The organism is Chryseobacterium sp. C39-AII1, from assembly GCF_039672645.1.
In the GTDB taxonomy this organism is placed as follows: Bacteria; Bacteroidota; Bacteroidia; order Flavobacteriales; family Weeksellaceae; genus Chryseobacterium.
The window spans coordinates 171,710-257,090 of the sequence record NZ_JBDFPQ010000006.1 but is presented as its reverse complement, the minus strand read 5'-3'; the positions used below and the strand labels follow the sequence as shown (position 1 = coordinate 257,090).

Here is an 85,381-nt window from a genome sequence, read left to right as displayed (position 1 = left end):
CGGTTCGGGCTGGCAAAGCCAGCCCGAACCGAATCCCTAAAAAAATGAGCTCAGACAAATGCTGCGATCGGGGCTATGGTTGCGGTTCCGTTTTTTCAACTGTTGAAAAATAACTACAAGTTTGTCATTCTGTAAGAATTTGACCAATTTTTTTCCAGAATAATACTAATTTTTGTTATCAATTCGAAATCAAATTGTTTCATAGCCATTACCTTTGCATCACATAAAACTGAAATATGACTCCAGAAAAGAAACAACTGATTACTGATAGCTTCAACCGCTCTGAAACACTGAAATTCTACAAAGCAGAATTGCTGGAATTAGATACTGATTTTATTTCTATGAAAATCCCGAAGATGGATTTAATGACCCGAAAAGCAGGAATGTTCAACGGAGCCATGATTGCCTCTTTGGTAGATGTTTCTTCGGGATACGCTGCGGTGAGCCATTATCCGGAAGATTGCTATGTCGTAACAGTGGAACTAAAGGTTAATTATCTGAGACCTGCGATTGGTGATGCGTTGGTTTCAAAATCGTATGTCATAAAAGGTGGAGCAAAAATAAGCGTTATCCGAACAGAAATTTATACCGTAGATGAAAACGGAGTTTCTGAAAGTCATGTCGCAACCTCACTGGTTACCATGATGAAAATTAAATAAATATCCGTTTTGTTTGGTAACAGGATATATAATACGAAACGTAACTGGTTTTCAAAACCCGTTACGTTTTATAAGTAAGAATATAAATATACCAGTGGAAGTAAGGAATATTCTAGTTTAGATTCGTACAGAATGCCAAATTTTGTAGATGATTTTTTTAATTTAATTCAGTTATAAAGAGTTTTAACAAAAAATTCTCGATACAAAATTCTTTTCAGAAGTTCACTCGAATTGACGACGCAGTAAAAACACTCCAACACTCTCACGCTCCAACTCTAAAACCCTCTCACCCAAAAAAAACCTCTCACACTCCAACTCAGAAAGAAAATGCCTGTACCGAAAACTGTAAATAGGCATTGTTACCCACAGGATTCCACATTCCCCAGATACCGATCGGGAGTTTATAGCCTGCGATGGTAAAGCTTTTGGAAACAATTAAGCTTACTTCCGTTATACCATCTTTTTTAGCGAAGAAATTACTTGCTTCTCCAGCATGATTAAAGGCAAAACCATATCCAGCTCTGGCACGAACTTCCAGATTTTCCTCTTCATTTTTATACACAGGATATTCCGCAGAAGCGAAAGAGGAGTATTTATTCTCTGTGTTTTCTTTATTTCGGTCGCGTCCGAAAACAATGGTATTGAAACTTAATGTTAAAGGCAGTTTGCCACTAATCGTATAATATGATCTCAAATCCCAGAAACGACCCGTTTCGCTGGCATTATAATTAAAGAATTCTTTGTTGTTATAAGTGGCTGCAGGCGAAAAGTTATAAATGTCCCAAAGTTCAACCGTAAGATGCTTATTTTTATAACCGATGTAATTGTTAAATTCTTTATAAGAACCATCAACATTTCCACCTGTCCAGAATCCGCCATAGAAATTTTTTCCATCTAAATGAAGGTCTCCGGTATAAATTAATCCTGATGAAACTTCGAGTCCGCGCCATAAATGACTGTTTCTGAGTTGTAAAGCGGAATGTAACTGTTGGGCAAAGGAAAGAGAAGTCCCAATGATAATTGATGAAATTATCAAAATTTTTGTCTTAATCATAACATTTGTGTGTTTAGTTGAGTTGTAGCATCCTACATCCGATAAAAATACCAGAATGTAGAATGCACAAACACAATGATGAACGGTTTATTAGTTGTTTATTAAATCTTTTTCTCTGATCTTTGAACCGAATAATGCGTAAGAAAGCATTAATAATTCACAGATTACAGTAAGAATCCACGTCCATCTCCAAGATCCGAAAGCATCTGCCAATCCTCCCTGAACTAAGGTAAAAACGGCACCTCCGAATACTGCAGAAATGAAAACTCCTGAAGCTTTTGAAGTATATTTATTCAATCCTTTAATGGAAAGTGAATAAATGCAGCTCCACATGGATGAATGTAAAAGTCCAATGGCTACCAGAAACCATAAATTTTGAGTGATCATAGCAACAATAGCTAAAATGGTTGATAAAATAGTAGTTGTTGCCAACTGAGTTCTCGCAGAAATATGACTCAGGAAACTTGAAACAGATCTGCCTACCAAAAAGCCACCCCAATATAATGTTGAAAGTAAAGCGTGAATTCCAAGATCCATTCCGCCGATCATGATATCTGTTTTTCCAAAGAAGGTAATTGGGTGACCTGATTCCGTTAATTCAAATGCATGAAGATTGATATTGGCTCCAATGGCAACTTCGGTTCCTACATAAAAGAAAATAGCGACAACACCCAATGCAAAATGTCTGAATGACCAAATACTTCTTTCCAGTTTTTCCCCGGCAACCGCTCTTGTGTTTTCGATATCCGGTAAATGAAGTCTTTTCGTAATTAAAATAACGGTCAGAATACAAACTATCAAGACAGAAAGAGGAAGTAAAAGCTGTTTAATCTCAATACTTTCAATGGAAATTCCGCTAAACATCACTACTGTTACGAAGAACGGAGCAGAAGTGGTACCGATGGAATTAATGGCTGTTAAAATATTCAGACGCTGAACGGGCTGTGTTCCTTTTAGCTGATAAGAAGCCGCATAAGGGTTTACCACCACCTGAATAATAGCCGCAGAGGTTCCCATTAAATAAGACCCTGCCACGAAAATGACAAATCCGAAAGGTATAATGGCATCGCCTATAGTAAACTGTAAATCTGTATAATGTGTCCCGAACCATGAAGATAGAAGATACATGAAAAGTCCTGAAATCATGAAGAATAGACCTCTCAGAATGGTATTTTTATATCCAAAAGCATTTACCCATTTGCTTCCCAAAGTTCCGTTTAAGAGATATCCTAAAAAGAAAAAGAAAGAAATAAGGGTGGTAAATGTGTTTTTCAAACTTCCTGCGTGAGAAAGAAATGTGAATTTCAACGGAGCCTGTAGCTGCTCATTAACAGTGGTTAAAAATCCGACAATGAAATAAATAAAGGTAATAATAGCAAACGGAAATACGCTGCCGGTTTCCTTTGTATTCAAGGATTTTACGTCTGAATTTACGATCATATGTGTTTGTTTTTTATAGTATTGATTCTAATGTTTCTCCTGCACCATTATTTTTTATTTCTTCTGTGAATTTCTGATATAATGCTACAAATTTATTCGAAGATGTAAGATCTATGCTTTTAAAAGGTGATAAATCTAAGAAATCCAATGCATTATCACTTGAAATTAATTTTTCATCTTTTTCTCCCAACCAAGGTTCTGCAATTTCAAAAGAATGCCCTTTATCATCTACTTTATATTTCAAATAATGTCTGTAAGAAGCAAAAAGGAAAGCTACTCGGGTAAGATTCTTGTCATCATTTACCATTTTGATAAGATTCGGAATGATGTAAACAGGAAGCTTTGAAATTCCATCAAAACACAATCTGCTTACCTGATCGCTCACGCTGTGATTGGCAAATCTTTCAATAAGTGTCTGCTTATAAAGTTTAAGATCTGTATTTTTAGGTGCCGGAACATACGGTGTAATATCAATATCCATATAATCACGGATAAATTTCACAATACTTTTATCTTGCATAGCTTCATCAACTTTTCTATATCCTTTTAAAAATGACGGGTAAGAAAGCATCATGTGAGAAGCGTTAAGAAGACTAAGTTTCATGTTTTCAAAAGCGGTCACATCATCTGTAAATTCTACGCCTGCATTTTCCCAGTTGGGTCTTCCGGCAATAAAATTATCTTCAATTACCCATTGCACGAAGTCTTCACAGTAAACAGGAGCTTTATCATCAATTCCGCTTTTTTTGTTTAATCTTTCCACGTCTTCGGGAGTCGTCGCAGGAGTAATTCTGTCTACCATACTGTTCGGGAAAGTGACGTTAGATTTCATCCATTCCGCCAGCTCTTTGTCCTGAGCCTCGATGAAGGTCGTAAAAGCTTTTTTCGTTGTATTTCCGTTGTGCTGAAGGTTATCGCAGGATAGAATAGTGATACTTCCGTTTCCTTTATTTTTTCTTTGGCGAAGCCCTTCTGCTATAAATCCGAAAACAGTGGATGGCTTTGTTGCATTTTCCAAATCATGTTTAATTTTTTCATCATTTAAATTAAACTCATTGGTTTCTTTATCCAGATTATAGCCACCTTCTGTAATCGTTAAAGTAATGATTTTAATAGTTGGATCTGCAATTTTATCAACAACAGCTTGAGGATCTTCAATTCCCCAAATTAATTCACGAAGCGAACCTATTTTATAAACCTCATCTTTTCCGTTTCTTCCGCAAACTGTCAACGTATAATCAAGATTTTGAGAACGAAGATGATGAACGATTTTTTCATCAGACGGTAAAAGGCAAACTCCGCAAATTCCCCAATTTTGCTGATCTTTTTCCTCTAATATCAAATTGGTATAATATTGCTCATGAGCTCTGTGGAAATTTCCAACCCCAATGTGTACGATTCCTGTCGTTATATTTTTAGGGTCAAATGTATAAGGTTTGATAGTCATATGAATATAGTTTTAATTATCCGTTAATCTTTTGCTAAACTTATATTAATAATCATATTCGTTGAGAGTTTTTATTAACAAATTATCAACGGGAACGTTCCCAAAGATTAGGGAACGTTCCCAATTGCACTTTTTTTTAGTATTTTTGATAAAAAAACACATCAGATGAAGCGTGTTACCATAAAAGATCTATCAAAATTTCTGTCATTATCTACGTCTACCATATCGCGGGCGCTGTTAAATGACAAAAACATTAATCCCGAAACCCAAAAAAGAGTATTAGAAGCTGCTGAAAAATTAGGCTATAAACCAAATCCTGCTGCCATCAGTTTAAAGTACGGTCAATCCAAGAATATTGGGCTTGTAGTTCCGGAAATGATTACCCCGTTTTCCTCAAAAGTTTTACAGGGAATTCAGGAAGTTTTATATCCTTTGGGCTATCGCGTGATTATCACTCAATCGGATGAAAATCCTTTGATTGAAAGAAAAAATCTGCAATTGTTGGAAGAATTTAATGTGGAAGGAATTATCATTAATTTAAGTCATGAAACCTACAACGAAGATATTTATAAGAATATCATCGAACGTGGAACGCCTATTGTTTTCTTCGACAGGATTCCCAGTAAATCGTTGGATGTTTCTAAAGTGATTGTAGACGATCATATTAAAGCTTCTTTGGTGGTTGAACATTTAATCAACACAGGGAAAAGAAAAATTGCTCACATCATGGGACCTTCTACGATCCGGAATGTGATTGAGAGAGCAAATGGTTATAAAAGAATTCTTGAAAAGCATCAGATTTTTAATCAGGATTTAATTATTCAGACGGAAGGAATGATGTTTGAAGATGGCAAGAATGCCATTAAAAAGCTGTTCGACAAGAATGTTGAATTCGACAGTATTTTTGCATTTTCAGATACTTTGGCGATCGGAGCGATGAATTACCTTCACGAAAAAGGTATCAAAATCCCGGAAGAAGTTTCGGTGGCAAGTTTTTCGGGAACCGAACTGGCAACCATTGTTCATCCCCAACTCACCAGTGTGGAGCAACCTTTGGTAAAAATGGGCGAGGCGGCAGCAAAATTAATTTTAGATAAAATAAAAGATATTTCCACTCCCAGCACGACAATTGTGATGGATACCGACTTGGTTTACAGAGCGTCAACTTTTTCTAAAAATCAATAAATGGTTAAAATAATGATTTGATAATTATTGATATGCTTATTTTATATTGTTAATAATCAAATTAATAGAAATATATTTTTTATTTGCCAATCACAATGTTTTTCTTAGATTTACTTCGTACAGCAAAGGGAAAATTAACATCCTATTAATCTTAGAAAAATTAATTATAGATACTTTTGCCAAGCTGTTTTATAAAACACAGTGATGGATCAATTCAAGAAAATATATTCTGAGTACAAGCATAGGGTGTATTTCTTTGTTAAGAAATACATTCAGAGAGATGAAGACGTGGAAGATGTAGTTCAGGATATCTTTGTGCACGTTTGGAAACATCTTGAAAAAGCTGAAAAAGTATCTGTTGAAGCCATTATTTTCAAAACATCCCAACAGGAAGTTGCTAATTTTTACCGTAAAAATAAGCTTCAATTCGTATCTTCAGAGCAAATCATCATTAAAGACAGCGAAGATGAAATTTTGGATGAATCTGTAAAAGATGAACAAATTTCACAGATTGAAAGCCTTTTGGATAAACTTCCGCAAAAAACTAAAAAATTATTTGTTCAGCATACCATAGAAAACGCCAGCTATTCTCAATTGGCAAAGGAAAATAATGTTTCCAAAACTGCTATTGGTAAGCAAATCAACAAGGCGATTTCTTTTCTTAAAATCAATCTTCAGTAATTTTTATTGCTGAATTACATTTTTTATTTGAAACTTTTTGACTTCATGAAATTGTTGTTTTATATTTTTTAGAAGCTTTTCCAGCTTTCCGCACTCGCTATTTCGATAGATTTCGGCGCGGCAGCGAAGCTGCCGCGCCGAAATCTATCGAAATGAGCTCAAACAAATGCTTCAATCTGGGCTAGGGATGCGGTCATTCATTTAATATTTGGAAAATAATCATAACGTTTGTCTTTCCATAAAATATGAATAGAGTTCAATCGTCATTGCAAACTGAAGGTGAAGCAATCTCAATAATAAATTGAGTCACAAAGTTATCATTCTGTAAGAACCTCAACACAAATCTTTCTAATACTACGCTTAGACCCTCGCAGAAGAAAAACTTTTACAGATTTAAACTCAAAATAAAACTTACATAATCTAATATTTCCCTCCTTTAATTTAAACCAAATGTTAAATTTTAAAATTTTAGGTTGACGATTTTACATTTCTGCGTATTTACTATAAATGACTTATCTGAAAGTTATTTTGGGATAATATAAAAGGATGAATTCAAAAGAAGAATTTGAAAATGCGTGGAACTCCATTCCCGATGATCAGAGAATGGATGATATTACAGACCGAAAAATCTGGAATGGGATTGAGAATACCATTAAAAAACAAAAAAATAAAAAAAAAATATATTGGGTTGCTGCTGTTTTAGTACCATTTATCGCTTTTTTAATGATTTTTAAAACCTTTAAACATTCAAAAACGGAATCGAGAAAAGAATATGTTTACGAATCGAAGGAAAGTTTAAAATCATTTCAGTTACCGGATGGAAGCATCATTGAGCTGCAACCGCACAGTAAATTAATAGTAAGCGAAAATTTTGGAAAGAAAGACAGAAATGTAAATTTTATAGGAAAAGGAATATTTAGCATTACAAAAGATAAAACAAAACCTTTCCGAATTGCAGCAGGAGATTTTAAAGTTCAGGTATTGGGAACTAAATTTTTCCTTGATCAGAAATCTGAAGAGAAAAAAGTAGAATTATTCGAAGGTAAAGTGAAAATCGAACATCAGAATAAAATAACCTATCTGCTTCCAAAAGAAATCTGGATTAACGGAAAAGGAAATGAAAATGTTCATTTTTATAATCCTGAAAAGCAGAAAGATTTTACCTTTAATAATACTGAATATGCAGAAGCCATTCAACAACTTGAAAAAACATATAATATAAAGATTTCTTATCCGGAAAAATTCAGTCATAAAAAAGTAAGCGGAGCATTCACCGGAAATCTTAACGAAGTACTTTCCGTGATTAGTTTCCCTTTTAATTTAAAACCAGAAAGAAAAAATAGTACAGAAATAATTTTAAAATAAAAGAGCACCGATATTGGCGTATCGATGCTTAATAGATCAATTTAGAAACCGGTAAAGTTTAATAAATTAACATTGGCAAATTTATGAAAAAAACAGCAATTAGTATTGCTATGCTTGGCATTTTGTGTACAGTACAAATGTCTTATGCGAAAGAAATACACACGTACTTCCAGAATCCTGCCACTGCGGGATTACCCGTAACGAAGGTGCTTGATAAACTGAGTAAAACAACAAAAGCACAGGTTTTTTATTCCGTTTCAGACCTTCAGGACATTGTAGTGGATGATAAAAAGATAGATTACAAATCTTTGAATAAATCTTTGGATTATCTGCAGAAAAATTATCCGATTGAATTTAACGTTCAGAACAATATTATCACAGCCAGAAGAACCGCAATGAAAATGGCTCCGAAGAAAATTGCAATGAATCTGAACGCTGCGGTAAAAAACGATACCGTAAAAGAAAGAGAAAAGAAAATTGATGAAGTAGTTTTAATCGGATACGGAAAGCAGAACAAAAAAGATATTTCCGGTTCTATTGCTTCCATGTCTGAAAAAGATTTGAAAAGTGTAGCCTCAGGAAACTTCGGAGATATGATTGCCGGTAAAGCAACGGGAATTCAGGTAACGCAGGCAAATGCAACGCCGGGTTCTTCGCCCACGATTCGTGTACGTGGTGTGGGAACATTAACAGCAGGTGCTAATCCGCTGATTGTTGTTGATGGTTTTCCTTTAACAGAAGGCACTAACTTAAATTCCATCGATCCTAATTCAATTGCTTCAATTGATGTGTTGAAAGATGCGGCTTCAACAGCAATTTATGGTTCCAGAGGGGCGAATGGTGTGGTTTTGATTCAGACCAAAGAAGGAAAAAAAGGCAAGCTTGAGTATACTTTGGATTCTTATTACGGAATTCAGACCAGAAGTGACAACGAAAAGTTTGTGAATGCATATGATATGGCGACTTATATGAAAGAAGCCAGAGATAACAATTATCTTTCAAAAGGGGCAGGAAGAAGCGCTTCTGATGATAATGCGTCGAGAGTAGCAAAAGGAGCCACTTTGAGAGAATTGATTCCGAATTATCTGATCCCTTATCTTAATAAACAACCGGGACTTACCGATACAGATTGGTATTCCACAGTTTTGAAACCCGCGCCGATGAGTAATACAGCATTCAACGTATTGGGGGGAAATGAAAAAACAAAATATTCATTTACCGGAAGTTATTTGAATCAAAAAGGGTTATTGATCGGAACAGGATATGAAAAATATTCGGGAAATATCAATTTAAGCACAAATATTACAGATAAATTAAAGTTTGGAGTTTCCATGACGCCCTCTTTCGCGAAAGGTGAACTTTTTGACATGGTAAATGGAGGAAGAACATATAATTTGCTGCAAATGGCGAGTACCATGTATCCTTTCTTTTCTCCAAGAGATGCGAACGGAAATCTTTTGATTTCTCAAGAGATTAGAGAGAATGGTCCTTATGACGGTGCTTTAGTAGAAAATCCTGTGGCTATTGCAGAAATGACGAAAAGGAAATATACTTTATTTAAGACATTCGGAAATATTTTTGCAGAATGGAACTTTTTAAAGGATTTCAGATATAAAGTTTCTGCGGGAGGTGATTATTCAAGCTATGAATATAACTTTTTTAAACCTTCTACAGTGGGAAGTTATAGAACGGCGGCCAATGTTGATGTTGCCTCAGCAAGCAGAACGGAATATATTACTAAAAACTATTTGATTGAAAATTTATTAACTTTTGATAAAAAACTAGATAACCATTCATTTAACGTTATTGCTGGACAGTCTTTTCAGAAAGAGCAGTCTAACCAAGTCGTAACATTGGCGGCTGGTTTTCCGGATAACAGCCTTGAAAATATTTCAGGAGGAAGCTCTTTTAAAATCGATGCTACCGATTATACCTGGGCATTATTGTCTTACTTTTCGAGATTTAATTATAGCTACGACAGCAGATATAGCTTTATGGCATCTTACAGAAGAGACGGTTCTTCGCGATTCGGAGCAAATACAAAATGGGGAGATTTCTACGCGCTATCTTTAGGATGGACGCTGAGTAATGAAAGCTTCTTCCCGAAAAATAAATTCATTGATCCGGTTAAATTCAGATTCAGTTTAGGAACCAATGGAAACAACCAGATTCCAAACTTCGGTGCAATGTCATTAATGACACCTGAGAACTATGTTTTTGGTGGAATATTAGCTCCGGGATACCGTTCGAATACGCCGGCAAACGTGAATTTGTCTTGGGAAAAATCTGAATCTACCAACTTCGGGATCGATTTCTCTTTATTCAATAAATATTTAAATGTTTCTGCCGATTATTATATTTTAAACAGAAACGGATTGCTTCTTGATGTTCCGGTTCCTCAGCAATCGGGTTATACAACGGCTCTTCAGAATATCGGGAAGATCAGGAATACAGGTTTGGAACTTCAGTTATCATTAAGACCAGTTTATATCGGGAATGATTTTGAATATTCTAATAATTTAAGCTTTTCTGCAAACAAAAATAAAGTATTGGCTTTAGCAGATAATCAGACTCAGATTGTGACAGGTGCAAACAATTTCTCTGTGACAAAAGTAGGAGGTTCTATCGCGGAAATGTACGGATATAATATTCTTGGGGTGTATAAAACACAGGCAGAAATTAATAATTCGCCTCACATCGAAGGTACAATGGTTGGAGATTATATCATGGAGGATATCAATAAAGATGGAAAGATTGATGCTAATGATAAGAAAAGCTTTGGATCTGGAATTCCAAAATATGTGATGGGCTTTACCAATTCATTTAAGTATAAAAATTTTGAATTAAATTTTACATTATATAGCGAATTAGGACGAAAAATTTACAACGGAGATCAGGTGAGTATTACAGAATCCGGAGAAGGTTTTGGGGTGGCAAATCAGGAATATTTTGACAACCGATACAATCCTGTTACCAATCCGAACGGAACATATGCAATGCCGAACATGAACTTTTCAAACAACAGAAAAGAAGCGAGAACATCAAGTATTTTCTTTAAAAATGGTGATTATGTAAGACTGAGATCTTTAAGATTGGCTTATAATCTTCCGGAAAGTTTAACATCAGCTTTAAAGGTAAGATCTATTCAATTGTACTTTATGGGGAATAATTTGTTGACTTTCACTTCTTATAAAGGTCAAAACTTAGATGCTAACTCAGACAGCGTTTTAACACAAGGATATGACAACGGATATTATCCGGTAGCCAGAACGTATTCTTTCGGAATGAATATGAAATTTTAATCTGAATGTTTTTAATTAAATTTTAAATAAATGAAAAAATTATATATACCATTATTAGCCATCGTTTTATTACAGTCATGTTCTTCTGATGTGCTGAATACGGCTCCTGAAAGTATTAAACAAACGGCTCTTTTTTATCAGAATCAGGCACAGTTGGAGCAAGGGGTAAATTCTGTTTATGCTTCGTTACAATACAATGGGCAATATCAGTTGGCAATGTTGGCAATTGGCGAAATCCCTTCTGATAATACATTTGATGAGGTTCCGGCAAATGACAGTTTTACCTACGGTGAGTTTGATTTTTTTACCATCCAACCTAATAATTCGTTGATTTCAAGTACTTGGAAAGACAATTATATAGGAATTCAGCAGGCAAATATTGTATTGAATAGAATTGGCGCTGTATCGATGGATCAAACGCTGAAAAATTATAGAACAGGTGAAGTAAAGTTTTTACGAGCTTTAATGTACTTTAATTTGGTTAGGATTTTTGGAGATGTGCCTTTAGCGACAAAGGAAACGGTAGACGTGAATGAATATTTCGGACAGGGAAGAACGTCTTCCGAAACCGTTTATAATTTCATTGAAACTGAGCTGAAAGATGCGATTAATTTATTGCCTGTAAAAGCAGATCAGAACGGTAGAGTAACAAAAGGTGCTGCTTTGGGAATTTTAGGGAAAGTATTGGTTACCAGAAATAAATTTAGCGAAGCTTTACCTTATTTTAAACAAGTAGAAAGTTTAGGATATCAATTATTGGAGCCTACTGATATAAGTAAAATTTTTGATCCAGCTAATAAAAATAATGCTGAAATTATTTTTGATGTTCAGTTTGCTTCAGGGCTAAACGGTAATACAGAAGGAAGCCAGGCCTATCAAATGTTTAGCCCTTCAGGATTTGTACCGGGAGCTAAGGGGCATAACCTTCCTACAAAAGAAATTTATTCTCTTTTTGGAAGTGATGATAAAAAGAGAAGAGATGCTTATTTAGGTATTACCACCAATAATGTTCCTTATACCAGAAAATTGGTGAAAACATCTGCTGCTGTTGCAGATGGAGGAAGCAATGTGGTGGTGCTTCGTTTGGCAGATGTTTATCTTTTGATGGCAGAATGTTATGCACAGGCAAATGATTTTTTGAATGCTAATTTATATTTAAATAAAATAAAAACCAGAGCGGGAATTTCTAATGTAAACCTTACCACTCAAACAGCTTTGCTTGATGAAATTGCCTTGGAAAGAAGAAAAGAGTTAGTAGGTGAAGGCCACAGATGGTTTGATTTGGTGAGAACAGGAAAAGCGATTTCTGTAATGACCAATTATTTCCAGAATACACCGGGATATTCTACAGCAACGATAAAATCTCATAATTTGATAATGCCTGTGCCTCAGGATCAGATTAATACAGATCCGGCAATCAAGCAAAATCCGGGATATTAATATAAAATTGAATTATGGCGAAAAATAATTTTAAAACGACTCAGATTGCTTCTTTTCTTTTGCTTCTATGCGTTTCTGTTACTGCCTATGCACAGATTTCATTAAGCAAATTCCCAAAAGATAAAGTGATGGTAGTTGCCCACAGAGCAGATTGGCGTGAAGCTCCTGAAAACTCGATCATGGCGATTAAAAAGGCAATGGAGAAAGGAATTGATATGGTGGAAATAGATTTGGCATTAACAAAAGATAATGTTCTGATCTTAATGCACGATAATACCATCGACAGAACCACCACCGGAAAAGGTAAACCTTCGGATTATACATTGGCAGAAATTAAAGAAATGTATTTGAGGGATGGAGTAGGTTCTCCCACGCAGATGAAAGTTCCGACTTTGGATGAGGTTTTAGATCTTACAGACGGTAAAATTTTCATCAATCTCGATAAAGCGTTTGATTATTTTGATTTGGTGTATCCGATTTTAAAGAAAAGGAATATGTTTGATCAGATTCTTTTCAAAGGAGTGGCAAATTATGATGAATTTAATTTAAAATATGGAAAAATAAAGAATGAAATTCACTTTATGCCAATTGTAAGATTAAGCGAAAATGAAGGGTGGGATAAAATAAATAATTACCTGAAAAACTATAAAGTGTATGGTTTTGAATTCACATTGGGTAAAGACGAAAGCCACTTGATTGATTTTAAAAAAGTACAGGATAAAGGAGCCCGAGTTTGGATCAATTCTCTCTGGCCGCAGCTGAGTGCCGGTCATTACGATGATTTGGTGCTGGAAAAACCGGATGCCTATGAATGGTACCTTAAAAATAATATCAACATTATTCAAACCGACAGACCAAAAGAGCTCATCCATTATTTAAAAGAAAAGAATAAATATTCCGCAGTAAAATAAAGCTAGAATTCTTTATATGTTGAAAGAGTCATTCACTGTACGGATGGCTCTTTCGTTTTTAATAAATTGATTTTTTTAATTAAATTTTAAATGTAAACTAATTATTTTCATGGGTTAAAGACTTTGTTGTGATTTTTAGGGTTATTTGGAATGCCTTTTGCTCGGTAAGTACTATAAACATTAAAAAAATCAAACATTATGAACTTGATTCTTCGACTTTTGATTACGGCCATTGTGGCTTTTCTTTTAACGAAAATTTTACCGGGAGTGCATTTCGACGGATTTTCAACGGCTGTTATATTCGCAATAGTTTTAGGTATTTTAAACTTAATTGTAAAGCCGGTTTTAAGCTTGTTCGGTTTGCCACTTACCATCATAACACTAGGATTTTTCGCTTTGGTTATCAACGCAATTATCATCCTTATCGCCGATTATTTCATTGATTCGATGAAAGTAGATGGTTTCTGGTGGGCATTTATCTTCAGTATTTTGCTTTCCATCATTACTTCTCTTGCCAATTCGATGTTCTCGGACGGAGATTAATCAAACAGAAAACTTCATATCAAATTATAGAAAATCCATCAGTTAATAATTGGTGGATTTTTGTTTGATAAGATAATTGTGAAATCACTATCGGGTTTTTATTTTAAATAATTAACTTTGGCAATCTTTGAATTAAATTGGAATTGATGAGATCAGCCTGATTTCGTCGTCTGTTAAAAATGAATTTTATATGAAACTTAAGTACAGTCTGCTGGCTTTGGCAGCTCCGCTTTTAATGAATGCACAACAGTTAATGACGCCTGAGATCCTATGGACTTTGAAGAAAGTGGGAGTACAGGCAGTTTCGCCGGATCAGTCTTCTCTTATTTATAAAGTAGGACAAACGGATCTGAAAACAGAAAAAACAAAAAGTGAGAACTATTTTCTAAACGTTCTTAATCATCAGTCTACCAAAATAGATTTCGGTAAAAAAGCCCTTATTCAGTGGGATAAAAACGGAATTTATGCTCAGGAAGGCGATAAAATTTTCTTGTCAAAAGACATCGGAAAAACCTGGTCTGAGTTTTATACCATTGGTGATGCCGATAATATTGTAATTTCTCCGGACGGGAAAAAGATTGCTTTCAGCAAGCAGGTTTTGGTGGAAAAAGTAATGGGGAAAGACAAATTCTCTGATACTCCGAAAACGACAGCTCAGGTATATACCGATTTGAATCATAGACACTGGGATTATTTTAACGAAGGGAAATACAACCATGTTTTTGTAGTGAATACTTCATCTGCTGTAGATTCAGCAAAAGATTTGTTGGAAGGAAAAATGTGGGATTCTCCGCAAAGACCTTTCGGTGGCGCTGAAGATTTCATCTGGAGCCCGGATTCTTCACAACTTTTATATGTTACAAAACCTAAAAGTGGTGCAGCATATTCTACAAGCACAAACACAGATATTTTTGCTTACGATTTAGCTTCAGGATCAACAAAAAATTTAACGGAAACCAATAAAGGGTACGATGTAAATCCAAAATTCAGTCCGGATGGAAAGTCTTTAATTTGGCAAAGTATGGCCAGAGACGGTTATGAGGCTGATAAAAATGATGTCAAAATCCTGGATTGGAAGTCTGGAAAAACAACGAATCTAACCCAAGGTTGGGATGAAAGTGTTTCCGGCGATGTTTTCTGGGCTGGAGATTCCAAAACAATTTATTTTACAGCGGCTTTCAGAGGAACAAAACAATTATTTTCTTTAGATGCTAAAAATGCTAAAGTTCAGCAAATAACCAAAGGTGATTTTGATGTAAATGAAATTTTTGCTGATCAGAAAAACACCCTTTTAGTAGGAAGAACTGATGTAAACCATGCAACAGATCTTTTCTCTGTCAACTTGAAAAACGGAGAAATGAAGCAGGTTACGGAAGCAAATAAAGAGATGTATGCAAATTTAGCTCAGGGAAAATCTGAGTTGAAAATGGTAAAAACTTCGGATGGAAAAGAAATGGGCGTATGGTTCCACTATCCGCCAAACTTTGATCCGAATAAAAAGTATCCGACTCTTGTATATTGCCAGGGAGGCCCTCAATCTGCATTGACTCAATTTTTCAGCGTACGATGGAATTTTGCTTTAATGGCTGCAAACGGATATATCGTGGTTGCTCCAAACCGTCGCGGAATGCCGGGTTGGGGAACAAAATGGAACGAGGAAATTTCAAGAGATTGGGGTGGACAGCCGATGAGAGATTACTTGGCAGCAACAGATTATGCGAAAACTTTACCTTATGTTGATGGAGAAAGAGTAGCTGCTGTTGGTGCAAGTTATGGAGGATACAGCGTATTTATGTTAGCTGGAATTCACGAAAATAGATTCAAAACTTTCATTGCTCATGATGGATTGTTTGATATGAAATCTTGGTATTTAACAACGGAAGAACTTTGGTTTGCCAATTGGGATTTAGGTTCTCCTTGGGAAAAGCCGCTTCCAAAAGCATATACAGAATTTAATCCAAGTAATTTTGTAGATAAATGGAACAAGCCAATTATGATCGTTCAGGGCGGTATTGACTTCAGAGTTCCTTATGAACAAGGTCAGGAAGCTTTCCAGGCTGCAAAATTAAGAGGTTTGAAATCAAAATTAGTATACTTCCCGAACGAAAATCACTGGGTTTTACATCCACAAAACGGTTTAGTTTGGCAAAGAGAGTTCTTTGATTGGTTAAAAGAAACTTTGTAATCATAAAAAATTCCCTTCCTTTGGAGGGATGGTGAAAATTCGAAAGAATTTTTGACGAGGTGGTTTAAAAGTTTATCATAATGTAAAAACGACTAAAAATATCAATAGGAGCGGGCTTTAGCCCGCTTTTTGTTTATAATATTTCAATGGCTTTAGCCAAAATATATTTGATCCATGCAAGACAGAATATTTTCTTTTCCACCCATCATCGACAAAGATTCTAAAATTATAATTCTAGGTTCAATTCCCGGTGTAAAATCCTTAGAAAAACAGCAATATTACGCTCATCCGCAAAATAAATTCTGGAAAATTATTTTTGAATTATTTAATGAAAATTTTACTGAAGATTATACTGAAAGAATTAATGTTTTGAAAAAACATCATATTGCACTTTGGGATGTTATTGATTCCTGTGAAAGAAAAGGAAGTTTAGATTCCGAGATTAAAAATGAAGAAGCCAATCAAATTGCAGAACTTTTAGAGGAATTTCCTAACATACAAACCATTTTTTGCAATGGTGGGAAATCATTTAAAAATTTACAGAAAGTTTTAGGTAAAGATTTTAGAATTCCTTTTTATGTTCTGCCGTCAACCAGCCCGCTTCACACCATTTCTTTTGAAAAAAAGCTAGAGGAATGGAAGGCTATTTTAAAGTTTTTATAAAGGGTAAGTCTCTCGCGAATTCAGCAGATGATTAAGGATAATTAAAATTAAAAAATCTGCGTAATCTACTAAATCTGCGAGAGACATCTCAAAAATCAGTTAGTATTAGGCATGTTATGCTGAGCAAAGTCGAAGCATTTATAAAGTTCTATTCAAATATTCCCTCAATCCTTTCAAAAGAATTAATTGATTTTTCGTTCTATCTAAATTATGTTTAGGATAATTTGTTGAATAATAAATATTTCCATTCAAATAATCCGTTAAAAATCGCACTGCCTGAATGTAAATAACGACTTGTGCTGCATAATCCAAATTTTCAATCTCAATATTTGTCAGATTTTCTTTTAAATTCAATAAAAATCCAGCTTTCACGGCTTCATATATTTCAGGATCAAAATTATTTTCAGAATTACCGTCGTCTTCGTCTGTAGTGTTCGTGTAGGATCGAATCATGTCTCCAAAATCATATAAAATTGTCGAAATCATGATTGTATCGAGGTCTATAACGGCTAAAGGATCATTATTGTGATCAAAAAGAATATTGCTTATTTTCGGATCTGCATGAATAATTCTCTTGGGAAGAAGTTGAGTTTTTTCCATATCAATCCATTTTTCCGGTAGATCCAGCAATTGATCTACCAATTCAATTTCTTTTTCAGAATTTTTCAGGAAAGTTTCAGAAGCAGTTTTTAACGAAACATTATAATCAACCATTCTTTTCTCAAAATTAATGAAATCAGGAAGCGATTCTTTGATGTTTACAATTGATTCTGAATTAATGATATTCAAAAAATAACCAAAAGTTTTTGCTGCTTCGTAAGCCGTTTTTTTATCCGAAACTTTTAAAAAGGTTGTACTGTTTTCAATAAAACTGAGCATTCTCCATGCTTCTCCATTTTCAGTTTTAATTAAATATTGATTTGAAATTGAATGAATGGGATTCACCATTTTCAGATGGTAATCACTCTTTTGAAGAAGATTATTTATTTCTAAATGATTATGAATAATGGTTTTCGGGTTTTTGAAAATTGAAGTATTGATCTTCTGAAGAATATATTTTTCCCTTTTATCATGGTCTTCAAAAAGATATGTGGAATTAATCAGCCCGTTAGTTATCGGAGAAATTTTATAATTTTCGGTACAAATGAATTCTTGAACAATATTTTTTAATTCCATAAATCTACAGGATATATTTTGTTCTGAATTTCGTTTTCTAAAAAATCCTTCAAAATAATTTTATCTTCAGGGTATGTCATCCCTTTCCAAATAGAAGGCGACCTTTTCACCAATACTTTTATTTTATCAGAATCAATCATTTTCTGAACGGCAAGCGGAATATAAAACTCTTCTGTAATTGCCGGTTTGGAATTCAAAAATTCATTAAAATAAGTTTCGAGATAAGTGAATATTTTATGATGAAATATCAGAAAATTCATGGAAACCAAAGTATCTGAATCTATTTTAATATCTTCTCCGTTTTCAGTGTAAATTATTGAATTATTTTCTTTTCTGATAGAAGTTTGTTCATCAACATTTATCAAGAAATTCTCAGAATCTATCGTGCAAATTCCTCTTGCTACGGTTCCGTTATCACTTAATGTTGTTTCGATGGGGTAGGCAATCATTTCAAATTGCTGTTCTGAAATATTTCTCCAGTCGATTTCCTGTGCCGCTAAGCTGTATATTTTTTTGCCGTAAAAATCATCAGCATTAATCATTATAAAAGGCTCATTAATCACCTCTTTTGCACATAAAATAGCATGACCAGTTCCCCAAGGTTTTTGTCGATCTTCAAAATCAATATTTTCCGGAACATATTTTTCCATATCTTGATAAACCCAATGAAGTTCAAAGTTTTTTAACTTAGAAATATTTTCAAGCCTTTCAATATAGCTTTCGGGGATAAAACGGTTAATAATGATAACGATTTTATTGAAACCCACTTCCAGCGCATCATAAATAGAATACTCCAAAATGGGCGAGTTGTTATCTAAAATTCCGTCGACTTGCTTTAATCCTTTGTATCGGCTTCCGAGTCCGCCGGCTAATATGAGTAGTGTTTTCTTAGAATTCATCGGTCATTCCAAATACAGGTTTACGGTTTTTCCATTGTCCTTTGGTGAAATCAGGAATATCAATTGCCTCTCCACCTTTTTGTATTGATTTTTCGCTCAGTGGCGTGATAGAATACCATGTCGCCAAATCATACACATCCATCGGGAATTCTATATTTCTTTTGATACATTCAATGAAAGTATTCATAACGAAAAAGTCCATTCCTCCATGTCCCGCGCCTGTGGCTTTGCTTTCAAACTTTTTCCACATCGGATGGTCGTTGTCTTTTAACCATTGTTCAGAATTGTCCCATTTGTGGGTGTGATTCATGGTTTTTTCAAAATAAATATGCCCCTGATTAAAATCGCCCCAACCGAAATCCTGCCAGATTCCTTCCGTTCCTTGAACTCGGAAACCTAAATCGTAAGGCCTTTGAAGGCTCGTGTCATGCGTTAAAAGTATGGTTTCACCATTTTCACAGGCAATTTGTGTGGTAACAATATCACCTTGATTGAATTTCACTTTTGCATTCGGATGATTTTCGCCACCTTTCGGATGTTCCACAATATATTTATGCAAACCGACCGCTTTTGATGAGAATGAAGAAAGTCTGGTTAATCTGTTTCCTCTGTTAATATTCATCGTCATGGCAATAGGCCCAAGCCCGTGGGTAGGGTAGAGTTCGCCATTTCTTTTTACATAATGTTCAGTACGCCATTTTGCCTCGCTGAAACCTTTTGCACCAAATTCTACCCCTGATTTGTAAGGTGTAATTCCATCATTGAATAAAACGTCGCGTAAATCGTGTTGATAACCGCCCCTTCCATGAACCAATTCTCCGAACATTCCTTTACGAACCATGTTTAAAACTGCCATAATATCTCGTCGGTAACAAACATTTTCCATCATAAAAATCGGAACTTTTGTTTCTTCATAAGCCTTTACAAATTCCCAGCAATCTTCCAGTTTTATCGCTCCGGAAACTTCCATTCCTACAATTTTTTTAGCTTTCATCGCTTCGACACCTTGCGTAAGATGCCATTCCCAAGGGGTTGCAATCACTACGGCATCAATATTAAGCTTTAAAAGGTTCCGGTAATCATATTCTCCGTTTGAAAACTCTTTCGCCGCTGCCTTATTATTGTCTTTCAGGATTTTTTGAGAGGCAGCCAGCATTATTTTACTGGGATCAGCAAATGCCACGACTTCCACATCATCTCTTTTTGCTAAAAGTTTTACGTGCTCCTGACCTCGCAAGCCTACACCAATGAAGCCTACACGAACTTTTTTATCTGCTGCGAAACCTTTAGAATATGAAAATAATGAACTGGGTAAAACAAGAGCACCAAAACTTGCCAATGCTGTTGTTTTAATGAAATCTCTACGTGTCGTCATCTTTATGTTTTGTTTTTAGTAAAGATATTGAAATATTATTATCAAAATGAAAAAGTGAATAAAGTTGAATAAATTAATTTTTATGAATAAAATATTTACATTTTAAAATAAAAAAAAGACCATTTCAAGAGTGAAATAGTCTTTATATGATAAAAAATAAATTACTTTTCTAGGCGATAAACCTCTTCATACGGCTGAATAAGCACCCAACCATTCCCTGAAAACTTCATTTGAAACTCTTCACCACTTCCTCTTCCTATTAAACTTTTAAGAGAAACATTGGTTTTCAGTTCAGGACTTAAATTTCCAGACCAAGCAACGGTGGCATTGGGATCTGTAAAAACTGGGCTGTCAGGAGTTACCATCAAGGTCAATGGTTCACCGTGAGTGGTGATCGCAATGTGTCCTGTTCCGGAAAGTTTAACCTGAAAAAGTCCGCCAGACATTACTCCGGCAATGCTTTTTAACATGGTGATATCACTTTTTATGCTTTGCTCATGTGCTAAAACATCGTTTCCGTTTACACAAACAGATTCGTTATTTAAATAAAGAATTCTTACTTTTTTACCTTCGTCGGCAACATACAATTTCCCCGTTCCTTCGGCTTTCATTAGCTTTGCACCTTCACCGCTGATGGCTTTTTTCAACAAATTTCCCAATCCGCCAGCAAGCATTCCCTGTCTTTCGAATTTGATGTCTCCGATGTAGCTTACCATACTTCCGGTTTTCGTCCAAACATATTGGTTGTTGAGATTAATTTCCAGCAAGGCAGGCTTTTCCAGTTCAAAATAATCTCTTTTTTGTGGATTTTCTTTTGTTTCGTTTACGAATGATTCGATTGAATATTTGCTCATAAGTGTAATATTTTCTGTCTCAAAAATAGCTTTTTTTACCGTTGAAAAGTACCGTAATATCACGGTTTTTTATTTATGTTAAATAATACTTGACAAAGGGGTATCGAATGTCGTATATTTGCACCTCGAAAATTACACCTTGTAATTTGATAATTTTTAAACCGTAATTTAAAAAATGAAGACATCCGATTTTAATTTCGACCTTCCTGCAGAATTACTAGCAGAACACCCTTCTGAGCACAGAGACGAAGCAAGATTAATGGTTCTTGATCGTAAAACTCAAACAATTGAGCACAAATTATTCAAAGATGTGGTTGATTATTTCGACGAGAAAGATCTATTCATCTTTAATAATACTAAGGTTTTCCCTGCTCGTTTGTATGGAAACAAAGAAAAAACAGGAGCTAAAATTGAAGTTTTCTTGTTGAGAGAGCTTGATAAAGAAACTCGTGTTTGGGACGTTTTGGTAGATCCTGCAAGAAAAATCAGAATTGGTAACAAATTATTCTTTACTGAAGATGAATCTTTGGTAGCTGAAGTTATCGATAATACAACATCAAGAGGTAGAACTTTGAGATTCTTATTTGATGGTTCTTATGAAGAATTCAGATCAAAATTAAAAGAATTGGGAGAAACTCCGCTTCCTAAATATATCAAAAGAGATGTAGAGCCGGAAGATGCTGAGAGATACCAAACGATCTATGCAAAAGTAGAAGGAGCTGTAGCGGCACCAACTGCTGGTTTACACTTTTCTAAGCATTTGATGAAGAGATTGGAGATCAAAGGAATCGATTTTGCTGAAGTAACCCTTCACGTTGGTTTAGGAACTTTCAACCCAATTGAGGTGGAAGATCTTTCTAAGCATAAAATGGAATCTGAAGAGATCATCATCGACGAGAAAAATGCTGAGATCATCAACAAAGCGGTTCAGGAAAACAGAAGAGTTTGCGCTGTTGGTACTACTACCATGAGAGCGATTGAAACTTCAGTTTCTTCAAACAGAAAAATTTCTGCATTCCAAGGATGGACGAATAAATTCATTTATCCGCCTCACGATTTCGGAGTTGCCAACACAATGATCACAAACTTCCACACGCCAAAATCTACATTAATTATGATGATTGCAGCGTTTGCAGGAAGAGATTTCGTAATGCACGCTTACGAAGAAGCCGTAAAAGAGAAGTATAAATTCTACTCTTATGGAGATGCAATGTTAATTTTGTAACAAAATAAGTAAAAAGAGCCAAGTTAAAAGTAAAAAGGCAAAACAAGTTAAAAGTAACACTTATCAAGATGAAACAAAATGATTTACTTACAAGAACTTTTACGTTTGGAGTAGACTGTCTTAAGTTTTTAAGAACGCTTCCAAATGATCCTGAAAGTAAATTGGTGAGATTTCAACTTGGTAAATCTGCTACCTCAATTGGGGCTAATTATGAAGAATCACAAGCCGGATCTTCTAAAGCTGATTTTAGAAATAAAGTAAAAATTGCTTTAAGAGAAGCTCGAGAAAGTAATTTTTGGCTTCGAATTTTAGAAAATTTAGATGATTATAATTCAGAGGAATTTAAACATTTATTAAATGAAAGTTCCGAATTGAAGAATATTCTGGTTGCAATCGTTAATAATACCAAACTTTAACCCTTTTTAATTTTTACTTTTAACTTGGCTCTTTAAAATATTATGAAAGATATCCGTACTTTATCACTAGATCAGCTTAAAGACTATTTTGTGTCTTTGGGAGAAAAACCGTTTCGTGCGAAGCAGGTTTATGATTGGCTGTGGAGTAAAAACCTCCATTCGATTGATGAAATGACGAATCTTTCGAAACCTCTTCGCGAAAGAATTGCAGAAGAGTATACCATTAACCCTGTTTCTGTAGATTTGCTTCAGAAAAGTTCAGACGGAACTATTAAAAACGGAGTGAAACTTCACGACGGATTATTGGTAGAATCTGTTTTAATTCCTACAGAAACGAGAACTACGGCTTGTGTTTCGTCACAGGTTGGATGTTCATTAAACTGCGAATTCTGTGCAACGGCGAGACTCAAAAGAATGAGAAATCTCGAAGTGGCGGAAATCGTAGATCAGGTTGCTTTAATTGACAGCCAGAGTAAAATGTATTTCAACAGACCCCTTTCCAATATCGTTTTTATGGGAATGGGTGAGCCTATGATGAATTACAAAAATGTGGTGGAAGCAATCCGAAAAATTACTCAGCCGGAAGGTTTGGGAATGTCTCCGAGAAGAATTACCGTTTCTACTTCGGGAATTCCAAAGATGATCAAAATGCTTGCAGATGACGAATTACGTGTGAAATTAGCCTTGTCACTTCACTCTGCCATTGAGGTTAAACGTAATGAGATCATGCCGTTTTCGGATAAATTTCCTTTAACGGATATTATGGAAGCTCTTCAGTATTGGTATCAAAAAACCGGTTCTGTAATTACTTTTGAATATTGTGTCTGGAAAGGAATTAACGATGGCGATGAAGATATTAAAGCGTTAATTAAATACTGTAAACAGGTTCCTTCTAAAGTGAATTTAATTCAGTATAATCCTATTGGTGACGGAAAATATGACCAGTGTAACAAACAAGCTGAAGAAAATTATATTCGTCAACTTGAAAATGCCGGAATTGTTTGCGTCGTAAGAAAGAGCCGTGGCGGTGATATTGATGCGGCTTGCGGACAGCTGGCCAACAAAACAGCGGATTAAAATTTCCTTAAAAACTCACTTTTATTTTCTTAAAAATTTCTTAATATCATACCTTTGCATATTAAAACTAAAAGGTGATGATGGATTATTTTTTAGGTGAAGATGGGCTGGAAAATGTATATGCTTGGTCCATACCTTTGCATGCTACGGTTATCCTGGCAGAAATGATTTACAGCCACGTTTCAGAGGCTAAATTATATAACGGTAAAGACGTTGCTACGAGCGTCTATCTTGCATTGATGAACTTCGGATTAGACCTTATTATGAAGGCTTTTGCGATGGGTGTGATGTTTTTCTTTTACAGTCACAGGTTATTCTCTTGGGATTTTACGATTTGGTATTGGCTGATCTGTTTTGTGATCACAGATTTTGCGTACTATGTTCTGCATTATGTCGATCACCATTCGAGGGCATTTTGGGCGGTTCATATTACCCATCACAATTCAGAATTTTTCAATCTTACAACAGGTTTCAGAAGTCCGGTTTTACAGCCGCTTTACAGATATTTATACTTTTCTCCATTGGCGTTTTTGGGGTTCAATCCTTGGCATATTATGGTGGTTTACGCCATCGGTCAGGTTTACGGAACCTGGGTGCATACACAAACCGTAAAAAGTATGGGGATTTTAGAATATATCTTGGTAACACCCTCTCATCATCGTGTTCATCACGCTTGTAATATCAAATATCTGGATAGAAATATGGGAATGTGCCTGATTATCTGGGATAAAATTTTTGGAACTTTTGAAAAAGAAGACCCTAACGTTCCTGTAAAATACGGAATCTACCCTAAAATGCCGGACAATAGACCAGATACTGTTCTTTTCTATGAATGGCGAAAAATCTGGAAGGATATTAAACAACCTGGTTTAAAATTTTCAGATCGAATCAATTATATTTTCAATTCTCCGGGATGGCGACACGACGGAACTGGTAAAACGGTAAGGCAATTTCAAAAGGAATATCTTGCTAAGAAAGCTAGAAAAAAAGCCGACGCTCAGCAAAAGACAGCGTAAACCAAACGTTAATTTTTCAATAAAATCTATATAATCACTAGGCGGACTTCGGTCCGTTTTTTTATTTTTACCCCGGAATTTTATGATATGAAAAAGATTATTGTTGTTTTAGCAATTACTATTTCTCAGCTTTCATTTGCTCAACAGGCCGATTTGTTTAAGATCAAAAAGTACAGAGTCAATTATTTGGATGAAAAAATTCAGGAAACTTCGGGGCTTAATTTTTTTGATGGAAAACTATATACGTTCAACGATAGCGGAAATGCGCCAGAAATTTTTGAGATCAATAAAAATACAGGTGAAATTATAAACACGTTAAGAGTAAATGCTAAAAATAAAGATTGGGAAGCGCTTACCAATGACGGAAGCAACTTCTATATCGGTGATTTTGGAAACAATGCCGGAACCAGAAAAGATTTAGAAATTTACAAAGTTCCTTTCCAAAACGGGAGTCTAATTAATGATTCTGTGAAGACGATTTCTTTTAATTATCCTGAGCAAACAGATTTTACATCGAGAAATATAAATACAGATTTCGATGCAGAAGCCATGATTTATTTAAACGGAAAAATTCATGTTTTTACAAAAGAATGGGCTTCAAAAGCAACTACACATTATACGGTAGATCCTGAAATTTCAGAAAATCAGCAAGCTCAAAAAGTGGAGAGTTTTAAAACAAATTATGTAGTTAGCGATGCTTATTATTTTGATAAAAAGCTTTATTTGGTAGGCTATACAAAGAAAACAGAAGTGTTTTTAAATATCTTCAAAGAAACAGAACCGGGAATCTTTTTTAAAGAAAATCCAAAGCATTATTATTTAGGAAGCGCGCTTTCCGTCGGGCAAATTGAAGGCATTTCTGTGGATGAATCCGGAGTGTATATTTCGGGTGAAAAATTCCATTCGCCGTTAGGAACTGCAAAACCGAGTTTTTATTTTATTCCTAAAGATAAACTCAAAGATTAATTTATCTTAAAATTGGCTGAAAAAAATTATCTTTGTAAGAATTAGTAATTTATCCATCATTCGAAGATTGTGGCGAACATTGTAGAAGAAATCAAGCAACCCATCAATGAGGAAATGAAACTTTTCGAACAAAAGTTTTATGAATCAATGCAGAGCAAAGTCCCTTTATTAGATAAAGTAACTCGTTTTATCGTTACTACAAAAGGAAAACAAATGCGCCCGATGTTCGTATTTCTATGCGCAAAGCTTATCGGAAATGTCAATGAGAAAACCTATCGTGGAGCTTCCATGATCGAGTTGATTCATACCGCTACTTTGGTGCATGATGATGTGGTAGATGAAAGTTTCAAGCGTCGTAATTTCTTTTCAATCAATGCGTTGTGGAAGAATAAAATTGCAGTTTTGGTAGGAGATTATCTTTTGTCGAAATCGGTTTTATTATCAACGGATCACAAAGATTACGATTTGTTGGGCGTTATTTCAAGAACTATTCGCGAAATGTCTGAAGGTGAGCTTCTTCAATTAGAAAAAGCTAGAAAATTAGACATTACAGAAGATGTTTACTACGAAATTATCCGCCAGAAAACAGCTACTTTAATTGCCGCTTGTTGTGAAATCGGAGTTTTGTCTAATAATGCGGATGAAACATTGGCTAAAAAAATGATGGACTTCGGAACTTATACAGGAATGGCTTTCCAGATCAAAGACGACCTTTTTGATTACTTAAGTTCAAATGTGATCGGGAAACCTGTAGGAATTGATATTAAAGAGCAAAAAATGACTTTGCCTTTAATTCATACGTTAAAAATTGCCAACGAGAAAGATAAAAAATACTATTTCAATACGATTAAGCGTTATAATAATGACCAAAAACGTGTGAAAGAGTTGATTAATTTCGTTAAAAATTCAGGTGGTTTAGAGTATGCGATTACAGTAATGAAAGATTTTCAGCAAAAAGCAAAAGATATTCTGAATGAATTTCCTGAATCTGAAGCGAGAAAATCGTTACATCTTATGCTGGATTACGTTATTGAGCGTAAGTTTTAAATTATATAACCTTCATTGTTACGATAATAACAGCTAGAACAATACAAAATAAAGCGATTAAAAATAAATAATCCGCAATAGTTTCAAACCTGTTTCCACGCTTTTGCTTGGTAGCTCTTATGGCTAAAAAAGAGAAGAAACAACTGAAGGCAAAAAAGAGACACGCCACTCCCGAGAATTCGTCTAAATACGTGCTGTGACTGATCTTGGTAATCTTTAATGAAGTGATAATCACCAGCGAAAATCCTAAAAGATTGCTCGATGCATTAAGGATGTGAGTCGACTTTTTTTCCATCTTTTACAAATTTATTCTAAGATAAACACAATTTTTTTTATTATCAAATTTTTAAAAAAGATTATTAAAAATTAAAATTAATTTAAAAAGTGTATATTAGCAAAATACTTCAAAATAAAAAATATTTAATATTTGGCTATGCAAACAACCTATATTGAAACACAGCAAATTTCCTTTCAAGATTTTAAAAATCAAATACTTGGAGATTATAAATTAGGAAGAATTTCTCGTGAAATGTCTTATTTGGGCAGAAGAGAAGTTTTAACAGGAAAAGCTAAGTTTGGTATTTTTGGGGATGGTAAAGAGCTTCCTCAGTTGGCTATGGCGAAGGTTTTCAAAAATGGAGACTTCCGTTCAGGATATTACAGAGATCAGACTTTTTCATTGGCTGTAGATGCATTGTCGGTAGAAAGTTTCTTTGCGCAGTTGTATGCAGATACAAGCGTTGAAAGAGAGCCAGCATCAGCTGGAAGACAGATGAATGGGCACTTTGCCACAAGAAGTTTGAACGAAGACGGAAGCTGGAAAGATCTGATGTCTCAGAAAAATATATCTTCAGATATTTCTCCCACAGCAGGGCAAATGCCGAGATTATTAGGATTGGCTCAGGCTTCTAAAGTGTATAAATCTGTACAGTTTGAAGGTTCTGAAAAGTTCTCCAACAACGGTAACGAGATCGCTTTTGGAACCATTGGAGATGCTTCTACGGCAGAAGGTCATTTCTGGGAAACTCTGAATGCAGCTTGTGCGCTTCAGGTTCCTATGGTTGTTTCTATTTGGGATGACGGGTACGGAATTTCTGTTCCTACAAAAAATCAGAGAGCAAAAGCAGATATCGCTGAAATGTTGAGCGGTTTCCAAAGAAAAGAAGGTGAAAACCAAGGTTGTGAAATTATTCAGGTGAAAGCTTGGGATTATGCGGCTTTATTGGATGCTTACGCAAAAGCAGAGCGGTTTGCAAGAGTTGAAAGTGTGCCGGTTGTAGTTCATGTAACTGAAGTTACACAGCCTCAAGGTCACTCGACTTCGGGCTCTCACGAAAGATATAAAAACGAAGAGCGTTTGGCTTGGGAAGCTCAATTTGACGGATTGGTAAAATTCAGAGAATGGATTTTAAATTATTCAATCGAAATTGAAGGAAAAGAAGAGGTAATTGCTACTGTTGAAGAGTTGGATTCTATAGATGATGAAGCGAAGAAAACAGTAAAAGCTGGACAGAAAAATGCTTGGGATCATTATCAAAAAACGATTACAGATTTAATCAATTCGGTGTTGCCTTTAGTTGAAAATTTGAAAGGACAAAATGCTGAAATTGAGAATTATATTAATCATTTCAATAAATTAGTTTCAAAAGCTAAGAAAGATGTTTTCCATTTAACAAGAAAAGCAATATTAGCGACAAGAGGAACAAATTCTGCGGAAAGAAACCAATTGATGCAGAAATACAACGAGATTTTTGAAGTTGAAAAAGACAATTATTCTTCTCACTTATATTCTCAGTCTCAATGGAAAGCTGAAAATGTAAAAGAAGTAAAGCCCGTTTTCTCTGAAAATTCAGAAGAGGTTGACGGAAGAGTAGTGGTAAGAAACAATTTCGATAAAATTTTCGAAACATATCCTGAAACTTTAGTGTTTGGTGAAGATGCCGGAAATATCGGTGACGTAAATCAAGGGCTTGAAGGAATGCAGGAAAAATACGGAGAAGTTCGTGTTGCAGATACAGGAATCCGTGAAGCGACAATCCTTGGACAAGGTATTGGGATGGCAATGAGAGGTTTAAGACCAATCGCCGAGATCCAGTATTTAGACTATATTTTGTATTGTCTACAAGGAATGAGCGACGATTTGGCAACGGTTCATTACAGAACAAAAGGTGGTCAGAAAGCTCCGGTAATTATCAGAACGAGAGGTCACAGATTGGAAGGAATCTGGCATTCAGGTTCTCCGATGGCGGGAATTCTGAACCTTTCAAAAGGTATTTTAGTTTTGGTTCCGAGAAACTTGACGATTGCTGCAGGATTCTATAATACAATGCTTCAAGCAGACGAACCGGCTGTAATTGTTGAATGTTTAAATGGTTACAGATTAAAGGAAAAGCAGCCTGATAACTTAGGTGAATTCACGATTCCTGTTGGAAAAATCGATGTGACAAAAGAAGGAAAAGATGTTACTTTGGTAACTTATGGTTCGACCTGGAGAATCGTTATGGAAGCTGCTAATGAATTGGAAAAATTGGGAATTTCTGCCGAAGTTATTGATGTTCAGTCATTAATTCCTTTCGATTTAACGCACGAAATTGCTGAATCTGTGAAGAAAACAAACAGATTAGTTGTAATCGACGAAGATGTGGAAGGCGGAACTTCAGCGTTTATCCTTCAACAGATTTTAGAGAAACAAAAAGCCTTCAGATTCTTAGATTCTGATCCGTTAACGATTGCTGCAAACGACCATAGACCAGCGTATGCAAGTGACGGAGATTACTTTTCTAAGCCATCTTCAGATGATATGGTAGAAAGAATTTATGCTTTATTCAATGAAACAAATCCTCAAAAATATCCTGCGATATTTTAATTGAGATTTTAGATAAATTTTGAAACCGCTTTCTTTTGGAGGCGGTTTTTTTGTTGAAAATTTGTACATTCACTTTTAAAACATAATCGTGAAAATTACTAAACTTGTCATTCTTTTCAATTATCAGAAAATCCTTTTAGGAATAGTTGTTTTAGCTGTATTATTGATCGCTTCTTTTTGGATTAATATAGATTGGATTCAGTTATTATTTAGAATTCTAAGTGCTCTAATTGTTTTAAATATCATCGCTTCACTCGCAGCGTCTTATACTTTATACGACAAGTCTGATATGTATGAACTGAAAAATTTAAATGGAATAATAGATTGGGAAAAAATTGAAAATACTATTCTTGTTCACGCAAGTTTTGATCCTTTGTCTAAAAGTTTAGAGGAAAAATATCCAAATTTAAACTTGACGGTTTGTGATATCTTTGGAAACCGTCATGAACAGGAAAAAGGAATTGAAACGTCAAAAAAAATATTTCCTCCACATCCTAAAGAAATAAAGATTTCGCCCAATCGATTACCTTTCGAGGATAAATCTCAAGATGTAATTTTGGCAATAACTTCTTTGCATGAAATTTTGGATCATGAACAAAGAGTTTTATTTTTCAAAGAGGCAAAGAGGATTTTAAAAGATGACGGTATAATCGTTGTCTCAGAGCAATTCAGAGATTTTACGAACTTCGTTTTCTTTAATATTGGAGCATTTCATTTTTTGAGTGAAAAGGATTGGAAGAAAGCAATTTCTAGTGCAAATTTAAAGATTGTAAGAAATCAAAAATTAACACCTTTTTCGAATATGCTGATTATTAAGAAGTAAAATAATGTTAAACCGAAATTTTCACGATATGAGACTAAAAAACTTTGAAATAAAATTTACCTATATATTCCTTCTAATGGTAATTATCAATTGTAAAAATGAAAAGAAAGAGATTCTTTCAGCCGATAGAGAAGCTCCTTTAGGATGGATATATTTAAAAATGTATGATGATAAAAGTTTTGAATTTATTTCTAGAGGAATGATGCGGGATGAAGAAATTTATTCTGGAAGTTATGAGTTAAAAAATGATACTCTTCATTTTAAATATAAAGATATAATTCCGAAAGCTGGTTCAAAAGCTATAATTCAAAACGGTTTTGTAAATTATATTAATGGAAATTATCCTGAAAGTGTGGAGATAAAACTTAATAAATTATAAATCCAAAATTAATAACTTTTGAAAGCGTATTGATTATGAGTTAGTTAATTGAGATTTGAATTAATTTTTTTCAAGCAAAATATCCGAAGGTAAATAGTTTATGCCTTTAGATTTTGTAATAGTCCAATACAGCTTTTTACCTTTAAAATAGAGTTTTGCTTTGTCGGTTTCATTATTAAAACTGCTTTTAAAATCAAGAAATAAAGTATCATGATTCACTTTTCCTTTTAGATTAAGATCTTTTTCATCAAAGCAATCTACTCTGTTTCCATTTCGTGATACAGAACAATAATATCCGTTCACCGAATCTTTCTTTTGATTGAATTGTAAAGAAATGTTTTATTCGTAAGCGGATTTTTATCATCAAAACTTTCATAATTCCATTCCCCTGAGAAGTCAACGTTCTTAACTTCTTTACAATGAATGGAAAATATCAAAAGTGGAAAAAGTATCAACTGCATCTTGTAATTGTTAGGATTCCACAGTTCTAGTCAATTTTTTACTCTCCAAAAGCATCTTACAATCTTTCGCTTTTTCAGGATCGTAAACATGATATTTCGTTTCCCATTCCTCCAACTGATATAAAATAGGCAGCAAAGCCAATCCTTTCTCAGTCAAAGAATATTCAACTCGTGGAGGAAGCTCTTTAAATTCTTCACGAATCACCAATCCATCGGTTTCCATTTCGCGCAATTGGTCTGTCAAGACCTTTCTGGAAATCACATTAATTCTCACGGCAAGTTCACCAAAACGTAATTTTCGATCTTTGATAACCAATACAATAATAGGTTTCCATTTGCTTCCTAAAGCCGACATCGCTTTCCCTAAAGGGCAACTGTAAGCCATTAACTCATTCTTTTTCATAGTAAAAATTTCAAGCGTTACTTTTACGTTACTAATGTAAGTTACTCGAAAGTTACCACTTTTTTTAATTTGTAAGATACAAAAATGAACTATTATTAGTTACTTTGTGTAACAATTATAAAATATACTTTTACCAATGGGTACAGAATCATTATTCAAACCTTTTAAATATAAAAATTTAGAACTTAAAAATAGAATCGTAATGGCTCCAATGACGAGAGCGCAGTCTGATAATGGAGTTCCTACTCAGCAAATTACGGAATATTATGCAAGAAGAGCAGCTGCGGAAGTGGGATTAATTCTTTCTGAAGGAACAGTAATTAACAGACCAGCTTCTAAAAACCTTCAGAATATCCCTGATTTTTATGGAACAGAAGCTTTAAAAGGCTGGAAAAACGTAATTGATGCCGTGCATGAAAATGGAGGAAAAATGGGACCTCAAATCTGGCATGTTGGAGACACTAGAAGTTCTGAAGATTATCCGCTGGAAGAAATGGAAAAGGCTTCTACCATGACGTTGGAAGATATTCAGGATACAATTGCTCAGTTTGCAGCTTCTGCCACATCGGCTAAAGATCTTGGTTTTGATGTGTTGGAAATTCACGGAGCGCACGGATATCTGATCGATCAGTTTTTCTGGGAAGTGACGAATACCAGAACAGATGAGTATGGTGGAAAAACGTTGAAGGAAAGAAGCAAATTTGCGGTCGATGTTGTAAAAGCGATCAGAGCTGCTGTTGGAGAAGATTTTACGATTATCATCCGTCTTTCTCAGTGGAAACAACAGGATTATAAATCAAAATTGGCTCACACTCCTGAAGAAATGGAAGAATGGTTATTACCATTAAAAGAGGCTGGGGTGGATATTTTCCACTGCTCTCAAAGACGTTTCTGGGAAGCTGAGTTTGAAGGTTCTGATCTGAATTTTGCGGGTTGGGCTAAGAAAATTACCGGTCAACCGACAATTACTGTGGGTTCGGTAGGTCTGGAAGGGGATTTTATGGGTGCATTTGCCGGTCAGGGAACCGAAAAAGCAGATTTAACCGAGCTTACCGAAAGATTAGAAAGAGGAGATTTTGACCTTGTTGCCGTTGGACGTGCACTTTTACAGGATCCGAACTGGGTGATGAAAGTTAAAGAAGGAAACATGGAAGAACTTCTTGATTTTTCTGCTGAAAGTTTAGCTACTTTATACTAAAATTCAATTGTGAATGGTGAATTGCTTTGCTGTTAATTTTAACCTTCATTATTAACAACTATTCACTGGCAAAGTGATATCAGCTGTTCACAATTTATATATTTTGATTACCTATTTAAATTTTTAAACGAAACCAGCTTTCAGGATTTCTGAAAGCTGGTTTTTTTATTTAGAAATAGGGCTTGTTTAAAAATTGAAAAAGTGGTGATTTACTATTTAATCAAATTAGGTAAAATTTTCGTAAAATTTTTATTGTAGCAAGGTTTTATAACGTGGTTTAAAGAATTTAATGAAATTCAGTTTAATACATTTATAATGGTGTAAATAACTGAATATTTATGATTTATATCGATGTTAGAATTGATAGATATCGTTTCTGTAATTTCTATTAAACTGCTTTGGAAAAGAGAATTTTTGGTTTTGATATTATTCGTTCCCTTGCCATTTTATTGGTGATGACAGGGCATGTTTTGGGGTATATTTATGAGGGTGAATATTCGTTTTTTATTAGTTTTTTCAGTGGTTTATTTGGGGTTGAATTATTTTTTGTCTTAAGCGGTGTATTGATTGGAAAATTATTAATAGAAGTATTTGAGACTAATAATATAAGACAAAACGTAAAGAATTTTATTATCAGAAGATGGTTGCGTACGTTACCTCTTTATTTTATAATGCTTTTTGTTTATTGGTTTGGTAATAAATATTTTGATTCCGTTAAAAATGCAGATGTTGCCTTATGGAAATATTTTCTTTTCATTCAGAATTTTTTTCATGTACAACCTACTTTCTTTGGTGTTTCATGGAGTTTAAGTATTGAAGAATGGTTTTATATTTTATTCCCTTTTACTCTGTTCTTGATTAAAAAAATAAAACAGAATTTATCTACCAAAAGAATATTTGCTGTGGGTGTTTTTATATTTCTGCCCGGATTTCTTCTAATGCGGATGATTGCTTTCAGTCATTATAATTTCAACTTTTATGAAGGAGTAAGAAAAGTGGCTTTTTTACGATTAGATGCGATAGCTGTGGGTATTTTAATGTCGATAGCTTTTTATTTTTATGAAAAGAAAGTTCTTTTAAGCAGATATATTCTGTTGGGGCTTGGAATCGTTTTTAATAATGAGCAATCAGTATATTATTATCAGAAATCATTATTCTAATCTTTATTATATTAATACTTTTTATTATTCCGTTTTAGGGTTGGGATTGGCTTTTGTTTTTCCTGTTTTTAAAGAAATTAAATGTTCAAACAGATTATTTTTAAATATTTTCACGTTTATAAGCAAAATATCATATTCTCTGTATTTACAACATTGGTTGGTATTTAAATTGTTGGAGTTAAATTATTTCAGTTTTATTCCCGGAACAGTAAAATTTATACTTTTCTTCCTCCTTTCTTTTATCATAGTTACAATTTCTTATGTTTGTATTGAAAAACCTATTATGAATTACAGAAATAGAGTTTATGGAAAACATAAATAAAAAACAAAACCGTCCTCAAAAATGAAAACGGTTTTTAACAGATTAATTATCTAAATTGCCAATAAAAGGCAAAAAGTGATCTTACAATCCAATATTTTTAGTTGGTTTCAATTGTTTAAGAATATTCTTTGGAATTGCATTTTTGTGAACAAGAATAGCCGTTGATTTGTATTCAACATAAGGTCTTGTTACATACAAATATCCTTCAAAATCATTGGTTACACCCCAAGAATTTTTAACCATATAATATTCTTTTCCGGTTTGGTCTTTTGCCAATCCTACGATATGCATTCCGTGATCATCCGTTGTAGAAAGATTATTCAAGGCTTTCTGACGCATATCTTCAGTAATCGTTTTGTCTTTTTTAGGCTCCGTAAATAAAGTCGCTTTATTATCCGCAGTAATCTGATCTAAATCCATATCCGGAACATACGCCACCCCATTTTTATAAGAGAAATAAGGCTCAGAAACGTCGGTTGCCCAACCTACGGAATATCCTTTGTTTACAGCGTTGTCTACAATTGCAGTTAAATCCTTCATCGGAACATTCCAGTCAGAATCATGGCTCCAGTTATCAGGAATCGGAACTACAAATTTTTGATAATAAGGATAATCTTTATAAGAAGAAATTTCTACATAATCTTCAGGATTAATGCCCACAACTTCCTTTGCAAATGTTTTCGGAGTGTAGTTTTTTCCTTCATATGTAAAATTAGTAGGAACTTTTCCTAAATATTCATCTAAGATCGCATCAACAGAAGACATCCAGTTATCCGAAAGTTTTCCTTTAGACGATGCCTGAACCAAACTATCCAAAACAGGCTTTAATTTCCCTTGCATTTCTTTGAAATTATTCAAAGTTTGTCCAGCTTTCAGTCCTGTATAAACATCCTGAGGAACGGCACCATATTTTTTGTACATATTTACAACATCGTGCAATTCTCCTCCGTCTCCCCAGCTGATAGCTCCATTATTTAAAACATATAATTTTGCTTTGTCGTGATAAGAATTTCTTGCAGTAAAGATTTCTGCCAGATCCACAGGCTTTTTCCCCATTCTCTGCATTTCGGATTCAAGGAAAGAATTCCCTGAATAGCTCCAGCAAGTTCCTGAAGAACCCTGATTTTTCACTGAAGTGGCTCCCACATCTTTTACCGTAGTAAATTGAAAGTTAGCATTTTGAGATTGGTTGTTTTTTAACTTATTGATTAAGTCATCCTGTGCAAACATCATACTTCCTGCAGACAAAACAAAAAGTAACGACGCAATTTTTCTATTTTTCATTACTATAAAAAGATTATTTATATGAATAGTCGTTCATATTAAAGATTAGTTACAAAGGTAAAAGTTAAATTTAATATTGAGTTTTTTTATGAAAAGTTAAATTTGTTTATGTTAGAAAGTTTTTTTATTTGAAGCTTTTTCCCGCTTTCCGCACTCGCTATTTTCAGTGATTTCGGCGCGGCAGCTTCGCTGCCGCGCCGAAATCACTGAAAATGAGCTCAAACAAACGCTGCAATCGGGGCTAGGGTAGAAGTTGCTAACTTTACTTCCAGCCTCCTACTTCCCACTTCCAACCTCTTTCTTTTATTTGTGCTACTCATCATTTTCAACTATTTTTAAAAAAAGTTTACCATGTTTCCAACCTTTCTGAAATTTCATGCATCTCTATAAGTATAAAGCCTGACTATGGAAAAAGAATTACTGATAGAATGTCAGCGTAACGACCGCAATGCACAGCGGAAAGTCTACGAAAAGATGGCGGGCAAGCTGTATACAGTTTGTAAGCGTTATCTGAAAAACGATGAAGATATCGAAGAAGCATTGGCAGATACCTTCTATAAAATTTTCACGAAAATGAATCAGCTTCAGAATCCTGATATTTTTGAAGCATGGGCAAAGAAAATTGCGGTAAATGAATGTCTGCAGAAACTTCGCTCTCAAAAAGCGTTGCATATTTCTTTAGATGAAAACTATGCAGAATCTCACGAGTCGGGAACTGAAAATCTTTCATTTGAAAAAGATATTTTGAGTCTTTTAAACTTCCTTCCAGAAGGTTGTCGGGCTATTTTTAATCTTTTTGCGATTGAAGGTTATCCGCACAAAGAAATTGCTACGATGCTTTCCATAAGTGAAGGAACTTCAAAATCTCAACTCAATTTTGCCAGAAAAAGACTTCAGGAACTTTTAGGTAATCAAAACATTTAAACGGTAAACACAATGAAAAATAATAATATAGACAAAACTTTCAACGAAGCTTCCAAAGCTTTAGAAGAACCTGCGACTTTTCCGGGGTTTGATAAAGTTTGGAATCAAATTGAAGAAAAATTAGATAAAAAAGAAGAAAAAAAGAAGAAAATGCCTTCTTGGATTCCTTACGGAATTGCAGCTAGTTTGATGATTGGCTTCGGAACATTCTATTTCGTAAACAAAAGTAAGATTACAGCTGAAAATACATCCTATACAGTTGCAGAAAATGCAACAGGGCCTAAAAATACACACATTGAAAAAATTGACAGCACGGTAAAGTCAAACATCCAAAGTCAGATAAAAACTCCGAGGCTGCCGAAAAAACAGGGAATTTTAGCCTATCATCAAGAGAAATCTTTTGAAAAACCGGTTATTATTTCTTCTAACGAAATTGAAAACCCTCTAGGAAGCCAAGTTTACAAAGAAATATCAACGCCCGCTTTACCAAAAGTGATGGACAGTGCAAAGATAAAAAATATTGAAGAAGTGGTTGTGATGGGATTGAAAAAAGATAAGATTGCCTCTAATGCTTCTACCTCTTTAGTTTCTTCAAGTGATATGGTTAGATCTAAAATGAAGCTTGAAACCGATACTGCAGAAGCTTTAGCATACTCAAACAGCCAGTTTGAGATTAAAAATGAACTGAAAGAACCACTGGTATTAGGTTATAACTCTACTTATTTGCGAAATAAAAAGAAGGCGGCATCTAATACTATATTGGCAGAAAAAGTGGGCGATCAGTCTATGGCAAATATGTTACAGGGAAGAGTCGCTGGCTTAAGCATGAGTCCTTCTGGAAACCCCGGTTCCGGAAAAGTGGATGTGATCATTCGCGGGGCTGCCTCAGCCAAAGAAAATCCTTTATATATTATTGATGGTAAGCCAACAAATTTAGATGAATTCAGAACATTAGATCCTAACCGAATTGTAGCCATTACGGTTTTAAAAGATGAGAAAGCTACTGAGTTTTTCGGAAATAAAGCATCGGGCGGAGCCATTGTCGTGGAAACAAAAGATATTTCGAGAGCTGAAAGAAAAAAAATAAATGAGATATTGATAAAAGCCGGAGTTAAAAAGAAATAAGATAGGCATCAATTCCCTTCAAAGTCGAAAATTAATTAAAATAATTTCTGTTTCATAGTAAATCATTAACCATGAAAAAAATATATATTCTGTGTCTTCTGACAACAGCTGTGGTAGCGTTTGCCCAGGATTCTAATCTCTACTATTCAGGAATTTTTTTTAATCATAAAGGAAAACCACAAAACTTTTTAAAGGTATTTAATAAAAATAGTGGTATTTATGAAATGACCGATGAGAAGGGATTTGCCATTCTTGCTGCAAAACCTTACGATACGTTAGTTTGGAATAACGGAAAGAACACAGAAGTGGTGATGTCTTACCGTTTAAAAGAATTAAAATCTATTCTGGAAGGCCAGGATGAGAAAAAAAGTGTTGCTCATATTTACAGCAAAACGTACGACAGTCTAATTTCAGAAAGCTCACCAGATCGATTCAGTATTGAAAACTCTAATTTGGGTTTAAGTAAAAATTCAGATAAATATTTTTCATCAGTTCGGAAATTAAAACGAAAAAATGACAGTTTGTACAAGCTGAAATCCATTCAGGAGCGATATTTAATTTTCAACGGAAGTTTTACGACTTCTTTCGATATCAAAACCAGAAATTCTATTCCCAAAACGCAAAGCAGATACGTTCAGGGAAGATCTGAAAATGGAAATTTGGTATGGAGAGGTCCTGAGACAAATGAACTTTTCAGTTTCGGTCCGGATATTTCGTCTTTAGCATTTGATGGTCAGCCCTATGACTACGATCAAAACGGGAAATTGGTTGGTCTTAATAAAGGAGTTTCACCCGCTAAAGTTTACAATAATGATATTTTTAAAACAACAGTTGGATATAATAATCAGTTAAAGGTCAATGCTTTTATTAAAGAAGGGTATCAGGAAAGGGTGAGGTTGTCATTGGAATTAGGTCAGCAGAAAGATCAGATGTATTTTACCGATCAGTTTAATATTTCGAATACGTTGAAATCTAAACTGAACGCTACTTTTAAAGGTTACACGGTAAATGCTGTTTTTAATTATGAAGAAAATAAAGCAACCAGTGCGAACAGAATAGGACTTTTCAATAGAATTTACCAAAATGCTTTACTGACTCCAATCTCATTTTCAAATGGTCAGGATATTTTTCTTCCGAATGGTTTGCAAAGAAGCTACAGCCCGTCAGCGGATAATCCTTTTTTCCTTTTTGAACAAGAAAATAAATATAATTATCGGGATCGCAGAAGGCAATTCAGTTTAGATATAGCAAAAAAATGGGGCGATTTTAAATTAAATATAAGTCAGTCCTACGAAAATGACTATTTCTGGAATTTCGATCAGTATAAACCTTCCACGTATGGATTTCTCAATGGAATTATAAATGAAAGAACGCAGAATAATAGTTTGTATCATTCTAATATTTCAGGAAATTATACATTGGGTAATTATGAATTTAAAAATATTTTCACTGCAAATTTTATTTTAAATGACAGAAGATCGGATGTTTATAACAGTTTAACTGGTAGAAAATACAATTATCAAAGAACTTCTCAGGATTATGGTTTTAATTATAACATGGAAATCAGCGATAATTATTTTGAAATGGGAGTTAATCTTGGAAATTCATTCTATATTTCTAACACGTCAGATAAAAACGCATATTGGCTTCCGAAGGCGAATGCTTTTCTCAAGTTTAATGATATTTTCAATATAAGGAGGGTCAATTTCAAATTGGTGGGAGCTTACACAAAATTAAGCGCTGAACCTGAAATAACAAGGTCATATGCTTCTTATGCAACGACATTGCTCAATGCAGAAAGCTCGTATCAATATTTTCCGGTTTATGAGATAGAAAGCTTTAAGAATCTTTCAAATACAGATGTCAATGAATGGAAAATTGGCGGAAAACTGGATCTGGGATATGGAATAAGTCTCGAAGGGGAATATTTTAATCGAAAAATCAAAAATGATGTATTTCCTTTCTTCGAAAATAATCATTTGAAGCTGAAAAATATGGCAGATCATACCTACAGCGGTTTTGAATTCAATTTTAATTATGAACGTTTTCGCTTAGGTCAGGATTTTTATGTCGCCAATAAAATTTCGTTTTTTAAGTATAAAGATATTGTTGATCGGGTGGCTGCGGAATATGATAATTGGGCGATTTCAGGTTTTAATGATATTTATAAAACCCTTTCAAAAGGTAAGGTTTTGGGAGCAGTTATGGGAAGTTATTTTAAACGAAATGCAGATAATCAATTGATTATTGATGAATTTGGTTTTCCTGAAAAAGCCGATGGAATGAAAATTATTGCCGATCCGACGCCTGATTTTGTGATGAAATTCAATCATACATTTAATTACAAACGGTTTTCTTTAGACATCAACTGGGAATGGAAAAAAGGCGGACAAATCTGGAACGGAACACAAGCAGTTTTCGATTATTACGGACGTTCTTACCAGTCCGGTGAGGAAAGGAATATCAAAAATTATATTTTTCAGGGTGTTCATTCAAACGGAAAAATAAATCAAATTCCGGTTGATTTTTATAACCAAAATCAGGATGTTACGGAAAACCGATGGTCGAGATATGGTTATTTGGGAGTTGCAGAAGAGTATGTACAAAAAGCGGATTATGTTCGAATTAATAATATTTCGTTATCTGCTAATTTTCCTATAAATAATTCTTTCCGAACTCTTACCCTGACTTTTTATGTGAATAATATTCTGCTTTGGCAGGCAAATAAAGGAACAGATCCTAATCAGAGTTTTTACGATACAGATAATGGAAAAGGATTGGACTTTTTCAATTTACCTTCTTTTAAATCGTTCGGATGTATGGTTTCATTTAAATTTTAAAGCTATGAATTTCAAATTTCTAACCTATATTTTTTCGCTTAACTTTCTTTTTCTAAGTGTTTTTTTTAATGCTCAAAAACCGTTTCAGGATTTTAAAAAAGAGAAAGTATATGTGCAGACCAATCATGTGTTTTTTAAACCGGGAGAAGAAATGTACTTTAAAATTTACATTGTTAAAGGTGAGAATAATCTTCCGACTCAGGATAGTAAAGTGGTTAATTTTGAATTGATTGAACCTAGCGGAACAGTTTCCAAAAAGTTGAAATGTGAAATAAAAAGCGGTTATGCTGAAGGCTTTATTTATTTTGATCACGAAATGAAAGGCGGAATCTATAAAATTCGTGCTTACACCAACTGGATGCTGAATGAACAGGGAAAAAATGCTTTCGAAAAGGAAATTACCTTACAGAAGATTGTCTCACCAAGAATTTTAATGAAACTGGATTTTCCGAAGAAAGGCTATGGTGCGGGAGATGAAGTGTTAGCGGATTTTTCAATGAAAAGTCTGAGTAATTTACCTATCCCTTTTTACGAGGCAGATTACACCGTAATGCATGATGGAGAAAAGGTTTGCGAAGGAAAACTAATAACCGATAAAGAAGGAAAATATCAGTTGAAATTTAGTCTGCCAAAGATCCTGAAATCGTCTGATGCTTTATTAAATATCAAAGTTAATTTTGATAGATTTACAGAATCTATTTCGCGAAATATTCCAATTGTTCTTAATAATTTAGACGTAAAGTTTATGCCTGAAGGAGGAAGTTTGATTAACGGAATTGAACAAAATATTGCTTTTAAAGTCTTGGATGAGTTTGAAAAACCTGTGGATGTAACACTGGAAATTTTTAACCAAAATCATCAAAAAATAAAAAAAATTTCTGCTTATCATTTCGGAATGGGATCTTTTCTATTTATCGCTAAAAAAGATGAAACGTATTATGCAAAAGTTGTTAAACCGGAAAATATAAAAATAATCTACCCTTTTTCTGTTGCAAAAAGTGAAGGAGTTGTTTTAAATGTTACTAAAGAAAATAAGAGGTTTAACTTTAAATTATTTTCTACTGAGGAGAAGACGGTTGTGGTCAAAGGAAACTTTAGAGATAAAGAGATTTATAGTCAATCAATCATCTTAAAAAAAGGATTAAATGCATTTCAAATTCCTGAACATCAACTTCCTGTCGGAATCTGCAGATTTACCGTTTTTGAAAAAGATATTCCGTTGGCGGAGCGTGTTATTTTTGCGAATGAAAATAAGCAGCTGAGCATCAAAATTAAACCTTCAAAACAAAATTATCTTCCGCGCGAAAAAGTTGTTTTGGATATTGAAACCTTAGATGAAAATCAAAAAGCTGTTCCGGCAAATCTTGGATTGAGCGTCGTTGATGATAAGCTTTGGACGTATGCCGATGACAAGCAAAACCATATTATTTCATGGTTGCTGATGGATTCTGAACTCAAAGGAAAGATTGAAAAACCGCAGTTTTATTTTGATAAAAAAGAAGAAAAGGCATCTAAAAGTCTAGATTTGGTGATGCTTACCAACGGCTACCGATATTTTGAACTGATCCCCGAAGTGCTTCAATCCAATAAATACAAATACCTTCCGGAAAAGAAAAATTCGATTTACGGGATGGTAGAAGATGAAAATAAAAATCCTGTAGAATCGGAAGTTTTTTTGTTGGAAGAAAGTTATAAGGAAAGTAAAATTGTAAAGCAAAATACAACGAAAGACGGATTATTTTACTTTTCAGATCTTCAACGTGATAAGTCGTATAAGATTATTGCAAAATCGCTGTTGCCTAAACATGAAGTGAAAGTGAGAATTTTATCCTATAAACTGGATATTAATCCTTTAGATAAGAAAAAAATAAGTCATGTTGATGTTGAAGAAATCATTAAAGAAGCTGAAATAAAAGAAAAACCGAAAGAATTGGTAAAAGAAACACCAAAGAAGCAGTTTCAGAAACCTTTAGGTAAAATATCAGATACAATTAAAAGCCAACATATTGAAGAGGTTGTTGTTACTGCATTAGGAATCATGAGAAAAGAGTCTATGACAGGAGCCTTAGCCTCTCTTAAGACAACTGAACTTCAAAATCCAAATGTTTTATCTGCTTTAAATGGTAAAGTAGCTGGCATTGAAGTTAACAGCACAGGTCAGCCTGGTGGATATGTCAATATAAGAGTAAGAGGGGTGGCTTCTATTTCGAATAAGCAGCCATTGTATATTGTGGATGGGATGCCTGTGGAAAACCTCAATACCACGATCAATCCTAATGATATTGGGAGTATTACGGTTTTGAAAGATGCGGCGGCAACTGCCCTTTACGGAAGCCGTGCTTCGAATGGCGTTGTATTGGTGAATTCTATTGGAAGCGGTGGAAGAGGTGTGAAGTTAGATATTAGCCCGAAGTCTTATTTTGCGGTGGAAGCCGTGCGAAGCGACAGTTTGGATGGCTATAATTATACGAGACAGTTTTCCTATCCGGTGTATAAAACGACCAATACCTCTTACCGATATGATTACAGAGAGGCCATTTATTGGAATCCCGTGATTGAAACCGATAAAAACGGAAAGGCAAAAATAGAGTTTTATAATTCTGATGCCAATACGACCTTCAGAATTATGACGGAGGGAATTTCTGCGAACGGGCTTTTGGGAAGGGATGAAACCACTTATGCGGCTCAAAGTTTAATTTCTATTGATGCTAAAATTCCACAATATTTGACGCGAACGGATGAGATGATGATTCCGGTGGTGATTAAAAATAATTCGAATGAAACCAAAACAATGATGATGAATGTGGTGGTTCCGAATCGGGTGAACTTGATGAAATCGGACAGTCTAATTACCTTAAAATCATTAGAATCCGGAAGATTATTTGTTAAAATGAAGACGAATGAAATCATCAATTCAAATATTCAGTTTATAGTTCGTTCGGGGGATTTCAGAGAAACGATGATTTTGCCCTTCAAAGTGGAGGAGAAAGGTTTTCCGCATCATTATTCGATCATTAATAATAAAAATGAAAGCGTAAAAATTGATATTCCTGAATTGATCGATGGCAGCTTGAATGCATCATATTATGTTTTTGAAAACAGAGCATTGCAGATGTTTGAGGATCTAGAACGACTGAAAAAAGAGCCTTATGGATGTTTTGAGCAGCTTTCTTCGACGGTTTATCCTAATATTTTCATTCTGAATTATCTTAAATCGATCAAAAAAATAGATGCTGAAATGGAAAGTTTAGTTCTTAAAAATCTAAAAAAAGGCTTTCAGAGAATGTTAAGCTATAAAAATAAAGACAACGGGTTCGGATATTTCAGTTCTACAGAATCGAGTGTTGCCGTGTCTGCTTTTGCTTTGCTGGAGTTTAATGATTTGAAGAAACTGATCAGTATTGATGAATCTTTAATTCAGAATTTAAAAACATTTATTTTATCTAAAAAAGACAGAAACGGACTTTTTGAAGTGAGAAGAAATTATGAAATGAATCAGCCATATTCCGATTATTCTTGGTCGAGAAATATGTATGTTTTATATGCTTTATCGAAAGTTGGTGTGAAAAATGAGATTGAAAATTCTTACCAATTGATGCTGAAAAGAGCTTTGGCAACAAAAGATTCTTATCAGTTGGCATTAATGGCAAACGCTTCCGCAAATCTTGGAAAAATACAGGAATATGGTAGTTTAATGGAAATTTTAAACAAGCAGGATACGGATAAAAAGATCAATACAATAGTAACTTTTACAGGTTCAGGCGGAAGGTCTGCCAATGCGGAAACCCTTTCTTTATATATGATGGCGCTGCAGAAAGATGAAAACCAAAGCCCTTTACAGATTGCTAAAGTTGCTGATGAATTGATTAATTATAACGGATATTACGGTTTCGGCTCTACGCAGGCTACAAGTCTTGCATTGGAAACATTGTCTGATTTCTTTGCTAAAAATGAAAAGCTGTATGGCAATGAAAAACCGATTATCAAAGTAAATAATGCGGATGTTTCACCGCGAATTAATATCGCTTCGGCATTTAAATCAGGAGAAAATAATATCAATATTAATTATCCGAGTACAAAAGGACTTCCTTATAAACTGGATTATGAATTTTATACTTTACAGGCTCCGAAAAGTACAGATATTCCTGTGACTATGGAAACCAAGCTGAAATTGTTAAACTCAAAAGTAGGAGAGACGAACAGGTTGACGGTAACCATAAAAAATAAAATCAACGGTCAATTGCCAATGGTCACCGCAAAAATAGGAATTCCCGCAGGATTAACGTTGCAAAATGCTTTACTGAAAGATTTGATTGATAAAAAGCAGGTCTCTTATTATGAGATTTTTGACAATTATCTGGTGTTGTATTGGGAACATTTTGATGCTAATGAAACGAAAGTCATTAATTTGGACTTAAAAACCGAGTTTGCAGGAGAATATACAGGAAAAGCAAGTGCTATTTACCTCTATTATATGCCGGAATCTAAATATTGGAATGAAGGAATTAAAGCTAAGATTGAACCTTAAAAATAATTGAATGTTAGCAATAGAAGTTGCTCTTCGGAGTAGCTTCTATTTTTTTTAATTTAATTTTCAAAATTTATTGAAAATTCAAAATATTTAATTATATTTGTAATAGAAATTTAAAAACAGATAAAATGCAACTTTCAGAAGCCAAAGAAAAGTATATTCAGACATGGGGAACGTTTGCTACCAATTGGGGAATCAACCGTACAATGGCGCAGGTTCATGCTTTGCTTTTGGCGAGTGATAAGCCGCTTTCTACCGATGAGGTGATGGAAGGGCTGGAGATTTCCAGAGGGAATGCCAATATGAATCTTCGGGCATTGATCGATTGGGGAATTGTAAGAAAAGAGTTTGTAAAAGGAGATAGAAAAGAATATTTCGTAGCAGAAAAAGATGTTTGGTATTTATTCAAGCAAATCACTAAAGAACGTAGAAAAAGAGAAATTGAACCCGTAATTGCTTTTTTGGAAGAGCTGAAAGATATTGAGGATAAAGATTCTGAAGGCGCCAAAGAATTCATCAAATTAATGGAAGATTTTAGCTCCGTTACAGGAAAAATCAACAATATTATGGATCTGGCGATAAAGAGTGATGATCACTGGTTGGTTGGAAAAATTACCAACTTGTTAAAATAAGAAGGACTTCAAAATCCTTTTTTATTTCAAATAAACTTTCAAAAATTATTGAAAATATAAAAATTATAAAATGTTCAATATTATTTCATATCTGTTTTTTCTTTTCATCAGTTCGTATATCACGATCGATGTCGGGCGAAGATGTTACAACGCAGGAAAAGATTATCTGGAATATCTGATTCATGATAAAGTGCTTTGCCTTACGATCAACAGGATACTTTTAGGATGCTATTACCTGATCAATCTTGGATATATCGCGATTAATGTTACATATTGGGAAAAAGTAAACAACATGGAGCAGCTTCTTACGGTAACAGCCATTCGAATCGGATATATAGTATTGGTACTTTGTGTTTTACATTATATAAACATTTTTGCACTCTATTTTTTAAGAAAAAATTTAACCATCAAATAAAACTATTATGACAGCAACTATTTTAACCACAACGACCTACAATTTTTCAGCGTACATGATTTACTTGCCAATTGTGATTACTCTGACTGTTTTTGTTTCACAATTTCTGTTCAAAAACTCAAAAACTTTTATGATTGATATTTTTCATCAGAAAGAAGACATTGCGATGGCTACAAACTCATTGTTTAAAATCGGATTTTACCTTCTCAACATTGGTTTTGCACTCTGTATTATAGAATTTTATGAAATTAAAACGATGGAAAGTCTGGTTGTCGATATGAGTGAAAAGATTGGGAAATTTTCAATTTACTTAGGAATAATGATGCTTCTGAACTTATTACTTTTCCTAAAAGGCCGTAAACATGCCATGAATAAAGATAAAATTATCAAAAATGAAAACACTGATATTTAAAATCTGGATGTATTTCACTTTCAAAATCCAGAATAAAAGAACGAGAGGAGACTTTTTGAACCTTTAAAATTAATGACCATGAAAACTTTTGCTAAAAATGATTACTATATCCAATTTTTCTTTTTAATAATTGGTCCGCAAGGTTTTCTATTTGCAGGTTTATCGGGATGGATCTTGTTTTATTTTATTGTAGGAATTCCACAATTAATCAGTTTTTTACTTAAAATCTTTTTTAGAATTGAAAAATCACTGTTTTTTTATATTTATGGAATATTGATTTTACCAGTTTGGATTTCTATTGTATGTAAGCGAACTGTAAAATTGGATAACAATATTGCCTCTATTATGGATGGTATTATAATGTCTGCATTTTTCTACAGTCCATTTTTAGCAATTCTTTATGTTTACGAAAACTATAAATTATACAAATCTCAAAAACAAGCACAATGAAAACTCTCACAAAACACACCTTAATCTACGACAACGAATGCCCAATGTGTAACATCTACTCCAAAGGTTTTATTAAAGCGGGAATGCTCGATGAAAGCGGAAGAGAAGCCTTTACAGAATTAACCATAAAGAATAAAAACCTTATTAATTTCAAACGTGCAAAGAACGAAATTGCCTTAGTCGATCATGAAAAAAATGAAGTGATTTACGGTTTGGATAGTTTATTATTAATCATCGGAAATTCATTTCCAACGCTAGAAAAAATTGCGAGAATACAACCTTTGTATTGGTTTTTCAAAAAGCTGTATTCATTTGTGTCATACAACAGAAAGCAGATTATTCCGTCAAAAAATAATTCAGAAGCTGCTTGTATTCCTGATTTTAATTTAAAATATAGGTTGGCTTATATTGCATTTGTTGTATTTTTCTCAGCTTTTGTTTTAAGTATATTTTCAACAAAATTAGGGCTTGGTTTAAACCAAAACTATTGGAGAGAATTTGCAATTTGCATCGGACAAATCGTGTGGCAGGTTATATTTTTAAAAACCCATTTAAAAGATAAAATTTGGAATTATTTGGGAAATATGATGACTGTTTCTTTGATTGGAACATTGCTTTTAATTCCGGCTTTATTTCTGAATTTAAATCCGATTTCTAATATCATTTATTTTGGAATTGTAGTATCCATCATGTTTTTTGAACATATAAGAAGATGTAAAATCTTAAAATTAAACTTTCTTCCCACACTTTCATGGATGATTTTTAGAATAATGATGATGATTATTTTAATTTGGATTAATAAATAAAGAGTCCCGAAGGGACGACTCAAATCAGGGTAGGATGAAAATCCTATCAAAAAATACACAATAACAATAATCAACCAAAAATGTCAACAATCCATCTAAATACAATCATCAAAGCTAATATCCAAACGGTTTTCGATTTGGCAAGAGACATTGATTTACACCAAAAATCAACTTCAAAAACAAACGAAAAAGCAATCGCAGGAATAACTTCAGGCTTAATTGAAAAAGATGAAACAGTTACTTGGAAAGCAAAACATTTAGGAGTTGTACAAACTTTAACAACAAAAATTGTCAGTATGGATAAACCTCATCAATTCACGGATATTATGTTGAAAGGAACTTTCAAATCTATGAAACATCAACATATTTTCAAACAAGAAGGTAAAAACACAATCATGACAGACATTTTTGAATTTCAATCACCTCTCGGAATTATCGGAAAAATTTTCAATAAACTCTTCCTTGAAAATTATATGAAAGATTTCCTGTTAGAACGAAATGAATTAATAAAAACGACTGCAGAATCAATAATGAGTCACGAAGTGACGATTTAAAAAAAGGGTAGGATGAAAATCCTATCAAAATGGATTAACATTCAAAACTATCAACAAACAACCAAAAACAAAAAAAATGAACTTTCTAAAAGCCGAATGGCGAAAACTAGCCATCATCAACTACGAAATCAATCCCGAAATTTTAGAAAAATATCTTCCAAAAGGAACCGAACTCGATTTCTATCAAGGGAAATGTTATGTAAGTCTTGTCGGATTTATGTTTTTAAATACAAAATTATTGGGCCTTCCAATTCCTTTTCATCGAAATTTTGAAGAAGTAAATTTAAGATTTTACGTGAAGAAAAAAGAAGGAAACGAATGGAAAAGAGGCGTTGTTTTCATTAAAGAAATTGTTCCAAAACCGGCTTTAAGTTTTGTTGCGAATTCAGTTTATAAAGAAAATTATAAAACAATGCCGATGAAAAATACAATTCATCAAAAAGACGAAGAACTATTAATAAAATATTCTTGGAAAGATAAAACATGGCATTCAATAGAAATAACAGCAGAAAATCAACCATTAAAAATGGAAAGTAATTCCGAGTTTGAATTTATCACAGAACATTATTATGGCTTTACGAAAAGAGAAAATCAAACCTCAGAATACGAAGTCTGCCATCCAAAATGGGATTATTATTTAGTTAAAAATCATTAACTAAAAATAGATTTCAAAGCCATTTACGGAGACAATTTTAAATGTTTAAATAATGAAAAACCTATCTCAGTCATGCTTGCAGAAGGTTCTGAAATTGAAGTGAAAACGAAAAAATATTTAGTGTAAAAATGATTGGCGGAATTGATTTAGAATATCTGAAAATTGTAGTAATTGCAAGTTTCTTTTTTCCATTATTTTCATTAGTACAAATGAATATTATTTTTAATAAAAAGAAGTTGTTATTTGTAAATAAAATTTTACTAAATACTATCTTCATAGGAATTTTTGTGATTTTTCAGAAATATATTCTGCAAAATAAATTGATGATAATGATGAAAATCGAAAGCATAATTGCAATAGGAATATTCATAATTTCAATAATTATATCATTCAAAAAATACATCAATAAAAATTGAGCCACAAAGTGGCGGCTTAAAACAGGATAGGATAAAATCCTATCAATAAACATTAAGAATTTAAAACCATCAACAGCCAACAAACAACAATCAACAAAAAAACATCCACCAAAATGAAAATACTCATCGCCGCCGGAACAGGTTTCCTAGGAAAAAATCTCGAAAAATATTTTGTATAAAAAGAAAATCAAGTTTACATCTTAACCCGAAATCCAAAACGTGAAAATGAAATTCAATGGTATACAAAAACATTAGGTGAATGGAAAAATTTACTTGAAGGTTCAGCTGTTGTGATAAATCTGACAGGAAAATCTGTCGATTGTCGATATACAGAAAATAACAAAAAAGAGATTTACAGTTCAAGAATTGAAAGTACAAAAGTTCTTCAACAAGCAATTGATCAATGTATTAATAAACCCAAAATTTGGTTGAATGCAAGTTCTGCAACCATTTACGTTCATTTAGAAACCCATTTAAATACAGAAGAGAATGGAATCATCGGGGACGACTTTTCAATGAATATCTGCAAAAGCTGGGAGAAAGAATTTTTTAAATCAAAAACAGAAAATGTACGAAAAGTAGCTTTACGAACTTCCATCGTTTTAGGCAATAATAGTGGAGCTTTTCCGAAATTAAAAATGATCACAAAATTCGGCTTAGGAGGAAAGCAAGGACGAGGAAATCAAAATGTAAGTTGGATTCACATTGATGATTTTTGTAAAGCTGTTGAATTTATAATTAATAGTGAAAATATTCAGGAGAAATCAACATAACAGCTCCAAATCCTTTGTCTAATGAAGATTTTATGCGAAAATTAAGGAAACAAATGAAGACTCCATTTGGATTAAATGCACCTGTCTGGCAATTGGAAATCGCTTCCATATTTTTAAACACAGAAACGGAATTATTATTAAAAAGTAGAAACGTTTATCCTGAAAAATTAATGAAAAACGGTTTTCAATTCTCTTATTCTGAAGTCGATCATGTATTTAAAGATTTAATAAAAATATGATAAGAGGTTTTTATGAATTTATAAATAATTTTTGATTTATCTTAATCTAAACTTCAATCTTAGCCTAAAATATGTAAGCTTTTGCAATTTTAATAAATGATGATTAAATTAGCAAAAACTAAACTTAATGTTCATCAAGCCAAAAACGAAAACCTTATTTCTTTCATCATTACTCATATCATCTACTTTTTTTTCACAGGCTCACAACGTTTCACAAGGCTATCAAAAACCTACAGATCCGCTTGTTGTCCAAAATCTTGAAAACTGGCAGGATCTTAAATTCGGGCTTTTTATGCATTGGGGAACGTACAGTCAATGGGGAATTGTGGAAAGCTGGAGCCTTTGCCCGGAAGATGAATCATGGACTCAAAGAAAACCTGAACACGGAAAATCTTACTACGAATACGTTAAAAACTATGAAAATCTTCAGACGACTTTCAATCCGACTCAGTTCAATCCTCCGAAATGGGCGGACGCAGTGAAAAAAGCGGGAATGAAATATGTAGTATTCACAACAAAACATCACGATGGTTTTGCCATGTTTGATACGAAACAGTCTGATTACAAAATAACTTCTGCAAAAACTCCTTTTTCTAAAAATCCTAAAGCGGATGTGACGAAAGAAATTTTCAATACCTTCCGAAAAGAGGGTTTTAAAATTGGTGCTTATTTCTCAAAACCTGATTGGCACTCCGACGATTATTGGTGGTCCTATTTTCCTCCAAAAGACCGAAATGTAAACTACGACCCGAAGAAATACGCGGAAAAATGGAACAGTTTCAAAAATTTCACCTTTAATCAGCTGAATGAAATTACTTCAAACTACGGCAAGATCGACATTCTTTGGTTAGACGGAGGTTGGGTTCGTCCGTTTCACACCATTGACCCGAATGTTGAATGGCAGAGAACCATCAAGGTTGAACAGGATATTGATATGGATAAAATAGGAATGATGGCTCGAAAAAACCAACCCGGCATTATCATTGTAGACCGTACCGTTCCCGGAAAATGGGAAAATTATGTGACTCCCGAACAAGCCGTTCCAGAAAAAGCACTTTCGATTCCGTGGGAGAGCTGCATTACGATGGGGGATTCGTTTTCGTATGTTCCGAATGACAATTATAAATCGTCTCAAAAAATCATTGAAACTTTAGTGAAAATCATTTCGAGAGGTGGAAATTATCTGATGAATATTGCTCCCGGACCAAATGGAGATTATGATCCGATTGTTTATGAAAGATTAAATGAAATTTCAGGTTGGATGGATAAAAATCAGTCGGCGGTTTTTGCGACGAGAAGTATCGCACCTTACCACGACGGAAATTTTTATTACACACAAAGCAAAGATGGAAAAATAGTGAATATTTTTCACTTGGATGAAAAAACAAATTATGAATCTCCATCAACATTAAGTTTTGCAATTCCTGATAATTTTAAGCCAAAATCTTTGAAAGTTTTAGGATTATCAAACAAAATTCAATGGAAAAAAATAGGAAATTCAATTGAAATTAATTTACCAAAAGAAAGAAGTCAATTAAAATATTCAACGGTAATTCAGATTACCCTATAGTTGAAATTGTAAACTATGTTTATATTAAACGACATAGGAAATCGGAGCGTTAAGAAAATAAATTCTGCGAACGTTAAGAAAATTCTACTGTTTGAGCGCGACACAAATGTTGAACTGAAAAACAAACATCAATTCGCGCGAGTTTTAGAATTTTTAGTGAACAGATTTTAATTTTAGCGAAGAGTTCCAAGTCTTGAATTTTTGGTTCTTTTGTTTCAAGACAAAAGAACCATAATTAAATCAAATTATTTATGCACTTTAAATTTCGTTTTAAAATCATAGCAATTTCATTATTGAATTCTGTAATTATTTCAGCTCAAAAACCATTATATAAAGATCCAAAACAACCGATTGAAGCAAGGGTTCAGGATTTGCTTAAACGCATGACTCCTGAAGAAAAATTCTGGCAATGCTTTATGATTCCGGGAGATTTGGATAACGTTCCGAAAGGTCAATATGCTCACGGAATTTTCGGATTGCAAGTGAGTGCGGGAAACCAAGGTGGTGGAGTTGCAGGACAATTATTGAAATACAATGCGAATGAAGATGCGGAAAGACTGGCAAAAAAAATCAATGCGATTCAAAAATATTTTGTGGAAGAATCTCGATTGGGAATCCCAATTATTCCTTTTGATGAGGCTTTACACGGATTGATGCGAGAAGGCGCGACCGCTTTTCCACAGGCGATCGGTTTGTCAGCAACCTTCAATCCTGAATTAATGAAACAAGTTTCGACAGCGATAGCAAAAGAGTCGAGATTGAGAGGAATTCGTCAGATTTTAACGCCGGTTGTGAATTTGGCAAGTGATGTTCGATGGGGAAGAACCGAGGAAACTTATGGCGAAGATCCATTTTTAACTTCTGTGATGGGAGTGAATTTTGTAAGTTCTTTTGAAAATCAGGGAATTATTACAACTCCGAAGCATTTTTTAGCGAATGTTGGTGAAGGTGGAAGAGATTCATATCCAATTCATTGGAGCAAAAGATATTTGGAGGAAACACATTTAATTCCTTTTCAAAAAGCCTTTCAACAAGGAAAAAGTCGTTCTGTGATGACTTCCTATAATTTATTGGATGGCCGACCCTCGACAGCTAATCATTGGTTGTTGACCGAAAAATTAAAAAAAGAATGGAATTTCAACGGTTTCGTGATTAGCGATGCAAGTGCAGTTGGTGGAGCAAACGTTCTGCATTTTACGGCAAAAGATTATGATGATGCTTCTGCGCAGGCGATCAACGCTGGACTTGATGTAATTTTTCAGACTGAATATCAACATTACAAATTGTTTATTCCGCCGTTTTTGGATGGACGAATTTCGAAGGAAAGAATTGATGATGCAGTAGCAAGAGTTTTGAGAGCAAAATTTGAATTAGGTTTGTTTGAAAACCCTTATGTTTCCAACAAAGACATTGATGAATTAAAGAAAATAAATCATAAACCTTTAGCGGAAAAGACAGCGATTGAATCTTTTGTTTTACTTCAAAATAATAATCAAACACTTCCGATTTCGGAAAATTATAAAAAGATTTTAGTGGTTGGAACAGATGCGGTTGATGCAAGATTGGGTGGTTACTCAGGACCGGGAAATAAAAAAGTAAGCATTTTAGATGGGATTAAAAATTTCATTAAAAATAAAAATGTTGAAGTCAATTATTCAAAAGGAATTGATTGGAATTTGAAGCAATTTGTAACGGTTCCGACTGAATTTTTATCTTCTGAAAATCAAAAAGGGTTAAAAGGAAATTATTTTTCCAATTCTGATTTAAAAGGAAATCCTGTTTTTGAAAAACAAGACGAACAATTGAATTTCAAGTGGACTTTGTATTCTCCAAATCCTGAAAAACTGCAACCTGATAATTATAGTGTTCGTTGGACAGGAAAACTGGAAGCTCCGAATTCAGGAAAGTATCAACTGGGACTTCGTGGAAATGATGGTTTCAGATTATATTTAAATGGAAAATTATTGATTGACAATTGGGAAAAGTTGAGTTACTCAACAAAAACTGTTAACGTAGATTTTATTAAAGGTCAAAAACAGGATATAGTTGTAGAATTTCATGAAAATAGGGGAGAAGCAAATATCGAATTGATTTGGAATTATGGTTTAAATGATTATCAAAAAGATTTTAATGATGCCTTACAATTGGCTCAAAATGCAGATTACATCATTGTTACCGCAGGAATTCATGAAGGAGAATTTCAGGATCGTTCTTCGTTGAGTCTTCCCGGAAATCAGGAAAAATTTATTGAAGAAGTTTCAAAATTAAATAAGCCGACAACAGTGGTTTTAGTTGGTGGTTCTGCGATAAAAACGACGGATTGGAAAGATAAAGTCGGGGCAATTTTAGATGTTTGGTATCCCGGTGAAGAAGGCGGAAATGCCGTTTCGAAAGTACTTTTCGGAGCAGAAAATCCATCTGGGAAATTACCGATTACGTTCCCAATCGAAGAAGGGCAATTACCTTTGACATACAATCATCATCCGACGGGAAGAGGAAACGATTATCATGATTTGAGTGGAGAACCGTTGTATCCTTTCGGTTTTGGATTGAGTTATACGACTTTTGAGATTTCGGATTTAGAATTAAATAAAACCAAATATTCTGAAAACGATACGATCATTGCAAAAGTGAATGTAAAAAACACAGGCTCAAAAGCAGGAAGTGAAGTGGTTCAATTATATGTAAAAGATTTGCTGGCTTCGGTTTCAAGACCGATTATTGAATTGAAAGGTTTCCAAAAAGTAGAATTAAAGCCAGGAGAATCAAAGCAAATTTCGATTGAAGTTCCGGTGAAAGAATTACAGTTTTTAGATGAAAAAATGAATTGGATTGTAGAAAAAGGAACCTATCGAATTTTTGTTGGAAATTCTTCTAAGAATTTGCCATTGAAGCAGAACATTGAAATTAAATAAATTATCATAAAAAATAAATATGGTACGATATATGTAATATTCAGATCGAAATCGAATGAATTTAATTGAAAAACAGTATTTAACTAAAATCATTCAAAAATTTAAATGTCATGAAAAAGTTATTTATATCAACCATTTTATTAGTCGGTTTATCAACAAGTGCTTTTGCACAAAAACATCCAACGCCGCCGCCTCATCCTTCGAAAAGCGAACTGATTGCAATTAAATCTAAAGAGCTTGATAAGAGATATAATCAGGAAAAAAAGTTGATCTTGAATCATCCTTTGGCGACAAAAAAAATGAAACAGGATCAATTGAAGGCTTTAAATGAAAAATATAGAAGCCAAAAACAATTGCTTAAAAAGATGTAATATTTGCTAATTTATACAAATAAGTCAATTAATTAGGTTTAATTAAACTTATTTAATTTTGTGAAGTTTTCAATTAAAAATAAAATTTATTGAAAGAGAATACTTAGTTGTTCTCTTTTTTTTGTTTTATATTAAATGAAATAAGACTTATTATGCATTACTTTACAGATTTTCAGAAACGTGCTTCATCCAATATTTTTCCTTAAATTCGCATAAAAATTTTAAACTAATGAATTACGATATTATTGTCATCGGAAGTGGTCCTGGTGGATATGTTACTGCAATCAGAGCGGCACAGTTGGGTTTTAAAACCGCAATTATCGAGAAAGAGAATTTAGGAGGAATTTGCCTTAACTGGGGATGTATTCCAACTAAAGCTTTATTGAAATCTGCTCAGGTTTTTCATTATATCAATCACGCTGAAGATTATGGTTTAAATAAGGTAGAAGGTAGCTTTGAATTTCCAAATGTAATTCAAAGAAGCCGTGGAGTTGCCAACAAAATGAGCAAAGGGATTGAGTTCTTGATGAAAAAGAACAAAATCGATGTTATTTTAGGTACTGCGAAAGTACAAAAAGGTAAAAAAGTTTCTGTGACAGATAACGAAGGAAAGGTAACTGAATATACAGGTACTCACATCATTATCGCGACTGGAGCTCGTTCTAGAGAATTACCAAACTTGCCTCAGGATGGTAAAAAAGTAATCGGATACAGACAGGCATTATCTCTTCCTGAGCAGCCAAAATCTATGATCGTTGTAGGTTCTGGAGCTATTGGGGTAGAGTTTGCTGATTTCTATAACACAATGGGTACAAAAGTAACTGTTGTTGAATTTATGCCAAACATCGTTCCTGTAGAGGATGAGGATGTTTCTAAGCACTTAGAAAAATCTCTGAAAAAATCAGGAATCGAAATTATGGTAAATGCTTCTGTAGAAAGCGTTGACACAAGCGGAGAAGGCGTAAAAGCTACTGTAAAAACTGCAAAAGGAAATATCGTTCTTGAAGCTGATATCTTATTATCTGCTGTTGGAATTGCTGCAAACATCGAGAACATCGGTCTTGAAGAAGTGGGAATTCAGACAGACAAAGGTAGAGTTTTGGTAAACGAATGGTACGAAACTTCGGTTCCTGGATATTACGCAATCGGAGATTTGATCCCGACTCAGGCGTTGGCACACGTTGCTTCTGCTGAAGGGATTACTTGTGTTGAAAAAATCAAAGGACTTCACGTTGAGAAAATCGACTATGGCAATATTCCTGGATGTACTTACTGTCACCCAGAAGTTGCTTCTGTTGGTCTTACAGAAAAGCAGGCTAAAGAAAAAGGGTACGAGATCAAAGTGGGTAAATTCCCTCTTTCTGCAAGTGGAAAAGCGACTGCAAACGGAAATACAGACGGTTTTGTTAAAGTTATTTTCGATGCTAAATATGGTGAGTGGTTAGGTTGCCATATGATCGGAGAAGGGGTTACAGATATGGTTGCTGAGGCTGTTGTTGCTAGAAAACTAGAAACTACAGGTCACGAAATCATCAAGTCAATTCACCCGCACCCGACAGTTTCTGAAGCTATCATGGAAGCTGCTGCTGCTGCTTACGGAGAAGTGATCCACATTTAATAAAATTATTATCCAACACCAAAATGAAGAAAATTTTAATACTATCAAGTCTTGTATGCTTTATTTTTTCATATTCTCAAGAAAGTAGTTTTAAGTATAAAGACAGACATTTTCCTGCACGATATGTTTTGAAAGGAAGTAATGACACAATAAAAACAAGAGTTTTAAATATAGGCGTCTTTTCAAATAAAAAATACCATGCAGCAACATATGTAGGAAGTGTTCTTACTATTTCTGAAAAAGGAGAAAGAAAGCGTATTAAAGAATCCGATATTGCATATATGGAAATTGAGGATTTAGATGGTGTAAAAAGAGAACTAATTTCTTCAGTTCCTATTTTAGGGAAAGATGTTGGATTATTGGAAATATTTGATGATGGTGAAAAAACTGGATATATTGATTATTTTAGATCCAGTTTATCAGGTCCATTAAGTTCTAGGTATTATCCAAAAGAAGATAATAAGTAATAAGGAAACCACAGAAGAAAAATCTGTGGTTTTTCTTTTTTAGATGGTTTTTATCTCAGTTATTTTCTTAATTTTATTCCACTAAATAAACTTTAAAAAATTCAAAAAACGATGTTTAAAAAATTAGCTGCAGAAGCGTTAGGATTAGGTGATATTGGTAAAATTATTCCTTCTCACGATTATGATAAAGTAGATTCTGATGATTATATTTTATCCGAAGACAATGAGAAAATTTTCTTCTTGATTAAATCTAAAAGAGATGAATACTGCTTCACCAACAGAGCATTAATTCATATCGACGGAGCAAGTGCGTTGGATAAAAAGAGAATTTTGAAGAGATACGAATATTATCAGTTTCCTTTTTCGAATATCGCATTGCAGACTGCCGGAACAATAGATTTAGATGTTGAAATTTCGTTCAATATTGGGAATGTTTCATTAATGATCAGCGTAGCGAAAGGTCAGATCGATCAATTGAAAGACTTATATAAAGCGCTTTTGGCAATTCAGCAGGAAGTTCACCACAATCATTCGTTGTTGAACTTTTCTAATGACAGCATTCAAAAAGCAATCACAACAGTGGCTTCAGGAAAGCAGGAAAATGTTTCTAAAAGTCAGGAATTAAGAGCAATCAACGAGTATGTTTTTGCGTGGAACACCAATAGTTTCGATAAGTATAATCAAAAAGATTTCTCAAGAATTTTTGAGAAGTATATTAATAACTAAAGTGTTAATGGCAATATAGATAAAGCCTGAGATTTCTCGGGCTTTTTTGTATCTTACCATCATGAAAAAAATAATTTTATTACTTTCGATTTTATGTTCTTGCTTTTTATTTTCCCAAAAAGAAGAGATGTTCAAGGAGACTTATTTTCCTGTAAAATATGTATTAAAAAATTCGAAAGATACCATAAAGACAAAAGTTCTCAATATTGGCTTTTACGATAATTCAGTGTTTTCTCCGGCTACTTATATCCGGCAAATGACGGTTTTAGATCCTTCAGGTAAAAAAGTAAAAATTAACGAAACTGACGTTAAGTATCTCGAGATTAGAGATCTTAAAAAAGTAAGACGACGTTTTGTAAGTTCAAAATCAATTCTTTCTAAAGATACAGGTTTGCTTCAGGTGATGTATAACGGAAATAAAACCGCTTGGTACAGAAGAAGTTTTTACACCGGCCCCATCTACACCTATGAAACCCAAAATATAGAATATTTAATCTTGCGAAAAGATAAAAGTATTACAGAAATATCTTTTAAAGCTCCTGGATTAAAGCCTTTGTTGAAAGAAAAGCTCGGAAATTCACCAGATATTTCTGCTTTAATAGATATGATGGCAGATGATAATGATCTGGTTCAGATTCTTAAATTATACGATAAAAAGTAGTTTTTTTAGAAGCTATTTCCCGCTTTCCGCACTCGCTATTTTCAGTGGTTTCGGTCATTCATTCAAAAGATTTCAAAATCAACAAATTTTGCCAATTTGAAAAAAATATAAAACTGAGTCTTTTCAATTTAAATAAAGAAAATAGATCAACAATTCAGATTAATTCAAACTCCTGTATTCCAAAGGAGACATTCCCGTTTTTTGCTTAAACAAACGCGTAAAATGCTGTGGATATTTAAAACCTAAACTATAAGCAATCTGCCCGATGGATTTCTCTATATCGAATATTTTTTCTTTAGCCAAGTCAATTACTTTAGACTGAATATATTCCTGCGGTGAAATTCCGGTTTCTTTTTTTATTAAATCTCCGAAATAATTGGCAGATAAATTAAGCTGTGCTGCACACCAGGCTACCGAAGGAAAACCTATTGTTAAAGGCTTTTCAGAAAGAAAATAATCATTTAAAATATTCTCAAACCTTTCAATAATTCCTTTGTTGGCATTATCTCTTGTAATAAACTGCCGATCATAAAATCGTACGCTGTAATTAAGGAACAGTTCTATATTTGAGGTAATTAATGTTTTGCTGTGTTTATCAATGTTTTGAGAAATTTCATTTTCTATATTTTCAAAGCACTCCAATACAAATTTTCGCTCTTTTTCTGAGAGATGCAATGCTTCGTTCGATTCATACGAGAAAAAAGTATAGTCCTGCATGTGTTTTCCCAGTAAAGTACCTTTTATCAGATCCGGATGAAATAACAAAGCCCAACCTTTAGGCTCGAATTTCGTTACATTAGGCTGCACTCCTAAAATTTGTCCAGGCGCCACAAAAATTAAAGTTCCTTCCTGATAATCATAGGTATTTCTGCCATATCTCAATTCTCCGCATTGCAGTTCTTTCAGATAAATACCGTACAACCCAGAATGAAAAGTCTGTGCAGGCATTGCTTGCGCTTTAGAAAGATCTATAATGGTGATGAGTGGGTTTAGAGTTTCCACGCCTCGCATTTTATTATACATATCAACAGTGTCGATTTTGATAATTTTTTCCATACAGTGAAATTTATTGATACAAAATTAGATATTATATATTGTTGACAATCAATTTGAAATTGTGATCAGTAATTTTGGTAATAAATACCGTAATCTGTATAAAATCCTCCTTGATTATAGTTCGGACATTTGTGTTATAAAATTTAACAATAGTACAATCAAGATGAAAACAAGAACATTAGGTAAAAGCGGACTTGAAGTTTCCGCATTAGGTTTAGGATGTATGGGGCTTATTTTTGGATATGGGTCTGCAACTCCGGAAAATGAAGCTATTGATTTCAGAAACATCGTACCTCGTTTTTCAGAAGAGAATAGAAAGGCGAATCAGGCATTGGTAGATTTGGTTAAAGATATTGCAATCGAAAAAAATGCAACGCCTGCTCAGGTAGCATTGGCTTGGCTTTTGGCACAGAAACCTTGGATTGCTCCAATTCCGGGAACTACAAAAATCCACAGACTTGAAGAAAATGTGGGAGGTGCTGCTCTTGATCTTTCAGTTGATGATTTAGCAAAAATTCAAAATGCTTTGCAAACCATCGAGATTGTGGGAGAAAGGTATCCTCAGCATCTTCAGGCAAGAGTTGGAAAATAATTTCCATCTTTTACAAAAAGAATTAAAAATTTAAATGAAAAAAATACTTATCATAGGCGCTACGGGCAGTCTTGCACAATACGTAATAGAAGCTGTAAAACCTTTGGAAAATATGCAATTAACTTTATTCGTAAGAAATAAAAACCGACTTTCCCGATATATTTCGGAAGATTGCCAAGTAATAGAAGGCGATGCGCTTCGGTTTAATGATATAAAAAAAGCGATAAAAGGTCAGGAAATCGTTTATATAAATCTTGACGGAAACCTTGAAATTATGACAGGAAATATCGTGAAAGCAATGAGAGAGGAAGGCGTAAAAAGAGTCATTGCCATTAGCTCGATCGGGATTTATAATGTTCCATTGCGCCCGGTTTTAGAGCCTTATCGAAAGCTGGCGGATATTATTGAAAAGTCTGGGCTCGATTATACAATACTCAGACCCGATTGGTTTACCAATAATGATGAGATTGATTATGAGATCACTTACAAAGGTACTCCTGAAAAAGGTTCTGCGATTTCACGAAAAAGCATTGCGGATTTCGTTTCAAAACTCATGAATTATCCTAATCTGTATATTAACCAGAATTTAGGAATTAGTAAAAATTAAAATAATTTTAAAATCCTGATATTTTAGGAAATTAATCTGATTATCTCGTCCTGTTTTCTTAAATTTATTCTATGAATTTTGAGAAAACAGGACTTGTTTTATCGGGAGGCGGTACAAAAGGTATTGCACATGCAGGCGTATTAAAATTTCTGAACGAAAAGAATATTGATGTCGATATTTTATCATGCTGCAGTGCCGGATCTATTGTTGGGGCTTTGTATGCGGTAGGTAAAACTCCCGAAGAAATTCTCGATTTTTTCAACTCGGTGTATTTCTTCAACTGGAAACATTTTACATTCAATCAGCCGGGATTAGTTTCCTCAGTGATTTTTCGTAATTATTTGAATCCTATTTTTGGTGAAATGAAATTAGGCGATTTGGATAAAGAAGTTAAAATTGTTGCCACCGAATTAGTCAACGGAACTGAAAAAATATTCGATGAAAATTTCAAAGTTGTCGATGCAATTATTGCTTCATGTTCCATTCCTGGGATTACCACACCTTACATTATCGGTGATGAAATGTACTGTGACGGAGGAGTATTGAACAATTTTCCGGCAGATATTATCAGCGAGGATTGTGATAAACTGATCGGTGTTTTTGTATCTCCGCCTCACGATATTAAAATTCATGATTTAAAATCAATAAAAGCGGTGGTTTCCCGTTCCTACGACTTGCTTTCTTATCGTGTAGAAAAGGCAAAATTCGAGTATTGCGACTGGTTTATCACTTCACAGGAACTTTCCACTTACGGAACTTTTGAAAGAAGAAAAGACAGACTGGATGAAATTTTCAATATCGGCTATCATGCGGCTAAAGATAGCTTTAATGAAAGTAAATTTTACGCATCACCCGAAACTGAAAAAAGAATTGTTTAAAATTAACTTTAAATGATTAAACCCTTAATTTCTTTTGAAATTACGTCGCTTCGAGTAGATTTTGAAAAAATCGTATCGAGAAGTTCAATTTAAGTAAAAGTTCTCGATACATTTTTCTTCATTTCATTACGAAAAAAAACTCGAACAGACAAAAGCTATAAAACCTATTTATTCAATAAAAACATCTGTAAACTCAAAGCTTTTTCCATTAAAAAGCCCTTTGTCACTCAGTTTCAGTTCAGGAATTACCAGAAGAGCCATAAAAGATAAACTCATATAAGGTGCTCTCAATTTACTTCCCAATTCTTTAGCACGTTGGTCTAATTTTATATAAGATTCAGCGACCTCTTCCGCGGGAAGATTTGTCATAATTCCTGCAATAGGAAGTTCCAAAACCATTTCTTCGGTCTCTGTAGCAAGTGAAATTCCACCTTTTGCCTTGATAATCGCATTGACGGCTTTACACATATCCTCATCATTAGTTCCTACAACCACAATATTATGGCAGTCATGGGCAACGCAAGAGGCAATTGCTCCGGTTTTCAACCCTATATTTTTGATAAAAGCAGTGGCTACAGGCGCATCATAATAACGATTGACCACCGCAATTTTCAGAATATCTTCATCAGGATTAGATTCGGCAAAACCGTCAACAGTTAATGATTCTGCATGAATTTCTTTGGTAATTAATTGTCCGTCCAGTGTTTCTATCACACGAATTTTTTCACCTTTACTTTCTATTTTAAAATCGGAGGATTCTTTCAGATTACAGTGAAAATTATTTACGATCGGAGTTTCAATAGAGGGAAGGAAAGATTTTCCGTTTTCGGCAACCAAATTTCCATCAATATAAGTTTTTAAAATATTAAACTCCTGAAGATTATCAATCTCAATAAAATCTGCCTTGTCTCCAACTTGTAATAAACCGATCGGTAAATTATAATGTTTGATGACATTATATGATGAAGCACGCAAAACATCATACAAATCATGTCCCAATTTCAGGGCACGTTTTACATGGTCGTCGATATGAGATTCAATTAAATTATCAGGATGTTTGTCATCACAACAGAACATGATTTGGTCTGGAAAGTCTTCTAATAAAGGAATTAAAGTGTCAAAATTTTTGGCAGCACTTCCTTCACGAATCATAATTTTTACTCCATGCTGAAGTTTTTCCAATGCTTCTTGGTATCCAAAAGACTCGTGATCGGTTGAAATTCCAGCATTAAAATACGTTTTCATTTCTTCACCCATCAATCCCGGAGCATGCCCATCGATAGGCTTTTTGTGTTTCTTTGCAGATTCCAGCTTTTTCAGGACTTCTTCGTCTTTGTAAATCACGCCGGGAAAATTCATCATTTCCGCAAGATATACAATCTCTTCTTTGTTCAGTAACTGATCAATATTTTCAGCATCAATTACAGCTCCTGATGTTTCAAAATGAGTCGCAGGAACACATGACGGAGCTCCAAAATAAAAATGAAAAGGAACTTGCTTTGCATTATCGATCATATATTCAACTCCGGAAATTCCCAAAACATTAGCAATCTCATGCGGATCAGAAATCGTTCCGACTGTTCCGTGTTTTACAGCAATTCTAGCAAATTCAGTAGGAACGAGCATGCTGCTTTCGATATGAACGTGAGCGTCGATAAAACCTGGCAGAATATACGTTTCAAGCGTTTCTGAAATTCTTTGTATTGAATTGATTTTATTGTCTTTAATTGTAATTTCTGCAGGATATGTTTCTTTTGAGACGATGTCGATTAGGTTTGATTTAATGGTAAATGCCATTGATGTTGAATATTTTTAAGTGAATGTACCAAAATAATGGTAAATAAACTAGGTTTAAAAAGAAAAATCCTGACCATACGATCAGGAATATTTTTAATATTGATTTGAAATTAATTTTTTACAACTACTCCGTCTTGATTAACGATTGTTTTTCCGTTTTGGTCAACAACAACTAAAGTGTAAGGAGCTTTTTTAGCAGATGCGGTTAAATAATTTCTCCAAACTTGGTACGTATAACCATTGTTGTCAAATTCATAATAATAGTTTCCGCCGCTGCCATCAGGAATCAAACTTCCGTTGGAGATGATCATCGCCGCTTTTGTAGAAACTTTTCCGTTTACGCCCCAAGATTGATAAAGGTAATTACCATTGGGCTGCTGATCGATTTTTATTTTAAATTTTTTAGTTTTAATAATAACCGATTTCGGAACTTTTTCTTTTTGGTAATTTATGGTTGAAACGGGATTTTCATTAATAACATTTGCGCTTACGAATGAAAATTGTGCGATACAAAATGTACTTAATAAAATTTTTTTAATCATTTTTTAAATGTTTATTAGTTGAGGATAAAACTCCATCAAAAATAAAGCCATTTAAACGGTGGCTTGCGTATAATTAGCAAAAGCCTCTTCCAGACTGTCGAATCTGCCTTTAAATTCATCGATGGGGCAATCCTGAAGAATATTCCCTTTATGAATCAAAATGACCCTTGAGCACAGTGCTTCAACCTCCTGCATGATGTGTGTAGAAAGTAAAACAGTTTTTGCCTGCCCGATTTCTTTGACCACATTTCGAATTTCGATAATTTGGTTAGGATCAAGTCCGTTGGTTGGTTCATCCAGGATCAACAAATCAGGTTGATGAATGATGGCTTGAGCTAAACCGACTCTTTGCTTGTAACCTTTTGAAAGTTGACCGATTTTTTTTGATCTTTCAGGGGTAATTCCAACCAATTTAATCACTTCATCTACTCTTGAAGACGGAATTTTATGAATGTTTGCAACGAATTGTAAGTATTCTTTCACATACATCTCAAGATATAAAGGATTATTTTCAGGTAGAAATCCTATGTTTTTCTTGCTTTCAATTTCGTGTTCGGCAATATTTTTACCATTAAAAATAATTTCTCCTTCTTCAATTTTCAACGCGCCCACAATAGATTTCATCAGGGTAGATTTTCCGGCTCCGTTGGGCCCTAAAAGTCCGATGATTTCGTTTTTGTCAATAGAAATATTGATTTTGTTAAGTGCGGTTTGTTCACCAAATTTCTTGGTTAAATTGTTTATTTGAAGAGACATATTTTAACAATCTTTTTTGCAAAAATAAAATAAAAAAACTCATCCGAGGAGAATGAGTTAAGTAATTATTTTAAAAATGTAATTATTTTCTTGGTTTTTTATCTTTTCCGTTGTTTGCCGGCGTGGCTGTTGAAGCTTGGCTTGAAGAAGATTTTGACGGATTAACGTGATTTATCGTTGCCGGTTTATCATACAGTGCAGATTTTCCTGTTGTTTTTCCGAATATTTTATCCACCTGTTTTTTATTCAGAAACTGAGATTTTCCAACGTATTTTCTGTTTTTATTGATGTACTGTATAAACTGTACGGTCGGTTGGCCGTAGTTTTTTTCGTAATTCAGTTCAATAATGTCATTGGGTAATTCCAACGTTATATTTCCTACGGGCGTATCAATAAATCCGTCAGAGATCAGCTTGTATAGACCCTCCACATCGGCGTTTAGATTCAAGAAAGAAAAAGATCTGATGGTATTCAGATTACTCGTGTTAAGATCCTGATAATTAATTGTAAACTTGTCGTCTTTTTTATATAAACCTACGGAATTATCTTTGCCAATTTCCACCAAAGTTTCGTTTTTCAACACTTTAATTTGTGAAAAAACAGAAATACCGAACATACAAGTAAATAGTAGAAGTATTTTTCTCATTTGACTGGATTTTAATGTTTTATAATTTGGTGTACCTAAATTTAGTAATAAAAACGCAGAAAAGCAATTTTTATTCTCTAAGCAAAAGTAATACTTTTTTTTAATATTCGGTATTTAGATAAAGCGAGCTTTTAGAGCTTATCTGTTATATGATTTAAATTTAATCTATTGTTAATTAATTGTTTACGTGATTGGATTAATTAAGATTTATTTATAACCCAAATAGGTGATGTAAATTTATTTTAAAATGTAATTTATTCAAATCCAGATATTAACTAATATTTTAAACTTAAAATAACGATCAATTTGAAATAAATGTTAATTATGCTTGATTAATAACTTTTTTTGAAATCAATTAGCATTTTTTCTTCACAACCTGTTGCATTGAAATTTTAGAATTAAAATATGTTTGTAGATAAATATCTACTATTGCGTCGATATCTATCTACAATATTGATTGTGGATTTTATTTCTCGATACCGTTACTTTGTAGTATAAAATTTATGCAAATATTGAAATTAAAAGTTTGATATTTTACATGAACGAATAGTAAATCTATTAACGACTTCTTACAACACCTTTATAAAAAAACACACAATATATAAAGAAGTCTATGGATTTTTTTTAGGTTATTAATACAAATAGGAGGTTTTTATAAGCCTCCTATTTTTATGGTAGTGTTTAAATTTCTATTTTATTAGCTGTAAAATACATCACAACGATTATGTTTTTTGTACTTTCACATATCTAAATCGTAATTTTTAATAAAATAATAAGATGCAACATACTTTTTGGGGGAGAGTAGAAGAGGATTGGGCTGGATTTTCTGGAGAGGTCACTTTTTCACATCCTTTTTTTGAAGGAAAGGAAGTGGAAATATTTTTAGGTGACGAATTTGATGAAGAAGATGAACTTATTGAAGAGCCACCCATCGAAAAAGAACTGAATGCTTATGCAGAAACTTATCAGAGTTTTATTGAAAATTTTGATGTCATTTTAATTGATTTACAGCAAAAAACATTTGAAAGATATCAAAAACTTTATGCCCATTATTATGAAAATTCTGAAAAATCGGGTGTATCGCCTTTGAATATCGATGCTGTGGAAAAGCATATTATTTTTATTAAAGAATTAAATAGTTTAAGAATTAGTAAAAATAAAACAATCCGCTTATCGATTAATTATCAATTGGATACGGAACACGGTTTGGAATTTAAAATTGTTGATAATCAGATAGAAATGGTTGGAGGGATTGCTGAAACGTAGAATGAAAATCCAAGCTAAAACACAAACCTTAAAAATAGTCAGAATACTTTTGCTGGTTGTATATATCCCTTTTCTGATATTTTATGTGGGAATTGTTATCCCTGAATATTGTGCTTGTAATGAGTCTATGTATGAAGGTCAACGAGGAACTGATATTTGGGGGAATGAAGTTCTTTGTGATGGTGAAAGTCAGGCTGTTGGAAAAGTTTTTTTTGAGTTTGCTACAATAATATTTTCAATTTTTTCAATTGTTATAGGATTGATTTTCTTCTTCATTTTTCGTTTGAAAAAGATGATTAATTAAAAATTTCCATTCATCAGATCCTGCAGTTTCTGCTTAAAAGTAATTCCCACGGGCAGTTTTGTATCACAAATAAAAATCTCATTATTTTCAAACTTTTCTATTTTCTGTAATGAAATAATATAGGATTTATGAATTCTGAGGAACTGTGATGAAGGTAGATTTTTAAGAACTTCCTGCGTTGTCATAGAAACCAAATAAAATTTCTGTCCGGTAAATATTTTAATGAAATTCCCATAACTCTGAATATAAGTGATCTCGTTTAGATTAATTTCTTCGTCCCTTCCATTTACTTTTACATTGAGATTTGTTGGTTCTGTCAAGGAATTTTGTTTTGAAGAAATATTTTGATATGATAAAAAGCGTTCAACAGATTTAAGAAACCGTAAAGACGAAATCGGCTTCAACAGATAATCAATTACCCCAAATTCATAGCTTTCCAAAGCATATTCAGAGTAAGCCGTTGTAAGAATTGTCTTGGGCGGATTGGGGAGTAGCTTTAAAAATTCCAGCCCCGTAAGTTCAGGCATATTGATGTCTAAAAATAAAAGATTAATATTCTGATCTCTTAGAAAACTTAATGCTTCAATAGCATTATAACATTGCCCTGAAAGAAGCAGATTCGGGTGTTTTTCAATATAATTCATCAACACATAATGTGCCGCCGGTTCATCATCTATGATCAGACATTTATATGTATTTGCTTCCGTCATAGTTTTATTTTTAAAGCAACGGTGAAGGTGTTTTTATCATTTCTGATCTGCAAATCGTAATTGTTTTTATACAACATTTCGAGCCTCATTTGCGTATTTTCGAGCCCTATATTAGTAGACGTTTCGGACTTTTTTGAGGGAACTGAATTCTCAATATTTAATAATAAACAACCCTCCAGAATAGAAAGATTAATCTTCACAAAGCAATCGTCTATGGTGCAGGTTCCATGTTTGAAGGCATTTTCCACATACGTGAAAAGCAGCATCGGAGCAATTTTAAAATCTTTGGGATGATCGATATTGCAAACGAAATCAATCTTACAGCGATGTCCTATTCTTTCTTTTTCGAGTTCGATATAGCTTGAAATGAAATCGACTTCCTTTTCGATAGTTACCGTTTCTTTTTTCGTGTTTTCAACCTGATAACGAAGTAATTCGGAAACTTTTAAGATCAGTTCCGGTGTTTTTTCGGGATATTTAAAACTGATTCCATAAATGGTATTCAGGGTATTGAATAAAAAGTGCGGATTGAGCTGCATATTCAGAAAAGCCATCTGATTTTTGTTGAATAAAAGCTCTTTGCTTGCCTTTATTTTTTGTGAACGATAATACTCCACGAGTCTTGTTGTACCGAGAATGCAGATCAGGGAGCCCAACAAAATTCCCATCTGATACTGATAAGACATTTTGATAGGATTATTGTGCAGAAAACAGTTTTTATATAATTGATTTACAGTTAAATAATTCAGCGCCAAGGCAGAGACAATCAACAATAAAAAAGTGAACAGTAAATATTGTAAAAGTTTATGCTTTTCAATTAAAATCGGCAACAAAAAAAAACGGTTGATCTGTGCATGACCATATAGCAGAATAAAATAAATGATTCCCAGAAAAAGACTTTTCCAGCTGGCGATAAGAATCCAGTCGTTTAAAGTAAATAATACGAAAGAAAAGACCAGGAGAATAACTTCCTGCAAAAAATTACTTTCAATAAATTGTTTCATTTTCCCGTACATGAAGGTAAGTTTTATGCAAAAGTAACGTAAAATAAAAGGATTTGATGATAAAAATGATGAATTCAATTCGTCATTTTTTTAGCGAATATATCATTAAAACTATGGTTTACCGTGTCTGGAAAACTATTTTTGTTTCATCAATCTACTCAAATCAGCTATTAATAAACGTTAGATGAAGTTACAATCGGTCATACTGTATGGTATAGGTGTCATTTTGCTCATTTTTGGAAATAAGGAATTCTTCGAAAATCTTAAAGAAGAAAAAGAACTTGCGAAAGAAAAAGAAAGGCAGGCTTTAGAAGCAGAAAATGAAAAAAAGAAATCTTTTGAAGTTCAGAAACTGGAATATGATTCAGCGAAATCTGAATGGCGAAATCCTAATTTTTATTTCCAGATTGTAAACGTGGGAAATGTGAATTTCAAAGCGTTGAAAAAGAATGCTAAAGTTCAACTTGAAACCAATGATGATGAAAAAGCTTCTGAAAGCAAATAATGTTTATCTTTCGAAAACCGAACGCCTTTTTTACTGCGACTGCAAGATAAAAATTCCGACGAAATACGATGTTCAGATCATAGATCAGTGTTTTGAGGCAATGTCGGAAATTGATCAGAAATACAATTCATATCAGGAAAATTCATTTGTCGATCAGATCAATAAAAACAGTGGAAATTGGGTGAAGGTTGATCACCAATTAATTGATTTACTTCAGATCATAAAAAAAGTAAGTTCAATTACTTCGGGGGCTTATGATATTACCTCAATGCCACTGATTCGACTTTGGGGATTTTATAATGAAGAAATTAATTCGGTTCCGAGCTCTGGAGATATTGAAAAAATCAGAAAGAAAATTGATTATAATCAGATTGAAATTAAAGACGATTTTGTGAAAATTGCGGAAGGTCAGGAAATTATCACAGGATCTTTTATCAAAGCTTTTGCCGTGGATAAAGCCATTGAAATTTTAAAAGAAAATGGAGTGGAAGATGGCTTGATCAACGCAGGAGGAAGTACCATAAAAGTAATTAATAATGCTGAACATCCGACCTGGGGAATCAAAATTCCAGATGCAAAAACTTCCGTTTATAATGAAAAAGCTGAAATATTGATTTCTAATGAATGCTTCAGTTTATCGGGAAGAAATGAAAATTATATCACAATCGGAAACCAAAAATTCGGACATATTCTGAATGCTAAAACGGGATTTCCCTCCGAAACTTCACAAGTTGGAGTAATCTGTGAGCAGGCGTTTCTGAGTGATATTTTGTCGACGGCTTTATTTGCTGTTGAACCTAATCAATTTCCAAATGTTCTCAAAAAATTGCAGGAAAATTTCGAATTTGAATTTTACAGAATTGAAAATAACGGATTTACAACAAAAAGTTTATGCTTCTCATCCCTTCTTTAAAAAATAAAACAAAAAAAATAAAGATCCGAACCATCACCGATCCGGAGTATTTCTATATTCCGCTCAAAAGTTACCGTTCGGAAATGCAGCCTGTGGTTGCAGTTGGTTGTGAAGTGAAAAAGTTTCAGTTGTTGGCGAAGTCTGATGATTTTTTTTCAAGCAATATTCACGCGCCGGTTTCAGGAATTATTTCTGAATGTATTCAAATTGACGGTCAGAATTTCATTGTTCTAAAAAATGATTTTAAAAATAATGAACTGACTTTTCCGGCGGATGAATATACTCAATTAACGACTCAGGAGTTTATCCAAAAACTCAGTAATTTCGGAATTGAAGGAAGCGGCGGAGCAAGGTTTCCTACCCATGTAAAATACAATAATACATTTTCTGAGATTGATACATTTATCATCAACGGGGTAGAATGCGAACCTTATCTGAGTGCAGATTATGTTCTGATGAAAGAGCAGACGCAGGAATTAATGAAAGGGCTTCAGGTCGCTCAGTATTTTATTAAAGCTAAAAAAATCGTGGTTGCGATTGAAAAGCAGAATAAGGAATTATCAAGGGTTTTGCTACAAATTTCTAGAGAATATAATTTACCATTAAGTATAAAACTGGTTAAAAATAATTATCCTCAGGGAAGCGAGCAGCAATTAATCAAATCCATTACAGGAAAGGAAATAAAGAAAGGAGAGATTCCTTCTCAACATGGCATTTTAGTGAATAATGTCGGAACTATCTGGGCGATTTATAAAGCATTTTGCGAAAATATTCCTTTTACGGAAAGGTTGGTCACGCTATCAGGGAACAATAATGGAACATTGGGAAATTACCTCATCAAAATAGGAACTCCGATTGAGCATATTCTAAAAGAAACCCAAATTTCAACAAATAATAATGAAACAATAGTGCTTGGCGGAGCGATGATGGGAAAAGCGGTAAAATCTCTTTTAACCCCAATCAATAAAGGTTCAGGAGGAATTCTTTTGTTGAAGAATCAAAAAACGAAATCGCATAACTGTATTAGCTGCGGATATTGTGTAGATGGCTGTCCGCAACGGTTGATGCCATTGGAATTTCTTCGGGCAAGCGCTGAAAAAAATTTGATGAAGCTAAAAGAATTTGATGTTCAGAATTGTATAGAATGTGGTGCGTGCGCTTATATCTGCCCGAGCGATCTTCCGTTGATGGATGCTATTTTCGAAGGAAAAATGCTTTTACATAATAATTAAAAAATGAAACTGAATCCTTATATAAAACCAAAATTCGGCAGTACTTTTTTTGTGATGCTCGACGTGATTATTGCTTTATTACCAATGGTTGCGATGTCTTGGCTGGCGTTTGGAATGAAAGCTCTTGCTGTGACTGCCGTTTCTGTGGCAGTATGCCTCATCACAGATATTGTATTTTCTGCTGTTATATTAAAGAGAATCCAGCTTTCGTTTGATTTAAGTGCAGTGATTACAGGTTTGCTGCTGGCTTTCACCATTTCTCCGGTTACGCCGCTGTATGTGGTGGCTTTTGGAGCGGTAATGGCAATTGTTTTCGGAAAAATCGTATGGGGCGGAACAGGAAAAAATAAGTTTAACCCTGCTTTGGTTGGTCGGGAACTGATGACGGTGTTTTTTGCTTCGGTTATGACTTCATCATCTATTTGGAATACAAAGAATTTTATCAATATTAATACAACTGAATTTTTTTCAAGCATAGGTTTAAACAGCAATTCGTCTTATTGGGAAAGTTTAATCTATAAAACTTTGGGAGCCATTGGTGAATATTCTGCGGCCTGCATTGCGGTGGGCGGTTTATATCTGCTGTTGAGAAAACGTATTTCATGGCATATTCCATCTGCGATATTTATTGTTTTTATTCTATTGTCATGGATTATCAGTTATGAAGGAGATTTTAAATTTTCCATTTCAGGGTTACTGCTCGGAGCTATTTTTATGGCAACGGATATGCCTTCCAGCCCAATTAGTATGAAGGGTAAACTTTTCTACGGAAGCATGATCGGCTGTGTGGCCTTTGCCTTTATTCTGGGTGGAATCAGCAACGAATATATGTCATATTCTATTTTGCTACTTAATGGTTTTTCACCCAAAATCAACGAGCTTTTTAAGCCAACCGCGTGGGGAAACAAAAGGGAATACTGTTCATTCATCGAAAATATTAGCAAACTGATTCTGATAATCCTTGTATTTGCCTTTGCCATTATTTCATTATACCATTATCAGATGATTAAATATGTGGTGTATCTGTATATCGTATTCACCGTATTGAAGTTTAATTATTCATTCAGCAAAAAAATAAACAGTCCTATTTAAAAGATATGAAAAAACTACTATTATCAGGTTTTACTCTGGTGAGCTTACTTTCATGTAAGGATAACGAAGCCCCGAAAACGTATTACACGGGATCTGCCACGCGGGCGATTCTCGACAATATGCTGACCAGAAGATCGATCAGAAAATATACCGATCAGCAGGTTTCGCAAGAGCAGATTGATACGATTATGAAAAGTGCAATCTTTGCTCCAAGTGCTTTAAACAAGCAGCCTTGGGAGATTCGTGTGATTCAGAATCCTAAGATTTTGGCAGAAATTAATCAGCGTTTTCTGAATTTTGCGGAAGGTAAAGAGATGCAGGGAAGTGCAGCTAAATATAAAGAACCAGGATTCAGCATTTTTCACCATGCGCCAACGTTGATCGTGATGGCAATTGATAAATCTAACCCAACAGCCAAGCTGGATGCAGGAATTTCTTTACAAAATATTCTTTTGAGTGCTCATGCATTGAATTTAGGAACCTGTCCGCTGGGTTCTTTGGTCACTGCTTTAAATCTTCCTGAAAACGAAGATATTTTAAAATTATTAAATATTCCCGAAGGCTATGAAGTGGGAATTAATATCGCATTAGGTTATCCTGCCGAAAATCCCAAGGCACCGATTCGTTACTCCGAGAAGGTGAAAATCATTAAATAATTTTACCTATTATATTTACATTTTTCTACGAAAGAGATCTCTTTAAGGTCTCTTTTTTATTTGTGGTCGATCTTTTAGTATTATCTTTAAGTTAAAACTAATTTTAAATTTAACCGCAAAAAGAAGCAAAAGACCTTATTGGATTTATTTAAAGGAGTTCAAAATCTACAAAGAGAAAAACAAAAGAATTTAATTAATAATAATTGAATGAAGTATTTTAAATTATTTTTTATCCGTTTGATTATTATGGTAATTCCATTATCAGCCTTATATTTTTATGCACAGATGGCATTCGAAGCCAATCGAAAGAAAGAACATCCTACTGATGTCGGATTAGGAATAGCTATTTTGCTGTTCTTTATATTGCTATTTTTATCGATCGGTTTTCTGATAGATTTTATAAAAAATATCTTAAAAAAAGAATACAAAGCAGCGCTATTGAATGTACCTTTTTTGCTGTTTTTCTTACTTCCGATTTTATATATAGGCTGCCAAATGACGGGCCCTGGTTGCTTTTGTAGCTGGATTATTAACGTCGTGAAATAATTTTTTAAAAGCTTTAAGACAAATTAAGTACGGTATTTTTCTTAATTGCAACCCAATTGTAAGCAGCTAATAAAATCCCAGGAATCAGCATAGAAACCAAGCCGAAACGATGTGAAATCAATGCTCCAGAAATACATCCACCCAAAAAACCTGATAGCAATACCAAAGATTGTTTAATCTCCAAAAGCTTTTGAGAGGTATGTTGTGTCGAGTGATATAGGAAAAAATCAATTACTGCTTTGGTGATGTTGCCCGTCATGACGGTGGTTGGCCCAAATACAGAACCTGAATACAGCCTGTTGACCGAATTGTGAATTCCCATTGCAAATACAACCATCATCAGCATTCCATGGTATAAAAATCCCGAAGAAATGTTGTATTCTTTCAGAAAAAAAGCGAGCAATCCAGAGAGGATCAAAAGTATACCGATTGATCCCGTTATCTTTTTTTTATCGTTAAATTTTGTACTTATTTTTCCTGTTAAGATCACGGCTACTATAAAAACAGGAAAACTGAGTAAATTGATAAAATCTGTAATTTGAGCATGGTTACTCAGTTTATAGGCAAAAACAACCAGATTTCCTGTGATATGTGCAGAAAACAATCCATCGGCCACGGTAAATGTACTGGTGTCTACAAAACCCGCACAGAAAGCCATGATAATAGATGAATAAAAAATGGCGTCCCTTTTCATGGTCAATTTTTAAGCTATTTCACCAATATAATTTTTCCGGCATGCGTATTTTTTTCAAGCAATCGATGCGCTTCTGCAGCTTCTGAAAAAGGAAACGTTTTGAAAATAACAGGTTTGAATTTTCCCGATTCTATCAAGGGCCACACATTTTTCTGAACTTCTTTGGCTAAATATTTTTTAAATTCATATTCTCTGCTTCTAAGCGTACTTCCGCTCACCGTGAGACGTTTCAGCATCACTTTCCAGATATCGAGATCTACGTGGCTTCCGTCTACCGCATTAATGTGGATTAATCTGCCTTCCGGTTTCAGAATATTAATGTTTTTGCTGAGGTAATCGCCGCCAATCATATCTAAAATTACGTCTACTCCTTCATCTTGCAGTTCCTTTTCAAAATCCTGAGTTTTATAATTGATAAATACATCTGCCCCAAGTTCAATACATTTTTGCCCTTTTTCTTCTGTGCCCGCTGTTACGATAACTTTTGATCCCAGCGCATGAGCAATCTGAATTCCCGTAATCCCAATCCCACTGTTTCCGCCGTGAAATAAAACGGTTTCTCCCGGTTGCAAATTTCCTCTTTGGAAAACGTTCGACCAAACAGTGAAAACGGTTTCCGGAAGACTTGCTGCTTCAGTAAATGATAATGATGCAGGGATGGGAAGGCATTGTCCTTCGCGAACGCTTACGTATTCTGCATAACCTCCGCCAGCGAGTAAAGCGCATACTTTATCGCCTACTTTAAAATCGACAACATCCGGTCCACATTCAACAATAATTCCTGAAACTTCTAACCCTGGAATTTCAGCAGCAACGCCGTTGGGGGCTGGATAATTTCCTTCACGTTGAAAGGCATCAGAACGATTAAGTCCGGCTGCTTGTACTTCTATTAAAACCTGGTCTCCGCTTATCTGTGGAGTTGGAGCTTCCTGCCATTGAAGTACTTCAGGATCTCCGTATTTTGTAATAACTACTGCTTTCATATTAATAATAATTTGGTTTAAATTTTTACGATACTTTTTTCCATTTTAATTGATGAATCACCAACCTTGAATTGCTCAAAAAAGGCTTTTCGCTTTCCAAATGTAGCAATCCATCTCTAAAGATAACCTTTCTGTTTTGCGTCTGCCCCGTCCAATTGGGGAAAAGTGAAATATCTATAATATGGCTCACGATCTGTTTTTCATCATCAGTTTGAAACGAACCCGAATATGCCATATAAGTAGAAGCTTCCATTGTGTATTCTTCAGGTGTTGCGTTCGTCCAATGTTCTTGTGTGAAATTTTTACGTTCGGGATTCATAATTTGAGCCGACATATAGCCATCGCTGTTGTAAATGATTAAACCTTTAGGATCATCACCCATAGGTTTGGTTATTTCGCCACCATCTACCGCAACTTCGATGAGATCTACCAGTTTCCAGCTTCCTGTTAACTTTTCAAATAATGTTTTTTCCATGATTTAAAATAAAAATGAGCATATCCGAAAAATACGTTCATCTATGCTTTAGATTAAAAAGGTTGATTATATTTCCCTGTTAAAGCTTTATTTTCGATGCTTTTCGCAAAGTTTGGAGTTTCTTCGTGGTTGTGGGCATCAGAAGCTGCTTGTCTTGAAGCCGCTGCATCAGCTAAATTAATTCCGTTTTCTTTAATATAAGCAAGCATTTCAGGAGTTGCCGTAGCGTGAATTTCGTTGGTGTAAAGACAAGTGTTGTCATCAATTTTTGTCGCTTTCAGTTCCCATAAAACCTGAACTTTTGTACGTCCGTTTTTAGTAATTGAATCTGAGATTGAAAGCATTCTGCAGTAATCAGGACGGTAAACATCGGCAACATAATGTTGTACCATCAATGCATCTCCGATGGTTTCTACATTTAATGAAACAGGCTCGCCGTCATAAGTTGTAGAAATCGCCGCGCCGATGTGTTGGGTTGAGCATCTTTGGTATTCGGCATCGGGTAGATTTAATAACCAATCTGCGATGTTTACTTTTTCGATAGGTGCATTAATAATAGCTGTTACACTTGAGTGAGATAATGCGTTTTCTGGTGTTTGAATAATTTCCATAATGTTTTATTTTAATTGTTTTGTGTGTTATTTCTGAAGTAAAACTATACTCATTACCTCAGGAATCACGGTACTTTTCATCGAATGGGCAAAATCACTCGGTAAATAAGAGAAAATAATCGGTGACCAAAGATTTTTACTTTTTTTGGCGATAAAATACAGAATCGTAGTTTTACTACAGTTTCTCATATTATTGGGAGTTAAATTTTATATCTCATTGAACTTGATTAACTTTAATGTAATATAGTAACCAAAACACAAATAAATATGAGTAAGATTGCAACAAATTCAGATAAAATTGCGGAAAATCATATTTCAGGAGTGCAGCGTATTGTAGAGCTTGAAATAGTGGTAGATGGTAAAATCATACGACATTTTAAACATTTTAAACTCCAGCAGAGTGTACGGAAACATCATGATTTTGAACTTATTCTGGCTCACGATTCTTTGGGCAATATAGAAAATCATGATTTACAGGAAGCACAGAACTTTTTGGGAAAAAGGCTTACGGTAGTTTTCAGATATAAAGATGTCGATAATAATGGCCCTGAAAGAACCTTTGCAGGAATTATTACCAAAGTAGCCTACAGTCAGGAAAAAATGAGTCTGGGAAATATTATTTTAAAAGGTTTCAGCCCTACCATTCTTATGGATTCTGCACTTCATACCCAGAGCTTTGGAGGTGGTCAGACTGTAAATACTTCTATTATCGCAGAACGTATCATCAAAGAAACAATAAGTTCCGGAGCATTTGATTATAAGATTGATGCCCAGAACAAAAGTTATATCAACTACAGCGCTCAATACAAAGAAACTCATTACAATTACTTGGCAAGGCTTGCTGTGTCTTACGGAGAAAAGTTTTTTTATGACGGAGAAATTCTGTATTTCGGTAAACTGCCTGCTGCAAAGAAACCCGTACGTCTTACGTATGGCAGTAATGTAAATGATATTTGTGTAGAGCTGAAAGCACTTCATACCAAACCCCAGTTTTTTGGTTACAACAGTAGTGAACATTCCAAATTCAATAGTTCAACCGCTGATATAAAACATCTTGGACAATTGGCAGGAAAGGCTTATCAGCTTAATAATGATATTTTTACCGGTCAGTCATTAGTTTCTTCACCCATTAACGCTAATCTTTCAATGGATTTGGATGATTCACAGAAAGGTGCTGCCGGAAGTGCTGCTGTAGAAGTATTTACCGTTTCAGGATCTACAACAGTTCCATTTTTGTATCCGGGATGCATTGCTGATATTGAGATGAGAAAGCCGGATAGTAATCAGACTTCTTATTTTACTAAATTGATGATTACTGAAGTTTCTCACGAAGTAAATACAAAAGGATTTTATACAGGAAGCTTTGAAGCCATCGCCGAAGGTACAGGTTTTCTACCAAGACCTGAGTTCTCTGTTCCGAATGCCGAACCGCAGATTGCCACTGTTATTTCCAATACAGATCCTCTTAATCAGGGGCGTATACAGGTAAGATTTGATTGGCAGGTGAACGATTCTACACATTTTATCCGTATGATGAGTCCAGATGCCGGAGGGACCAATGCCGTTACCCAAAATAGAGGATATGTTGCCGTGCCGGAAGTAGGCGATCAGGTAATGGTAGGTTTTGAATATCACCATCCCGATTTTCCTTTTGCCATGGGAGGAATGTTTCATGGCCAAATTGGGCTCGGTGGCGGTGTAAACAATCATATGCGATCTATTCAAACTAAAAGCGGAATAAAGGTTTTGATGAATGATGATGAAAAGAGCGTAACAATACTAGATCCGAGCGGTAATATCTACTTTATGGATGGAAATGGTAATATTACAGTCACAGCTCCGAAAAATATGACTTTTATAGCAGGCGAAAATCTTACTGTAAGTGTTGGAAAAGACATGAAAACTACGGTTGGAAACGATCATAATGTAAGCATTCAAAATAATCATCAGTTTAGTTCTAAGAATTATAAACAAACGGTAAACGAGAATAAAACGGTAAATGTTACAGGAGATTTAAAGGAAACAACTTCCACAACCACTCACAAAGCAAAAAATGGTGATATTTTACTGCAAAGTTCAGGAGTTGCCAAAATGCTTGGCAAGATTGATGCAAAGGTAAATAAAGGATAATGGTTAAATAAATCATTTATAGCTATAGATTTTAAAATCATGAACACATTAATAAAATATGTACTGAGCGTATTATTTTTTATTCAGATCTCGTGTCAGGAAAAAAAAGAGCCTCAAAAAGCAAAAACTATGACAAAATATGAATGGACGGAAGGAACCTCGGCTCCGTTGGGATTTCCCATGGAAGTTTATAAAGGAGGAATAGATTGTGAAGGTGGCGAGTGGGTTGGTTTAAGCATTGGAATAGCTCCCGGAACAAACATTTGGGGCGACATTAATAACGGAATGAGCAATGGTTTTAAAGGATTGCCGACTCGTCTGGATTTTATCTGGATGTCATTCATGGAAAATCAATTCTATCAAATAGATACCGATATAGATACTCAAAAAATAAGAGAATATTTCAGTAAAGGCTATGATATAAAAGCAACCAACGGAAGCGGAAAAACTGAACATCTGAATTACGATGTAATTGCTGTGGGAATGGCGCCCGGTGGTGTTGTAGTGGTATGGGTAGCAGGGGTGGGTGTACAAAAAGAAATCGGCAGATACCAAGGTAAAAAGGTAACCATCCCGGAATCTGAGATTGCAAAACTAGACAGCCACGAAAATCGTTTTTGGAGAAAAGATTATTTGGATATGGTGCATACTCGAGAGCAAATTATTCCGAAAAAGATACAGGAGGAAAACAAAGGAAAGCCTATTCCATTTGGTTTATGGGAGGTTTATCGAACAAGATTTAGCTGGAAACCTGTTTTTGAACTTCCTGAAAATGCTGCATTAAATTCTTCTCGAGATATAGGCCTTAGAATGATTAACGGAGAACGTGAGCAATTAGATGCCGCAAAAAAGCTACTGTCAGATTATGATAATAGAGCAATTCCTGCTTCAATTTCAATGTCGGTAACAGATAAAAATGATAACAGATATGGAGCAGCATGCGATCTGAATGCGAAATCGAGTGTAGAAGCTTTTAAAGAAGTTTTTGGAGACGATCCTAAAAGTACCAAAGCAGAACTCATCATTAAAGTAAATGAAGCATTTAGTTTTTTTACAGTAAAACTAAAAGGAGAGAATGGTAAAGAAGCTTTTATTAAAACAGATCGTTTAGAAATGTTTAAATCTAAAAAAAAGCATTAAAGTAAACTTCAATTTATTATTATGCAAAAAACATTTGTTTATAATTCTGGTAGTTCCCAATCTCCTGTAGATGAACTGCAGTTGGAGATAGGGGTGTTTTTTGATGGAACTTTGAATAATCTTAAAAATACAGAACTAAGGGAAAAATACAGAGATGGTAAAAATAAAATAGAAAGTACCGATACCAAGGAGCAAATCTTGGCTAAAGAAGAAGCCATAAAAAAAACGAGGGAGCAACATGAAAAACAATTTGATGCGCTCGAAAGTGAAAACATCTCTGAAAATGATTCTGAATACGATCGCTATCTTAAAGGCAGCCATAGAGGAATGCTGGACAAGCAAGGGGTTGATAACAGTTTCAGTAACGACTTTACCAATCTGGCAAGATTGTATAAAAGTTGCGAGCAGAAAGACTACGCCATCTATATAGAAGGTATTGGTACACTGGATAATAGCAGAGATGTAGATGATGGATTTCAATACGGTTCCGGAAAAACTGGGGTAAGAGGAAAAGTAAGAAAGGGATGTGAAAAATTGGCTGATAGAATTAAATTAATTATCAGAAATAATTCCAATCTGGATAAGCAACTTACAAAAATTACCATCGATACTTTTGGATTCAGTAGAGGAGCTGCCGCCGCCAGAAATTTCGCTTATGAAATCAATGGTCATAAAAGGTCGCAAGATATTGAAATCAGAAAATCCAGAAAAATAGTAGGGTATGAGTACGTTGAAACCTATACTCAGAGTGGTTCTGTAAGAGTTCCTATATACAAGGATAATTTGGATAGATAAAGATAAAACGGAAGTAGATCCTGCGTTTTTAATAAATGGAAAATTATCCAAGTTTGGCTTTTTAGGATATTATCTTTTAAGCAAAGGTATTCTCACGAATGAAGAACTTGAGGAGCTGGAATTAGACCTGCGTTTCATCGGAGTATACGATACGGTGTCATCTTATGAAGAATTTGGCGATATGGGAAGTATGGAAAGAGTAGGATATAGAGGAATGGTGCATTCTACCTTAGGATCTCAGCATAATTTCGGAGACGATGTAGACCAGCTTCAATTAAAAAATCCGGGTCCTTATTTTAAAGCAGTTCATTTTACTGCGGCTAATGAACATCGTGAAAATTTTTCATTAACAAGATTTCCCGGCAGTATCGAAAAAGAGTTTCCAGGAGTTCATTGCGATATCGGTGGCGCGTATGAAAACGGTATGGAAGAAGTAGATGAAATTGAAACCTCCAATCATAAACCTTTTTGGGCGTTAAAAAATAGAATGCAACAATTAATTGATGAACATTGGTTTAAAGACGATCAAATTGAGATTAATAATACGGCGATTAATATTCTGACTTGGGGGGCTGCTTACCGGAAAATCACAGGAACAAGGTTTCTCAGAAAAGAATACAGCTATATTCCTTTGCACTTTATGGAAGAACAGGGGCAAGCTTTTTACGATCATCATATTACAAGCAAAACAGAAACAGCATATTCTATCGATTTTGATAATCATTTGCCTGCTGCTAAAAGAAGGCTTCATGAATATGTATTTGGAAGTAAAGAAGCCTGGAACTTCATTAGTGATGAAGAGCTGGATAAACAAAACGAAAAAAAGAGAGACGAAACTCCCGTTGGGCCTACTACGGTAACAAGAGATAAGGATGGAAATCCTGTAATTAATATTCCTGAAGTTACGGTGTATGCCGACCGTTGGCAAAGTTTATTGAGAAAAATGAGAAACGAGTATCTCCATTGGTCGGCGAACAGAGATTGGATGGGTATGGATCCGAACAGTGATTATCAGCGAAGAATATATTAATGCCAATGATGGATATACTGCAGAATCTTAATCAAAAGACCTACAGGCTGGAAACCATTGTTTACGAGCAACGAAATCCGTTTTATACGATTCAAAAAAGTTTTACCAGAAATGTAGAGGTTTACTATTTGGGAAAGGTAAAAGAGAATTATCAGTTTCAGAAGTTTTAAAAGCGGATAAAAAAACAGATTACAAAATTGTACTTATACCACACGGTGTTTTCGGCGTTCCTCTGATGTCGCGAGCGTATGCACCTTTTCCCGGAGATACCCGAGGGCTTGGGAATGGAGACGAATTAACGAGAGACGGCTGGAAATTTAAAGGAAGGGGATTGAAGCAGGTTACCGGAAGGGCAAATTACGTTACGTTTTCAAAATACCGAAACAAGAATTCTTTTCCTGATGATACTACCGGAAAAATAGATTTTACCGAAGAGAAACCTGGTGTAGATCTGAAAGGAAATTATCTGAAATTATCCGAAAATGCCATGTATGCTACTCAGTCTGCAATCTGGTTTTGGAATGAAGGTACAAAATATAATAAAAAGACAGCCAAAGAACATGCTGATGCCGATGATGTAGATTCTGTTTCTAAAGCAGTCAATAGATATGATACCAAGGCGTTGCCTAAAAGAAAAGCAAATTATGACAGGGCTAAAGTGGCTTTTCAGATTGATGAACATTATGAATTTTTAAAAAAATAAGAAATGAAGACACTCCGTATAAGTTTATTGTTTATTTGTACATTTTTTCTGAATGTATCGGGTCAGAATGTTTCTGTTTTAAAAGATTCGGTCTGTGTTTCCAATAGCTGTTTTGAACTGCAGGAATTGAAAATAGGAGATCATAAAGGAACTGCAATTTACCAGCAGATTCAGAAAAAGGGCGATCTTTTTAATGGAGTTTTATTTGATGACGCCACTAAAAGACTGAAGGCTAAAAAAGATACGCTGAACAATTTGATATCAAAAAACCTCTTACAAGAATCCCAATACGGATTTGAAAAATATAAAATACTGTATCAAAAAAACGAGCTGCTAAATGTTTCGGTGAATATTCAGGCGTATGGTTCTTCTTTTGAGCAGACTCAATATTACTTTTTCGACCTCAATAAAGATGCAGAAATAGGTAAACAGTTATTTATCAATCAACGTCTTCTTTTATCATTGTGTGACAAAAAAATTAAAGGTCAGCAAGGGGTTGTTTTTCATTCCGAAAATCTTTCCGAATATATATTGATCGCTGATCGTAATGGAAAAATATCAGGTATTCGAATTATTTTTCATGAAAGCGATAAAGAAGGTAAAAGCAATTACGAGGAATATTCAGCTTCGTTTACATGGAAGGAAATTGAAAAGTTTATATCTCCTGCTTATAGAAATTTACTATCGGGAAAATAATTTAGTCTCCTGATTGTAAGGTGTTTGTGTTTGAGGTACTGAAAAATAACGTCTTCAAAACTGAAATGATAAACTTAAAATGATAACTCACTTTCAACGTTCTATGTGCATATAAAACATAGAACGTTAAAAATAAGCTACTTTATCCTGTTGACACTAACTATTTCTTAGGTTTCAATGTGAAATTATCTACATAAACTGCCTGATGTACACCATTCAGAAGAACTTTAAGCCCCAAATGAGTATCTTTTTTTAATGTAACATTAAATACTTTTTTATCTCCCGTAATTTTTGCTGCTTTAGCAATAGAAATATACGATTTTGTATCAGCTGCGTTCGCTATAGAAAACAATTCTAAAGATGTTTCTCCTCCGTTATCTGACGCGTCTAAGCTTAATGTATACGTTCCTGCTTTGATTTTTGGAGTTATCAGATACATATTTTCACCAGGATTAGTCATCGAGTAAAATATGATTTTTTTATCACTCGCATACAGCATCGCTTTTCCTGCTTGAGCCGTCCAACATTTGTTGATGTCTTTCCAGGTATCGAAATTTTCCGTTAGCGTATTTACCGTTTTACACTGTGCATTGGCTGTTAGAAATCCTCCAAAAGTCACGATTCCTGCAAGTATGATTTTTTTCATGAATTATTTATATATTATCAGGTAAAATTACTTAAAAAAGAGAATAAGAGAAAACGAATAGCTGCGTTTTTTGCATTTTAAATATGATATTTACACAATATTTTCGATTAAAATAATCCATTGATTTTTATTGAATCAAAACGAAGGAGTAAATTTTATGTACATTTGATTAATGAATTATTATAATTGATCTTTTTAGGATTGATTAATTTTTTCGTTTAAATTTAAATTCATGCAAAATTTTAAAATACTGACTTCCATTCTTTGCTTTTATTCAGCGATATTATTTTCTCAATACACAACTTCTGTAACGGCGACAAAAGGGAAAGATTTTCCAAAAATTGATGTAAAAGGAAATGCTGAATTTAAGGCATATTTTCCTGATGCAAAATCTGTTGTTTTAGAAGGCGGAGACGGAATGAAAAACGTACAGTCTTCCGTTACAAAAGACAAAAACGGATTTTGGAATGTTTCCACTTCGCCTATTGATGTGGGTTTTCATTATTATTGGTTTAATGTGGATGGAAAACGCACCAATGATCCAAACACGCAACTTTATTTCGGATACGGGCAACCTACAAGTGGTATTGAAATTCCTTCGGGAGAAGATTTTTTCTTTGCAAAGAATGTTAAGCAAGGGAAAATTGTTGATGATCAGTTAGATTCAAAAATAACTTTAGGAAAAAGAAATTTTAAAGTCTATCTCCCTTCGAATTACGGAAAGAAAAAACTGCCAGTTTTGTATCTGTATCACGGAACTGGAGAAGATATTACGGGTTGGGAAAAGCAAGGCTATATTTTGAATATTTTGGATAATCTTTTTGCCGAAAATAAGGCGAAAGAAATGATTGTCGTGATGGATTACGGTGTGGCATTGAATCCTGAGCAGGAAAAATGGCCTGATAATTCGGAGCGCACGGTGCTTTCTGCTAAAAATTTAGATAAAATCGTCATGCAGGAATTGATTCCTTATATCGAAAATAAATACTCCACAAACAGTAAAAAAGCCATTGCCGGACTTTCACGCGGAAGTTTTCAGGCAATGCTGATTGGTGTAAATCATCCTGAAGTGTTTTCAGCAATCGGTTCGTTCAGTCCTGTGATTTACGGTGGAGACCAAAATCACCCTTTTAAAGAACTTTCTATCAATAATTTATTAAAATCAAAGCAAAAACCAATATTTTTCATGGGAATTGGCGAAAAAGAAGAGGCTAGATTTTTAGATTTTAATAAAACAATTGCCAATTATCTTGATCAAAATAAATACCCTTACACTCAATATCAATCACCGCAAACCTATCATGAATGGCTGACGTGGAGAAGATGTCTGTATCAGTTTGCACAGCTGATTTTTAGATAAATGGAGATTATCAAATTCAATATACTTATTTTTAAGTTAATAGAGTTTAAGGAATGCATTGAAATTCATTTATTTTTTAATAATCAGTCTATTT

85 protein-coding genes (1 of these 85 only partly in view) are annotated in these 85,381 nt (G+C 34.1%); 60 read left to right on the top strand and 25 right to left on the bottom strand.

Features of this window, described 5'->3' with window-relative positions:
- Positions 1-236 precede the first annotated feature (236 nt).
- Positions 237-659 carry a PaaI family thioesterase gene (locus ABEG63_RS12285; protein WP_346585130.1) on the top strand — a complete coding sequence of 141 codons (423 nt, stop codon included), beginning with the start codon at positions 237-239 and terminating at the stop codon, positions 657-659.
- 316 nt (positions 660-975) lie between these two features.
- Here ABEG63_RS12285 and ABEG63_RS12280 read toward each other — a convergent pair whose 3' ends face one another.
- From ABEG63_RS12280 to ABEG63_RS12270, 3 genes are all read right to left on the bottom strand, one after another.
- On the bottom strand, positions 976-1,713 hold the full coding sequence (locus tag ABEG63_RS12280; protein WP_346585129.1) for a hypothetical protein: 738 nt from the start codon (positions 1,711-1,713) through the stop codon (positions 976-978).
- A gap of 90 nt (positions 1,714-1,803) precedes the next feature.
- Positions 1,804-3,153, bottom strand: coding sequence for an MFS transporter (locus ABEG63_RS12275; protein WP_346585127.1), 1,350 nt, complete (start codon positions 3,151-3,153; stop codon positions 1,804-1,806).
- Between the two features lie 13 nt (positions 3,154-3,166).
- Positions 3,167-4,600 (bottom strand): mannitol dehydrogenase family protein, encoded by a 1,434-nt coding sequence (locus ABEG63_RS12270; RefSeq protein WP_346585125.1) that lies wholly within the window; start codon positions 4,598-4,600, stop codon positions 3,167-3,169.
- A gap of 165 nt (positions 4,601-4,765) precedes the next feature.
- Here ABEG63_RS12270 and ABEG63_RS12265 point away from each other — a divergent pair, with 165 nt between their 5' ends.
- The 9 genes from ABEG63_RS12265 (at position 4,766) to ABEG63_RS12225 (ending at position 16,875) form a co-directional block, all read left to right on the top strand.
- Positions 4,766-5,785, top strand: coding sequence for a LacI family DNA-binding transcriptional regulator (locus ABEG63_RS12265; protein ID WP_346585123.1), 1,020 nt, complete (start codon positions 4,766-4,768; stop codon positions 5,783-5,785).
- A gap of 204 nt (positions 5,786-5,989) precedes the next feature.
- Positions 5,990-6,466, top strand: coding sequence for a sigma-70 family RNA polymerase sigma factor (locus ABEG63_RS12260; RefSeq protein WP_267402400.1), 477 nt, complete (start codon positions 5,990-5,992; stop codon positions 6,464-6,466).
- 546 nt (positions 6,467-7,012) lie between these two features.
- A complete protein-coding gene (locus tag ABEG63_RS12255) occupies positions 7,013-7,831 on the top strand; it encodes a FecR family protein (RefSeq protein ID WP_346585121.1) in 819 nt (272 codons plus the stop codon).
- A gap of 83 nt (positions 7,832-7,914) precedes the next feature.
- Complete coding sequence (locus ABEG63_RS12250) at positions 7,915-11,133, top strand: TonB-dependent receptor (protein ID WP_346585119.1); 3,219 nt, start codon at positions 7,915-7,917, stop codon at positions 11,131-11,133.
- Between the two features lie 30 nt (positions 11,134-11,163).
- Complete coding sequence (locus ABEG63_RS12245; protein WP_346585118.1) at positions 11,164-12,573, top strand: RagB/SusD family nutrient uptake outer membrane protein; 1,410 nt, start codon at positions 11,164-11,166, stop codon at positions 12,571-12,573.
- Between the two features lie 14 nt (positions 12,574-12,587).
- The gene (locus tag ABEG63_RS12240; protein ID WP_267402404.1) at positions 12,588-13,484 is read left to right on the top strand and encodes a glycerophosphodiester phosphodiesterase family protein; all 897 of its coding nucleotides are present in this window, start codon (positions 12,588-12,590) and stop codon (positions 13,482-13,484) included.
- A gap of 198 nt (positions 13,485-13,682) precedes the next feature.
- Positions 13,683-14,027 (top strand): phage holin family protein, encoded by a 345-nt coding sequence (locus ABEG63_RS12235; protein ID WP_267402405.1) that lies wholly within the window; start codon positions 13,683-13,685, stop codon positions 14,025-14,027.
- A 190-nt stretch (positions 14,028-14,217) separates the two neighbouring features.
- A complete protein-coding gene (locus ABEG63_RS12230) occupies positions 14,218-16,212 on the top strand; it encodes a S9 family peptidase (RefSeq protein ID WP_346585116.1) in 1,995 nt (664 codons plus the stop codon).
- Between the two features lie 174 nt (positions 16,213-16,386).
- Complete coding sequence (locus tag ABEG63_RS12225; RefSeq protein WP_346585115.1) at positions 16,387-16,875, top strand: DNA-deoxyinosine glycosylase; 489 nt, start codon at positions 16,387-16,389, stop codon at positions 16,873-16,875.
- A 138-nt stretch (positions 16,876-17,013) separates the two neighbouring features.
- Here ABEG63_RS12225 and ABEG63_RS12220 read toward each other — a convergent pair whose 3' ends face one another.
- The 4 genes from ABEG63_RS12220 to ABEG63_RS12205 all read right to left on the bottom strand — a co-directional run bounded on the left by ABEG63_RS12220 (position 17,014) and on the right by ABEG63_RS12205 (position 21,179).
- Positions 17,014-18,051 carry an aminoglycoside phosphotransferase family protein gene (locus ABEG63_RS12220; protein ID WP_346585113.1) on the bottom strand — a complete coding sequence of 346 codons (1,038 nt, stop codon included), beginning with the start codon at positions 18,049-18,051 and terminating at the stop codon, positions 17,014-17,016.
- A complete protein-coding gene (locus tag ABEG63_RS12215; RefSeq protein ID WP_346585112.1) occupies positions 18,042-18,950 on the bottom strand; it encodes a sugar phosphate nucleotidyltransferase in 909 nt (302 codons plus the stop codon). Before ABEG63_RS12215 ends, ABEG63_RS12220 begins: the two co-directional genes overlap by 10 nt.
- Complete coding sequence (locus ABEG63_RS12210; RefSeq protein WP_346585110.1) at positions 18,940-20,325, bottom strand: Gfo/Idh/MocA family oxidoreductase; 1,386 nt, start codon at positions 20,323-20,325, stop codon at positions 18,940-18,942. The genes ABEG63_RS12215 and ABEG63_RS12210 overlap by 11 nt, the downstream gene beginning before the upstream one ends.
- Positions 20,326-20,486: 161 nt before the next feature.
- The gene (locus ABEG63_RS12205; RefSeq protein ID WP_267402411.1) at positions 20,487-21,179 is read right to left on the bottom strand and encodes an AIM24 family protein; all 693 of its coding nucleotides are present in this window, start codon (positions 21,177-21,179) and stop codon (positions 20,487-20,489) included.
- A gap of 175 nt (positions 21,180-21,354) precedes the next feature.
- Here ABEG63_RS12205 and queA point away from each other — a divergent pair, with 175 nt between their 5' ends.
- The 6 genes from queA (at position 21,355) to ABEG63_RS12175 (ending at position 26,926) form a co-directional block, all read left to right on the top strand.
- On the top strand, positions 21,355-22,404 hold the full coding sequence (queA, locus tag ABEG63_RS12200) for a tRNA preQ1(34) S-adenosylmethionine ribosyltransferase-isomerase QueA (RefSeq protein ID WP_267402412.1): 1,050 nt from the start codon (positions 21,355-21,357) through the stop codon (positions 22,402-22,404).
- A 68-nt stretch (positions 22,405-22,472) separates the two neighbouring features.
- Positions 22,473-22,820 carry a four helix bundle protein gene (locus ABEG63_RS12195; RefSeq protein ID WP_346585109.1) on the top strand — a complete coding sequence of 116 codons (348 nt, stop codon included), beginning with the start codon at positions 22,473-22,475 and terminating at the stop codon, positions 22,818-22,820.
- A gap of 42 nt (positions 22,821-22,862) precedes the next feature.
- The gene (gene rlmN, locus ABEG63_RS12190; protein WP_267402414.1) at positions 22,863-23,897 is read left to right on the top strand and encodes a 23S rRNA (adenine(2503)-C(2))-methyltransferase RlmN; all 1,035 of its coding nucleotides are present in this window, start codon (positions 22,863-22,865) and stop codon (positions 23,895-23,897) included.
- Positions 23,898-23,974: 77 nt separating this feature from the next.
- Positions 23,975-24,913, top strand: coding sequence for a sterol desaturase family protein (locus ABEG63_RS12185; protein ID WP_346585107.1), 939 nt, complete (start codon positions 23,975-23,977; stop codon positions 24,911-24,913).
- 87 nt (positions 24,914-25,000) lie between these two features.
- Positions 25,001-25,879 carry a hypothetical protein gene (locus ABEG63_RS12180; protein ID WP_346585105.1) on the top strand — a complete coding sequence of 293 codons (879 nt, stop codon included), beginning with the start codon at positions 25,001-25,003 and terminating at the stop codon, positions 25,877-25,879.
- 69 nt (positions 25,880-25,948) lie between these two features.
- A complete protein-coding gene (locus ABEG63_RS12175) occupies positions 25,949-26,926 on the top strand; it encodes a polyprenyl synthetase family protein (RefSeq protein WP_267402417.1) in 978 nt (325 codons plus the stop codon).
- Position 26,927: 1 nt separating this feature from the next.
- Here the strand turns inward: ABEG63_RS12175 and ABEG63_RS12170 are convergent, their stop codons facing one another.
- Positions 26,928-27,221, bottom strand: a complete 294-nt coding sequence (locus tag ABEG63_RS12170) for a hypothetical protein (RefSeq protein ID WP_346585103.1) — start codon at positions 27,219-27,221, stop codon at positions 26,928-26,930.
- A gap of 138 nt (positions 27,222-27,359) precedes the next feature.
- Here ABEG63_RS12170 and ABEG63_RS12165 point away from each other — a divergent pair, with 138 nt between their 5' ends.
- From ABEG63_RS12165 to ABEG63_RS12155, 3 genes are all read left to right on the top strand, one after another.
- Positions 27,360-29,792: a thiamine pyrophosphate-dependent enzyme gene (locus ABEG63_RS12165; protein ID WP_346585101.1), complete on the top strand. Its 2,433-nt coding sequence runs from the start codon at positions 27,360-27,362 to the stop codon at positions 29,790-29,792.
- A gap of 88 nt (positions 29,793-29,880) precedes the next feature.
- Complete coding sequence (locus tag ABEG63_RS12160) at positions 29,881-30,615, top strand: methyltransferase domain-containing protein (protein ID WP_346585099.1); 735 nt, start codon at positions 29,881-29,883, stop codon at positions 30,613-30,615.
- Positions 30,616-30,643: 28 nt separating this feature from the next.
- Positions 30,644-30,994 carry a hypothetical protein gene (locus ABEG63_RS12155; protein WP_346585097.1) on the top strand — a complete coding sequence of 117 codons (351 nt, stop codon included), beginning with the start codon at positions 30,644-30,646 and terminating at the stop codon, positions 30,992-30,994.
- A 60-nt stretch (positions 30,995-31,054) separates the two neighbouring features.
- On the opposite strand, the gene ABEG63_RS12150 is transcribed toward ABEG63_RS12155, so the two are convergent.
- Both ABEG63_RS12150 and ABEG63_RS12145 read right to left on the bottom strand, forming a co-directional pair.
- Complete coding sequence (locus tag ABEG63_RS12150; RefSeq protein ID WP_346585096.1) at positions 31,055-31,297, bottom strand: hypothetical protein; 243 nt, start codon at positions 31,295-31,297, stop codon at positions 31,055-31,057.
- A gap of 168 nt (positions 31,298-31,465) precedes the next feature.
- Positions 31,466-31,858, bottom strand: coding sequence for a helix-turn-helix domain-containing protein (locus ABEG63_RS12145; RefSeq protein WP_267402423.1), 393 nt, complete (start codon positions 31,856-31,858; stop codon positions 31,466-31,468).
- Positions 31,859-31,994: 136 nt separating this feature from the next.
- Between ABEG63_RS12145 and ABEG63_RS12140 the strand changes: the two genes are divergently transcribed.
- Together ABEG63_RS12140 and ABEG63_RS12135 are read left to right on the top strand one after the other, a co-directional pair.
- Positions 31,995-33,056, top strand: a complete 1,062-nt coding sequence (locus ABEG63_RS12140) for an NADH:flavin oxidoreductase (protein WP_346585094.1) — start codon at positions 31,995-31,997, stop codon at positions 33,054-33,056.
- Between the two features lie 398 nt (positions 33,057-33,454).
- Positions 33,455-34,216: an acyltransferase gene (locus ABEG63_RS12135; RefSeq protein ID WP_346585092.1), complete on the top strand. Its 762-nt coding sequence runs from the start codon at positions 33,455-33,457 to the stop codon at positions 34,214-34,216.
- Positions 34,217-34,619: 403 nt separating this feature from the next.
- Here the strand turns inward: ABEG63_RS12135 and ABEG63_RS12130 are convergent, their stop codons facing one another.
- The gene (locus ABEG63_RS12130; protein ID WP_346585090.1) at positions 34,620-35,822 is read right to left on the bottom strand and encodes a C1 family peptidase; all 1,203 of its coding nucleotides are present in this window, start codon (positions 35,820-35,822) and stop codon (positions 34,620-34,622) included.
- A 405-nt stretch (positions 35,823-36,227) separates the two neighbouring features.
- Between ABEG63_RS12130 and ABEG63_RS12125 the strand changes: the two genes are divergently transcribed.
- The 20 genes from ABEG63_RS12125 (at position 36,228) to ABEG63_RS12030 (ending at position 58,922) form a co-directional block, all read left to right on the top strand.
- The gene (locus ABEG63_RS12125; protein ID WP_346585088.1) at positions 36,228-36,746 is read left to right on the top strand and encodes a sigma-70 family RNA polymerase sigma factor; all 519 of its coding nucleotides are present in this window, start codon (positions 36,228-36,230) and stop codon (positions 36,744-36,746) included.
- 12 nt (positions 36,747-36,758) lie between these two features.
- Positions 36,759-37,871 carry a TonB-dependent receptor plug domain-containing protein gene (locus ABEG63_RS12120; RefSeq protein WP_346585086.1) on the top strand — a complete coding sequence of 371 codons (1,113 nt, stop codon included), beginning with the start codon at positions 36,759-36,761 and terminating at the stop codon, positions 37,869-37,871.
- 71 nt (positions 37,872-37,942) lie between these two features.
- Positions 37,943-40,711, top strand: a complete 2,769-nt coding sequence (locus ABEG63_RS12115) for a hypothetical protein (RefSeq protein ID WP_346585084.1) — start codon at positions 37,943-37,945, stop codon at positions 40,709-40,711.
- 4 nt (positions 40,712-40,715) lie between these two features.
- Complete coding sequence (locus ABEG63_RS12110; RefSeq protein ID WP_346585082.1) at positions 40,716-45,239, top strand: TonB-dependent receptor plug domain-containing protein; 4,524 nt, start codon at positions 40,716-40,718, stop codon at positions 45,237-45,239.
- 131 nt (positions 45,240-45,370) lie between these two features.
- A complete protein-coding gene (locus ABEG63_RS12105; RefSeq protein ID WP_346585080.1) occupies positions 45,371-45,874 on the top strand; it encodes a transcriptional regulator in 504 nt (167 codons plus the stop codon).
- Positions 45,875-45,944: 70 nt separating this feature from the next.
- Positions 45,945-46,289 (top strand): hypothetical protein, encoded by a 345-nt coding sequence (locus tag ABEG63_RS12100; RefSeq protein ID WP_346585078.1) that lies wholly within the window; start codon positions 45,945-45,947, stop codon positions 46,287-46,289.
- 7 nt (positions 46,290-46,296) lie between these two features.
- A complete protein-coding gene (locus tag ABEG63_RS12095) occupies positions 46,297-46,701 on the top strand; it encodes a hypothetical protein (protein WP_346585076.1) in 405 nt (134 codons plus the stop codon).
- A 78-nt stretch (positions 46,702-46,779) separates the two neighbouring features.
- Positions 46,780-47,151 (top strand): hypothetical protein, encoded by a 372-nt coding sequence (locus tag ABEG63_RS12090; protein WP_267402434.1) that lies wholly within the window; start codon positions 46,780-46,782, stop codon positions 47,149-47,151.
- The gene (locus ABEG63_RS12085) at positions 47,148-47,957 is read left to right on the top strand and encodes a DCC1-like thiol-disulfide oxidoreductase family protein (RefSeq protein WP_346585074.1); all 810 of its coding nucleotides are present in this window, start codon (positions 47,148-47,150) and stop codon (positions 47,955-47,957) included. The genes ABEG63_RS12090 and ABEG63_RS12085 overlap by 4 nt, the downstream gene beginning before the upstream one ends.
- Positions 47,958-48,037: 80 nt before the next feature.
- Positions 48,038-48,511 carry an SRPBCC family protein gene (locus ABEG63_RS12080; protein WP_346585072.1) on the top strand — a complete coding sequence of 158 codons (474 nt, stop codon included), beginning with the start codon at positions 48,038-48,040 and terminating at the stop codon, positions 48,509-48,511.
- Between the two features lie 76 nt (positions 48,512-48,587).
- Positions 48,588-49,166: a DUF2071 domain-containing protein gene (locus ABEG63_RS12075; RefSeq protein ID WP_346585070.1), complete on the top strand. Its 579-nt coding sequence runs from the start codon at positions 48,588-48,590 to the stop codon at positions 49,164-49,166.
- Positions 49,167-49,872: 706 nt separating this feature from the next.
- Positions 49,873-50,355, top strand: a complete 483-nt coding sequence (locus ABEG63_RS12070; protein ID WP_346585069.1) for a hypothetical protein — start codon at positions 49,873-49,875, stop codon at positions 50,353-50,355.
- Between the two features lie 53 nt (positions 50,356-50,408).
- On the top strand, positions 50,409-50,594 hold the full coding sequence (locus ABEG63_RS12065) for a DUF1731 domain-containing protein (RefSeq protein WP_346585067.1): 186 nt from the start codon (positions 50,409-50,411) through the stop codon (positions 50,592-50,594).
- A gap of 127 nt (positions 50,595-50,721) precedes the next feature.
- Positions 50,722-52,164: an alpha-L-fucosidase gene (locus ABEG63_RS12060; protein WP_346585065.1), complete on the top strand. Its 1,443-nt coding sequence runs from the start codon at positions 50,722-50,724 to the stop codon at positions 52,162-52,164.
- 251 nt (positions 52,165-52,415) lie between these two features.
- The gene (locus ABEG63_RS12055) at positions 52,416-55,079 is read left to right on the top strand and encodes a glycoside hydrolase family 3 N-terminal domain-containing protein (RefSeq protein WP_346585063.1); all 2,664 of its coding nucleotides are present in this window, start codon (positions 52,416-52,418) and stop codon (positions 55,077-55,079) included.
- Between the two features lie 110 nt (positions 55,080-55,189).
- Positions 55,190-55,450 carry a hypothetical protein gene (locus ABEG63_RS12050; RefSeq protein WP_267402438.1) on the top strand — a complete coding sequence of 87 codons (261 nt, stop codon included), beginning with the start codon at positions 55,190-55,192 and terminating at the stop codon, positions 55,448-55,450.
- 229 nt (positions 55,451-55,679) lie between these two features.
- Complete coding sequence (gene lpdA, locus ABEG63_RS12045) at positions 55,680-57,068, top strand: dihydrolipoyl dehydrogenase (RefSeq protein WP_312400050.1); 1,389 nt, start codon at positions 55,680-55,682, stop codon at positions 57,066-57,068.
- Positions 57,069-57,091: 23 nt separating this feature from the next.
- On the top strand, positions 57,092-57,535 hold the full coding sequence (locus ABEG63_RS12040) for a hypothetical protein (RefSeq protein WP_267402440.1): 444 nt from the start codon (positions 57,092-57,094) through the stop codon (positions 57,533-57,535).
- A 111-nt stretch (positions 57,536-57,646) separates the two neighbouring features.
- On the top strand, positions 57,647-58,261 hold the full coding sequence (locus ABEG63_RS12035; RefSeq protein WP_267402441.1) for a PH domain-containing protein: 615 nt from the start codon (positions 57,647-57,649) through the stop codon (positions 58,259-58,261).
- Between the two features lie 61 nt (positions 58,262-58,322).
- On the top strand, positions 58,323-58,922 hold the full coding sequence (locus ABEG63_RS12030; RefSeq protein ID WP_346585060.1) for a hypothetical protein: 600 nt from the start codon (positions 58,323-58,325) through the stop codon (positions 58,920-58,922).
- 159 nt (positions 58,923-59,081) lie between these two features.
- On the opposite strand, the gene ABEG63_RS12025 is transcribed toward ABEG63_RS12030, so the two are convergent.
- Positions 59,082-59,978 (bottom strand): helix-turn-helix transcriptional regulator, encoded by an 897-nt coding sequence (locus ABEG63_RS12025; RefSeq protein ID WP_346585059.1) that lies wholly within the window; start codon positions 59,976-59,978, stop codon positions 59,082-59,084.
- A 163-nt stretch (positions 59,979-60,141) separates the two neighbouring features.
- Between ABEG63_RS12025 and ABEG63_RS12020 the strand changes: the two genes are divergently transcribed.
- From ABEG63_RS12020 to ABEG63_RS12010, 3 genes are all read left to right on the top strand, one after another.
- Positions 60,142-60,570: an aldo/keto reductase gene (locus ABEG63_RS12020; RefSeq protein ID WP_346585058.1), complete on the top strand. Its 429-nt coding sequence runs from the start codon at positions 60,142-60,144 to the stop codon at positions 60,568-60,570.
- A gap of 34 nt (positions 60,571-60,604) precedes the next feature.
- Complete coding sequence (locus ABEG63_RS12015) at positions 60,605-61,177, top strand: NAD(P)H-binding protein (protein WP_346585056.1); 573 nt, start codon at positions 60,605-60,607, stop codon at positions 61,175-61,177.
- Positions 61,178-61,248: 71 nt separating this feature from the next.
- Positions 61,249-62,055, top strand: a complete 807-nt coding sequence (locus tag ABEG63_RS12010; RefSeq protein ID WP_346585054.1) for a patatin-like phospholipase family protein — start codon at positions 61,249-61,251, stop codon at positions 62,053-62,055.
- 168 nt (positions 62,056-62,223) lie between these two features.
- Here ABEG63_RS12010 and ade read toward each other — a convergent pair whose 3' ends face one another.
- The 4 genes from ade to ABEG63_RS11990 form a co-directional block, all read right to left on the bottom strand.
- Positions 62,224-63,852, bottom strand: a complete 1,629-nt coding sequence (gene ade, locus ABEG63_RS12005) for an adenine deaminase (protein ID WP_346585052.1) — start codon at positions 63,850-63,852, stop codon at positions 62,224-62,226.
- Between the two features lie 110 nt (positions 63,853-63,962).
- Complete coding sequence (locus ABEG63_RS12000) at positions 63,963-64,394, bottom strand: hypothetical protein (protein ID WP_267402449.1); 432 nt, start codon at positions 64,392-64,394, stop codon at positions 63,963-63,965.
- 51 nt (positions 64,395-64,445) lie between these two features.
- Positions 64,446-65,150 carry an ATP-binding cassette domain-containing protein gene (locus tag ABEG63_RS11995; protein WP_346585050.1) on the bottom strand — a complete coding sequence of 235 codons (705 nt, stop codon included), beginning with the start codon at positions 65,148-65,150 and terminating at the stop codon, positions 64,446-64,448.
- An 82-nt stretch (positions 65,151-65,232) separates the two neighbouring features.
- Positions 65,233-65,796 (bottom strand): hypothetical protein, encoded by a 564-nt coding sequence (locus tag ABEG63_RS11990; RefSeq protein WP_267402451.1) that lies wholly within the window; start codon positions 65,794-65,796, stop codon positions 65,233-65,235.
- Positions 65,797-66,573: 777 nt separating this feature from the next.
- Here ABEG63_RS11990 and ABEG63_RS11985 point away from each other — a divergent pair.
- Both ABEG63_RS11985 and ABEG63_RS11980 read left to right on the top strand, forming a co-directional pair.
- The gene (locus ABEG63_RS11985) at positions 66,574-67,062 is read left to right on the top strand and encodes a hypothetical protein (RefSeq protein WP_346585049.1); all 489 of its coding nucleotides are present in this window, start codon (positions 66,574-66,576) and stop codon (positions 67,060-67,062) included.
- A 1-nt stretch (position 67,063) separates the two neighbouring features.
- Complete coding sequence (locus ABEG63_RS11980; RefSeq protein ID WP_346585047.1) at positions 67,064-67,366, top strand: hypothetical protein; 303 nt, start codon at positions 67,064-67,066, stop codon at positions 67,364-67,366.
- Here the strand turns inward: ABEG63_RS11980 and ABEG63_RS11975 are convergent.
- Together ABEG63_RS11975 and ABEG63_RS11970 are read right to left on the bottom strand one after the other, a co-directional pair.
- Entirely contained in the window at positions 67,363-68,076 is a 714-nt protein-coding gene (locus ABEG63_RS11975; RefSeq protein WP_346585045.1) for a LytTR family DNA-binding domain-containing protein, read from the bottom strand. The genes ABEG63_RS11980 and ABEG63_RS11975 overlap by 4 nt on opposite strands.
- A complete protein-coding gene (locus tag ABEG63_RS11970; protein ID WP_346585043.1) occupies positions 68,073-69,092 on the bottom strand; it encodes a histidine kinase in 1,020 nt (339 codons plus the stop codon). Before ABEG63_RS11970 ends, ABEG63_RS11975 begins: the two co-directional genes overlap by 4 nt.
- Before the next feature lie 172 nt (positions 69,093-69,264).
- Here ABEG63_RS11970 and ABEG63_RS11965 point away from each other — a divergent pair, with 172 nt between their 5' ends.
- The 6 genes from ABEG63_RS11965 (at position 69,265) to ABEG63_RS11940 (ending at position 74,024) form a co-directional block, all read left to right on the top strand.
- Complete coding sequence (locus ABEG63_RS11965) at positions 69,265-69,585, top strand: hypothetical protein (protein ID WP_346585041.1); 321 nt, start codon at positions 69,265-69,267, stop codon at positions 69,583-69,585.
- Positions 69,530-70,498: an FAD:protein FMN transferase gene (locus tag ABEG63_RS11960; protein WP_346585039.1), complete on the top strand. Its 969-nt coding sequence runs from the start codon at positions 69,530-69,532 to the stop codon at positions 70,496-70,498. The genes ABEG63_RS11965 and ABEG63_RS11960 overlap by 56 nt, the downstream gene beginning before the upstream one ends.
- Positions 70,477-71,730, top strand: a complete 1,254-nt coding sequence (gene rsxC, locus ABEG63_RS11955) for an electron transport complex subunit RsxC (RefSeq protein WP_346585037.1) — start codon at positions 70,477-70,479, stop codon at positions 71,728-71,730. The genes ABEG63_RS11960 and rsxC overlap by 22 nt, the downstream gene beginning before the upstream one ends.
- A gap of 3 nt (positions 71,731-71,733) precedes the next feature.
- Positions 71,734-72,822, top strand: a complete 1,089-nt coding sequence (locus tag ABEG63_RS11950; protein WP_346585035.1) for an RnfABCDGE type electron transport complex subunit D — start codon at positions 71,734-71,736, stop codon at positions 72,820-72,822.
- Positions 72,823-72,827: 5 nt separating this feature from the next.
- On the top strand, positions 72,828-73,478 hold the full coding sequence (locus tag ABEG63_RS11945) for a nitroreductase (protein WP_346585033.1): 651 nt from the start codon (positions 72,828-72,830) through the stop codon (positions 73,476-73,478).
- A 207-nt stretch (positions 73,479-73,685) separates the two neighbouring features.
- Positions 73,686-74,024: a hypothetical protein gene (locus tag ABEG63_RS11940; protein WP_346585031.1), complete on the top strand. Its 339-nt coding sequence runs from the start codon at positions 73,686-73,688 to the stop codon at positions 74,022-74,024.
- Between the two features lie 13 nt (positions 74,025-74,037).
- Here ABEG63_RS11940 and ABEG63_RS11935 read toward each other — a convergent pair whose 3' ends face one another.
- The 5 genes from ABEG63_RS11935 to ABEG63_RS11915 are packed head-to-tail and all read right to left on the bottom strand — an operon-like array spanning position 74,038 to position 76,976.
- Positions 74,038-74,718, bottom strand: coding sequence for a YoaK family protein (locus tag ABEG63_RS11935; RefSeq protein WP_346585030.1), 681 nt, complete (start codon positions 74,716-74,718; stop codon positions 74,038-74,040).
- Positions 74,719-74,732: 14 nt separating this feature from the next.
- Positions 74,733-75,701, bottom strand: a complete 969-nt coding sequence (locus tag ABEG63_RS11930) for an NAD(P)H-quinone oxidoreductase (RefSeq protein WP_346585028.1) — start codon at positions 75,699-75,701, stop codon at positions 74,733-74,735.
- A 25-nt stretch (positions 75,702-75,726) separates the two neighbouring features.
- Positions 75,727-76,176, bottom strand: coding sequence for a lipocalin-like domain-containing protein (locus tag ABEG63_RS11925; RefSeq protein WP_346585026.1), 450 nt, complete (start codon positions 76,174-76,176; stop codon positions 75,727-75,729).
- A 53-nt stretch (positions 76,177-76,229) separates the two neighbouring features.
- A complete protein-coding gene (locus tag ABEG63_RS11920) occupies positions 76,230-76,787 on the bottom strand; it encodes a hypothetical protein (protein WP_346585024.1) in 558 nt (185 codons plus the stop codon).
- Positions 76,788-76,814: 27 nt separating this feature from the next.
- Positions 76,815-76,976 (bottom strand): hypothetical protein, encoded by a 162-nt coding sequence (locus ABEG63_RS11915; RefSeq protein ID WP_346585022.1) that lies wholly within the window; start codon positions 76,974-76,976, stop codon positions 76,815-76,817.
- Between the two features lie 78 nt (positions 76,977-77,054).
- Between ABEG63_RS11915 and ABEG63_RS11910 the strand changes: the two genes are divergently transcribed.
- From ABEG63_RS11910 to ABEG63_RS11880, 7 genes are all read left to right on the top strand, one after another.
- The gene (locus ABEG63_RS11910; protein WP_346585020.1) at positions 77,055-78,917 is read left to right on the top strand and encodes a phage baseplate assembly protein V; all 1,863 of its coding nucleotides are present in this window, start codon (positions 77,055-77,057) and stop codon (positions 78,915-78,917) included.
- Positions 78,918-78,956: 39 nt separating this feature from the next.
- On the top strand, positions 78,957-80,057 hold the full coding sequence (locus tag ABEG63_RS11905) for a DUF2931 family protein (RefSeq protein ID WP_346585017.1): 1,101 nt from the start codon (positions 78,957-78,959) through the stop codon (positions 80,055-80,057).
- Positions 80,058-80,078: 21 nt separating this feature from the next.
- Entirely contained in the window at positions 80,079-80,852 is a 774-nt protein-coding gene (locus ABEG63_RS11900; RefSeq protein WP_346585016.1) for a hypothetical protein, read from the top strand.
- A 154-nt stretch (positions 80,853-81,006) separates the two neighbouring features.
- Positions 81,007-81,882, top strand: a complete 876-nt coding sequence (locus tag ABEG63_RS11895) for a hypothetical protein (RefSeq protein ID WP_346585014.1) — start codon at positions 81,007-81,009, stop codon at positions 81,880-81,882.
- 5 nt (positions 81,883-81,887) lie between these two features.
- Positions 81,888-82,052, top strand: coding sequence for a hypothetical protein (locus tag ABEG63_RS11890; RefSeq protein ID WP_346585012.1), 165 nt, complete (start codon positions 81,888-81,890; stop codon positions 82,050-82,052).
- Between the two features lie 65 nt (positions 82,053-82,117).
- Positions 82,118-82,585: a hypothetical protein gene (locus ABEG63_RS11885; protein WP_346585010.1), complete on the top strand. Its 468-nt coding sequence runs from the start codon at positions 82,118-82,120 to the stop codon at positions 82,583-82,585.
- A gap of 3 nt (positions 82,586-82,588) precedes the next feature.
- Positions 82,589-83,281 carry a hypothetical protein gene (locus tag ABEG63_RS11880; RefSeq protein WP_346585008.1) on the top strand — a complete coding sequence of 231 codons (693 nt, stop codon included), beginning with the start codon at positions 82,589-82,591 and terminating at the stop codon, positions 83,279-83,281.
- Between the two features lie 160 nt (positions 83,282-83,441).
- Here ABEG63_RS11880 and ABEG63_RS11875 read toward each other — a convergent pair whose 3' ends face one another.
- Positions 83,442-83,927 carry a hypothetical protein gene (locus tag ABEG63_RS11875; RefSeq protein WP_267402470.1) on the bottom strand — a complete coding sequence of 162 codons (486 nt, stop codon included), beginning with the start codon at positions 83,925-83,927 and terminating at the stop codon, positions 83,442-83,444.
- A gap of 232 nt (positions 83,928-84,159) precedes the next feature.
- On the opposite strand from ABEG63_RS11875, the gene ABEG63_RS11870 reads away from it, so the two are divergent.
- Positions 84,160-85,287 (top strand): alpha/beta hydrolase-fold protein, encoded by a 1,128-nt coding sequence (locus tag ABEG63_RS11870; RefSeq protein WP_346585006.1) that lies wholly within the window; start codon positions 84,160-84,162, stop codon positions 85,285-85,287.
- A 69-nt stretch (positions 85,288-85,356) separates the two neighbouring features.
- On the opposite strand, the gene ABEG63_RS11865 is transcribed toward ABEG63_RS11870, so the two are convergent.
- Positions 85,357-85,381 carry the end of an acyltransferase gene (locus tag ABEG63_RS11865; protein WP_346585004.1) on the bottom strand. The gene runs 1,073 nt beyond the window's last position, so 25 of the gene's 1,098 nt are visible here — the last part of the coding sequence; its start codon lies beyond the right edge, outside the window — the gene reads right to left on this strand; the stop codon is at positions 85,357-85,359.

What these genes read in the sequence shown, in the direction of transcription:
- ABEG63_RS12185 (WP_346585107.1), top strand. Translation starts at nt 23,975, where the DNA reads ATGATGGATTATTTTTTAGGTGAAGATGGGCTGGAAAATGTATATGCT.
- ABEG63_RS12265 (WP_346585123.1), top strand. Translation starts at nt 4,766, where the DNA reads ATGAAGCGTGTTACCATAAAAGATCTATCAAAATTTCTGTCATTATCT.
- ABEG63_RS12220 (WP_346585113.1), bottom strand. Translation starts at nt 18,051, where the DNA reads ATGGAATTAAAAAATATTGTTCAAGAATTCATTTGTACCGAAAATTAT.
- lpdA (WP_312400050.1), top strand. Translation starts at nt 55,680, where the DNA reads ATGAATTACGATATTATTGTCATCGGAAGTGGTCCTGGTGGATATGTT.
- ABEG63_RS12095 (WP_346585076.1), top strand. Translation starts at nt 46,297, where the DNA reads ATGACAGCAACTATTTTAACCACAACGACCTACAATTTTTCAGCGTAC.
- ABEG63_RS11870 (WP_346585006.1), top strand. Translation starts at nt 84,160, where the DNA reads ATGCAAAATTTTAAAATACTGACTTCCATTCTTTGCTTTTATTCAGCG.
- ABEG63_RS12130 (WP_346585090.1), bottom strand. Translation starts at nt 35,822, where the DNA reads ATGAAAAATAGAAAAATTGCGTCGTTACTTTTTGTTTTGTCTGCAGGA.
- ABEG63_RS11990 (WP_267402451.1), bottom strand. Translation starts at nt 65,796, where the DNA reads ATGAGAAAAATACTTCTACTATTTACTTGTATGTTCGGTATTTCTGTT.
- ABEG63_RS12285 (WP_346585130.1), top strand. Translation starts at nt 237, where the DNA reads ATGACTCCAGAAAAGAAACAACTGATTACTGATAGCTTCAACCGCTCT.
- ABEG63_RS12165 (WP_346585101.1), top strand. Translation starts at nt 27,360, where the DNA reads ATGCAAACAACCTATATTGAAACACAGCAAATTTCCTTTCAAGATTTT.
- ABEG63_RS11940 (WP_346585031.1), top strand. Translation starts at nt 73,686, where the DNA reads ATGAAGTATTTTAAATTATTTTTTATCCGTTTGATTATTATGGTAATT.
- ABEG63_RS12145 (WP_267402423.1), bottom strand. Translation starts at nt 31,858, where the DNA reads ATGAAAAAGAATGAGTTAATGGCTTACAGTTGCCCTTTAGGGAAAGCG.
- ABEG63_RS12260 (WP_267402400.1), top strand. Translation starts at nt 5,990, where the DNA reads ATGGATCAATTCAAGAAAATATATTCTGAGTACAAGCATAGGGTGTAT.
- ABEG63_RS12040 (WP_267402440.1), top strand. Translation starts at nt 57,092, where the DNA reads ATGAAGAAAATTTTAATACTATCAAGTCTTGTATGCTTTATTTTTTCA.
- ABEG63_RS12115 (WP_346585084.1), top strand. Translation starts at nt 37,943, where the DNA reads ATGAAAAAAATATATATTCTGTGTCTTCTGACAACAGCTGTGGTAGCG.
- ABEG63_RS12245 (WP_346585118.1), top strand. Translation starts at nt 11,164, where the DNA reads ATGAAAAAATTATATATACCATTATTAGCCATCGTTTTATTACAGTCA.
- ABEG63_RS12105 (WP_346585080.1), top strand. Translation starts at nt 45,371, where the DNA reads ATGCAACTTTCAGAAGCCAAAGAAAAGTATATTCAGACATGGGGAACG.
- ABEG63_RS12170 (WP_346585103.1), bottom strand. Translation starts at nt 27,221, where the DNA reads ATGGAAAAAAAGTCGACTCACATCCTTAATGCATCGAGCAATCTTTTA.
- ABEG63_RS12155 (WP_346585097.1), top strand. Translation starts at nt 30,644, where the DNA reads ATGAGACTAAAAAACTTTGAAATAAAATTTACCTATATATTCCTTCTA.
- ade (WP_346585052.1), bottom strand. Translation starts at nt 63,852, where the DNA reads ATGGCATTTACCATTAAATCAAACCTAATCGACATCGTCTCAAAAGAA.
- ABEG63_RS12120 (WP_346585086.1), top strand. Translation starts at nt 36,759, where the DNA reads ATGAAAAATAATAATATAGACAAAACTTTCAACGAAGCTTCCAAAGCT.
- ABEG63_RS12195 (WP_346585109.1), top strand. Translation starts at nt 22,473, where the DNA reads ATGAAACAAAATGATTTACTTACAAGAACTTTTACGTTTGGAGTAGAC.
- ABEG63_RS12050 (WP_267402438.1), top strand. Translation starts at nt 55,190, where the DNA reads ATGAAAAAGTTATTTATATCAACCATTTTATTAGTCGGTTTATCAACA.
- queA (WP_267402412.1), top strand. Translation starts at nt 21,355, where the DNA reads ATGAAGACATCCGATTTTAATTTCGACCTTCCTGCAGAATTACTAGCA.
- ABEG63_RS11970 (WP_346585043.1), bottom strand. Translation starts at nt 69,092, where the DNA reads ATGTACGGGAAAATGAAACAATTTATTGAAAGTAATTTTTTGCAGGAA.
- ABEG63_RS11995 (WP_346585050.1), bottom strand. Translation starts at nt 65,150, where the DNA reads ATGTCTCTTCAAATAAACAATTTAACCAAGAAATTTGGTGAACAAACC.
- ABEG63_RS12280 (WP_346585129.1), bottom strand. Translation starts at nt 1,713, where the DNA reads ATGATTAAGACAAAAATTTTGATAATTTCATCAATTATCATTGGGACT.
- ABEG63_RS12250 (WP_346585119.1), top strand. Translation starts at nt 7,915, where the DNA reads ATGAAAAAAACAGCAATTAGTATTGCTATGCTTGGCATTTTGTGTACA.
- ABEG63_RS12025 (WP_346585059.1), bottom strand. Translation starts at nt 59,978, where the DNA reads ATGGAAAAAATTATCAAAATCGACACTGTTGATATGTATAATAAAATG.
- ABEG63_RS11925 (WP_346585026.1), bottom strand. Translation starts at nt 76,176, where the DNA reads ATGGAAAAAACATTATTTGAAAAGTTAACAGGAAGCTGGAAACTGGTA.
- ABEG63_RS12225 (WP_346585115.1), top strand. Translation starts at nt 16,387, where the DNA reads ATGCAAGACAGAATATTTTCTTTTCCACCCATCATCGACAAAGATTCT.
- ABEG63_RS12205 (WP_267402411.1), bottom strand. Translation starts at nt 21,179, where the DNA reads ATGAGCAAATATTCAATCGAATCATTCGTAAACGAAACAAAAGAAAAT.
- ABEG63_RS12110 (WP_346585082.1), top strand. Translation starts at nt 40,716, where the DNA reads ATGAATTTCAAATTTCTAACCTATATTTTTTCGCTTAACTTTCTTTTT.
- ABEG63_RS11915 (WP_346585022.1), bottom strand. Translation starts at nt 76,976, where the DNA reads ATGAGAAACTGTAGTAAAACTACGATTCTGTATTTTATCGCCAAAAAA.
- ABEG63_RS11875 (WP_267402470.1), bottom strand. Translation starts at nt 83,927, where the DNA reads ATGAAAAAAATCATACTTGCAGGAATCGTGACTTTTGGAGGATTTCTA.
- ABEG63_RS11935 (WP_346585030.1), bottom strand. Translation starts at nt 74,718, where the DNA reads ATGAAAAGGGACGCCATTTTTTATTCATCTATTATCATGGCTTTCTGT.
- ABEG63_RS11910 (WP_346585020.1), top strand. Translation starts at nt 77,055, where the DNA reads ATGAGTAAGATTGCAACAAATTCAGATAAAATTGCGGAAAATCATATT.
- ABEG63_RS12000 (WP_267402449.1), bottom strand. Translation starts at nt 64,394, where the DNA reads ATGATTAAAAAAATTTTATTAAGTACATTTTGTATCGCACAATTTTCA.
- ABEG63_RS12240 (WP_267402404.1), top strand. Translation starts at nt 12,588, where the DNA reads ATGGCGAAAAATAATTTTAAAACGACTCAGATTGCTTCTTTTCTTTTG.
- ABEG63_RS12215 (WP_346585112.1), bottom strand. Translation starts at nt 18,950, where the DNA reads ATGAATTCTAAGAAAACACTACTCATATTAGCCGGCGGACTCGGAAGC.
- ABEG63_RS12020 (WP_346585058.1), top strand. Translation starts at nt 60,142, where the DNA reads ATGAAAACAAGAACATTAGGTAAAAGCGGACTTGAAGTTTCCGCATTA.
- ABEG63_RS12125 (WP_346585088.1), top strand. Translation starts at nt 36,228, where the DNA reads ATGGAAAAAGAATTACTGATAGAATGTCAGCGTAACGACCGCAATGCA.
- ABEG63_RS12270 (WP_346585125.1), bottom strand. Translation starts at nt 4,600, where the DNA reads ATGACTATCAAACCTTATACATTTGACCCTAAAAATATAACGACAGGA.
- ABEG63_RS11960 (WP_346585039.1), top strand. Translation starts at nt 69,530, where the DNA reads ATGCTAAAGTTCAACTTGAAACCAATGATGATGAAAAAGCTTCTGAAA.
- ABEG63_RS12180 (WP_346585105.1), top strand. Translation starts at nt 25,001, where the DNA reads ATGAAAAAGATTATTGTTGTTTTAGCAATTACTATTTCTCAGCTTTCA.
- ABEG63_RS12065 (WP_346585067.1), top strand. Translation starts at nt 50,409, where the DNA reads ATGAAGACTCCATTTGGATTAAATGCACCTGTCTGGCAATTGGAAATC.
- ABEG63_RS12100 (WP_346585078.1), top strand. Translation starts at nt 45,945, where the DNA reads ATGTTCAATATTATTTCATATCTGTTTTTTCTTTTCATCAGTTCGTAT.
- ABEG63_RS12060 (WP_346585065.1), top strand. Translation starts at nt 50,722, where the DNA reads ATGTTCATCAAGCCAAAAACGAAAACCTTATTTCTTTCATCATTACTC.
- rsxC (WP_346585037.1), top strand. Translation starts at nt 70,477, where the DNA reads ATGCTTCTCATCCCTTCTTTAAAAAATAAAACAAAAAAAATAAAGATC.
- ABEG63_RS12275 (WP_346585127.1), bottom strand. Translation starts at nt 3,153, where the DNA reads ATGATCGTAAATTCAGACGTAAAATCCTTGAATACAAAGGAAACCGGC.
- ABEG63_RS11975 (WP_346585045.1), bottom strand. Translation starts at nt 68,076, where the DNA reads ATGACGGAAGCAAATACATATAAATGTCTGATCATAGATGATGAACCG.
- ABEG63_RS12010 (WP_346585054.1), top strand. Translation starts at nt 61,249, where the DNA reads ATGAATTTTGAGAAAACAGGACTTGTTTTATCGGGAGGCGGTACAAAA.
- ABEG63_RS11890 (WP_346585012.1), top strand. Translation starts at nt 81,888, where the DNA reads ATGATGGATATACTGCAGAATCTTAATCAAAAGACCTACAGGCTGGAA.
- ABEG63_RS12090 (WP_267402434.1), top strand. Translation starts at nt 46,780, where the DNA reads ATGAAAACTTTTGCTAAAAATGATTACTATATCCAATTTTTCTTTTTA.
- ABEG63_RS11885 (WP_346585010.1), top strand. Translation starts at nt 82,118, where the DNA reads ATGTCGCGAGCGTATGCACCTTTTCCCGGAGATACCCGAGGGCTTGGG.
- ABEG63_RS11965 (WP_346585041.1), top strand. Translation starts at nt 69,265, where the DNA reads ATGAAGTTACAATCGGTCATACTGTATGGTATAGGTGTCATTTTGCTC.
- ABEG63_RS12210 (WP_346585110.1), bottom strand. Translation starts at nt 20,325, where the DNA reads ATGACGACACGTAGAGATTTCATTAAAACAACAGCATTGGCAAGTTTT.
- ABEG63_RS11985 (WP_346585049.1), top strand. Translation starts at nt 66,574, where the DNA reads ATGCAACATACTTTTTGGGGGAGAGTAGAAGAGGATTGGGCTGGATTT.
- ABEG63_RS12075 (WP_346585070.1), top strand. Translation starts at nt 48,588, where the DNA reads ATGAACTTTCTAAAAGCCGAATGGCGAAAACTAGCCATCATCAACTAC.
- ABEG63_RS12085 (WP_346585074.1), top strand. Translation starts at nt 47,148, where the DNA reads ATGAAAACTCTCACAAAACACACCTTAATCTACGACAACGAATGCCCA.
- ABEG63_RS11980 (WP_346585047.1), top strand. Translation starts at nt 67,064, where the DNA reads ATGAAAATCCAAGCTAAAACACAAACCTTAAAAATAGTCAGAATACTT.
- ABEG63_RS12055 (WP_346585063.1), top strand. Translation starts at nt 52,416, where the DNA reads ATGCACTTTAAATTTCGTTTTAAAATCATAGCAATTTCATTATTGAAT.
- ABEG63_RS12080 (WP_346585072.1), top strand. Translation starts at nt 48,038, where the DNA reads ATGTCAACAATCCATCTAAATACAATCATCAAAGCTAATATCCAAACG.
- rlmN (WP_267402414.1), top strand. Translation starts at nt 22,863, where the DNA reads ATGAAAGATATCCGTACTTTATCACTAGATCAGCTTAAAGACTATTTT.
- ABEG63_RS11945 (WP_346585033.1), top strand. Translation starts at nt 72,828, where the DNA reads ATGAAAAAACTACTATTATCAGGTTTTACTCTGGTGAGCTTACTTTCA.
- ABEG63_RS11900 (WP_346585016.1), top strand. Translation starts at nt 80,079, where the DNA reads ATGCAAAAAACATTTGTTTATAATTCTGGTAGTTCCCAATCTCCTGTA.
- ABEG63_RS11880 (WP_346585008.1), top strand. Translation starts at nt 82,589, where the DNA reads ATGAAGACACTCCGTATAAGTTTATTGTTTATTTGTACATTTTTTCTG.
- ABEG63_RS11905 (WP_346585017.1), top strand. Translation starts at nt 78,957, where the DNA reads ATGAACACATTAATAAAATATGTACTGAGCGTATTATTTTTTATTCAG.
- ABEG63_RS12035 (WP_267402441.1), top strand. Translation starts at nt 57,647, where the DNA reads ATGTTTAAAAAATTAGCTGCAGAAGCGTTAGGATTAGGTGATATTGGT.
- ABEG63_RS11920 (WP_346585024.1), bottom strand. Translation starts at nt 76,787, where the DNA reads ATGGAAATTATTCAAACACCAGAAAACGCATTATCTCACTCAAGTGTA.
- ABEG63_RS11930 (WP_346585028.1), bottom strand. Translation starts at nt 75,701, where the DNA reads ATGAAAGCAGTAGTTATTACAAAATACGGAGATCCTGAAGTACTTCAA.
- ABEG63_RS12255 (WP_346585121.1), top strand. Translation starts at nt 7,013, where the DNA reads ATGAATTCAAAAGAAGAATTTGAAAATGCGTGGAACTCCATTCCCGAT.
- ABEG63_RS12030 (WP_346585060.1), top strand. Translation starts at nt 58,323, where the DNA reads ATGAAAAAAATAATTTTATTACTTTCGATTTTATGTTCTTGCTTTTTA.
- ABEG63_RS12140 (WP_346585094.1), top strand. Translation starts at nt 31,995, where the DNA reads ATGGGTACAGAATCATTATTCAAACCTTTTAAATATAAAAATTTAGAA.
- ABEG63_RS12015 (WP_346585056.1), top strand. Translation starts at nt 60,605, where the DNA reads ATGAAAAAAATACTTATCATAGGCGCTACGGGCAGTCTTGCACAATAC.
- ABEG63_RS11950 (WP_346585035.1), top strand. Translation starts at nt 71,734, where the DNA reads ATGAAACTGAATCCTTATATAAAACCAAAATTCGGCAGTACTTTTTTT.
- ABEG63_RS12235 (WP_267402405.1), top strand. Translation starts at nt 13,683, where the DNA reads ATGAACTTGATTCTTCGACTTTTGATTACGGCCATTGTGGCTTTTCTT.
- ABEG63_RS12230 (WP_346585116.1), top strand. Translation starts at nt 14,218, where the DNA reads ATGAAACTTAAGTACAGTCTGCTGGCTTTGGCAGCTCCGCTTTTAATG.